This window comes from Brevibacillus sp. BD137 (genome assembly GCF_041644655.1).
Lineage (GTDB): Bacteria > Bacillota > Bacilli > Brevibacillales > Brevibacillaceae > Brevibacillus > Brevibacillus brevis_D.
The window spans coordinates 173,014-288,356 of the sequence record NZ_JAOTNO010000002.1; the positions used below are offsets into that span (position 1 = coordinate 173,014).

Here is a 115,343-nt window from a genome sequence, read left to right on the forward strand (position 1 = left end):
TGGTAGAAAAGCTCAATATAAAAGGGCTCAATTTGTTAAAGTTCATGACCGATGACAATTATCCGGTGAGGCTGGAAAGTCTATCACGTGATGATATCGAAAACTTCGTTCATTATGAAACGATTCATCAAGAGTATTTATTGTTCATTCGATATACCTCACTGTTGATTGATCCTTTTTCGGAGCCAGATTCAGATGGAAGATACTTCGATTTTTCTGCTGTCCCCATCCGAAAAATATTTATCAATAGAGAAGGGTATTGGGATATCCCGCGCATGCCAAAGGAAGATTACTATCGGATAAAAATGATTCAGGGCATTGCAAGATACATAGATAGCAGTTGCCCGACGATCGATACATTCATTGAAACGTACGAGAGTAAAATTTCGGAAGCTGCGCAAACACGTAAGGGTGAACAGTTATCGGATGCGTTCGTTGTGCAAAGCTTTGCGGAAGATTTGAAAATGATATGTAGGGAGATCGAAAAGGGTATCGGATCGAAGAAGCCACACTAACACGTATTTTCTGGAGGAAATGGTATGACAAGAAGAATGGGATCTTTATTAAGGACGTTCATGGTCTCCGTCGTTCTGCTGGTTGGCTGCAGTAATGGTGATACGGAAAAAACGGAGTTAACCAATAAAGGGAAAGAGATCGTGTATGCCACTTCGAAAGATATTAACGATATGAACCCGCATTTTTATTCCGGCTCCATGCCAGCTCAAGGGATGGTGTACGAATCGTTGGTGGAAAATACAGAAGATGGAATCAAACCTTCGTTGGCTGAATCTTGGGAAGTTTCCGGAGACGGAAAAGTGTACACGTTTCATTTGAGAAAAAACGTGACGTTTCATGATGGCGAGCTGTTTAATGCGGAAGCAGTGAAAAAGAATATCGAAGCGGTGCAAAGCAATGCAAGCAAGCATTCCTGGATCAAGTTATCAACAAAGATCGTGGCCTGCAATGTACGCGATGAGTATACGGTTGAACTGGTCTTATCCGAACCGTACTACCCGACGCTGGTCGAATTGTCGATGACAAGACCTTATGTATTCATCTCGCCAAAAAATTTTGTGAACGGGGGAACCAAAGATGGTGTTAGTGGTTATAACGGAACTGGTCCCTATAAGCTCACTGAGCATAAAGTTGATCAGTATGCCGTATTTGAAGCGAATGAAAATTATCGGGGTGGCGCGCCTAAAGTGAAGAAAATCACAGCCAAAGTACTTCCCGCAGGAGAAACTACTTTCTTGGCACTGCAAAAGGGAGAAGTCAACTTTGTATTTACGGATGATCGAGGGGCTAATAGTCTCGATGTGGCAGCCATGAATCAATTTGTTGAATCAGGAGAACACCAAATCATTCGCAGTCAACCAATGAACACAGGCATAATCGTCGCCAATAGCAGCAAAACAGAGAGCCCTGTATATGAAAAGGCTGTACGCGAAGCGTTTTGGCATGCGATTGACAGAGAGACCATCAGCAAACAAATTTTTGAAGGCACTGAACAACCAGCTAATACCCTTTTCTCTTCGAATGTTCATTACGCCAATGTGAAATTAGAGAAGCGGGGATACGATTTGGAAAAAGCGAAGAAGATTTTGGAGGAGGCGGGCTGGGGTATTGGGAATACGGGCGAATTCAGATCGAAAAACGGAAAGCCATTAGCCATGAAGCTTTATTATGATGTAAATTCGTCCACGCAAAAAATGCAGGCTGAATTGATTCAACACACGGTAAAAAGGATTGGGGTCCAACTGGAGATTATTGGCGAGGAGTCTTCTTCGATTGCGAACAGAAGATCTACAGGTGACTATGACCTGCTTTTTAATCAAACGTGGGGACTCGCGTATGATCCGCAGAGCACAACCGCTGCTTTTACTTCCAAGTCTTCCTATTACCATACGACAAGAGGCATCGCACAAGCTGATGAGCTCTATAAGAAAATTGAAGAAGTCATGGTGTCGACGAATGAGGAACATAGAAAATCGCTATATGCTGATATTTTGACCATTGTCCATGAGGAAGCCGTATTTATTCCGATTACGAATGGAAGAGTCACAGTCCTGGCTCCCAAAAACCTGCAGGGTATCTCGTTTAAGCAAACGCAATTCGAGCTTCCATTTGAGCGGATGTACTTTGAATAAATACGGAAAAAGGAGCGTGCTATGGGTAGCTATATCATCAAAAGGTTCATGCTATCGATTCCTTTGGTCCTGATCGTATCGTTTGTAACGTTTTCCTTCATTCATCTATCTCCTATGGATCCTGCCGAAGTGGTGCTGCATTCACAAGGCATCCCCACAATAACGGATGAGTTACTTGTTCAAACCAGAGCGAAACTTGGGATGGACCAACCTTTTTTGACCCGGTACCTAAACTGGGTTGCTTCATGCTTGCAGCTTGATTTTGGAGATTCATACATAACGGGAAAACCCGTGTGGTCTATGCTAGGACCAGCCTTTTTCCATACAGTAAAGCTGACGTTGGTTTCGACATTTGCCATCGTTTCGCTGTCCATCGTTTTGGGAGTGGAATGCGCATTGAACGCAGGCAGATGGGTGGACAAATCAGTCAGAGGCGTTTCATTTTTCCTGACATCGATGCCGTCCTATTGGCTCGCCGCTCTGCTGATCTGGTATTTTTCCGTCAAGTTGGATTTGCTTCCGACAAGCGGAATGCAGTCGTACAAAAGCTATGTATTGCCCGTTGTTGTGATTACAATCAGCTATGCTGGCATCTATTTTCGAATCATCAGAAGTTCCATGTTAAGCAACATGAATGAAGACTATGTGCTCTATGCAAGGGCATGCGGCTTACCGGAGAAAAAGATCACGATGCACATTCTCAGAAATTCATTGCAGGTGGCCATTTCCGTATTTTGCATGGCAATTCCCATCATTTTGGGAAGCACAGTCGTCGTGGAAAACATCTTTGCTTGGCCGGGACTCGGTACGCTAAGCGTCAAATCCATTTTAAGCAGGGATTTTCCGATCATTCAAGCCTATGTCCTTGTGTTGGCAGTCGCTTTTATTCTGTTCAACACCGTTTCCGACATCATCAATGCGGCATTGAAACCCAAAATAAGGGATGGTCTCTAGATGAATCGATTACAACATGTGTGGAAAGACAAGGTTGCTGTCCTATCCTTATCCATTATCTCGCTTACAACTATGGCTGGAATATTTGCACCTTTCGTTGCACCGCATGATCCCGCAGAAGTACATATGGAGCTTCGATTTGCATCCGCATCATGGGAGTATCTCTTGGGCAACGACCACTTAGGGCGATGCGTTTTATCCAGACTCATTTACGCTATTCGTCCCAGCATGCTATGGGTCTTCGCTGCGCTGCTCCTATCTGTATTGATTGGGTCAATTGTAGGGGTTCTTGCGGGTTACTTGCGTGGAAAAACTGATGCCTTCTTGATGCGTGTTTGCGATGTGATCCTTTGTTTTCCGGGATATGTCATGACCCTGGCGATTATCGGCATTTTGGGAGTAGGTTTTGAAAATGTAATCATCGCCTTTGTATTGATGAAATGGGCTTGGTTTGCTCGAATCATCAGAGCGTCAGTCATGCAATATGCGGAATCCGACTATGTAAAATTCTCAAAGGCAATCGGCGCAAGCAATTTGGGAATCATGATCAGGCACATTATTCCGGTTGCATTGCCCGACATTGCTGTCATTTCAAGCAGCTCCTTCGGTTCGATGATTTTGCAAATATCAGGATTCTCTTTCCTCGGTTTAGGCATTCAAGCACCGGAAGCAGAGTGGGGCATGATGTTGAATGAAGCGAGAGAGGTCATGTTTTCCCGCCCGGAATTCATGCTAGCTCCCGGTTTGACCATCGTGATCGTCGTATCGGCCATTAACTATTTGTCTGATACGCTTCAAGTGGCTTTAGATCCCAAATTGATGACTTCTACATATAAGCAGCAAGGGTTAGTAAGAGCCTCTGCCGTGAAGCTCGAAGGAAAAGGGGTGGCATAACCGGAAGATGAACATTTTGGAGGTAAATAACCTGAAAATCTGGGACAGCCGCAATGATCGAGTGATCGTTCCAAACAGTTCATTTCATGTGAAGCAGGGAAGCTGTCTGGCCATTGTTGGAGAAAGCGGAAGCGGGAAGTCGGTTACATGCAAGGCCATCATGAGATTGAATAAAGCCGGGATTCACCAAGCGGGAGACATTCTATTACGAGGAGAAAACCTCATGGAGCTCTCCGAACAGGAGGTGAGGAAAAAGAGGGGAAAGCAGCTTTGCATGATTTTACAGAATGGCATGCGTGCCTTTGATCCCTCTTGCGTGGTGGGTGTTCATTTAAAGGAGACGCTAGTGGAGCATTTTGGATGGAGCCGTGACGAAATCACAACCAAAATGAAAAATGCCATGGAAAGCGTCATGCTGAAAGACCCGAAAGAGGTAATGAATAAGTATCCCCACCAGCTGTCGGGTGGAACGCTACAGCGGGTCATGATTGCGCTGGCTATCGTATTGGAGCCTGACATTCTGATTGCTGATGAACCCACGACAGCACTCGATACAATCTCGCAGTTCGAAGTGGTTGAACAGTTCCTGCAATTGCGCGATCGAATGGGCTGCTCCATGATCTTCATCTCTCACGATTTAGGGATTGTCAAATTAATGGCAGATGAGGTTCTCGTCATGAAAGAAGGAGAAATTGTTGAAAACGGGACGACCCAAGCCATCTTCTCTGAACCGCAGCATACCTATACCCGCTACTTGCTCTCCACGAAGCTGCCGATGAATCAACATTTTAAGAGGGTCATGGGAGGAGTTAGTATTGCTGAGCGTTGAGTGTGTAGAGAAATCATACAGAAGAGGTGGATTGTTTTCAAGGGAAAGAGAGCAAGTGTTGAGTAACATTAGCTTCGAATGCAAATCTGGGGAGTGTTTCGGCATCATCGGAGAAAGCGGAAGTGGTAAATCGACATTAGGAAGATTGCTCCTGGGGATAGAAAAGCCTGATCGAGGTACCGTCTTGTTTGAGGGCAAAAAAGTAGAGGATCGAAAAGTAAGAACAGGGAATATCAGCGCTGTATTTCAAGATTACACTTCTTCGATCAATCCATTATATACAGTTGAGGACGCCATTCGGGAGCCTTTGCAAATAAAAAGACGGGGACGAAAAGATGTTCGAAGCGAGATTGACCATTTATTAAGTCAAGTAGGGTTGGATCCTTCCTATCGAAAGAAATTTCCTCATGAGCTATCAGGGGGGGAGGCTCAGAGGGTATGCATAGCGAGAGCCATTTCAACGGAACCGAGATGCATTCTATTCGATGAAGCAATCAGTTCATTGGATGGGTCTGTGCAAATGCAAGTGCTTGATTTACTAAAAGACTTGAGAAAACGTTACAAGATTGGCTATATCTTCATCACCCATGATATACAGGCTGCCGCCTATATTTGCGACAGAGTCATGGTCATACGAAATGGTGAGATCGAAGAGATTGTGAGGGTTGAAGAATTAAAAGATGTTCAATCCGCCTATACGAAGAAACTGCTGCAAATGACTATTGCTTAATGGAATTGGCAATGAGAGTGAGCAGAGGATCAGAGGAAGGAGTAAGAGCTATGAGAGGGGCTCTGTCTTGGCCATTTTTACGATTATACATAGTGACACTTTTGTATTTTAGTGCGAACTCTATTCTGAATGTCATTATTCCGTTAAAGGGTGCAGAGTTGGGGGCGACCAATACAACAATTGGAGTCGTTATGGGAGCGTATCTGTTTACAACCATGTTTTTTCGGCCATGGGCAGGCCATATCATCCAAAAACATGGACCAATCAAGGTGCTCCGCACGATTCTTATTTTCAATGGAGCGGCTCTCATTTTATATACGTTTACTGAATTAGAGGGTTTTATTGTTGCCCGTATTCTGCAAGGGATGTGTACAGCTTTTTTCTCCATGGCCTTACAGCTAGGGATTATTGATGCGTTGCCAGACAAGGATCGTTCACAAGGGATCTCCCTGTATTCCTTATGTGCTTATTTGCCTGGTATTTTTGGCCCTCTACTCGCTTTAGGCATCTGGCAAGCGGGGGATAGCTCTTATTTTACAGTTGCCATGGTCACCATTGCGATCCTTACAGGAGTGGTGGGTTATAGCGCCAGTATCGATAAAAAAGTAGCTGAGACTGCTCCGGATCAGACAGAACAGGGAGCAACCATGCTTGGTTCTGTGAGCCAATTAGTCAAAAACCCGTATTTATGTAAATGCAGCGTCCTGATGCTGGCGGCATCCATTATATTTGGAGCTGTGACAACCTTTATACCGCTGTACGCTGTACAAATCAACTACGGGAATGCGGGAATTTTCCTGATGCTTCAAGCGGGTACCATCGTATTATCGCGGTTTGTGTTGAGAAAGAAAATTCCGTCAGACGGTAAGTGGCGTTCCTCTTTTATGATGGGAATTATGCTCATTCTTGCAGTAGCGGCGTTAAGTGTAAGCTTTTCTAGCGTGGGTGGAGCAGCCTTTCTCTACGTAGGGGCCATATTAATGGGAATTGCTCAAGCCCTTCTCTATCCTACGTTAACGACGTATTTGACATTTGTTCTGCCAAAGACGGATCGCAATGTGTTAATCGGGTTATTCATAGCTATGGCCGATTTGGGTGTTTCTCTGGGAGGAGTCATCATGGGGCCAGTCGCTGATCATTTCTCTTATTCCTTTATGTATATGATTTGTGCAATCTTAGGCATAACGATGATCATTTTTGCCTATGAACGAAGCAAAAAAAGTTCTGTTGGATTACGATAAGATCGATGATGTTCATTGCTAGAGCTCAATCCTGGAAGGAAGAAAAACGGTTATCCGTAGATCGTCGTTGGACACGGAGGAAAATATTCAGGTGGCAAGCCGAGTGCATGTTAGGAGATGATACCTAGCGTTTACTCGGTTTTTTCATACGCAGATGCGAATCAAAACACAGTATCTATTTGACCATCATTTAGCGTCACAAAAGATAGGGGAAGGTACCTATTTGAAAGGTGCTCCCGGTCTTTTACGATTGGGTCATAGGGGAAATGATCTCAATATCTTTCAGTATGGAGGACCTATTATGGATCAAAGTCTGACTTATTTTGAACGCTATGGTGAAGAAGGAAAAGCGATGGATAACGGGTATCTGAAGCAAATCTTCGATCACTTGCAGGACGGGATTATTCTCATGGATCAGGAACGAAAAATTATGGTGATGAACCCATCCGCAGAGAAAATGACAGGTTGGATACGAGGAGAAAAGGTCCCGTTCTGCTCCTACTGCCAAAACAGAGAGTTGGAACCGGGAGAAGAACGATGTTATTTGCTCGCCAAACGGGAGGTTCCCTATTTTCTCTCTGCGATGCCTACCTATGAAGGACGGTACATAGACATGGAGATGAGCACGGCTGTCATCTATGAAAATGGTGAACAAAACATGCAGGATGTCCTTTTGGTCTTAAAAGATATGACGGTCAAGAAAAAAGAAGAGGAGGTCAGAATCTCCAAGCAGGTGCTGCAAAAAACGCTAGAAGCTCAAGAAAATGAACACAAGCGCCTGGCCCGGGAACTGCACGACGGCGTAGGTCAATCCTTGTATTCTGTTTCAGTAGGTATTCAGGCCATTCAAGCACGCCTCAACGAGAGGGGACAATTCCGGGAATTCATGCAAGAGATTGTGAATGAGCTGGAAAAAGCAATACAAGACGTCAAGCTGTATTCTCTACAGCTGCGTCCGCATAGTCTCGATCAGCTGGGGCTGATTCCTACCGTACAGCATCTTGTTTCTAGCTTGAACAAAGCACATCAGGATGTTTCCATTACCTTTTCTTACAGCAATGTCAGTGATCATTTTCAGCCAAACTTGGAAATCAATCTGTACCGTGTCATCCAAGAAGCCTTACATAACGCACTGAAATACGCGAAGGCGACACTCATTGAAGTTATCTTGTACAAGGAAGACGACCTCCTGACTTTGCTGATTCAGGACAACGGAATCGGATTTGTGCGCGATCAGGTTCAGGTTGGTCTGGGTCTCAAACATATGGAAGAACGAGTGGATCAGATGGAGGGGACTCTTCAGATTCAATCCGTCCTCCTCGAAGGTACATCGATCAAGGTAACGGTAGCAGGACAAGGAGGGAGAGTAGAGTGATACGAGTGCTTTTGGTTGATGATCACACGATGATTCGGAAGGGATTGCGTGTGCTTCTCGAAAGTTACTCTCAAATTAAAATTGTCGGAGAGAGTCATACAGGTAATGATGCCATCCTGAAAGCCAATCAGCTGAAACCCGATGTAGTGCTGATGGATTTGTCATTGCCGAACGGGTTGGATGGGTTTACCGCGAGCAAAGAGATTCGCAAGTCGAATCCTTTGGTGAAAATCGTCATATTGACCATGCATGACGAGGAGATTTTCGTCCAGGAGGCCATCACGGTCGGAGCCCATGGCTACATTTTAAAAAACAGCCATGGAGAACTGCTGTTTCAAGCCATTGTGGAGGTTTACAGAGGCAAGTGCTTTTACAAGACTTCAGTATCGCAAGAAATCATCAATCAATGGCTGAGATCGGATGCCAAGACGTTGCCTTCTGTTTTAACGCTGCGTGAAAAGGAGCTTGTCAGACTCATTGTGCTTGGCTATTCCAATAAGGAAATGGCGGATAAGCTGTTGATCAGCGTAAAAACCGTGGAGAACCACAAAACGAATATCATGCAGAAACTAGGATTGGATTCCAAGCATCAATTGATCCAATACGCCATAAAAAATAGATATCTCGATCTGGCGTTTTAATGGTTTGAATCTAAAAGTAGGGGACTTCCCCTATATGGAAAAAATGTCAACAGAATAAACTGAATAGAGAGACTGCATCTTATGAACGGTCATCGTATGAATGGAAACCAAATGGTCGTCGAAGGAGGAGCTATGGCAAAACAAGTTCATTATACGGTTGTGATCGTGGGAGCAGGCTCAGCAGGTATCTCTGTTGCTGCCCGTCTCGTCCGTGCTTCCAAAAGGCTCATGGGACAAGTCGCCATCATCGATCCCGCATCCAAGCATTATTATCAGCCTTTGTGGACATTAGTCGGAGGTGGTGCCGCTAAAAAGGAGGAATCCGAGCGAGACCTCTCCTCTCTGATTCCCACAGGCGTCGACTGGATTTGCGATGCGGTCACCATGTTTCAACCGGAACAACACACGCTTAGTACGAAGCAGGGGGCCGTCTTTTCCTATGATTACCTCGTTATTGCTGCCGGATTGCAACTTGATTGGGAGGGGGTAAAGGGTTTGAAGGATGCCGTTGGGAAGAACGGCGTTTGCAGCAACTACGCATACCAAACGGTAGAAAGTACATGGGAAGCCATCCGGAGTTTTAAAGGCGGTACTTCCATTTTTACCCATCCGAATTCACCCGTAAAATGCGGCGGAGCCCCTCAGAAAATCATGTATCTGGCCGATGATTACTTTCGCAAGTTAAAGGTTCGCAACGACTCAGCGATCATTTTTGCATCAGCGAAGGGAAGTATTTTTGACGTTCCCACGTATGCCACTACCCTCAATAAGGTCATTCGTCGCAAGAACATCGAAACGAGATACAAGCATAACCTACTGGAGGTACGGGCGGATACCAAAGAAGCCGTCTTCGAGAATCTGGACACCAAAGAGCAGGTAGTATGGAAGTATGACATGCTTCATGTGACCCCTCCCATGAAAGCGCCCGATTTCATTGCAAACAGCGCATTGGCAGACACAGGAGGCTGGGTCGATGTCGATCCATTTACGCTTTTGCACAAGAGATTTCCCACTATTTTCGGCATTGGCGATTGCACGAATCTTCCCACGTCCAAAACCGGAGCTGCTATTCGCAAACAGGCGCCTGTGGTCGAGAAAAACCTGCTCGCGCTGATCAATGGTAATCCATTGACTGCCAAGTATGACGGTTATACATCCTGCCCACTCGTAACGGGGTACAACAAGCTGGTACTCGCCGAATTTGATTACAACCTGAAGCCGTGCGAAACCTTTCCTTTTGACCAATCCAAAGAAAGATTCAGTATGTACCTGATGAAAAAAGAACTGCTTCCCATCCTTTATTGGAATGGCATGCTAAAAGGATTGATGTGAGACAGTTTTCGAAGGAAAGAGGGAGACATCCATTTTGCGCGATCTGGAATCACTCCGGTATCTGCTTGAGTTACTCACGGAAAAAGCAAACAAATAATTGACAGGTTAAGGGAGGAATACACGATGTTATTGCGTTACTTTTATGATGAGAAGCTTGCCCATGCGTCTTATCTGGTCGGCTGCCAAAAAACCGGTGAGGCGATTGTGATCGATCCCGCTCGTAATCTGGCTCCTTATTTTCAGGTCGCCAAAGCAGAGGGAGTAACCATTGTAGCCGCCACCGAAACCCACATTCACGCTGATTTTGTATCTGGTGCTAGGGAACTGGGAGCAGTTCATCAAGCGAAGCTGTTTTTATCCAATGAGGGCGATGAAGATTGGAAATATCAATACGTGAAAGGCTTGAATCATCAGCTTGTGCACGATGGGGATCGCTTTTTTATCGGAAACTTGCTATTTGAAGTCATGCATACCCCTGGCCATACACCTGAGAGTATCTCCTTCCTTTTGACAGACCTTGGAGGGAATGCAGATCGCCCTATTGGGATCTTCACGGGAGATTTCGTCTTTGTCGGCGATATCGGCAGACCGGACTTGCTCGAAAAAGCAGCGGGAATGAAGGGGACGTCCGAGTTAGGTGCAAGAGCCATGTTCCAGTCCCTCCAAAAATTCAAGCAACTGCCGGATTATATACAGGTATGGCCAGCCCATGGCGCAGGAAGTGCTTGCGGGAAAGCACTGGGAGCCGTGCCGTCTTCTACCGTCGGCTATGAAAAGCTCTTTAACTGGGCGATGTCACACACGAGTGAAGAGGAATTCGTTCAGGCTCTCCTGGATGGACAACCAGAGCCGCCAACGTATTTTGCCGTGATGAAACGCGTGAATAAGGAAGGCCCTGCCTTGCTAAAGGAGCTTCCTGTTGTTCGAGAGTTCAACTCGCTTGAAGCGGTAAAGGAATCACTGGAAAACGGACAGATGATCGATACGCGACCTTTCCACAAATTTGCGAAGGGGCATCTGGCGGGAACACTTCACATTCCCTTTAACAAGTCATTTGCCAACTGGGCGGGTTGGATTGTCGATTACGATCGGCCCGTTCACATCCTGACCACCCCAGATGCGCTGGACGAGATTTTGCAAGCCTTGCATGCTGTAGGGATTGATCATGTCACAGGCTTTATCGACAGCACCAAACTAGTGGAAAGTGAAGTGTCTTCGCTCGAGACAATCGAAGAGGTATCACCGCTGGAAATTGCAGAACGGGTGGAAAAGGGAGAGGTTCACGTAGTAGATGTACGTAATTTGGCCGAGTGGGAGGAAGGACATATTCCAGATGCACAGCACATCATGCTCGGTACACTCGCCATGCGGCTAGATGAGATTCCTCACGATAAACCGCTTCTCGTACAATGCCGTTCCGGTGCCCGATCTGCCATTGGCGCAAGCATTCTTAAAGCAAACGGATTCAAGGATGTAATGAATTTGAGCGGCGGTATCTTACAATGGCAAATAGACCGCTTGCCAGTAGTAGAACGAGGATAAAACGAAACGAAATCAAAGCGAGTCGCTGCAAAGGGTGAGCCTATGACTATCGACCTAGTGATCACACTGTTTGTTATCGGTTTCGTGGGATCGTTCATTTCTGGTCTCGTTGGAATCGGGGGCTCCATCATCAAGTATCCGATGCTTCTGTACATTCCGCCCGCCCTTGGATTCGTTGCTTACACAGCTCACGAAGTATCCGGAGTAAGTGCCGTCCAAGTATTTTTTGCCACCCTAGCCGCTGTTTGGACTCTGCGCAAAGATAAGCTTATTCATTACCAGCTCGTTGTGTACATGGGAAGTGCCATTATTGTCGGGAGCTTGCTTGGAGGATATGGAGGAAAATTTCTTTCGGAAAATGCCGTCAATATCGTTTACGCCATCCTGGCCACGATTGCTGTAATCTTGATGTTCCTGCCAAAAAAGCGAATGGACGAACGTGAACAGACGACCGAGGTTATCTTTCATAAACCAACAGCTGTCTTATCTGCTTTGACGGTCGGAGGTGCCTCCGGAATTGTCGGGGCAGCGGGCGCTTTTATTTTGGTTCCCATCATGTTGATCATCCTCAAGATACCGACAAGAGTTGCGATTGCGTCCTCTCTTGCCATCACTTTTCTATCTTCCATTGGATCGACGATAGGGAAATGGATGGCAGGGGACATATTGCTGTGGCCATCCGTGATCATGGTAATCGCCAGTATCATGGCAGCGCCGCTCGGTACGAAGGTCAGCAAACGTTTGGGCACGCGGATTCTCCAATCCATTCTTGCCTTGTTGATCCTAGCCACCACGATTAAGATTTGGGCTGACATCCTCCTATTCATACGTGTATGAAGATTTACTTTTTTCACAAATAAAATAAAGAAAAATCAATTGTCATGGAACAGCATTGACATATCCGAGTAAAATGATAAGATAAAAAAGAATTTTACAATGAAATTAAATTTCATAGAACATTCTTATCGAGAGTGGTGGAGGGACTGGCCCGATGAAACCCGGCAACCTTGGTCTGATTGACCTTACGGTGCTAATTCCTGCGGAGTTAATCTGCGAGATGAGAAGGTGGGAAACGTGCAATCGCCCCTCTTCTTTTCGGAGAGGGGTTTTCTATATTTATAATCCGTAGTATTCTCATCTCTTTACTTTGTATTATTTAAAGGAGGAAACAACGTGCTTTATTATGCAGTCAAGCGTGGCTTTCTCATGATCGTTACGCTGTGGATGATTGTCACGGTAACGTTCGTGACGATGCACCTGATTCCTGGTGATCCATTCGCGTCAGATGCCAAAATGCTTCCAGAAGAAGTGGTGAAGAACATGCGAGCGGAGTACAAACTGGATCAGCCAATCACGGTACAGTACCTGCTCTATCTAAAAGGATTGCTGCAATTTGACTTAGGGCCCTCTATCCAGTCCAAGACGAGGGATGTGAACACACTGATTGCAGAGGGATTTCCCGCATCGGCTGTTCTGGGACTCCAGTCGTTTATGGTCGCGCTGGCAGGTGGAATCACACTGGGAATCGTAGCGGCACTCTATCACAATCGGACCTTGGATTTCTTGTCTATGTTTGCTGCCATCATCGGAATCTCCGTCCCCAGTTTTATTCTCGCGCCACTGTTGATCAAGTACTTAGCGGTCAAATGGGAGCTTTTACCCGTCGCTGCATGGGGGAGCTGGGAGCACTCGATTCTTCCAACACTTGCGCTCGCTATCGGTCCGCTCGCCATCATCGCTCGTTTTGTACGAGCCAGCATGCTTGAGGTTTGGCAACAGGAATACATAAGTACGGCAGAGGCCAAAGGGCTTGGCACCTTTTCCATTGTCGTTAGACACGGGATGCGCAACGCCATCCTGCCTGTTCTTACCTTTATCGGTCCGCTGTTTGCCAACCTGATGACCGGAACCTTTGTGGTGGAAAAGATTTTCGCCATTCCCGGGATCGGCAAATATTTCGTGGAAAGCATTTTTAACCGCGATTATCCCGTTATTTTGGGAACGACTGTGTTTTACAGCTTTGTGCTCATTTTTACTTTGTACATCATCGACCTGCTGTATCGGGTGATTGACCCGCGCATCAGATTAACGAGTGGAGGGAGGTAGCGTTATGGCCAATCAGGCAACACAACTGGATTCTCTGTTTCGACCAGTCGACCGAAATCGGCTTTCTGAGGAAATTCGGGAGCGGCCGAGTCTTGGGTATTGGCAGGAGGTATTGCAGAGGGTATCCAGTAACAAGCTGGCAATGCTCGGGTTCTTCCTGCTCGCAGCAGTGGTAACCCTCTCAATCATCGGTCCGCTTCTCGTTCCCCACAGTCCACATGAACAGTCTTTGATGAAAGGAAATCTGCCACTGTCAGGCGAGCACTGGTTTGGAACCGATGACTTGGGGCGGGACATGTGGGCACGTACCTGGGCAGGCGGACAAATCTCTTTGTTTATTGGTGTGGCGGCAGCAGCCATCGACCTCGTGATTGGTGTATGCATCGGCGGGATATCCGGTTACATGGCAGGGAGGAACAAGCTGGGTGACCGTGTAGACAACATCCTGATGCGGTTGGCTGAAATTCTGTACAGCATTCCGTATCTGCTGGTGGTAATCCTGCTGATGGTGGTTCTGGAGCCTGGACTCGCAACAATCATTATTGCCCTTTCGCTAACTGGCTGGGTGGGGATGGCCCGCCTGGTCAGAGGACAAATCATGCAGATCAAGCGGCAGGAGTTTGTGCTGGCCGCAGAAAAGCTGGGCACCTCTCATGCCAAAATCATCATCAAACATCTGCTGCCGAATACGATCGGCGTCATCATCGTCAACCTGACCTTTACAATTCCGCACGCGATTTTCGCCGAATCATTTCTCAGCTTTCTTGGGCTGGGTGTGCAAGCGCCAATAGCCAGCTGGGGAACCATGGCCAACGACGCGCTGGCGGTTATGCTGAGCGGCCAGTGGTGGCGACTGTTTTTTCCGGGATTCATGATTTCGCTTACGATGTTCGCGTGCAATGCACTCGGGGACGGTTTGCAGGATGCACTGGACCCACGGATCAGGAAATGAGGGGGGAGTACATTATGAAGCCTTTATTGGAAGTAGATCAGCTACACGTCTCCTTTCGCACGTACGGTGGTGAGGTGCAGGCAGTAAGAGGGGTTTCCTTTTCTGTGAAGGAGGGAGAGACGCTGGCGATTGTGGGGGAAAGCGGCTGCGGAAAAAGTGTGACGGCCCGGGCATTGATGGGGATGATTCCACCGCGATCTGGTCAGGTAAAAGGCGGCAGCATTCGGTTTCGCGGGCGTGAACTGACTGGGCTGACGAAGCTGGAATGGCAGCAGGTTCGCGGCTCGCAGATCGGTATGATCTTTCAGGACCCGATGACCTCGTTGAACCCCACGATGAAAATCGGTCAGCAGATTGCGGAAGGGCTGATCAAACATCGAAAGCATACGAAGATGGAAGCAAAGGAAGAGACGCTGAAACTGCTGGAGAGGGTAGGTATTCCAGAGGCGGCGAGGCGATTTGAACAATATCCGCACGAGCTAAGTGGAGGAATGCGGCAGCGTGTCGGAATCGCTATGGCGCTAGCCTGCCAACCGCAGTTGGTTATCGCGGATGAACCGACGACGGCGCTCGACGTGACCATTCAGGCACAGATACTTCGTCTGATGAAGGAATTGCAGGAGCAGTTGCAGACGTCGATCATTTTGATCACCCACGATCTGGGCGTAGTCGCAGAGGTGGCCGATCATGTAGCGGTCATGTACGCAGGTGAAGTGGTGGAGAGCGGCCCGGTGGGAGAGATTTTTGACAATCCGCGCCATCCATACACACAAGGGCTGTTGCAGTCTGTGCCACGTCTCGATGCAGGTAAAAAAGAACGACTGATTCCCATCGAAGGGACACCGCCGGATTTGTTTCGTCCGCCTGTTGGTTGCCCGTTCGCTGACCGATGCCGGTTTGCCATGGAAATTTGCCTGGAGCATATGCCGCAATCAAATTCGTTTTTCAATCAGCATGAGGCGAGCTGCTGGCTGAACGACCCGCGTGCCCGGGGAGCAGAAGCGTGGATGGTAGCAGGGAGGGAGACACATGGGTGACAACTTAGTAGAAGTGGAGAATCTCGCTAAATCGTTTGAGATTGGCAAAGGCCAACGGGTTAGAGCTGTTGACCGTGTCTCTTTTGAAATCAGGCGAGGGGAGACGCTCGGAATCGTTGGGGAAAGCGGCTGCGGAAAGTCTACGCTGGGTAGAACGATCGTTGGCCTGTACCCGGCTACTGCAGGGCGCATCCTGTTTCAAGGCAAAGACATTGCCAGGATGGATCGACGTGAGCGACGGGAAGCGAACCGCCACATGCAGCTGATCTTCCAGGATCCGCAGGCCTCACTCAATCCGCGGTTGCGGGTAGGCGACATCATCGCCGAAGGAATTGACTCCTATGGATTGGCAAAAGGAAAAGAACGAGAAGAACGCATCTATCGGCTGCTGGAGCTCGTAGGATTGCACCCAAGCCACGCAAAACGCTTTCCGCATGAATTTAGCGGCGGACAGCGACAGCGTATCGGAATCGCTCGTGCGCTTGCGGTGGAGCCCAGCTTTATCGTGGCAGACGAGTCCATCTCCGCACTGGATGTGTCCATTCAGGCGCAAATCGTCAATCTTTTAGCCGATCTTCAGGCAGAGCGGTCTATCACCTATCTGTTTATCGCCCATGACCTGTCGATGGTGAAGCATATCAGCGACCGGATTGGCGTGATGTACCTGGGACAGATGATGGAGCTTGCACCGAGCGAGGAGTTGTTTGCCACACCGTTGCATCCTTACACTCAAGCCTTGATCACGGCAATGCCCGTCTCCCATCCAGCCCAGCGCGAAGAACGGGAGCAGATTGTACTGACTGGAGAACCACCCAGCCCGATTCATCCGCCAAGCGGTTGTCCGTTTCGCACCAGATGTCCGGTTGCCCAAAGCGTTTGCGCCGAAACAGCACCGGATTGGAAGGAGGTGAGGCACGGACACTGGATCGCTTGCCATCTTGTACAGTAGACAGAGGAGAACAAGGAGGAAATCATCATGAAAAAGGGATTGCTTACTTTTGTTGCATTGCTAGCTCTCGCTGTGCCTGCGCTTTCTGCGTGCGGCAGCGATAAATCAGCTGCATCTTCCGATCAACAGACGGGGACAGCCATCAAACAAGTCATGACCGCTAACCTGCGGGGCGAACCGTACACATTAGACCCGGCATTCGCTTCCGATACCACATCGTACTGGGTAATTGATCATCTGTATGAAGGATTGTACCGATACAGCCAAAATGGGGACATCAGCGAAGGAGCAGCCGAAAAGGTGGAAGTCTCCCCGGACGGCAAAACCTACACGTTTACTCTGCGCCCCGAGATGAAATGGTCGAACGGCGATCCGGTGACGGCGCATGACTACGAATACTCTTGGAAGCGTGTGTTGAATCCACAGACTGCCGCCTATGAACCATCCGCACTCTACTACATACAAGGCGCGGAGGCATACAACACAGGCAAAGGCAGCGTCAATGACGTTCAGATCAAGGCAAAGGATGACCGAACACTCATCGTTGGACTGAAAGACCCGATCACCTATTTCCCGAAAATCATGATGAGTCGCGCCTATCTGCCAGTGAACAAAAAAGTCGTGGATGCAGACAAAAACTGGGCGGCCGAAGCGAAAGGCATCGTGACCAATGGCCCGTACACCGTGGGGAGCTGGGACCACAATAGCCAACTGACGATTGCCAAAAGCCAGAGCTATTGGGAGAAAGAAAAAGTAACGATGGACACTGTCCACTTCAAGATGGTAAACGAAGCGACCACCTACTACCAGATGTTCAAAACAGGAGCGCTTGATCTGATTGATTCCCTGCCGATCGACGTGATTGAACAGGAAAAAGAAAAAGAAGAGTACAAATCATTCCCGGACTACAGCATTTATACGTACACGTTTAACGTAGAGGAAAAGCCGTTTACGAATGCGAAAATTCGTCAGGCCTTTTCCTACGCGATCGACCGAGACATCCTGACGAAAAACGTGACCAAGGGAGGCCAGCTTCCAGCTTACGGCTATACGCCATTTGGGGTGAAAACTCCTTCGGGTAAGGACTTCCGCGAAGAAGTGGCACCTTACTATCAGTTTGATCCGGCCAAGGCAAAGCAGCTCCTGGCTGAAGGCTTAATGGAAGAAGGCTTGACAGAGCTGCCGCCGATTACACTAAAATACAGCACCGCGGAAAACCACAAGAAGATCGCCGAAGCACTGCAAGAAATGTTCAAGCAAAATTTGGGCGTGCCAGTGAAGCTGGAGAATCAGGAGTGGAAAACATACATCGATACGTTCAAGCAGAAAAACTTCCAGATTGCCCGCATGGGTTGGGGCGGCGATTACCTTGATCCGCTCGCGATGCTGGAGCTGTACACAGGGAAAAGCTCCCGCAATTTCACCAACTGGGCCAATTCGAAATTTGACGAGCTGATCGAAAAAGCAAAGGTCGAGCAAAACGAGGAAGCACGCATGAAGCTTTTGCACGACGCTGAAACCATTTTGATGCAGGATATGCCAGTCATCCCGGTTTATTTCAATAACGAAAACTACCTCAACAGCAAAAAAATCGAAGGCATCCGCTTCAGTGTAACCGGGACACCGGACCTGCGTTGGGCGAAAAGAGTGGCAGAGTAACGTTTCATAAAATGAGGTCGTAGCTTACGATAACAAGGAGCAGTTTGCCTAGAGCAACTGCTCTTTGTTGAAACTCGTTTCCCAAATGATGAAAGTATCCTACAATAAGAAGAAACTCACGAACGAGGGGGTATAAAACAAATGACAGGAACCTTACATTCAATAGAGTTCATCAATCGCCGTCAAAAACTCGCGGAAAAAATGCCTGACCACAGCGCAATTGTCCTATTTTCGGGGGTTGTCAAGACACGCAGCAATGACGATAAATACCTGTTTTCACCGAACCGCAACTTCTATTATTTAACCGGCATTGCGCGCAGCAACCTCATTCTCATGATCACGAAACGCGCTGGCATCGTGAACGAAACGCTATTTCTTCAGCGCCCAAATGAACTGGAAGCGAAATGGACAGGGGCCGTCTTATCGGATCAAGAGGCGAAAGAGCAGTCTGGTATCGAACACTTCGACTATCTCGACGAGTGGCTGGAGTCATTTGGAACCTTTATGAGACGCTGCGAAGGCAAGTGCTCGCTCTATCTTGACTTGTATCGCTATCAGTGGAGTGACGAGCTGACCCCTGCAGAGACTTTTGCCGAAGACGCGCAGAAGAAATACCGGACCCTGCAGATTCACGATGCGGGCCCATGGCTGAAAGAACTGCGTATGTTGAAAAGTCCAGCAGAGATCGGAGAAATCAGACGTGCGATTGCGATCACGGATGAAGCAATCCGTCGCATGTGGTCGCATGCACGTCCTGGAATCATGGAATATGAGCTAGAGGCGTATTATGATTTCACGTTGAAGTCGCATGGTGTTCGCGAGCTTCCTTATTTACCTATCATTGGTAGCGGTATCAATGCTACGATCTTGCACTATGAAGCGAATAATCAGCGTGCAGAAGATGGTGACTTGGTCCTCCTCGACCTCGGTGCAGTATCGAATTACTATGCAGCTGATATTTCACGAACGTTCCCCGTGAACGGTCGCTTTTCAGAACGTCAGAAAGCGATCTATCAGCTCGTGCTCGAAGCAGAAATCAAGACCATAGAAGCAGTCAAGCCTGGTGTCACACTTACACAACTCAATGATGTGACGAAACAAGTCCTGACAGAAGGCCTGCTACGTCTCGGTCTCATCCAAGACAGCAGTGAGCTGTCCAAATACTACTATCATTCCGTGTCCCATCACCTTGGACTGGATACGCATGATGTCTCGGATTACAGTGCTACTTTGCAACCCGGTATGGTGATCACGATTGAACCAGGTCTGTACATAGAGGAAGAAGCGATTGGCATTCGGATTGAAGATAATGTGTTAGTAACAGGAGACGGCTACGAGGTGCTCTCATCACAGATACCGAAGGAAATCGAGGAAGTGGAATTGTTGATTGGGAAAAAGGAATAGCGAACGTTTAAAAGAAGGGGTACGATGAACGTTATAAAGCTCCGGGGTTCCCCTCGGAGCTTTATCGCGTTCATTCTGGTATTTTCAGCTCCAACTGCTTGTTGTATCATTCATGTAGAATTGGAACGTAATGTTATAACGGTCTTTCACCATTCCGAAGCAGGGACTAAATTCAGTTTTTTGCAACGGGAACAACACTTGCCCTTTTTCGCTCAATTTATTAAACATTTCTTCAATCTCGCTTTGTTGCGTCGCTGTTATACAAATATTCATCTGATTTCCGATTACATAAGGTTGCCCCGGAAAAAGATCAGCAACCATCATATCATTTTCTCCAGTTTGCAACACGGCATGGGCAATACGCGTTTTCCCTTCTTCAGGCAAACTATCGGCATTCTTGCCTTCCCCGTACGTAGAATCAATCTCCTTTTAAATGAAATGGTCCAATTTTTGCGTTTTGGACTTCATTAGAATCGTAACGTACAATAGTGACAATATTTGTCGTAATAAAAAAAGGAGTTTATCATGGCAAAATCCAAAAGACTGATCGAGATTATGATGGCCGTCAACAAAAAGAAGTCTTTCAACGCCAAACAGCTTGCCAGTGAATTTGGAGTTTCCACGCGGACGATTATGCGGGATATGCAGGAGTTGAGCGCACTAGGGGTTCCTTTTTATTCGGAAGTCGGTCCGAATGGGGGATATAAGATGCTGAACGAGAGAATGCTGCCCCCGGTTGCTTTTACGGAAGGCGAAGCGCTTGCTGTCTTTTTTGCCAGCCATGCATTGAGGCACTACGCGAATCTTCCGTTTGAGGCGGAAACAGATTCAGTGTTGCGCAAATTTTACTCTTATATGTCAGAAGATATTCGGGACCGTATCGACCGGATGCGGGAACGATTTGATCTGGTTACGCCGATGAGACATGCAAGCACGCCTTATTTGAGCTTGTTGCTGGATGCTGCGATCGATCAAAAAGTGGTGCGCATGGAGTACGAATCGAAACAGGATAAGCGGTTAAGAGATGTTCAGCCGATCGGAATATATGCCAGCAACGGGTTTTGGTATTGTCCGGCCTATTGCTTTCACCGCCGCGATTTTCGCTTGTTTCGCTGTGACCGGGTTAGATCTGTTGAACTGATCGAACGGAAAGCGGTCGATTTGACGCAAGTGCATACGGGAAACTGGGACTCTTACCTTGAAGAGGAGAGTCCGGCTATGGAACTTTATGTTGAGCTTACTGCAACAGGGGTGCAGAGATGTGAGTCCGAACTGTGGCCGGCGCACAAAATGCAAATTCATGTTCGAGAAGACGGCACGGGATGGCTGGGCAATCGAATCCCCACGAGTAGCCTTCCATTTTTCGGCCATTTTTTTATTGGATTGGGTACGGATGCAAAGGTAAAAGCGCCAGACGAGTTGATTCATGTTATGAGAGAAATGCTGGACAAACTAATGGAGCAATATCGGTAAAGACTGTCCAACACGAAGGCTGTTTGATTGGTCACGTTTTTGGGGTGACGCGGCCCGAAAGTTCCTGTTAGCGCGACAGCAAAAGCCCGGCTTGCACGAATGCTGGGCTTTTGCTGTCAGATCAGTAAAGATTGATAATTGAGTCTAAAACTAACTACCTTTGGGAGGGTCAGTCTAAATTTTTTTATCTTCGGACATAAAAATGATAAAGATATGTCTTATGTATCTTCCAAAAATAACCATTTGATTGTAAAATAAAGCAAAACTAAAAGGGTGATCCATTATGGGGGGACTGCTAGGGACATTGCACCAGTCGCTGCGGTCAGAAATTGAACAACATCGGAGAGCACGCGGTTATACATTGAGCAAACTAGGGGATTTAACTGGTATTAATCCGGGGACATTGAGCGAGATTCTAAATGGGAAGCCGCCTCGGGCTATTACGATAAGTCAATTAGACGCGCTCGCTGAGGTGTTTGGCTACGAGCCAGGCTGGATGTATGAACTTTATCCCGATGAATGTTTATATGAAGGGAAAATTTCGCGCCCCCGATTGATACCTTACTTGATTCGAAGCGCGGAGAATGGGCGAAAGGATTGCATCGAAGCTGTTGCCTCCCAATTATTGGAGAATCCCAAAAATATCTCCATCCTTTTTACTGTGGCAGAGCAATTATATGAGGATGGAAAACTGGGAAAGGCGGTGCCATTCTATGAGTACGTAATTGAGAACGAGAAAGATAGCTACTCTACCCAGTTTGTGATGAGTCACTACCGATTATTTCAGGCAATTCTCGGGACAAATGCGGATGAAAATGAGAAGGCTGTTATTCGCTTTTCGCCATATCGAAAGCGACTACCCGAAACGGACCAATTAGATGCTTTATTAAATTTGTCGAAGGTTTGTTTCACGTTGCAAAAATGGAGTGAAGCAGAAGCCTACGCAGATGAGCTACGAGGGCTTTCCAAAATTATTTATCAAGATAAGCTGCAAAAACACAGAAAAAATCGAACGACAGAGTTGATAAAAACAGAACGTCCGCTTGTCTACTACTACGGAATGGGCTATTTATATAAAGGATTAGTCCTACAGATGCAAGGCGCTTATTCCCAATCCAAAGAATATGTACAAGCATACGCCGATTTACATTGGTTTGAACTTCTGGACGATGAAGGGATTAGAATTATTGAGCGGTTTACTGTCTTTGCGAAGGCGAATTTTTACACACTGGAAGTATTAATGGGAAATGAAAAAATTATTAAGGAATATACCGACTATCTGGCGGAGCAGCCTGTTGAAATACTTCCGGGTCTCGTTACGATTATGGAAGCAGCTAATAAATATCATTTCTGTGTGGATGAGGTCTTATTACGCCTCTCTGAAGATATTGCTAGATTCCATGAACGAACAATGTTGGTGAATATGGTTCAGCACCTCCAATATCGATATCAGAAAGCAAAATATGATTTTTCAAAGGAACGCATTGAAAGTGGAATCAATGAAACCCTGCATTGTTTCGTTCTATCAGATTTGATGAATCGACATTATGATGCTCTGCAATGTGTACAGTTATTTGAAAAATATCGCCATCTTGCCTCGCCATCACAAATCCTCCAATATCAAGCCATTGTAATTGGAGAGAAGAAGGCTGAAGCTACATGTATAGACGAGTACGAGTTATAGGACGAAGTATCACCAATCACGAAAAAGATGATAAGTAGAGAGGATGAAAAAGAATGAAACATGTATTCCTGGCACTTCTTCTAACGTTTGGGTTTAGCAGCGCCATCGTGTACGAACCACAAAAGTCTGACACAGCACACGTCATTAATTATCAGCATGGTGCAGATTTTTAGAAAATAGTTGATAAGATACACAAAAAAACATCCTTTCGATAGGATGTTTTTTTCTATTCCATTTTTCCTTAGTTGGTGATTTCTTGCATATTCATTTATAGTTATTAATGTCATATTTTGTAAATCATAGGAGGTGCTTAACATAAAAGCTCTTGTAAGTTCATTAGAAAGGGACGTCTCTGTGCACCGAGGAACATCCCCGAAAAGCAAGTGCACGATCTGGGGCGCGGGAATAGAAGCAAGTCGCCACCACTTGGATCTAGAAACAAGCATCGAACAACTTCGACAGCAAATGATTGAATTGGCCGGAAAACATGGTCTTACAAGTGACGTAGTTTTGGGAGTAAGCCAGCAATTGGACAAATATATTGTGATGGCGCAAAACAACCATAAAACGGATAGCATCTGGTAAAAGGATTCACTAGCGGCCTACTAAAAATGATTACGAAAGAGGAACCACCGAAGGATGAAAAATCCAGTACGGTGGTTCTTTTTTTCTCTCGACTCTCATGCCATCATTATAGACGGGGGCGATGAAGGATGTTCCATGATTTCAGACTTGTTGGTGACCGTCCAGTCGCGATACAAGTGAAAGAATACGTCAAACGCTTAATAATCAAGGGTGCGCTTCAAGCAGATCAAAAGCTGCCCTCCACAAGAGAAATGAGCAGTCTGCTAAAGGTGAGCCGCAATACAGTCATTGCTGCCTACGAAGGCCTAGAGGATGACGGATTTACGTATGCGATTCCAGGAAAAGGCAGCTATGTAACTACTATGGTGGGCCATTTGGTTGCAAATAACGGAGGTACGGAAGGCTCATGGCAAATCGACTGGAAGGCACGAATGAACGAATATGCTGTATCCGCTGCAAAACTGGACATGATGAAACAGGGCATACGCGCCAAAAAAGCAACCATTTCATTCACAAGCATCGCGCCGGATGAGCAGTTGTTTGATTTGGGGGATGTAAGGCGGGCCTTTATGGATCGGATGGCAATCGAAGGGCAGGTGCTGCTCAACTACGGCTATGCCAAGGGTTACAAGCCACTGATCGATTACTTGATGCGCTATATGGAGAATAAAGGCGTCGATGTAAGCGGTAAGGATATCCTGATTACAAGCGGGTTTACAGAAGGTTTCGATATCGTGTTGTCGGCACTTCGTCCTTCTTCGCGCCGTGGAGCAGCCATTTGTGAAAATCCGACCCATCATACAGCGATCAAGAATTTGAAGCTGCAAGGATTTGAGATAACCGGCATTCCGATGGAGAGTGATGGTATAGATGTCAAGCAGCTTGAGGCGGTATTGCAGAAGCAGACAAACAGCTTCGATTTGGCCTATTTGACTCCTTCCTATCACAATCCGACTGGCATAGTCATGTCGCCGGCGAAGCGCAGTGCTGTTATGAAATTACTGATGCGCTATCAGATTCCGGTGATCGAGGATGGATTCAATGAGGAGCTGCGCTACTCGGGAGCGCATGTTGCGCCATTAATCGCAACAGCAGGGCAAGGGAACGGAGTCATCTATATTGGTAGCTTCTCCAAGGTACTGTTCCCAGGTTTGCGAGTGGGCTGGGTGCTCGGTGACAAGGCATTGCTCGACCATTTGGAAAGCATGAAGCGGGCACGCACCATTCATACCTCAACCATCGATCAATCGATACTCTATCAATATTTGCTGAATGGAAATTTCGATAAATATATCAAAAAAGCACGTATGGAATATAAGCGCAAATATGAACTGACGAAAGCCTGCTGTGAAGCACATCTCCCCGAGGCGCAGCTATCTGGCGACGGGGGCTTGCATTTGTTTCTTACCTTTCCGTCAGTCGTAAATACACGCCAGCTGCTAGAAGCTTGCACAGAACAGGGTGTCATTTTTACACCGGGGGACAAATTTTTCATTCAAGAAGGAACAGGGACGAATACCTTGCGACTCGGTTTTTCACGAGTAACGGATGAAAATATCGAGCGGGGTATTCAGATAATCGGCAAACAGGCGCGTCGCTTACTTGAGACATAACGATTACAGACCGCACAATCATTTGGAAGAAAAATGAGGTGTCATCATGAAGATAGGCGTTATTATGGGAGGTATTTCTTCGGAGCGTGAGGTTTCTCTGAAGACTGGTCAAGAGATGATCAATCATTTGGATCGCAGTCGCTATGAGGCAGTTCCTATTGTCATTACGCAGCGAGCAGATTTAATCACGCAGGTTCAGCAGGCAGGCATCGATTTCGCGCTGTTGGCGCTGCATGGACAATATGGTGAGGATGGCACAGTGCAGGGAGCGCTGGAGACACTCGGTATCCCCTATACAGGAAGCGGTGTACTGGCTAGCAGCCTATGTATGAATAAGCAACTGTCCAAGATGCTGCTGAAGACGGCAGGTATTCAAACGCCTGCTGGTCTTTACTGGAAGGACGTTTATGATCCACAGGCGGTGGAGCAATTGGGCTACCCGGTGATTGTGAAGCCAAATTTTGGGGGATCCAGCATTGGTGTCCAGCTCGTGCAAAATGAGAAGGAGCTGCTGTCGGCTGTTCAGGAAGCCATTTATTTGGATCAGGGGATCCTGATTGAGCCCTATTTGAAAGGGACGGAGCTAACCTGCGCGATTCTGGATGGGGAGGTACTCCCGATTATCGGCATTCGTTCGGCGCATTCAGAGTGGTTCGACTACCGAGCGAAATATGAGGATGGCGGCGCGGAGGAGAAGGTGATCGAGCTTCCTCCCGTTATCCAGCAGCGAGTGCGAGAGGCGGCCCTCGCCAGCTACCAACTGCTGCAGTGTAAAGTCTATGCAAGGGTCGATATGATTTTGTGTCAGGATATGCCTTACGTACTAGAAGTGAACACCTTACCAGGGATGACCGCCAACAGTCTGTTTCCAAAGAGTGCAGCAGCAGCAGGTATGACCTTTACACAGTTGCTGGACCGTATTATTGCGAGCTCGCTACATGAGCGGAAACGGGAATGGGGGGACTCTGCAAACGGATAGCATCTATCTAGTGATCTAACGGAAGAGAAACCCTACAGGTAGTGGGGTTTCTCTTTGCTTTCATTGACTGGAGTAGTGAATGATTACCGAACACTTTACGATACGATCTCCGTTGTTTTGATAAATGTGTGGCCTGTCGGCTTTGAAAATTAGAGTATCTTCTGGCTCAACGACATAAATTTGTTCATTGACAACAACCTCTAGCGTGCCTTCGTTTACGAGAATAAATTCCTCAACCCCAGTTGTATGCGGTTCTGCGATATGCTCGCATCCTGGTTCAAGGGTTACGGAAAAGATTTCAAACTGTTGTTCAGGATTATAGGGGACAAGTGGATACACACGATATTGACCGTCATTTTCAATAATGGGGTTTACTTCCTTCTTTTTTACAATCGTAACATTCGGCTTGTATTGACTAATGAGTGAAGAGAAGGATAAGCGCAACCCACTAGCTATTTTCCAAAGGGTTGTGATGGTTGGAGCAGATTTACCTCTCTCAATTTGTCCTAACATCGTTTTGCTAACCCCTGTTATTTCAGAAGTTTTATCCAAGCTCAAGTTTCTTTCCTTTCGGATACGCTTTATGTTCTCTCCAATATTTGTGTGAAACTCTTCCATAAATGCCCTCCACTGAATTCGGACGTTATCTTACACGTATGTACGTTTGATTTCTAGAAATAAACTGTATATCGTTCGGAACAGACACTATATAGTCCAAAATATACGAAAAGAGATGCTATGTCTACGGAAAACACGATTTTATCAGGTGTTCATCAAACGATTGGTAATACTCCCATGGAGTCAACAACTACCTGGCTTTTTTATATTGTCACTTGAATCTCAAGCTACATGAGGTTTTATAATTGGCTAAAGGGGTGTTGTAACGTGCATGCAAAGGCGAGGAACAGATTAGACACCACACAAAATCAACAGAACGATCTAACAACAATGGAAGCGAAGTTCTCCATAGGGCAAGTGGCGAAAATGACAGGATCTTCTGTACCCACTGTTCGATATTATGACGAGATTGGCCTGCTTTCACCTGCTGAGATAACTCCTGGAGGTCATCGTGTGTATACGGCAGAGGAAATATGGCGGTTAAAACTGATTCTAACCCTTCGCTATTTAAACTTTGGAATTGATGAGATTAAAAGAATGTTAGCTGGGGATATCCCTGTTGATAGGGCGATAGAATGGCAAATCGAAGCTTTGGACATTCAAATGCGTACGCTTGCCAGCATGAAGTCTATTTTGGAGCAAACAAAGCAGAGTAAGGATGACAATGATTCTTTGAGCTATATGCACGAGCTAATTGAATCAATTTCCGCAGATTCATTGGAACGAGAAAAGTTTATTTTAGAAAAAATGTTTTCGTCCGTTTTTCCTGAACAATTTCCGGTTGAATGGCGAGAGATATTTTTACTAGGGGTTAACATCTCTTCGTTGCTGGAAGGCAATCTTTCGGCAGCGCAAACGGCTGCATTAGATGAGTTGGAGGCAATGTTTAATGATCCACAGATTGTCAGGGAAATGAAGCATGATGTAATGTCCTTCCTGGAAGTAGTTCACCTGCCTAAAATCAGTGTGGAGATGTGGACTGCCAGATTGCTTAAAAACCATAAACAGCTGTTGAAAGCAGCGGAGCAACAGGCAACTCCAGATAGCCCTGTCGTACAGGCGAATATTCAAGAGTATGTGTTGCTCTTTGCGGATGTTGACGAACTCCCTGTCCCGCAATCATTTTTCCGTCGATTTGCTGAATGGTTGCTTTCAAGCCAAACCGAAAATCTCGAACGCTTTAGAAGAATTTGTTTAATCCTGTACCCAGGTCTGCAAACGTATATGAAAACAAATGAATTATTCTACCAAGGAGTACAGTGGAAGCTTCAACAACTGGACAACGAGTAAATGTACGCTTTGTTACAGCTTGCGAAGGAGGTGAAATCATCTGTCATCATCGGAAGTTCTTTCCAAAAGAAAAGGGTAGGGGTGGCATGCTGACACATGAAAAAAAACAACCGAAAAGCGTACAGTGTCTTTTTAGGGGGATTTGTCACGCTATGTCTGTTCCTGGTGGTTGGTTGTAGCACGCAAACAACTGTGCCAGCCGAGCAACAGGAGAGTGCCAAACCTAAATCGGGCGGACCCATTACAGTAGCGTACCCTTATGAACCGGATACGTTAGATGCTCACATGTCTGCTGGATCCGCTGGGGTCTATACCTGGTTGCTCGGTGGGTCGCTACTATATAAGGATCCTGCCTCAAACGAATACAAGCCCTCTCTGGCTAGTGACTATAAAATTTCTGAGGATGGCAAAACGTGGACCTTTACCATTCGTTCCGGGATTACCTTTCACGATGGGACAGCGCTGACTGCCAAAAGTTTTAAGGAAACCTTTGATCGTGCTCTTAATCCGCAGACTAAAGCAAAAACAGCCGCTGAAGTAATGGCTCCAATAAAAAGTGTGAAAGCGCCAGACGATCAGACCCTCGTTCTCGAACTACACGAACCCAATAGTGCTTTCCTCGATTCACTAGGGAATTATATAACACAGCCGTTATCATGGAAAGCGATTGAAAAGGCTGGGGAGGATTACGGCAGGAGTCCTGTGGGAGTAGGGCCGTGGAAGTTTGAGAGCTGGAATACGGGCGCAGGTGTCACCTATGCTAGAAATGAAGCTTTTCAGTGGGGAGAGCCATATTATGAAAATCAAGGTCCTCCAAGAGCCGACAAACTTGTCATAAAAGCGATTGCTGACAGCCAACTCAGGTTGTCAGCGCTAGAGAGCGGTGCTATCGATGTAGCAACGGAAATACCTGTGAAAGACGCGGTTTATTATCGGAATAATTCGAAATATCAAGTGATAGAACGCTTACGTCCTGGACTAGGCTTATTGATGGAAATGAATTTGAAGAGACCACCGTTTCAAGATATTCAAGTACGCAAAGCATTTCATATGCTCGTCAATAAAGAAGCCATTGTCCAAGCTGTTACGCAGGGAGAAGGCGAAGTGGCTCATATGCCGTTATCTCCATCGACGCTAGGGTATGACAAATCCTTAGAAGAGTACGGGTACGCGTATAATGTGGCTGAAGCAAAGAAATTGTTGGACGATGCTGGTTGGAAAGTGAACGGAAGCGGTGTGAGAGAAAAGGACGGAAAACCACTGAGTCTGAATTTACTCAGTACCGCAGATTTTGACAAAGAAGCCCAATTGCTCCAAGCCATGCTGGGAGAGGCTGGTATCCACATAATGATACAGAATCTAGAAATAGGAGGGTACATGCAGGAAGTCATCAAAGGAAATTTTGATGTAACGTTGATATCGGGTGCCTATGATGATCCTGATATTTTATACTTTTATTTCCATTCAAACGGTGCCTACAACCTGTCTGGTGTAAAAGATGACAAGCTGGACGCACTCCTTTTGAAAGGGCGTACAACCTTACAGACGAATGCCAGAAAGCAAGTGTATATGGATGCACAAAAGCAACTCATTGAGCAAGCGTATGTTGTCCCTCTCTATTACGATAAGGCCTTTACTGTCATAAATTCTCGGATAAAGGGAGTAAAGTGGACATCTGTCATGCCGACATATAATGACAGCTGGATCGAGAACTAACTACATGTCAACAAAGGAGAGAAACATATGCAAAATAACGGATGGATTGATTCTTTTGAACAATATGCCCAAAATTGGATAACCAAAAGTCAGGTTCCTGGTGTTTGTATGGGATTAGCAAAAGATGGTCAAATCTTCTATAGTAACGGATTTGGCTTCCGTGATGTGGAACGGCAGTTAGGAGTTACAATCGATACCGTATTTGGAATTGGATCGATAACAAAATCCTTTACCTGTGTGGCGGTCATGCAATTACAAGAGGCGGGTAAGTTATCCGTACATGACCCTGTTCTCAAATACTTGCCAGAATTCCGTCTGAAAAATCTTGATGTGGGGCAAATCACGATTCATCATTTTATGACGAATACGAGTGGAATTCCCCCCTTGCCCACATTTTTGGCAAGTGTGATGCGAAGCTTGGACGCGAACGAGGTAGAAGACCTTCCATTGATGCAAAACCAGACAGATGAAACGGTCCCAATCGATACGTACGAAGACCTGATGAGTGTAATCTCTACATTAGATTTAGAGCTTCTAGGGCCACCAGGCACGGAGTTCAGTTATTCCAATGACTGTTTCGCCTTGCTGGGAGCGATCATTGAACGCGTCAGCGGGAAGTCGTATGAAGCTTATGTCAAGGAGCATATCATCGATCCAATCGGGATGGAGCACACGAGCTTTTTTCTGGAAGAGCTAAATGGCTATGAGAATATTACAAAGCTGTATATCATGCGAGACAGAGGCGATCACAAGGAAGTGCTCTCATCTCCGAACTGGTGGGATTCTCCCGCTTCTCGGGCGGCAGGATTTATAAAATCAACCGTGCGGGATATGTTGAAATATACGGACATGTTCTGCAAAGGTGGGCTTACCGCAGGGGGCAATCGTATCCTAACACCTGAAAGTGTACAACAAATGATGACCCCTTATTTTCCGACTGATATGGCACCAGGTCAATTTTACGGGTACGGCTTGGTCATAACAACTGATTACTACGGAAGAACGCTCGTGGAACATAGTGGTGGTATTAAAGGGGTAACGGCTCAAATGTGCTTCTTTCCCGAGACAGGACTGGCCGGAGTGGCACTGTCCAATATAGAATTGTCGCCTGTTGTGGCGGTGATGGTGGGTGCGTTAAATAGTCTGGAAAACCGCCCCCCGGAATCCTCTCATCTGGTTAGCAAGATTGATTTCCTAACCGAGGAAGCTATGGATCAATACGCAGGGGATTATCAATCGAGTGAGTTTGGGACATTGCCGGTCCGATTGGAAAATGGTCAACTGGTGCTCTCCTTTTTGGGAGAAAACTACGTGATGAGACCATTTGCTGAAGATATCTTTGTAGTCCGGGCTTTTGGAACCGATTTCTCCACACGGTTTATCAGGGATGGAAATAATGAGATTGTTCGAATGGCTTTTGCTGGAAGGCAATTTATTATTCAAGATAAAAAAACGAGTGGGGGAAACGAAAAATGACCCAGAGCGCCAACGTAAGTGATGCGAGATGCCGCCAGCTTGATGAGCTTTTTTCTACGATTGCCGAACAAAACAATTGGAGCGGCAACATCTTGATTTTGGAAGAAGGGAAACCTTTCTATCAAAATTCCATAGGAATCGCCAATCTGGAAACGGCTGAGAGATTGTCACCGCATACGGTTTTTGAACTCGCATCAGTTTCCAAAGCATTTACAGCAATGGCCATCATGATCTTGCAAGAGCAAGGGAAGCTCGACTATACAGATAAAGTGGATAGCTTCTTTCCAGGTTTCCCTTATGCCGATATTACCGTAGAGAACCTACTTGTACACACATCTGGTTTGCCAGATTACATGGAATTGTTTTCGAAATCTTGGGACAAAGAACAAATTGCTACAAATCAAGACATACTCGAACAGCTGATCAAGCATCGACCCGACGTGTTGTTTCAACCGAATGAAAGGTATGAGTACAGTAATACTGGCTACGCTTTATTGGCGTCTATTGTAGAACACGTAGCTGAAATACGATTTGCCGATTTCTTGCAGCAACACATTTTTCAACCACTAGGTATGCAGCACACGAAGGTGTACAACCGAAGATATTCTTCTGAGCTAACTCAGCAATACGCCTATGGATACGTGTATTCTCCTCAATCTGAAGCAATCGTGTTACCGGATGAATCAAGTGAGCACGATTTTGTCATTTATCTGGACGGCATTCAGGGAGACGGTGCGGTCAGTTCAACACTGGATGACTTGCGTAAGTGGGACAGAGCTCTCTACACAGAAAAGCTGGTCAAAAAAGCGACACTAGAGAGAGCGTTTTCCCCAGTGCAGCTTAACGACAATAGTCTATCAAATTATGGATATGGCTGGCGGCTGTGTGAAGATCAGGTGACAGGAAAAGTCGTGCATCACGGCGGAAGCTGGCCGGGGTATCGAAGCTGGCTAAGACGATACATCCAAAAAGATAAAACAATGATTTATCTCACGAACGTGGATCAGGAACGAGAGTGGACAGAAAAAGTAATAGAGGCAGTCGAGAATATTGTTTTCGAACAACCGTATATCATTCCGTAGTCATTGCTAGTTATAGAATAGAAAAAAAAAGAGGAACCGTCACCTACGGTTCCTCTTTTTTCGTCCTACACAAGCATTTTTTTCACCAGCTGTGTCCGGTTACTGACATCCATCTTTTCAAAAATCGATTTCAAATGCTTTTTTACTGTGACTTCGCTCAAATACAAGCGGGCAGCGATTTCCGCGTTCGTTATTCCCTCAAGAACAAGCGCGGCTACTTCCTGTTCCCGTGCCGTCAGCATGCTCATGTCCAGCGTTGTAACTATGCCTGGAGATACAGGTGGATCAGCAGATGGAACTGCTTCTTCTTCCAGGCGTAAATCCGCATCTAATCCAGAGCGTTTGAGCAGCTTTTGCAGGTAGGAGGACAGATGCTGGCCTTGCGTATCACGAAAAAATACGAGTGTGGGTGTTACTCCGTCGTAGTTGGTGTGGGTGGCAAATTCAGCAATATCAAATCCCAAACTTTCATGGGCGGCTTTGAAAAAAGGAAATGGGGCAGGTGAACACAACAAAAACTCTCCAGTGAACATCAAGCCGTGGAGCATATGGCCAATGGCTGTATGTTGGGAAACATCCTCGTAATCGTCTTGGTGAATCGTGTGAATGAACCAGCCAGCCCTTGTGTGTTCTGGTACCCTGAACCGTTCAAGCTCTTGTGTGGATAGGGCAGTGAAATAGGAACGGGAGCCGGAATGTTCCATGAGGTAAGGAAGGGTTTTTTCATTGATGGGAACAACTGCGGCAAGCGCCGAGATCGCTCCGTTTTCATTGCGCAGAACGCGAAGTACGTCATATCCGAGTGAGAATAGACGGTCATGATCAAGCCAATTCAATGGGTACAAGGTTTGCTCCGCTGTCAGGTGAAAATCAAAATGGCGGTTTGTATGCGGATCAAATAGTTTGATCGTTTTAGGGGAGGGAGAGTGCCGCTGATTGCGGATATACTCCAGCAGTTCTTCCCGATGACCAGTGTGGATCGATTCGAATGGTTTGGGTAATGGATCGAACCAATTTAAAAAGGCGCGAATGAGTGCGTCACCCAGAAAGAAGGTCAGCTCCAATGCCTCAGGAGTGCGGACCGAATGTGCTGACTTGGTAAACTTCTCATAATAGTAGTGAACGGCACGCTTCTGCAAATCTCCAAAATGCAGCGGAGTACGTGCCCGCATATCCTGGGCGATGGCTTCTCTCATCAAGGAATGAATCGTCCAGCCGCTGTCCACTTTCCGTACAAACGAAAATCGAATCAGTTGGAAAAACTCGGACGCCGTAATTTCCCTTTTCAATAAATAAGACAGATTATCCTGATTGAAGTGACGCAAAACGGCAGCAGCTTCCACGAGCGGACGCAAATGGTCGCCTGGAACTTCTCGTAGCCATTGACTTACGACAAATGGCAGCGTGTCCATTTCCTCATGAAAAGCACCGATTCCTTCTTGATCTTTCGATTGCAAGGTAAACGAAAGCAATGAAAGGGTAAGGGGATGCCCTTTGGAGCGACGCCACATTTCTTGGATGGTAGGCGGTTCAAAAATGTAACAGTAATGCGCATACCGCTCGACAGCTTCGTAAGGAAGATGGGGCAAAGGGACCCTACTTATGAAGTGCCGCCAACCGGGTGAAAGAAGCCAAGCTTCAGACAGCGGATGCCGACCTGCGATCACGATCAGGATATTCGGGCTTAATCGTTTGAAAAAATATTCGCGGAGCCAATGGTCCAAGCCGTCCAAGTTCTCGTAAATGTCGAGAAAGAGGACGAGTCTCTGATCTGCTACCTTTTCATTCAGCTTCGAAACACATTCCTCCAACAATTGGGCAGGATGCAGCTCTTCTCTCTTATGATAAACGTGCAATGCCTGCAAAATATGTAGGCAAAAATCAGAGGGCGTGTGCCAAAATTGTTCGCTATCCATAGAGAGAGTAGCTGCTTGATGTAGATGAGCTTGCCGCTTAAGCTCGTCAAGCAAATAGCTTTTTCCTACGCCTGCGGTCCCGAAGAGATTCATGATTTTTTTGGAGCGCCGCTCATCCGCAAGCAACTTCAAAAAATGAAGGACTTCCTCGGTTCGTCCTACCAACAGACGACTTTCCAGATCTTCAAGACTATCCTGATAATTCATCGCATCACCTGCTCCATCACAAGGTTTTACCTTTTTCTTCCTACGATTTTACTACGCTTCTTTTATACTGAGTACTCCTATTTATCGCACGGGTATCCTTTTGGATGTATCCTTTCGAGTAATATCGAGCCCTGTATTCTCGGTGTTAGGATGAAACAGGCGAGTCAATACGAAAGGATGGAGGGAACATGTCAAAGCTAAGCCGCTTGGGTCACATTTCCTTATATGCGCATGATGTTCGCAGATTGGCCTCTTTTTATGAAACCGCACTTGAACTAGCAGTGGTGAACCATAGCGACGAAACGGCATGCTTGGCGATTGATCCGCTATCAGGCCGGCACGATTTGCTCATCCTGAACAATCCGCATCATGTGCATCTGGCATTTTGGGTAGATACGTTGGATCACTTCAAGGAAGTGTGGAGGAGGCTGACGGATCACGGGATTTTGGCAACTGGACCGTATGTGGAGAGCGAATATGCACGTTTTTCTTTTCTGGATCCGGAAGGCAATCATGTGGAGATCATATGGGCGCATCGAGGGGAAACACCCCCTCCACACAGAAGAAAAATCAGCTTTCGGGAGTTAGAGGAATTCGGCGTTTGTCAAGAATGATCATCCGTACAATAGAGACTGGCTCGCACAAACTATTTCATTCATGGTGATAAGGGAGAGGAAAAAAGAATGTCAACTTCTACAAACACGTTCAATACAGGGGGAAATACGCTCGGGATTACGACTATGGCTGTTAATCCGGCTTCTTTCCAAGCAGCACCTCAAATGGTTCAGGATCGAATAACGTATCACAAAGCGGTGCTGGAATCATTCGGGATTACTTCCCTGACCAGTCTAGGGTCGCTCAAGATCCGTGGGACAGTAGTACCTCAATCGGGGCTGACGAAACCAAGCCCCACGCTCGTCAGTGGGAATACCCTGATTCAGTCTGCGTATCAAATCGACGCAGCCAAACCAACACCAACCTTGCAAATGTTGAGCGGAAAAGCGGAACTGTTGCAAGCAATCCCGTTTCCTAAAAAAATGACGGCTACATTAGCAGTACCATCTCCTGCTTCGGCCTTGAATATTTCAGTAGACACTGCCTACTGGGCCGCATCGGAAATTTATATCGAGGATGGAACGAATGTCATTTTGAAATATCCGCAGCGTTACTTGATCATCATCGCCGAAAAGTTGACGGTCGGACAGAATGTTACGTTTACATGGGAGCGTCCTTACCGCTATGTACCAGCCAAACGACAAAAACCAATAACACCGCCAGATGCACCGATGTCTTCAACGCTCTCAGGCATTCCGGGGACACCTGGAACATCAGGATTGCCCGGAGACCGTGGATTCGACGGGGCTGCTGCTCCTGAACTCGAATTATGGGTCCTCAATATGGCGGGACGTCCTCATTTTGACTTGAAAGGGCAAGATGGCACACAAGGTGGCCCAGGGCAAGACGGTGGAGATGGTGGCCGCGGAGGAAAAGGCAAACCAGCCGAATTGGATTGGGCAGGATTTTGCAAAGCCGGAGCAGGAGCAGGTGGAAACGGAGGACGTGGCGGTGCAGCAGGCTACGGCGGCCCAGGAGGCAATGGAGGCGCTGGTGGGCGGTTGGCCTTGTACGCACCACAAACCATCATCGAAAATTATTCGAAAGGTTTTGCGATCACGATTGAGGGAGGCAGCCCAGGTGCAGGCGGAATCCCCGGCAATCCTGGTGCGGGCGGACCAGGTGGGGCTGTGGGTGACAGCAAGAATGCAAAATTCGGTACAGCATGCGGTCCCGGTCCGAGAACGGCAGGTCAACCGGGAGAGCAGGGTTCATTCGCCGATGCCGGTCGTGTCGGATATGCGGGGGGCAGATTGTCTGATCCTGTCAGCTTTCAAGCCATTGACGCAGATGAATTCAGGCGCAAGCTCTTGGAGCCGTCGATCAGCCATGTCTCTCCGCTCTATGCATTCGCTGGTGATACAGTGACGCTGGAAGGAAGTCGTTATACCAAAACCGATGTCGTTCTGATCGATGGAATGGAAACGAAAACCCAGGTAGTAAGTGATACCATGCTTCATTTTGTCTTGCCTTTCGTGACAGGAGGCTCCCATACGCTCCAAGTACGGCAATCAGATATGACTCTTTCGAGCAAGGCATCCGTCTTCGTAAATCCACGAGTCATTTCTGTCCAGCAGGAAAATCAAGTGAAAACACGGGTGAGACCCGGACAAAAAGTGATCGTGAACGGAAGCGGCTTTTCCGAAGGGACACTCGTCTTGGTAAACAACCAAGAAATGCCCGATGTTCGGATGGTAAGTTCGACGCAAATGGAATTTACTTTGATGCGACCTGCCGAGGTGGAGAGTAATCCAGCTGGTGAGCAGGTGACTTTGAAAGTGCGGCTTTCCGATGGCACACCTTCCAATGAAATTCCACTGACCCTAGAAACCTTCCATATGCTCGTGATGGGCGATTCCGTGAGCTGGGGGCAAGGCTTGCAAGAACATGAGAAGTTTTATTCCATCGTGGGAGCAGCCGTTCAGGCCAGAGAAGGAAATATCAAGCAATATACACAAGTACTCGCTCATTCCGGCGCCATCATTGGAGAGGGTAAGCATGACATAGTGGCCCCGGTAGACGGCGAGGTACCTAAATCATTCCCGACGATTCTGCAGCAATGTGCGTTTTTCCAAGGTGCGGTTGAATTGGTGGATCTGATTCTATTAGATGGGGGCATGAACGATGTCGATGTTCGGACAGTTCTGAATCCATTCCATCCAGCCGACTTGGGAAAATTACATTACGACTATTTTTATGTGAGTATGAAGCAATTGCTGGTCGATGTAACGAATAAATTTACACAAGCGAAAGTCATCGTTACCGGTTATTATCCCCCTGTGTCTGAAAAGAGCGATATGACTGCGGTGGAAGCACTGTTGATCGGTGTAGGGGCCATTGTTGGGGAGTTGGCGGCGGTGCAGCCGGAGGAATTCTCGGGCTGGCTGAGTTGGAAAAGGTATGCAAGCGCTGTGCCCAGCTAGAAGCAGAATCAAAGGTCTACCTGCGAAAAGCGATTGATGAGAGGAATGCGGAGCTAGGACAACAACGTATCTTTTTCGCCGATCCGAATTTTGGTCCGGAGCATGCAGCCCTTACGGATGACCCGTATGTATTCGGCATCAATTTGGATTTAACACCACAAGACCTGATCGCGGCCGAACGACTCGTCTCCTGCACAGAAGCTGGGTGCACGGGCCTGGATTTTGAGATTTGCAAGCGTGCCTCCATCGGTCATCCTAATCAAAAGGGAGCCCAGGCGTACGCGAATGCAATCTTGCCTCTTCTGTAATCAAGCAAAGAAACATAGGATGATTGTCACTGAAAAGCTGTTAGAGGAACTGATGTTCCCTAACAGCTTTTTCATGGTACAATGCAAATATAAATAGAACTGAATGCTATCGGAAGGGATGATAGGTATGAGTGAGTCTAATCAGGAGTATATCGTAATCTCCGGTGCGAGGGAAAACAATCTCAAAAACGTATCCTTGCGTATTCCCAAGCGAAAGATTACGATCTTCACCGGTGTATCTGGATCGGGCAAGTCGTCAATCGTCTTCGATACGATCGCCGCAGAATCTACACGCTTGCTGAATGAGAACTTCAGCATGTTCGTGCGCAATTTCCTACCCCGCTATCCGCAGCCGGATACAGACGCGATTGAGAACCTGAGCATGGCGGTTATCGTGGATCAGAAGCGACTGGGCGGTGGTTCTCATTCCACGATGGGCACGATTACTGATATTTCTCCCATTCTCCGATTGCTCTTCTCCCGAGTAGGTCAGCCAAATGTTGGACAAGCGAACATGTTCTCTTTTAACGATCCACAAGGTATGTGTCCCGAATGCAACGGGATCGGTCGCAAATTAGGCGTCGACCTCAGCAAGGCAGTGGACATGTCCAAGTCGTTGAAGGAAGGGGCAATCTTGCTGCCGGACTATAAGGTGGACGGCATGGAATGGAATATGCTCGTGCAGACGGGCTTCGATCCTGACAAGAAGCTGAGCGATTATTCGGATGAGGAGCTTGAGCAGCTATTGTATGCCAAGGCGAGGAAAGTAGAGATGCAATTCGCCGGGAAAGCCGTGAATATTACTGTGGAGGGCGTCCTTGAGAAGTTCACCAACAAATACATCAAGCAGGATGTAAAAACGAAGTCGGAGCGTACACAAAAAGCTGTTGCGCCATTCATCTCCGAAGGTCCTTGTTCCAGCTGTCATGGTGCGAGACTCAATCAAGCTGCACTCAACTGCAAAATCAATGGCCTCAACATTGCAGAGATGTCCTCCATGGAGGTCGGTCGGCTCATACGCATCATTGCTGAGATTGACGATTCGGTTGCCGCACCGATGGTCAAGTCGCTGACGGAACGGTTGCAGCATCTAGTCGACATCGGACTGGAGTACTTGACGCTGGATCGTGAAACGGATACCTTGTCCGGCGGCGAATCACAGCGCGTAAAGATGGTGAAGCACCTGAGCGGCAGTCTGGTGGATGTCACTTACATTTTCGATGAGCCCAGCGTTGGCTTGCACCCCCGTGATGTACACCGATTAAATGAATTGCTTCAGAAGCTGCGCGATAAGGGCAATACCGTCATTGTCGTCGAGCATGATCCCGATGTGATCAAGGTGGCAGATCATATCGTCGACGTCGGTCCTCACGCCGGTAGCCACGGTGGCACTATCGTGTATGAAGGCAGCTTTGAAGGACTGCTGGAATCAGGGACACTGACAGGCACCCATATGAAGCGGCCGCTCCAACTGAAGCAAGATTCCAGGAAGTCTTCGGGCAAGCTGACCATCGAGGATGCCACACTGCACAACCTGCGGAACGTGAGTGTTGATATACCAACTGGAGTGCTGACAGTCGTTACGGGTGTTGCAGGCTCGGGTAAGAGTACACTGATTAACGAAATATTCCTCTGCAAGCATCCGGATGCGATCGTCATCGACCAATCGGCGGTAGGTGTGTCAACACGCTCGAATCCTGCGACCTACACAGGGATTATGGATGATGTGCGCAAGGCGTTTGCTTCCGCGAACAAGGTCAACCAAGGCTTGTTCAGCTTCAACTCCAAGGGGGCTTGCGAGAACTGCCAAGGTCTTGGTGTTGTGTATACAGACCTTGCATTCCTTGAAAGTGTAAAGCTACCGTGCGAAGTATGTGGAGGGAGACGGTTCAAGGAAGAGGTGCTCGCATACAAGCTGAACGGCAAGTCCATTGCCGAAGTGCTGGAGATGACTGTGGAGCAGGCATTGGAATTTTTTGAGCAAAAAGAGGTTGTGCGCAAGCTTCAGGCGATGAGTGATGTGGGGCTGAACTATATTACACTCGGCCAACCGCTCAGCACGCTCTCGGGCGGGGAATGTCAGCGTATCAAGCTGGCTAGCGAGTTACACAAGAAAGGTAGTATTTACGTGATGGACGAGCCGACAACCGGCCTGCATATGTCAGATATCGGTCACCTTCTGGAGATCATGAACCGCCTCGTGGATGCAGGCAATACGGTAATCGTCATCGAGCACAACCTCGATGTAATCAGCCAAGCAGATTGGATTATCGATATGGGACCAGATGGGGGCAGCAACGGCGGTCAGGTGGTCTTCGAGGGCACACCTCCGCAGATCATTCATGCGGAGCAGTCCATCACGGGAAGATACTTGAAGCAATAGGCTCCTATGTCATAACGGATACAGATCTCCTCATGGGAAACCGGAGGAGATTTTTGTTATGCCGAAACCGATGTCAGAAAATAAAAAATAATCTTGACATTAAATCGAGCGATTAGTAAAGTGGTGATTACAGGCAGCCTATCGATCGATCGATCGACAAAACCCAAAAAAGCAGATGATGTAACCGCGACAAGTAACTGAACATGAGAGGCTCTCGTTTCCAGCAATCATCAGTAGAAAGGAGCGCGCTTTTTTGACGAAAGAAAAAATATTTCAAGCTGCATTACGGCTATTCGCAAGAAAAGGTTTTGAAGCAACCAGCATACGCGATATCGCTCAAGAAGCAGAGGTAACTTCCTCCACCCTTTATCATTACATGAAAACAAAAGAGGATCTGCTCGTTGCCATCATGCAAGAAGGGTTACAGACCCTTCTCGGAAATGCAAAGGAAGTGCTCGCTGAGCTTGAAGCACCCGAACAACAATTGGCAGCGTTTGTCCAGCTTCATGTTACCAGCCATGCCATTGACAAGCTAACAGCGTTAGTAGTAGATACCGAGTTCCGTGCGCTGACAGGAAATACCCGCGAAGAAATAGTCAGGCTGCGCAGTGAATATGAGCAGCTCTGGCAGCGTATTTTAACGGGCGGATTGGAGAGAGGCGTATTTACGATAGAAAATACCAAGCTTGCCGTCCTGGCTTTGCTTCAAATGTGCACGGGTGTCGCCCATTGGTACTCACCCGATGGCCCAAATTCATTGGAAGAAATCAGCTTGAATTTTTCTGATATGGCGCTTGCACTCGTTCAGGCAAAACGAAACGGTCAGCAACTGACTGTCTCCGATTTGGATCTACCTACACCCGCTCGTTTTTTTATGAAACCATGGCTAGGGGCTGCTGCGTATGAACATTCTTGATGCCCGTGTCCGCTTGCCACAGCAGTTCCGTGAGGCACGCATAGGTGAAATGCGAAATGAGTACGTCGCTCAATATGATGCGGTGTTACAAGTAAGATCGACTATGGCAAAAACGCTCGACGATTTGATGCAAGAAATGAAAGAATCAGGAGTCGACCACGCCATTATGCATGCAGAATACGAGTTCGGCGAGGATGGGGATGCGCTGAATGAAGCATTGGCAAAAGTCATATCCGCTCACACCGAGCTCTTCTCAGGATTCGGTACGATTTCAATGGAGCATTTCAGACCGATGCGCGCTGTCCAACAAGTGAGTCGCATCAGAGAGCTGGGCTTTCTGGGAGTAAACATCCAGCCTGCATTTTTTGAGATGCCAATCGATGATCGCAAATTATATCCCGTATACGCAAAGGCTGCCGAGTTAGGCTTGGCAGTTGCCATTCATACGGGAATTAATTATTCAAGGATTCATCCCATCCGGAATGAACACCCGCTGCTGCTGGATCAAGTCGCTTGTGATTTTCCGGAATTAACATTGATCGCGTGTCATGGAGGGTGGCCCTGGGTGCCTGAAATGGTTGCCGTAGCGCGCAAGCACCCCAATGTTCTGATGGATTTAGGCGGGCTTTCTCCAAGATATTTGGGGGTGCAAGGAGCCGGGTGGGAGATGATGTACAGGTTGGCAAACAACCTCTTGCAAGATCAAATCCTCTTTGCAACAGACTGGCCTGTATTTCCTCTGAAACGCGCCATTGCAGAATGGAAGGAATTAAGCATAAAGCCCGAGGTGCTTGAGAAGGTGCTCGGTTCGAATGCAAAAGCATTGTTTTCCAAAATAAAGGCGGAGGTAAAAAAGAATGATAACACGTAAGGCGGTGGTAGAGTGTGAGATCCATCAAGAGATAGGCTGGATTCACCTGAATCGTCCGGAGCGGTTAAATGCGGTGATTCCTCAATTGGTAGAGGAGCTGTTTGGATCGCTCGATAAATTGGAACGGGAAGGAGTAAGGGCAGCAATACTGGCTGGCCGCGGGAATGCTTTTTGTGCAGGACATGATTTGCGTCATGAAGAAGAAAAGCCTGAAAATGAGGCTGAGCTCCGCTTTAATTTACAGAAGATTCAGGATATAACAAGGAAGATTCAGCGCGTTCCTTTTCCGGTGATCGCTGCGGTCCACGGGTATGCATTAGGAGCAGGGTGTGAGTTTGCGCTCGGATGCGATTTGATCATCGCCGCTCAAGATGCCGAATTCGGCTTTCCGGAAGTGAGTGTGGGACTTAGTGTTACCGGAGGGATCTCGCATATCCTTCCCATCACGATCGGACTGGTCCGGGCGAAAGAATTGCTGTTCTTGGGCGAAAGGTTCGGTGCATCGCAAGCACTGCATCTAGGACTCATCAACAAGGTAGTGGATCATACAGTGTTAGCTGAAGAAGCTGACAAGTGGGCGAAACGGTTAGCTGAGCTCCCGCAAGTAGCACTGGCAAAAGCCAAATTTGCGCTAAATCGCGGGGCACAATGCGATCTGGAGGCAGCTTTTGAATTGGAGATCGAGCATGCGTTGGCAACCGTGCAAACGATCGAATCCAAGCAGGCGGCGGAAGCGTTCCGAAAAAAAGGATCGGTATAGAGAAGGAGGGCTGAAACCTTTTGGATATGCAAGAAATCAAGTCTTTGACGGCACGGGCAGCCAAACGATGGGGAGAAAAAACCGGGCTTGTCTTTGATGAATGGAATGAACAACTATCCTTTCAGGAGATAGAAGACCGTTCCAACCAGATCGCTAACATGCTCCAAGTGCTGGGCGTAGGCTATGGGGATCGGGTAGCCGTCATGCTGAGGAACCAGCCGGAATTCCCCCTTACCTGGCTGGCGTTAGCAAAACTGGGCGCGACGATCGTGCCGATCAATGTAAATTACAAAGAGTACGATGCACAGTATATCCTCCACCACTCCGAAGCAATCGTTATCGTAACTTCACAAGAGTTTTTATCCTTGCTACAGAAGATCAGACCTTCTTTACAAACCCTCAAAACAATCCTCTCAATAGACCAATCAGACGATCCCAACGTTGTCGATTTCAGTGCGGTGTGTGAAACAGCGCCCACGACTCCAACAACGCTTCCCGTTTTTCCTGAAACTTTAGTCAACATCCAATATACTTCCGGCACGACAGGCTTGCCCAAGGGGTGTATGCTTTCCCATGAATATTGGCTCACCATAGCAAAAAAGGTGGTGGAGCAGCATCCCCATTTGACCCATTCAGATGTACTGCTAACCGCTCAGCCCTTTTACTATATGGACCCCCAATGGAATTTGCTGGGTGCGATCGCTGTGGGGGCAAAGCTTGTGGTTCTCGATCGATTTCATCCCTCTACATTTTGGGAGAAAGTACGGCAATATGGCGTTACCTTTTTCTACTGCTTGGGGATCATGCCCACGCTAATGGTCAAAGCACCACGCTCGCCATTAGACAGGGAAAATAACGTTCGCACCATCCTTTGTTCGGCCATTCCCCCGCATCTGCACCGCGAATTGGAAGAGCGATGGGGCGCGCCATGGTATGAGGTTTTTGGCATGACAGAGACAGGTGGAGATATTTCGGTAAAACCACACGATCATGACCGATTGCTCGGAACAGGCTGCATCGGAAAACCGGATAAAGACCGGACCGTCCGCGTTGTTGATAGTCACAACCGCCCCGTTTCGAGGGGCGAGGTTGGCGAGCTCCTCCTGCGGGGCTTGGGGATGATGGATGGCTATTTTAAAGATCCTGATGCGACTTGCGCTGCCTTTCAGGGCGGCTGGTTCCACACCGGAGATTTGGTGCGGATGGACGAAGACGGATACATCTATTATGTCGGCAGAAAAAAGGAGATGATTCGTCGGAGTGGGGAAAATATTTCGGCTGCTGAGGTTGAGGAAGTTATGAAAATGCATCCGGCCGTGCAATATACTGCCTGCCTTCCAGTGAAAGACGAATTACGCGGGGAAGAAATCAAGGCATACGTGGTAGTAAAAGAGGGCCAAGTGGTGTCTCCTCATGAGTTGATCGCTTATTGCACCGAGCATCTTGCTTACTACAAGGTTCCACGATATTGGGAATACCGCAGTGAATTGCCTCGTACCCCATCTGAGCGTATAGCCAAGCATGTACTGGCGAACGAAAAAGCAGATCTTCGCATCGGTTCCTTCGATCGCATTGATGATAGCTGGAGATAACATGCAAATGGAGAGGAAGATATGGATGAATAGTTGGGTAAAGGTACTGAAAGAGCTGACAGAGGCTTCCGGAGTTCCCGGACAAGAACAGGAAGTGCGAGAATTAATGCACACCTTTTTGGAACCGCTTACAGAAGAAGTGTTCACAGATAATCTGGGAAGCATAATCGGCCGGAAAACAGGCATGGCCAATGGCCCGAAAATCATGATGATGGGCCATATGGATGAAGTCGGGTTCATGGTAACGCGTGTCATGAAGGATGGATTCATCGCCTTCCAGCCGCTTGGTGGCTGGTGGTCGCAGGTGATGCTGGCACAGCGCGTGAACATTAAAACAGGCAAAGGGGATATTGTTGGCGTAATCGGGTCAAAACCGCCACATCTGCTGTCTTCGGAAGAACGAAAGAAAGTGGTTGAAATCGAACGGATGTACATCGATATCGGAGCATCCAATGCAGAACAGGCAAAGGAGCTGGGTATTCGCCCAGGTGATCCGATTGTGCCGATCTGCCCTTTCACGGTGATGGCGAATGACAAGATGTATATGGCAAAAGCGCTCGATAATCGCGGCGGTTGCTTGACAGCCATTGAAGTAATGAAACAGTTGCAAGAAACGGATCACCCCAACATCGTATATAGCGGCGCTACTGCACAAGAAGAAGTGGGATGTCGCGGCGCATTCACGAGCACGTATATGGTGCAGCCGGATCTATTCATTGCATTGGAGACGGGGATAACGTTTGACACGCCGGGAAGCGCTGACTCTCCTAATTTGCCGGATATCAAGCTTGGTGGTGGGCCAACGATTGGTCTATTTGACGGCTCGCTCGTGCCCAATCGGAAATTGCGTGATCTGTTATTTGATACGGCTGAAGAGGAAGGCATCCCGTATCAATATGCTGCTCTTGCAGGTGCGGGTACGGACGCAGGAGCTGCTCATATGGTTGGCAAAGGGGCTCCATCCATCGTCATTGCAATCCCTGCGCGTTACATTCACAGTCACGCTTCGATTCTCCATCATGATGATGTGGAAAATACGGTGAAATTGCTGACGGCTCTCGTCAAAAAGCTGGATCAAAAAACGGTTGATTGGCTCAAATCGTAGGAGGCGAGGATATTTCCCAAACAAGGGAGTGATGTCATTGATGGGGATAAGAAAGCGGGAAATCGCGACGTTTGTGAGCATTGTCCTTTCCTGTTTTTTACTGCTGGTTATCGTGTCCGGCTGCAATGCGCCAGCAACAAAATCAGGTACGGATGAAGGAAATAAAGATGCCAATATATCTGAGAAAAAGGGCGGAACGATCACCGTTGCGATCGGCAGTGAACCAGATACACTGGATGCCCACAAATCGACCGCGTTAAGCACGGAGGGGGTCGCGCTCAATCTAGGGGGGGCTCTCCTTTACAGAGATCCCCAAACAAATGAGGTCAAGCCCTATCTGGCCGAATCCTACTCCATTTCGGAAGATGGGAAGACATGGACATTTCGCATTCGCCAAGGCGTTATCTTTCATGATGGGACACCGCTCACTGCACAGGCGTACAAGCGAACGTTTGAGCGGGCCATGTCTCCGGAAATCGCACCGAAAGGCGTAGGCATGGTTCTTGGCATCATCCAATCGATCAAAACACCAGATGATCAGACCCTGATTTTGGAGTTGAATGAACCGTCTGCCACGCTCCTCACCTATTTCACTTCCGCTAGCTGGATGCAGCCTCTCTCGGTGGACGCGGTGCAAAAGTTTGGGGATCAATACGGAAGGAATCCGGTCGGTGTCGGTCCATGGAAGATGGAGAGCTGGAAATCAGGAGATTCGATCACGCTGATACAAAATGATGCCTATCGCTGGGCACCGCCCTCCTTTCAAAATCAAGGACCAGTGAGGCCGGACAAATTAGTTCTGAAATTGATTCGTAATCCGCAAACGGCTGTCGCTGCTTTGGAAAGTGGAACCGTCGACATCGCTGATCTGCCTGCGAAAGACGCAAAGAAATTCAAGAACAACAATCGTTTTACCGTACTTGAGCAGACAAAGCGTGGCTTGGGGCTGTTTGTCGAGCTGAACTTGAATAACGAGATTTTACAAGATAAAAACGTACGCAAAGCGTTGCAAATGGCAGTTAAGAAAGAGGCTATCGTGCAGTCGCATCTCCAAGGCGAAGGAATTGTTGCAGATGGTCCGCTGCCTGCCAATTTGTTCGGATACGATCCATCCATTGCCCACTATGCATACAAATACAACCCCGAGGAAGCGGTGAAGCTCCTGGAAGAGGCCGGATGGAAACTGAATGCACAAGGGATAAGGGAGAAAGCAGGAAAACCGCTTCATATCGAATTGTTGAGTATGGAAGTGTGGTCTCAACCTGCCCAGTTGATGCAAGGAATGTTTAAAGCGATTGGAGTAGACGTAAAAATCATTACGCTGGAAGGCAGCGCAGTCGACCAGCTAACGGCTGCTGGCACATTTGACTTGGCGCTTGACGGATACGTCGCTGATGACCCTGATATCTTGTTTCCGTTCATGCATTCGAGTCAGATCGGTGGGATGAATCGTTCAGCCATCCATGACAAAACGATCGATTCCTTGCTGGAAAAGGGACAGGTGACGATGAAGAGCGACGAAAGAGCGAAAATCTATGAAGAACTTCAGAAACGCTCTGTGGAGGAGGCTTTTTGGATTCCCATTTACACGGAAAAACGGTTTGTCGTGGTAAACAACCGTGTTCAGGGACTGAAGCTTGATCCATCCGGACTGAAATTGTATCAAGACGTGTGGGTTAAGTAAGCGCGGAAACAAAAAACAAGGAGAACAGGTCATGAATAGTCAGGAATGGATCGCGAGTTATGAGGAGTTTGTCCGAGAAACCATGATGGAAAGGAAGGTGCCTGGAGCTGCAATTGGAGTGGCTAAAGACGGACAGCTCGTTTATGCCAAAGGCTTCGGTTATCGTGATGCCGAGCAAGGTCAGGTAGCGACAGTTGATACTTTGTTCGGAATCGCTTCGATTACGAAATCGTTTACCGCTATTGCGATCATGCAGCTACAGGAAGCCGGAAAACTGACGGTTACCGATCCTGTTTCCCGCTTTTTGCCAGAGTTTCATGTGAAAACGGGAAGTGGAACGGAGGCCATTACCATTCACAACTTTCTAACCCATTCCTCCGGTTTGCCGCCATTATCTTGCGTCGATGAAGCACTCAAGCTTGGTTTGAACACCTATGAGGAATTGATGACCTATATGGCACAACTGGAATTTACTTTATTGGGAGCACCAGGTACGGAGTTCAGCTATTCCAATGATTGCTATACGCTACTGGGAGCCATTATTGAGCGGGCAAGCGGCAAGCCATATTCGACGTATGTGAAGGAGCATATTCTCCAACCAGCGGGAATGCAGCGTAGTTGCTTTTCTTTGGCGGAGTTGGAAGGGTACGAGGATCGAACACCACTATTTGAGACACCGCCGTTTCAATCATCCGGCGGATTAAAATCAACGCTCACAGACATGATGAGATACACCGAGCTGTTTCGAACGAAAGGTTTGGTTGGCAAGGAACGAATTCTCCGCACGGAAAGTGTGCAGCAGATGACCACCCCTTATTTCCGATGCGAACATAACCAATATTACGGATATGGTATAGCGATTACACCCAATTTCTACGGTGCTGTGATGCTGGGCCATAGGGGCAGCGAGAAAGGGATCCAAGCCTACATGAGCATTATCCCCGAGAACGGATTGGCTGCTGTAGCCCTCACCAATCTCAGCGGTTCGCCAGCTGTCGCATTGGCACATGGAACGTTTCACTGCATCGAGAATCGTCCGGCGAAATCAACACATGTCACCTATAAGGAATATGACCTCCCGACAGATCGTCTGCTTGAATATGCGGGCGAGTACGGCTCAATGGAAGGAATTCATCTTCAGGTAAGCGTGGATGCAGGCACGCTGATCGTAACGGTCGATCATTCGGACTCATTCTCTTTAAAAGCGATTGACGAAGACGTTTTTCTCGCGAACGTTGAAGGGTCGGATCAAACCGTACGCTTTATACGAGACGGGAGTCAAACGGTCATTCGCATGATGGGCTCCTATCGCCAAATTCCCAAGCGAGTTTAGCCATACGCATTCTAGAAGAGAGGAGTGAACCAATCATGAAACAGTATTTGTTGAATCGGATGCTATCAGGAGTGATTGTCCTCCTCGGCATTTCCATCTTTTCTTTTGCGCTTGTCCATTTTATTCCTGGAGATCCGGTACGGATCATGCTAGGGGAAAAGGCTACAAAAGCACAAGTGGAACAGGTACGTGAACAAATGGGGCTAAATCAGCCCCTTCCGCATCAGTACCTGACCTACATGGAAAAAGTCATCCAAGGGGATTTCGGAAATTCCTTACAAACAGAAAGACCTGTCATCGTGGAAATAATGGAACGGTTTCCGGCAACAGCCAAGCTAGCCTTCGCTGGGATTGGCATCGCGGTCGTCATTGGCTTAACGATGGGAATGATCGCTGCAAAATACAAGAATACGCTCTTGGACTTTATGCTGATGGCGGCTGCTTCGATCGGATTATCGCTACCGAGCTTCTGGCTGGGCTTACTCGTCATCATGTTCTTTTCCGTTCAATTAGGCTGGTTTCCAATCGCGGGTGGTACGGGATGGAAGGATCTTGTTTTGCCTGCTTGTACCTTGGGTGTTTTGTCTTCCGCGATGATCAGCCGACTGACGCGTTCAGGTATGGTCGAAGTGCTTTCCCATGATTACATTCGAACGGCACGGGCCAAGGGATTGAGGGAGTCGATCATCCTATTCCGACACGCTTTGTGCAATGTCATGATTCCTGTTGTTACGGTGGTAGGCTTGCAAATCGCGACTCTGCTGGGCGGGGCAGTTATCATCGAACAAGTGTTCAACTGGCCTGGAATCGGCACATTAGCTATCCGTGCGATTTCAGCCCGTGATTTTCCGATGATTCAGGGCATTGTGTTGCTGATGGGCTTTGTCTATGTGGTGGTAAATATGATGGTCGACCTCCTCTATGGTTTGATTGATCCGCGTGTCGACCTCATTACAGAGAAGGAGGGGCGGTAACTTGAATGAGGGGAGCAAAACCGTCGCAGATGGGGTGACGCATGCCAAATTCCCGATTTTCCCCAAGCTTGCCTTTTGGGGAAAAATGAAGAAACAGCGAGCAGCAAAAATAAGCTTGATGGTCCTTTTGCTCATTTCAGCGATCGGAATTGTCGGGCCTTGGATTGCTCCTTATGACCCTACTGAAAGTAATTACGAAGCCTTTCTCCAAGGTCCGTCTGCCAAGCATGTTCTCGGAACGGATGCGATCGGCCGTGATTTGTTTTCCCGTATCTTATATGGAACGCGCGTTACGCTTGTGGTTGCTGTCATGGCGGTCGGCATCACAGTAGCGGCAGGAACGATGATTGGGGTCATCAGTGCGTATGTGGGTGGATTCATTGATCATCTGCTCATGCGGATCATGGATATTTTGCTCGCCTTGCCGGGGATCATTTTGGCCTTGGCCATTGTCGCGGCTCTTGGACCGAGTCAAACCAATGCGATGATCGCAATCGGCATTTCTTCGATACCCAGCTTTGCGCGTCTGATCAGGGCAGCGACGCTCGTGATCATGTCGTCTGGATATGTAGAAGCCAGCAGATCGATCGGGACGCCGAGCTGGTGGATCATTCTTTTCCAGGTTCTCCCCAATATTACGAATGTATTGTTCGTTTACATGACATTGTTCGTCGGGGGAGCGATTCTCGATACGGCTGCATTGGGCTTTATCGGCTTGGGCGCGCAACCGCCGACTCCCGAATGGGGGACCATGCTGAATGAAGGAAAAGATTATTTGTCCGATGCCTGGTGGCTTGCGACATACCCAGGATTGGCTATCACCATTGTTGTGTTGGCAGTAAACCGGCTGGGAGATGCCTTACGTGATATTTTTGATCCTCGTACGCAAAAGTAAAAGGGCAATGAGAGGATGGGAGGGGGACTCCGTTTATGGACAATGTATTGGAAGTGACAGGGCTGACAACCCGGTTCACGAAGGAGTCGGGAACGATTACGGTGGTTGATCAGCTTGATTTACATGTAAAAAAAGGGGAGACGCTGGGAATTGTCGGAGAGTCGGGGTGTGGCAAGAGCGCCGCTTCGCTTTCACTCATGCGCCTGTTGGACAATAATGCCACTTTGACTGGAAGCATTCGATTCAACGGGAAAGAAGTGCTTGCGCTGAGTGAAGCCGAGATGCGCAGTCTCAGAGGCAAGGAAATAGCGATGATTTTTCAGGAACCGATGCATTCGTTAAATCCGGTGTTGACGATCGGCCGGCAAATCAGTGAGGTATTGCACGAGCATGAGGGTGAAAGCAAAGCGGCGGTAAAGCAACGGGTACTGGATTTGCTTACCGTGGTGGGCATCTCCCGAGCAGAAGAGATTTACAGGGATTACCCGCACCGTTTGTCAGGAGGAATGAGGCAGCGGGTGATGATTGCCATGGCGATCGCATGCAATCCGTCATTACTGATCGCTGATGAACCGACGACCGCACTGGATGTGACCATTCAAGCGCAAATCTTGAATCTGATCAAAAAAATCAGAAGGGATATCGGCATGTCAGTGATCATGATTACGCATGATTTAGGGGTGATCGCTGAAGTGTGCGACCGCGTCATGGTGATGTATGCGGGACAAGCGATTGAAACAGCGGACGTACGGTCGTTGCTGCGCAATCCGAAGCACCCGTACACCGTAGGTTTGCTCCAATCGACACCAAGGCAACGCGCAAAGAGGCTTCACAGCATAAAAGGTAGTGTGCCGACACCGGAAAACAAACCCAATGGGTGCAGGTTTGCCCCGCGATGCGATCGAGCGATGGCGATATGTTGGGAGCAGAATCCTGAGCTTCGTCCAGTGGATCAGTATTCATCTTGTCGATGCTGGTTATTTACCCAAAACAAGGGGCATGTACAGGAAAGCTCGGTGGTAGGTGGATGACGACTCCAATCCTGGAAGTGAAAGGACTACGCAAGCTGTTTCGTATGAAAAGAGGGTGGCTTCAACAACCGCATGATGTTCATGCTCTAAACGGAATTGATGTGACCGTCTATGAAGGAGAAACGTTGGGGATTGTCGGGGAATCAGGCTGCGGAAAGTCTACATTGGGAAAATGTATTCTGCGGTTGCTGGAGCCCGTCCAAGGCGAGATTCGTTTCCAAGGGAACGAAATAGGAAAAATGAACAAAAATGAAATGCGTGCAGTTAGACGAAATATGCAAATGGTTTTTCAAAATCCATTTGAAACATTGAACCCGAAACTAACGATCGGGCACATCTTGACAGAGCCGCTGATCTCGCACCGTATTCCCCGGAAGCAGCGACAAGCGCTATTGGAAGAAACGATTGAGACTGTTGGTATGAGCAAGCAGCATCTATCTCGCTATCCTCATGAATTTTCCGGAGGGCAAAGACAACGAATTGGCATCGCCCGTGCTCTGATTCTTCGGCCAAAGCTGATTATCGCGGATGAGCCTGTCTCCGCACTAGATGTGTCGATTCAATCGCAAATCCTTAATTTGCTACAGGATTTGCAAGAACAATTTTCCTTGACGTATGTCTTCATTTCGCATGATTTGAGCGTAGTAGAGCACATTGCCGATAAAGTGGCGGTCATGTATTTAGGAGAAATCATCGAGTATGCAGAGAAAGAAAAGCTGTTCGGACGACCGCTGCATCCCTATACACAAGCATTGCTTTCAGCCAAACCCATTACCGATCCTGATGATACGCGAGAGCAAATTGTGTTGTCGGGAGAACTCCCTTCCCCGTCTAATCCGCCGGAGGGATGTAAATTCCATCCGCGTTGCCGTTCCAGAATGGAAATATGCAAAGTCGAGTTGCCAAAGCTGCGTGAAATAGAAGGGCAATCGGTCGCTTGTCATCTCTATCAATCATGTCCTTCTTAAATCAGAGTGACTGCTCCCAGTCCAACCTGTGGAGCAGTTGCTTGGATGAAAACACTACATCGGATAATCAGGGGGAGCGAAATGTTTGAACATGGGATCCCGTTTAAAAAAATGAATGGCTGTGGCAACGACTTTATTGTAGTAGACAATCGCGATGGCCTGTTGAACGAGGTTGCACTTTCAGCCTTTGTCCAAAATGTATGCAGGCGAGGAGCTTCAATCGGTGCGGATGGGTTCATGCTGCTGGAGAACTCCAACATCGCTGATTTTAAGATGAGGTATTTTAACGCAGATGGCAGTGAAGGAGAAATGTGTGGCAACGGTGCAAGGTGCATGTCGCGCTTTGCTTACGAGATCGGAGCAGCCGAGACGAAGATGAGCTTCGAAACGATGGCCGGCATCTATCAGGCAGAGCTCAATCAAAACAGCGTGAAGGTCAAGTTCCCGGACGTTCCATTGCGAGCGCTAAAACTGAATCAACCCTATGAGTGGGACGGACCGATTGGCGTCTACCACTATGGTGTTGTCGGCGTTCCCCACACGGTCTGGTTTGTCGAAAATGTTATCGCGATAGCGGACGACCAGCTCAGAGAATGGGGACGGATGGTCAGAAATGACCAACAGCAGTTTCCCAATGGTACCAATGTAAATTTTGTGGAACGGATTGATAGGCAAACGCTTAGCATCAGAACTTATGAGCGCGGAGTAGAGGCAGAGACCTACGCGTGCGGTTCCGGATCGACTGCTGCAGCAATCATTGCCGGTATTTTAGGACAAGTAGACACCTCTGTGAACCTGCTTACTCGAGGGGGACTACTTAAAATTTCTTACCATCTCACTGATGATGCTGCCGAATCCGTTTACTTGGAAGGCAACTCAAAGCTGGTAGCAGAAGGATATTTGTTGCCCGATGCATGGACATGAGAACGCCCCACATCCGATTCCCTTTTCGATAGCTTGAGCATGCACGCATTGGTATCTATCGCCAATAAAACGAATAAGACATAAGATGACATATTTAAAGGTATAAAATGGGTGGAGATCAACGAAAGGGGTAACCACTCATGACACGAAGAATCATATTAGATTTAGCCGTTACTTTAGATGGGTTTATTGAAGGGAAAAATGGAGAAGTTGATTGGTGCATAATGGACGCTGAAATGGGGTTTGTTCATTTCTTACATCAAATAGACACGATTCTTTATGGAAGAAAAAGTTATGATTTATGGGGGCAATATACGCCGGAAAATGAACATGCGGATACGGAAAAAGAGATTTGGAGATTGGTTCATAGTAAAGAAAAATATGTGTTTTCCAAGACACAAAAAGGGACTGATCATAAAGCAATATTCATCAACGATAATATTCTTGAAGAAGTCAATCTACTAAAGAATAAGCCCGGAAAAGACATCTGGCTATATGGTGGAGCCAGTCTTATTACAACATTTATCAATTTACAGCTTGTAGATGAATTTCGATTATCTGTTCACCCTGTTACTTTGGGAGAAGGAAAACCGTTGTTTATGGATATAAAACAGAGGTTGAATTTGAGTTTGGTAAATACAAAAACGCTCTCCTCTGGCGTTGTGCAACTCATCTATCATCTGAATGGGAAATAATACTGGACAGAAATTCTAATCAAACCTGCGGTGAGTCTAAGCCTGTATTTTCAGGTCTTGGGTCGCCGCTGCTTTATTTTTCAGAGTCAGTCCAAAATCAATTGAAAGCATGAGGCCAATCGATTGAAGAATCGATGGGGATCGTGGTAGAATTTGTCACGAGATTACCTCTTTTTAGAAAAGGTTTGAAAAATTGTACGGGAGTTGAGATAAGACCATGAAAGCGGAAATCATAAATAGATTCATCTCTTACGCACAAGTTGATACACAATCCGATGAAAACAGCGAAACGTGCCCTTCAACACCAGGACAACGAGTACTGGCCCAAATGCTTGTAGACGAGCTGAAAGCTATAGGTATGCAGGAAGTTACGATAGATTCGAACGGTTATGTAATGGCAACCTTGCCATCCAATACAGACAAAGAAATTCCCACAATCGGTTTTCTTGCTCATATGGATACAGCCACCGATTTTACTGGCGCTGACGTGAAACCGCAAGTCATTGAAAATTATAACGGACAAGACATTGTCTTGAATGAAGCATTGAATATTGTCCTTTCGCCGCAGGAGTTTCCAGAGTTGGCTGGCTACAAAGGCCACACCTTAATCACAACAGACGGTACCACATTACTTGGCGCTGATGATAAAGCCGGTATTGCCGAGATCATGACCGCCATGGATTATCTGATTCGCCATCCAGAACTGAAACATGGGAAAGTAAGAGTGGCCTTCACCCCGGATGAAGAAATCGGCAGAGGCCCTGATAAATTTGATGTGTCCGCCTTCGACGCCGTATATGCCTATACGATGGATGGCGGTCCTCTTGGCGGGATCGAGTACGAGAGCTTTCATGCTGCATCTGCCACCATTACCTGCAAAGGGACGAACGTTCACCCCGGATCGGCCAAAGGCAAAATGGTCAACGCTGCTAAAATAGCCATGGAGCTGCATGGAAAGCTGCCGACTAATGAAACGCCTGAGGAGACGGAAGGCTACGAAGGCTTCTATCATCTGTCTTCCATTCAAGGTGACGTCGAGCAAACGCAGCTGCGTTATTTGATCCGGGATCACGATCGTAATCGGTTTCAAGAAAGAAAGTCTGAACTGGCTCGTATCGTAGAAGAGTTACAGAAAACATACGGAGAGAAGCGAATTGAACTCGAAATCAAAGACGAATACTTCAACATGCGGGAAAAGATTGAGCCTGTCATGGAAGTAGTGGACATCGCCACGCAAGCACTAGAAAACCTCGGAATCGTGCCAAATATTCAACCGATTCGCGGTGGTACGGATGGCTCCCAGCTATCCTACATGGGGTTGCCAACTCCGAATATTTTCACAGGCGGGGAAAACTACCACGGGCGGTTCGAGTATGTTTCGGTAGACAACATGCTGCACGCTGTGAACACCATCATCGAAATCGTTAAGCTGTATGAGCAAAGAGCTTGATGGCGAGGTAGCTTTATGCTGTAGTCAGGAGGGAGCGCCCATGATGAAGAATCAAAAATTGTAATAGTTGGTGCAGGCTTTGTTGGTGCAGCTATGGCGTATTACTTATCAAAGCAGAATCAGAATGTCACTTTACTAGAGACTAATTTGTCTGCTGCATGTGAAGCCACTCAGAAATCTTTCGCTTGGATTCATCCATCGGGCCGCGTATTAGAAAAATTTCGACATTTGTATGATGCATCCATAGCCGAATATCATGAATTAGAAAAAGAGATACCTGATCTAGAAATAAAATGGGATGGATCATTGACCTGGGAAGTCCCTACAGACAATGAGGGGTCTCGTAAACAACTAGTAAAACGGCAGCAAATCATAGAATTAGAACCAAATCTAAAGGAATACCCCGAGGAAGCTTATTATGCGAACGAAGAAGGCGCTCTAGATCCAATTTTGACTGCTAAACTTTTCGTAAAAAAAGCAGAAGAAAATGGGGCGAACACCCTGTTTGATACAAAAGTGATGCAAATCGTCACAGAGGCTTCCAAGGTTGTTGGGGTAAACACCTCCAAAGGTTTTATAGAATCAGACGTTCTTGTATTAGCAACTGGCGCAGCTATACCCGAACTCTGTAAGCCATTAGGCTTTGATGTTCCTGTCGCTCCTTCGCCTTCTATACTGATCCGAATGAAATCAAATGAAAAGTTGATCCGCACCTTAGTTTCAAATGCTAAGTTTGAAGCGAGACAACTAACCGATGATACGTTACTGGCAGCAGAAGATTATATCGATGAGTCTGGACAAAATGGACCTGAGGAAATAGGAAAGCGGGCGTTTGACATTCTTCGGCACAATTTAATAGGAGGGGAAAAGCTGGAGCTGGAAAGCATCAAGGTAGGGGTAAGACCCATGCCTGAAGACGGTTACCCCATTGTTGGATTTCATGACGAAATAAAGGGTCTTTATCTGACTGTTATGCATTCAGCTGTTACATTAGCTCCCATCATTAGCCGCTTAGCTGCGAATGAGATCATAAACAACGTACAAATGAAAGAATTAGAGAGCTGCCGACTAATCAGATTTTCATGTGAAGTAGATTAAGGGGATTTTAATTGGAAAAACAAGAATCTAAAGTTAGAAGACTTCTAACTGATATTAAAAGCTCTGCTATGGCATTGGACTCAACGCTGAAGTAAAGCGAGCAAAGGGCGGATGTCTAATAAAGACGATTGCGCCCTTTGTTATGAGTCAGTTTAATCTCTACACCACGTAAGCCATTCCATTTGCCAAAACGATGGAAGTTCTTCCATGCACCCAAGAAATTTGCCGCTGGGCAATAAGACCCGTTTAAGGATCTGTCCTTGACCTTGACACATTGTGAAGGTTTATCATGAGTTTTACTTTCGTAAGTAGGAGTGAAACTTGGTGGGAAGTAGAGATAACATTGACTTTTATATGCCGGCAGAATGGGAAAAGCATGAGGGAACGTGGCTCCAATGGCCTCATAATAGAACCAATAAAGGCGAAAGATACAGAGCGAAACTCGATGATATTTGGGTAACGATAGCAAGGGAGCTCCACTATGGAGAAAATGTGCATATTGTAGTGTGTGATGAAAACGAAAGAAAGCATGTGCAAACGAAGTTGAATGAAGCAAAAGTGAATTGGGATAAAATAGATTTCTTGATACAAGAAACCGATGACGTTTGGATCAGAGATAATGGTCCGATTTTTGTGAAAGATAGTAAAGGTAATCTTTGTCTAACACATTGGAATTTCAATGGGTGGGGAAATAAATATCCATTTGAAAACGACGCTAAGGTGCCCATCAAAATCAGCGAAAATGGGAGCAGCCCACTCGTTAGAACCAGCGTTTGCCTGGAAGGCGGGGGAATCGAAGTAAATGGAGCAGGTACTTTGTTGGCAGCAAAATCCTCCGTTCTGAATGACAATCGCAACCCAACTCTTCGTCAAGAAGAAATCGAAAGTGAGCTAACCAAGTATCTGGGTGTAACGAATTTTATCTGGATCACCGGTCTTCGTGGAGAGGATAACCATGATGAAGTAACGGATTTCCATATCGATGGGTCAGCACGTTTTGTTAATGAAAATACCATCCTATATGAATATGACCCTTTTGACGAAAGTGAAGCACATCTTTTGGAGGCGTACGAAAAGCATTATCAGGAATTACGACAAGCAAGAAATACGGACGGAAAGCCATTTCAACTCATACCAGTGCCGGTTACCAAAAGAGTAGTGAAAGAAGCTGGCACTAAAGGCTCCTATTTAAATTTTTATATAGGTAACGAAGTGGTATTGGTTCCGATATATGGTGATGAACATGACCGGTTGGGATTACGAATCATGGAGGGGCAGTTCCCAGGCAGAAGAATTATCGGCATAGATGTAAATAAGTTGTATGCGTATGGTGGCATGATTCACTGCGTAACGCAACAGCAACCAAAGTAAATAAACCGTACATGACCGGAGGAAAATCGGCACGGCACCAGTTGACACACATCCATTACAAAGATATTATGGATATAATAACTCCATGATAGTCAGCGGAAATAATTACACCTGGAAAAATATTTACCAGAGGAGGTCAGTGAATTTGGATAATATTTGGAATGAACGTTTTCTTTCAGAAGAATATTATTACGGAGAAGAACCGAATGTATTTATTCAACAACAAGCTTTCCGATTCGAACAAAGTCAAAAAGTTATTGCGTTTGCTGAGGGCGAAGGTCGAAATGCAATTTTTTTAGCAAAAAGAAATCTTGAAGTGACAGCCATTGACTATGCGGAAAGCGGATTGCAAAAAACGAGAAAACTGGCTCAGAAGCATGGTGTTAACGTATATACCCAAAAAATTGACCTGTTGGAGGAAGATGTCCCACGAGAGGAATATGACGCTGCTATAATGGTATATGGACATTTTCATAAAGACGCTCAGACCAGGGTTCTCGATAAAATGAAAAAGGTGTTAAAGCCTAACGGACTTCTTATGCTTGAGGTATTCTCTGCGGAACAATTAAAGTATGGTACGGGCGGCCCATCAGAACGTGAAATGCTGTATGAACCAAAAGATATCCTTGATTGGTGTGAGGGTCATGAGGTGATCCATTTCTTCTATGGTGAACAAGAGCGTATGGCGGGGAAGGCGCACACTGGATTAGCCCATGTCATTCAGCTTGTAATAAGGAAATGATGGGGCATCATCGTTCTTCGCAATAATCATGAGGTCACGACAGTATTGCTGCCGGGGCTTCTTTTTTTTCCAGCTGATTGACATTGGCTCCACGGACTTGTATATCTTCAAGAATGAAGGTGATTTTTATATATACGATTGGTGAATTTGCGAAGTTAAGCAAGGTATCTTCTAGGATGTTACGTCACTATGACAAGATAGGATTGTTAAAGCCCAGCTATATAGAACAAAACGGGTACAGGTATTACAGCGATGAGGAAATGTTTAAAATTTCGATGATAAAACAATTCAGAAGATATGGCTTCTCATTAGAAGTGATCAAGTCCCTCCTATGTAAAAATGATGTGGAATACACCCTACAGGTGCTTCAAAACAAGATCGATGAGCTGCAACAGTCTGCAACAGAACATCATTATTTAATGATGGAGCTGGAAAGACAAATCAGGACAATGTCGGGCAAAGATAACATATATGAATCTATTCGAAGATTCGATATATTACTCGGACATCGCAGCGAGTTTTTTGCATTATGTCAAAGAAAACGAACTAATGAAGAAGCCATCGATCAAATGATCAATGAACTCTATGAAGTGATTGCTTCAAGCAACGATTTGGTGTCAACCGGCACACATTTGACGATCTTTCATCAATCCTATTCCGATTATGATCCGGACGATTCAGATATTGAAGTTTGTCTACCTGTAAACGCTGAATACAATCAGGAAGTGTATTATACCAGAATAATAGAAGGTGGCTTATATATGAGCACGATTTTTATCGGTAGCTATGACACTATTGGCAATGCGTACATAGCGCTCATGAACTGGGCGAAGCATAATAACTATTCCATCATAGGACCAACAGTAGAACGATATTATAGAGACGGTATAGAAACAGATAACCAATCGGAATACATCACAGAAATATGTATTCCGATTGCAAGTCACTCGAATAGTGCTCAGTAAATGTTCGGGATAGTGAGGAAACCGTGTTTTGATGTTGACCTTGACACTATGTCAAGCTATAGAATGTGTTTGACATAAGTCTGACGTAAAGGGAAGTGACCATAATGACAGATCAAGTAGGCAGGGAACCTGTATTTTCACAGACAATCACTGACTTTTGGCGGGAACAATTTTTGAACGGTGAGATCCTCTATAGCGATCAATCTTTTACTGTTGCCATAAACCCTGCACTTGACGAGGATAGGCGGGTCATGGTGCTGGAAACTTCCGATGGACGAGTGATGGCGGTCTTAACACCTGAGCTCGCTGAAAAAATAGGTCTCTTCCAACAACATTCCTTGACTGAGTTGATCTTTCGCCAGAAATTGAATGAAGCAGGCGTTACGCTACATGGCGCAGACTATCTTTTTTATTTTTCAAAAGCCGATAAGAATGTATTGTTGCAAGATAACCTCGAAGGTGACCTGCGCCGGTTAACCGAGCGAGATGAGTTGGTTTTCTCCGAGTTTACATCCTCCGCATCGGAACAAGACTTGGATGACGCTTATGTGGAATTGGATCACTGGGCAGTGTTTGGTTCTTTTGAGCAAAATCGCCTGGTCAGCGTTGCCAGTATGTATCCATGGGAAGAGGATGCGCAAATCGCAGATCTTGGCGTACTTACGCTGACGTCCTTTAGAGGAAAAGGTCACGCCCGTAAAGTGGTGCGCTCCATCTCTAAATACGCCTATAGTCAGGGATACGAGCCGCAGTACCGATGCCAACTCGATAACCATACGTCTACGGCTTTGGCGAAAGCAGCAGGATTCACACTGTTTGGAAAATGGGAAGTGATTTCTCCAGACTCTATGAACTGATAGTCCCATGTTATGACTTATATTTGCAGGAGGACATTGTTATGAAGAAAAAGCAGTCTTGGGTGCTATCCGCAACACTTGCGTTGACGATGCTTGCACCAAACGGAGCAACGGCTGCAACCATCACCCCTGAGGTCGCGAATAGCCAAGGATTGGCTAAAATCGCTGCTGAGAAGGCAGCGTTGCTTATCGACTCCACCGAAACGTTTAGCGTTCAGTATGCGCTGATTGACAATGGAAAAATCACAGTCTCTGGTCAGATCGGCAAGAACGATAAGCCATTGACCAAGGATACCATGTATGGGATCGGTTCAGTCAGCAAAGTATTTGGGGCGGCAGCGGTCATGAAATTGGTAGACGATGGGAAAATCAATCTGGATACGCCGGTCGTCCAGTACATAACCGATTTCAAAATGAAGGACAAACGGTATAGCCGCATTACCCCACGCATGCTGTTGAATCATTCCTCTGGTCTGCGGGGAACTGGATCTCCGAACGATATATTATTCGAGGATAATGACACCTATGCCCATGATACATTTCTGCAAACGTTGTCCGACCAAACCTTGAAGGCGGACCCCGGAGCATTTTCGGTGTATTCCAATAGCAGCTTTTCGCTTGCCGAGATTCTCGTTGAGAGAGTCAGTGGAATGAGCTTTACCGCGTTTATTCATCAAGCTTTCACAGAGCCATTGCAGATGAACCATACGAAGACACCGCAGGACGATTTGAAAGACAATCAGCTAGCCGGGGTGTATGCTCCAGATCATCCAAGTCAACTTCCGAATAGCTTTGTTCCTGTGATCGCGGAAGGTGGCATTCATTCGACAGCAGAAGACATGATCCGATTCTCGCAACTATTTATGGGACAGGCTAATCACATTCTTTCTGAAAAATCGGTTTGGGCGATGGAACAGGAGGAATACAAGAAAGGTATTTGGCCAGAGGATTTGGATGATAGTAACAATTACGGTCTGGGCTGGGACAGTGTAAAGCTATACCCGTTCCATGATTACGGAATAAAGGCCTTGGCCAAGGGCGGAGACTTGTCGGTGTATGCTGCTTCTCTCGTCGTGCTTCCTGAGAAAAAGATGGCAGCTGCCGTCTTAACATCCGGTGGTAACAGTGGTGCGAATCAACTGCTGGCAAGTGAGTTGCTGCTGCAATCCCTTAAGGAAAAGGGCGAAATCAAGAATATCAAGCCGGAAAAATCATTCGGCAAGCCCACAAAGGCCAAGATACCCCAAGATATACTGAATCAAGCAGGCTACTACGCCAGTAATGATTTGCAGTTCCGAGTAGAGATCAACGAGGACGGAGTGTTGTCAATACCGGGGGATACGGTGACGAAGTATTTCTATTCTTCAGACGGAAGCTTTATCAACGAGAACGGAACCTCCAAGATCAGCTTCGTCACCGAAAAGAACGGACGCACGTATTTGTGGAGGAGAAGCTACGAGTCATTACCGGGATTAGGGCAGTTAGCCATGTCAGAGTATGCGGCGGAAAAGCTGGAAGCCAATGTGTTGCCCAAGGAGACCACCGAAGCTTGGGCGAATCGGGAAGGCAGGAAGTACTATCTTGTGAACGAGAAATATACCTCCGATTCTTATTTCTTTGAGAAACCGATTCTCGAAATGAGCTTCGTAGACGGTCTTCCGGGTTATTGGCAGGACAAAAAAATAACAGGTCCGAACACCGCTACGAGTCAGATCCAGATCCCAGGTTTGGCAGGTCGGGATACGACAGAAGCCCAGTTCTACACGGAAAACGGAATCGAATATTTGAAGCTAAACGCATACTTACTTGTCAGCGACGCAGGTGTAAAACCGATCCATGCTAGAAATCACGAAAAGGTCACGGTGCCAGCGAACGGGCATGCCCAATGGTTTACCGTCCCTGTAGAGGCAGCAGGCAAAACGATGACGGTCAAGCTACCAAAGAAGGGGTCTTTCGCGGTATATGATGAGGAAGGAAAATACCCTCTCAACTATTCCATCGTCAGTGGCAATAATAAAGTGACTTTGCCGAAGAACGGAACAATGGTATTTGCCGGTACACCAGGCTCGGAATTTCAAATAACAATCAAGTAAATTAGTTACGCACAAAAAGCCCACACATTTCGCTACGGGGAGAAAAGTGGGCTTTTTGTAATGGATCGAAGAAGGCGAACAATGGAGCTTGACAAGATCATAATCTACACGGTCCTTGCATACGTTAGAATCAACCATACGGAAATGAAAGAGTTCATATATTTTAATCCTCAAGAGGAAAAAACAAAAAAATGTTGATTTCCCTTATTAACTGCTATATAACTTAATTAGAAGTATTATTATTTAATACTTAATTTAAATGACAGGAGAGGGACAAATGGACTCTATGGCAACCGCTAACACTGGAAAATGTCCGTTTTCGCATGGCAGTACTACGAATCACAACCCTAGTGCTACGTCGAACAAACACTGGTGGCCCAACCAGTTGAACTTGAACATCCTGCATCAGCATGACAGAAAATCTAACCCTATGGGAGAAGAGTTCGATTATGCAGAAGAGTTCAAAAAGTTGGACTACCAGGCTCTCAAGCAGGATCTTTATGATCTCATGACAAACAGCCAAGATTGGTGGCCTGCCGACTACGGACATTACGGGCCATTATTTATCCGTATGGCTTGGCATTCCGCTGGTACATATCGTACAGGAGACGGCCGTGGCGGTGCTGGAACTGGCACACAGCGTTTTGCTCCACTTAACAGCTGGCCAGACAATGCCAACCTTGATAAAGCTCGACGCCTTCTATGGCCGATCAAGCAAAAATATGGCAACAAGATCTCTTGGGCAGACTTGTACATTCTCGCCGGCAATGCTGCTATTGAATCCATGGGCGGGAAGACGATCGGTTTTGGAGGCGGACGCGCGGACGTTTGGCATCCAGAAGAAGATATTTACTGGGGTGCTGAAAAGGAATGGCTAGGCGATAAGCGTTACACCGGCGATCGTGATCTCGAGAATCCGCTCGCTGCTGTTCAAATGGGTCTGATTTATGTGAACCCCGAAGGTCCGAACGGGAATCCAGATCCGCTTGCCAGTGCTCGTGACATCCGCGAAACCTTCAAACGCATGGGAATGAACGATGAAGAAACGGTTGCACTCGTGGCAGGTGGCCATACATTTGGGAAGGCTCACGGCGCAGGAGATGCTGCTCTTGTAGGCCCAGAGCCGGAAGCTGCTCCCTTGGAAGCCATGGGCTTAGGATGGCAGAGCACACACGGTTCCGGTAAAGGTCACGACGCCATCACCAGCGGTATTGAAGGGGCTTGGACTGCGAATCCGACACAATGGGATAATGGTTTCTTTGAACTCTTATTCGGATATGAATGGGAGCTGACCAAAAGTCCAGCAGGTGCACATCAATGGGTTGCTGTTAATCCTTCTGATGAGCATCTTGCACCGGATGCAGAAGATGCGTCCGTGCGTGTTCCAACGATGATGACCACTGCGGATATGGCTTTGCGTATGGATCCAGCATACGAAAAGATTTCTCGTCGTTACTATGAGAATCCAGAAGAGTTTGCAGATGCATTTGCAACTGCATGGTTCAAACTCACACATCGCGACATGGGGCCTCGCTCAAGATATTTAGGCCCAGAAGTTCCAGCAGAAGATTTTATTTGGCAAGATCCTGTACCCACTGCTGAATATGAATTAACAGATGCCGATGTTGCAGAACTGAAAACACGCATCTTAGACTCGGGCCTTACCGTCAGCGAGCTGGTAACAACGGCTTGGGCTTCCGCTAGTACCTTCCGAGGCTCGGATATGCGTGGTGGCGCGAATGGTGCTCGCATCCGTCTTGCTCCACAGAAGGATTGGGAAGTGAATGAGCCGAAAAAACTTGAAAAGGTGCTTACGATCATGGGAGTCATTCAAGAGGACTTTGGTAAAAAAGTCAGCATGGCCGATTTGATTGTACTCGGCGGTAGTGCGGCAGTAGAAAAAGCTGCACAAGCTGCTGGCTTTGATGTAACGGTTCCTTTTGCTCCTGGACGTGGCGATGCGACACAAGAGCAAACCGATGCAGAAAGCTTTGCTGTGCTCGAACCAATCGCTGATGGTTTCCGGAATTATCAGAAGAAGCAATATCGCGTCAGTCCTGCGGAGCTCCTGATAGACAAGGCACAGCTACTAAACCTTACTGCTCCAGAAATGACTGCACTCGTTGGCGGTATGCGTGTTATCGGGACAAACCACGGTGGCACACAACACGGTGTATTCACGGATCGCGTAGGTACACTCACGAACGACTTCTTCGTTAACTTGCTAGATATGGGCATACAGTGGAAGCCAGTAGACGGAGGCGTATTTGAAGGACGTGATCCCAAAACGGGGGAAGTCGTGCGTACAGCAACTGCTGTTGACCTCGTGTTCGGTTCAAACTCTGTTCTGCGTGCCATTGCAGAGGTTTATGCGCAAGACGATAACAAAGAAAAGTTTGTACGTGACTTCATTGCTGCATGGGTGAAGGTAATGAATGCAGATCGTTTCGATCTTAAATAAGCATAATTTGAAAAATAAAGCAAAGAACAGTATTTGTTGTTGGATACTGTTCTTTGCTTTATATTTTCTATAGTAATAGTAGAAAGCGAATCGGTAACGAATTTACAACTTGGAGACAACTGAAAGATACTTTTAACATATGAACGCTATATTCTATGAACTGTAACAAGGGTTTCGTACCCAAACCAAAAACAAAAAATTTCAGGAGGCATTACCATGAACAAAAAAAATATTCTCGTTTTGTCAATGGCACTAACAATTGTAGGCGGTGCTACAGCAGCGGTATTTGCAAGCGATAACGCAATTCATTCTACGAAAAACAAAGTCGTAACGTTGGCAAGCAAAGAAGGAAATGGCACAAATCAAACTACTACAAATGATGTAGTCAAAGTAGCAAATGGAAAGATTAGCGATGAAGAAGCGGTAAAAATGGCAACGAAAGCTCTAAAAGACTATATGGGGCTTGACGCGAAATCTTTTGGTGAGGCGCATGTAAATCGAACGAACAACCAAGAAGACTTTAAGTTCTTTATGGATTTATATTCAAAAGAAGATGCAGCTGTATTAAAAGAAAACGCGAAAAAAGATACGGCTGATGTTATCGTGGTACAGTTTGTTCGTGCTGAAGACTTAAACCAACCAATGGCCGCTTCTAATCGCATTGTCATAAATGAAAAAACAGGTGAAATTGTTTCTCTAACTGCTTTCACCGATGAAAATAGAAGCTCAGAGACAACAATCGATGATGCGAAAGTGAAATCTGCGGTTATCAGCTTTTTTGATCAACAACAGAAAAATGTGAAGGAAAATACGATGAAGGTTAGTAAGACTGCTAGTTCCGGAACCATACGTGTTCTTTGCAACCTGGAAGATGGAAGAGATGCAGAGATGACCATTAGTCTGAAGAATTATTCCGTATCTAGTTATGAGATTAATTATGACAGACTACTCCCGCTACCTTCTGAAGAAAAAGACCACAGTGAGAATTTCAGAGCGCTTTAAGTAAATGAAGATATTGTAGGACGGATAAGATGGAGTAAGTGCCCGAAATGGTACTTACTCCTCTTATCAAAAAAGTTTTAGGAGGCATTACATATGAACAAAAAAAATATTCTCGTTTTGTCAATGGCTCTATCCATTGTAGGCGGTTCTACAGCAGCTGTATTTGCAAGCGAAAATGCGGTTCCTTCTACTAAAAACAACGTCGTAACAGTGGCAAGCAAAGCAGAAAATGGCACAAATCAAACCACTGGAGCCAAAGTAGCAAATAGAAAGATTAGTGATGAAGAAGCAGTAAAAATGGCAACTAAAGCTCTAAAAGACTATAGGGGGCTTGACGCGAAATCTTTTGGTAAGGCGCGTGTAAATCGAACCAACAACCAAGAAGACTTTAAGTACTTTATGGGTTTGGTTTCAAAAGAAGATGCAGCTGTATTAAAAGAAAACGCCAAAAAAGATACGGCAAATGTTATCATGGTACAGTTTGTTCGTGCTGAAGACTTAAACCAGCCAATGGGCGCTTCGAATAACATTGTCATAAATGAACGAACAGGTGAAATTGTTTCTTTAACTGCTTTCACTGATGAAGATCGAAGCGCAGAGACAACAATCAATGATGCGAAGGTTAAATCTGCGGTTATCAACTTTTTTGGTAAACAACAGAAAAAAGTGAAGGAAAATACGATGAAGGTAAGTAAGAGTGCTAGTTCCGGAACCATACGTGTTCTTTGCGCTCTGGAAGATGGAAGGGATGTAAAAATGACAATTAGTCTGAAAAATTATTCCGTATCCAGTTATGAGATTAATTATGATAGACTAATCACTCTACCTTCCGTAGCAAAAGACTACCGTGAGAATTTCAGAGTCCTGAAAGTGAATTAAAAAATGTAGGACTGATTAGATGGAGTAAGTGCCCGAAATGGTACTTACTCCATCTAACCGTTACAAAAGGAACGAGGTAAAAACGGTATGATAAAAATTTTAGTGGTTGAAGATGATATTGCCGTAGCAAATTTAATAAAATTGAATTTAAATACGGCAAATTATAAGAGTACAGTCGTTTTTGATGGAGAGGAAGCCCTGAGTGTAATTGAAAGCGATCATTTTGATCTCATACTTTTGGATGTCATGCTTCCGAAAGTGGATGGATTTACGTTATTCGAAAAAATCAAACCTTTAGGGATACCTGTCATTTTTTTAACTGCGAAAAGTTCAGTCACAGATAAGGTGTATGGATTAAAAGCGGGCGTAGATGACTATATGACGAAACCCTTTGAAGGAATTGAATTGCTGGCCAGGATTGAAAATGTATTAAGGCATTACAATAAAAAAAGCAACATCATAAATTTTAAAGACACAGAAGTATACTTGCAAGAAATGAAGGTGAAAAAGAACGGTGAAATGATTGAGCTTACCTTGAAGGAGTTCGAATTATTGGTGTTTTTAGTGCAAAATAAAAACATCGTATTAACGAGAGAAAAAATCATAGAAAAAATTTGGGGCTATGACTACGTTGGCGAGACTCGGACGATTGACAACCATATACAAAAGCTAAGAAAAAAGCTGGGATGGAAAGATGAAATTAAAACAGTATTTAAATTGGGATATAGGCTGGAGGAATAAATGAAATTTTGGCAGAGGATATTTTTATGTACATTAATCATATTTGAAATCTTTTTTGTACCAGCTTCCATTTACCTGATTAATAGCAGCTTTGAACTCAATCTTAATATGGAGATCCGTTCCGGGATAAGTGAACAGGATCGATTTGCTAACTCTTTAGAATCAAATCTCTATCTACTTAAAGTTCAAAAATCTTCATCCCCAGATGCAGAAGGAGTTGGCAAACCAAACATAGATTCCATGATTCGTACGTACTTGGACAACTTTGGGGAACAGGATGTATATTTGGATGTAATAGATGAAAAAAACAAAGTTATTTTTAGTCATTTTAAAAATAACAAGATAACTCTTACGAATCGAGAAGAATTAAACATCCCAACCGATAAAGTAAATTACATCATTCGGGACCTAGGGGAAAAGACGTACTTATTTATCGCTAAGAATATTTATTTGGAAAATAACCACTATAAGCTTTCTTACGTGAAAGATATTTCGAGTGTCTATGAAAATAGAGAAGACTTATTAAGCCTTTTAATCAAGTTAAATGCTCTTGTTTCAGCCATTTTGGTCATTGTTACCATCATCATGAGCATGTTTATCGTAAAACCGATTAATAAACTAATCCAGTCAACAAGAATAATTGCAGGCGGGAATTTCAGCGAAAGAGTTATGGTCAAATCGAAAGATGAAATCGGGTTGTTAGCGGAAAATTTCAATTTGATGGCCGTTGATGTAGAAGATAAAGTAAACCAGCTTAAAAGATCTTCAGAAGACAAGCAAAGGTTTATCGATAACCTGGTACATGAACTTCGGACTCCTTTAACTTCGATCATAGGCTATGCGGATTATTTACGAACGAATAAATATGATGAAGAGACGTATATCAACTCATTAAGCTTTATCTATGAAGAAGGAAAGCGGCTAGAGAAACTGACATTTAAGCTGATGGAGCTCATTGTTTTGCGAAAAGAAGATTTTGAGTTAAAAAAGGGAAAACTTGACGAACTTTTTGTGGAAATCAAACATTCCTTTATTCCAAAGCTGAACATAAAGAATATCGATCTGGAAATATCGACGGAGAATCTGAGTGTTTTCATGGATAAGGATTTGATGAAAATTTTGCTTGCAAACCTGATAGACAATGCGATTAAAGCATCGAAGAACAACGATAAAATACTGCTAAGCTCATACAGAGATACGGAGTCAAGAATTATTCTTGAAGTGAAAGATACAGGGATTGGTATTCCTGATGACGACATAACAAAAGTGTTTGAGCCATTCTTTATGTCCGACAAATCGAGATCGAGAGTGAATGGAGGAGGCCTCGGGCTCGGGCTTTCCTTATGTAAGGAGATAGCTAACATTCATGACGCTGAAATAAGAATAGAAAGTAAGCTCGGTGAAGGTACAACTATCCAATTGGTTTTTAACGAATTGATGAAGAAAGCTTTGCCGTGATCGTAAAAACGAACGTAAGGAAGCATAATCTAAAAATGTAGAGAGGGCTTTCCCAAAAGTCATGAATAATGACTGCGGGACAGCCTTTTTATTTCCTGTGTCGAATAAGCATGCCATCATCTCCATTCTTACTAAATTGTAAGAAAGAAGGTCAAAATCGTTAGACGAGAGTCATTCAATTACAGGAAAGTCTCGTCTATAATCCAGACATAAATCGTTTATAAGGGAGCAATTAAGATGAAAAAAGTAATAGGTTTCTTGTTGGTTATTGTCATCTTTGCAGGGATTGGATTCGGAGTAAACCGCTTTGTAGAAGGTCCATCGCAAGCGGTCGATGGCGTTCTTGTTATTGGTACAGAAAAGGATGCGTATCAGGTCAAAGAGTTGTATACAGATAACACCAAACAGACGATTGACTACAAAATGAAATTGGTTACAACGACAAAAATGACGAAATTGGCAGAGGAAGATCAAAAAGAAGCAGGTCAAGAATTTGATACAAGAGAAATCAAATATTCGGTTGTTACTCGATCCACAGCTGAGCAATTCATCAAAAAGGGGATTCTCAGAGCCAGACAAGACCCAAACAGTTCATCCATTCTTACAGACCCTGTTACTAGCATAAAAGAATTATCGAATGGTCAAAATCTGTTTTACTCTTCAAGTGATTATGAAATGAAGAATAACCAAATCGATTTGAACGGTCAGATGGTACCTGTAGAGTATGTGAAGCATCAGATGTGGATCGGGTATATCCCACAAGCAGATCTTGTTATCGTTGACGACAAGACCTACAACCAATTAACCGAAGCAGAGTCAACGCTCTCCTTGATCCAGTTTGAAAATCGCAGCTTCGATTATAAGAAGAAAGATAAGGTGAATCAAGTCCTACAAGAAATCGAGAAGGTGTACGCAAATAGTGAAGACAAAGTAAACTTTGTAGACGTACAAGATTGAGTTTGAGTGATGGGAGGGTGAACTGTATGGAAATTGTACGAATGGAAAACGTAGTAAAAAGTTATGGGGAAGGAAATAGCAAGGTAGATGCGTTAAAAGGGATTCACCTTTCTATTGAGCAAGGAGAGTTTGTTTCCATCGTTGGTGTTTCCGGCTCTGGGAAAAGTACACTGCTGCATATTTTAGGCGGGTTGGATCGTCCAACTTCAGGACAAGTATTCATTGGGGATCATAATATTTACGATTATACAGATGATGAACTTTCCATATTCAGAAGAAGAAAAGTCGGGTTTATTTTTCAGTTTTTTAATTTGATCCCGGTATTGAATGTCCAGGAAAATATCGCGTTGCCCATGTTATTGGATGATGAACCGATAGATATGACGTATTTAGATGAACTGATTGAAATCCTGGGTCTCCATGAACGAAAAGACCACTTGCCTTCCGAATTATCGGGGGGTCAACAGCAACGAGTCTCTATCGGTAGGGCCTTAATGAATCGTCCGCACTTGATTTTAGCGGATGAACCCACAGGTAATCTCGATACGCGAAATACGAAGGAAGTCATGGATCTATTACGATTGACTGCCAGGAAATACAATCAAACCATTGTCTTGATTACGCACGATCTTGCAATTGCTTCGGCTTCTGACCGGATCATCACGATAGAAGACGGTACGATCATTTCAGATCAACGGCTTGCTGCGAATTAGCCAAAAGACTGGAGGAGAATGATTTTGATCAGCAGCTATAAACAATTAAGCAGCAAGTATTTAAAGGGAAATATGAAACGAACGATTTTGACTTTGATCGGAATCATACTTTCTGTAGCGTTAATTTCCACAGTCGGCCTTTATATGAAAGGATCACAACTATCACAAATTGAGAGGATCAAGAAGTTAAGCGGGTTTTCTTTTCATCTCGGTATTTCCAATTACGATGAAGCACTATTGAACAAAATCAAATATAATCCTCAAATTGCTTCGTTTGGTTTGATGTCTCAGGGCGGCATCGTTCCGGTTGGAGAGGTTTCTGTTCAAAAGAATTTCGCTGATCATCGCGCCTTGGAGTTTTTAACCTACAGTTTCGTTGATGGCAGATTACCAGCCAATGAGCATGAAGCAGCAGTCGAATCATGGACGCTTCCTTACTTGAAAAAGGATCTTCAGATCGGCGACTCATTTGCACTTGATGGTCAAACCTATCAACTGGTTGGTTTACTGGATAATCGCGCATCCACTCAGGAAAATAAAGTTGGTCGTTTCCTAACCTATAAGCATGATTTTGCTATGGGAGAGGGTATGATCCTAGCCGAAATCAACGAGAATGCGGACGTTAAAGAGGTTGTAGAGGAGATGAAATCACTTACGGAAGACGAGAATCTTGTGATCAATGAGCGATTGATCACAGTTTTGAAACCAGAATCGAATCAATCGATTTTGGCCGTACTCGTCATCGCCGTCAGTATTGTTGTGATCGCGAGCGTTGTGGTGATTTACAACGCTTTTCAAATCAGCGTCGTAGAGCGAATGAAGCAGTTCGGCTTGCTCCGAAGCATCGGCGCTACGCGAAAGCAAATTAGACAAATCGTGATGAGAGAAGCTGCTGTGCTGGCTGTCATCGCTATACCGATTGGACTTGTATGTAGCATATTGGCGGTCGCTGCTCTCCAATCCATTTTCCCGCTCATTTTAGAAGATAGTGCAGGTGCTTCGTTCTTTCATATCGATTGGTGGATTTTATTCATCAGTTCGATCATTACGCTGACGGCTGTATTAGCATCCAGTTATTACCCGGCTTTTTTTGCGGGCAGAATATCCCCACTGCTGGCCATCAGCAGCAGGTTGTCCATTAAAAAAGAGGTGTTCAAAAAACACAAGAATAACGTGTTGAAAAAGCCGTTATCTTTCCCCTTGAGCCTGGCTTTGAAAAATGTCAAAAGAAATAAAAATCGTTATACCATTACGATCCTATCCATCATTATATCCAGTGTATTGTTTATTACTTTCTCGTCTATGATGGATATCGCACTTGCACACCAATATGTGAAAGATTTATCATCGAGGAAATCAGATCTTTCCATCACTCTGCAACCAGTTCATGATGATTTTTCAGCAGAAAGACAGCAAATTTTGGAGCTATTGAAGTCGGTTGAAAATATATCCGGAGTGAAAGAACAGGGCAGCCGTTTTGAAATCGATTTGAAGGATAAAACTCAATCTCTTACAACTGTTGCTCACATCGAGGAGTCTATTGGAAAAAAACACGACATTACCATCGGGAATCGCATCGAAGAGAATAAAGTAATGAAAGATTCGGAGCTCGAGATAAAAGTGCTGGCATACAGTTTTATCACTGTCATTTCGTTAATTGGCAGTCTCAATATCCTTAATACGATTACGATCAGCATCATCATCAGACGAAAAGAACTGGCTGCGTTAAAATCCATAGGCATGTCACAAAGGAATTTGAAAAAAATGATCATCTATGAAGCGCTGATTTACGGTGTTTCTGGAAGTTTACAAGGGATCTTTTTCGGTTGTATACTTTCTTATATTATCTATTTGGCGGCTTCCGGTGTCTTGAAGGTCGAATGGACGATCCCCTACGAAGCTTGTCTCATTACGTTTGTTTCAGCTTTGCTCATCAGCTTTTTATCTGTTCTATTACCACTGAGAAAAATTCAAAAAGATAATCTTATCGATGTTATCAGGGAACAATGATAAAATGGGCCTGACTATTTTATAGTCGGGCTTTTCGGTTTGGTCAATGGCTGAACACTGGAATGAAAATGAGGAGATGACAACCTTGCATAAAATATTGCTTGTGGAAGATGATGAGGCGCTTGGTCTGGCCATCGAATTCTCCTTGCGGAATGAAGGCTATGAGGTGGTCAGAGCCTCTAGTATAAAAGAAGCGAAACACCAGTTTAATCAGCAACCTTTTGATTTGGCTATCCTGGATGTCGGTCTTCCAGATGGAAACGGCTATGATTTATGTCTGCATTTTAAAGAGCAAAACGATTCAGCGGTTATTATTTTCTTAACGGCCTTGGATGAAGAAGCAAATGTAGTAATGGGCCTGGATATTGGCGGGGACGATTATATAACGAAACCTTTCCGAGTCAAAGAATTCATATCTCGAGTGAAAGTACAGTTACGCAAACGCGGGAGGTTGGAAGCTTCCTCCATCACCTTAGCATCTGAAAATATAAAAATAGATACGAATCTAGTCAAGGCTTACAAAAATCAGGAAAGCATTCCATTAACCAATCTTGAATACAAGCTTCTGCTAACTTTCATGATGAACGCCCATAAAGCACTAAAAAGAGATGATCTCCTGATGAAAGTATCGGAAGGAGAAGATGCTTTTTTTGATGTAAACACGCTATCTGTCTACATTAAGCGTCTACGAGATAAAGTGGAAGATGACCCCAAAAATCCACAGTTTATCGTTACCCAAAGAGGATTAGGTTATCGGTGGAATAAGGATGTGAGTAGAGAGTAAGATGATGAAGAATACCGAATTGAAAGGGTACATGACGATACTTGCCGTTCTGTTATCACTATTTACCATTTACCAGTTTATTGCCCATCAACTATTTTATGATGCTTTGAAAAGCGACTCCATTGCAACCTGGGGTGAAATTACGGCTAGATTGGTTGAACAAAATCCCGAGAATGAAGCGGAAATTATGAAAGTCTTAACAAGTCACGCATCTAATTCAAGTGTGTACCAGGAAAAAGGAAGAGAGCTCTTTAGACAGTACGGACTATATGAAGATTTGGGATCAGAGCTTTTTCCCCTTTTAAATAAACATATTTCCAGCCATAATCAATGGATTTATTGGGGATTGATTTGTTTCAGTTTGATGTTGCTTGGAGCAAGCTATATGCAATACAAGATGGTCTTCCATAAAATTAGACAACTTACTTCTTCAGCAAAAAAAATAATCGATGGGGACTACTCGGTAGTCATCAATGAAAATAAGGAAGGGGATCTCGCTAAACTAGCGGCATCCTTCCGTTCCATGAAAAATATTATTCGAAAAAGCATGCAGGATCTTTTGGAAGAGAAAGAGTTTTTAGCACAAATGCTGCAAGATATCTCCCATCAATTAAAAACGCCTCTTTCAACGATATCCATCTACAATGAAATGTTGTTGAATGCAGAACTTTCTCGTCAGCAGCAAGTTCAACTCCTGCAAAATAATGAAGTTCAAATCTCCAGAATGAATGTCTTAATACAAAATTTATTAAAAGTAGCGAAAATTGACGCCAACGCTATTTCATTTGATAGAGAGCCAGCCAATTTGGTGGATACGATTGATGAAGTTTTAGATCGTTTGACAAGCATGATCAGTGATAAGCATATAGCGATTGACTGGGATGCGCCGAAGGAAATCGTCGTCGCCCACGATAAACTATGGATGCAGGAAGCATTGTTGAACCTGCTGAAGAATGCGATCGAGCATTCCAAACCCAGCAGTACAATCATGATTCAAGTAAAAGATACGCCGATCTATACAGAGTTGGTGATTCAAGACTTTGGCGAAGGAATCGCACCTGAAGAATTATCGCATATTTTTGATCGATTCTACAAAGCAACAGGTTCTAGAAAGCAGGATTCGACTGGAATTGGATTGGCGCTAGTCAAAGCCATTATCGAAGCACATCATGCCTTGATGAAAGTGGAGAGTGAAAAAGACAGCTTTACAAGATTTACGATTACTTTCATGAAATTTTAATTATGTATGCACAAAGCCGAATGGAAGGACTACCGTATGATACCTATGAGCACTTGTAACAAGCGCTCCGCGTGTCGATGGAGAGACAGGGGCGCCTATATCGCGGCCGTTTTTGTTGTTATGGCTTTGGGCTTAGGGTCCAGAGCGTTCGCCGATGTGTTGCCTGTCTTTGTAGCGGAGCATTTTGGCGATGCATTATGGGCTTGCATGATCTACTTCGGCTTTCGCACTTGTTATGCTCACAAAAAGATTTCTTTCTCGCTGTGGTGCAGCCTCGCGTTTTGCTTTGCGATCGAGGCCAGCCAATTGTATCAGGCCGACTGGATCAATTCCCTTCGGAAGACAACTCTTGGGGCGTTGGTATTAGGAAAGGGATTTTTAACGGCGGACCTTGTGCGGTACACTGCGGGAGCTGCTGTCGCTTTTCTGCTCGACCTAGCTTGGCCTGGCGTAAGAGCTTGTGATTTTTGGCGGATGTACGACATACCAAAAAAATCTTCTAGGAGGGATCATGTTGCAGCAGCTCTTTACCGATATGATGAAACAGGACGTTAAGCCGTTCCTTTCTAAGCGTGGATTCGCAAAGAAGGGTTTGAATTTCACTAAGAAAACCGAAAGCCTCATCTACATGTTCAACTTCCAAAAATCTGCTGGCAATGCAGCGGACCATGTAATGTTTTATGTGAACTGTGGTATTTATGCAGCGGAGTTGGCACAAATACAATCGAGAGAGATTCTAACAGCACCTTTAGAAGCGGAGTGTCACTTCAGAGCAAGAATGGGGGAGATTGTTGAATCTGTACCAGATCGATTTTCAATCACTCCGGATACGAATATGGATGATGTAAGAAAAACAATTCTAAGTGGATTAGAAGAGGTGATTCATTTCTATGATACGATGACCAGTGCCAGATCCATTGTGGATTATTACACTTCAGGGCCATTTTTACATCTGAGCGAAGAGAGCTTTCATCTGCTTTTACAATCAAATGATGTAGCAGCGGCTAAACATTATTGGAAGGCTTTGCAGGAAAAGTACGGAACAGAAAAACGATGGACCATATTCGAAAATAAATACACGGCCATCTTCAATAAATATGGAGTGGAATTTGATAAGTGATAGAAACAGCGGTCAATCTAAGACTTTATTTTCAGGTCTTAGGTGGCCGCTATTTCATTTAGAGGAGTCAGCACAAACCTAATTTATGGGAAAATAGGCGAACGAAATAGGCGGAAAATCCATAACGTAAAGTGTGTGAAAGCCAATGGAGGAGGGAATTTATGTACGGGTGGTATCCACAAGAGGGTTATTATCCAATTTCAGCGGGAGAAGGTAGACACTACAACAATTACGAATTGCTGAGACATATTGCCAGATTAGAACGACATCTGGCGGAGGTACAAGCGGCCATGTCAGCATGTACAAAAAAGAATGGTGGATTAAAAAAGGATTTAGAAGTGGTCAGACAGCAGAGCTCAGTGCAAACTCAAAATGATCAAACTTATCAACAGCCAGGAGTAGATAAAGTAAATGTCAAATGTATAGAAGCGACAGAGTCATCCGTAACCTTTGAAATATCAGGAAGAAGATTAACATTTGACAGCGATTATTATGGTAATTATGTAGGCGAATATACTCCTGGAAAAGAGTACGTAGCCATGGGGGATTATGGAGCAGGGCAAATCTATCTAACCATTAAGGATGATAATGAAATTTGGCATACATTTAGATATTCACGTATCCAATCGTAATTGATAAGATGTGCTCATAGATTGCTTTTTGATTCTTGTCGAGTGATATAACCAAGGATACTGACTGCGTCTGCCAGAAAATGCTTATGTCACTCGACATTGTACACACTTTGAGATTTGCAAGGGAAGCAAATAGTTAACCCCAACCAAAGAAGTGGCAGACTGATGACATTTTGAATGCTTAGTTGGGATGAATTGTATGTAATAGTTGGAAAAAAATAGTGTTTGTGGTAGTATTGATATACAGATAAACGATCCAGTAGTGCCTTACGAGTTGGCACAAGGCATTCTTCAATTCAATATTTAGATAAATTTCTAAATATCTAAAAACGATGTATGAAAGTAGGATCGATTGATTATGTCCATGAATTATGCATTTAAGGCACTCTCTGATCCCACAAGAAGAAAAATTCTTGACCTGTTGAGGGAGAAAGATATGACGGCTGGAGAAATAGCTGACCATTTTCAAATGACAAAGCCCAGCATCTCCCACCACCTCAGTTTGTTGAAACAGGCACAAATGGTTTACGACGAACGAAAAGGGCAAAACATCTACTACTCACTGAATACGACTGTTTTTCAAGACTTATTAAAATGGTTTATCCAATTTCATTAGAAAGTGAGGGAATCACATGAATAAATCCAATTTGTCTATCTTGTTTTTTTTCATCAGTGTTGTCTTAGGCGTAATTTGTTATCCCTCCATGCCAGATCAGATGGTCATTCATTGGGGACCAAATGGCGAACCGAATGGTTTTGCGCCTAAGCTTGTGGGTGTAACCTTTATTCCGGTTGTGATGCTGTTTCTTTTCGTGGCTGTTCGCAGTCAAAAACAGTATTATAAAAAGTTCCAAAGCAGTCACGATACAATCTTGCATACATTAATGATCGTACTTCTCGTCATCCATAGCGTAATCATCGCATATGGATATGGATATATGTTAAATATTGGAATATTCGTAACCCTTATTTTGGGAATTCTCTTTGTAACGATAGGGAATTTCATGCCTAGGTTTCGACATAACTATCTGATTGGGATACGCACGCCATGGTCACTCGCTAGTGAAGAGGTCTGGAAAAATACCCACCTGTTGAGTTCCCGTGTGTTCTTCATCGGAGGAATCCTCATCATGCTCACGTCATTCTTACCAACAACCATCCATTACAGCCTCATGCTGATCATTGTGTTGGTGACCATTCTGATTTCGATTGGAAGCAGCCGCTACTATTACAAAAAAACAGGAAGGGGAAAGTAAAATGAAAAACTTGAAAATAGCATTTCTATTGTCGTTGGTGAGCGCTATCGGTTTTATCGCAGCTATTCCTTATTTGCTAGCAATTGGCGGGGATGCATTAGCCATGGTACCTATCCCGGTGCCGGTGGCAATGACAATTTTTGTATTGCAGGGGACCATCATGGCGTTTCTGTTTTCATGGATTGGATTGACCTTCGCAACCAAGGTTGGGCTGGATGCCCCTGTCCTTCGGAAGTGGTTATATAAAACGGGCGGAGAGTCCTTTAACAAAAAGGGAATCATTCAAGCAGTCATCTTTGGATTGGCAGCAACAGGTCTTCTCCTCCTACTGGAATTCGCCGTTTTCCAACCATTACTGCCAATCTTGGCGGAAAAAGCCCAAAACGTAGAAGTATCGGTTTGGGCAGGGATCCTGACATCCATTCAAGGCGGCGTATACGAGGAAGTCATGGTTCGCTTGTTCATGATGACCATGATCGTGTGGATTTGTAGCAAGCTATTCGGACGTAACTCGTCTCCTAAGCCCTGGATGTACTGGACAGGGATCATTGGGGCGGCCCTTATATTTGGGCTTGGTCATCTCCCAGCGGCAAATGTCTATTTTGGTGAGATTACCCCGCTGTTGTTCATTCGCACACTTGCCCTTAACGGGGTGGCAGGAATCTTATTCGGTTACCTCTACTGGAAGCGCGGTCTGGAGTATGCAATGATTGCGCACGCGATAGGGGATATCATCCTTCACGGTTTCATCAAATAAGACCGCTTCCCACACGATTTCGTATGTGTAAAAAACATACAATTTCTTTACATTTCGAGACGTTATTCAAGAAAGTAGATCAAAAACTCCGTCGCAAGATGGTTTTTGGTCTTCTTTCTGTTTGGTAAAAAAGCGTCACAGAAAACAAATTTTAATTTTTATGGAAATTTATTGAATACGGAAAAAATGAGGGGTAATATAGAGAATGGAATTTATTAGGAATGAGGGGGGCATGCCTTGCGTTTTCTAACGAATTTTTCTCTCAGAAACTCCACAGCTATTATTATTATGAGCCTGCTTATCGTAGTTAGTGGAATCATTGCCGCCATGTCTCTCAAGGTAGAGAACATGCCGGATATCACTTTCCCAGTGCTTCTAGTCAATACTACTTATCCGGATGCATCTCCAGAAGATGTTCTCGATGATGTAACGAAGCCATTGGAACGTGAAGTTGGGCATGTAACAGGCGTTAAGGCAGTGGAGTCTTACTCAAGCAACAATAGTTCCACGCTACAGGTCTACTTGGAGACGGGTTCAGATGTACAAGCAGTCAGGGACGAGCTGGAAAGAAAAATCTCCAGTATTGCGCTTCCCAGCAAAGTAAACAGACCTCAAGTAATGATTCAGGGCTTCAGCAATCAACCCGTCTATTATCTGTTTGTGACAGGACAGGATAAGGAGAGTGGAGTCGATCATTTTGACAACGACGTAAAAGAAACAGTGCTCAAAGAGTTAGAAGGTATTGAAAGTGTTGATAAAGTATCAACAATAGGCGGGCAATTCAAAGAAATGAAAATCCTGCCAAAGGTAGATGCGCTAAACTACTACGGAATCTCTCCATTGCAGCTGAAACAGCTTTTACTTGACAATCACGTAGCCCTTCCAATCGGTTCGATCACCGAGGATGGGGAAGAGCGCATCATTCGCGTGGTAAGCCGTTACCTCAATGTGGATGATATTCGAAACACGAAGATTTTCCTCCCGAGTGACCCCACAAATGGGCTTACCTACGTCAGGCTTGGCGATATCGCTGAAGTCAATTTTGATGAAGTCGTTAATTCGATCAGCCGCTATAACGGCAAGAATGGAATTAACATCAATATTTACAAAACACGTGACGCCAATGCGGTAGAAACCGGTGATGCTATTAATGCAAAATTATCCCTTTTGAAAGAAGAGTACCCGGACTTAACCTTTACCACGATTTATGACACTTCTGTCGATATCAAGAATTCGATTAATGGCATGCTCAAAGAAGGCTTGCTTGGAGCTATTATGGCTTCTGTAGTCATTTTGTTCTTTTTGCGTCATGTAAAAGCAACCCTCATCGTCCTCGTCTCTATCCCAACATCCATCCTAGTAAGTCTGATCTTCATGTCCTGGATGGGGATCACACTCAATATGATCACACTATTTGGGATGGCAGTGGCTGTAGGACGAGTTGTGGATGACAGTATCGTCGTCATCGAGAATATTTTCCGCCATTTGCAATTGAACAAAGAACGCAAGGAAAACTTGATTCAAATGGCCACCCACGAAATGCTACATGCCATTACTTCATCGACTTTTACGACAACCGCCGTATTTTTACCTATTGTGTTTGTTGGAGGGATGATCGGAGAAGTATTCCGCCCATTTGCTCTAACGGTTGTATGCTCGCTGTTTGCCTCACTATTAGTAGCCGTGACGATTGTTCCACTGTTAGCCAAGCTGATGATCTTAAAAGACCACAATATCAAGGAACATGAACAAGGGAAAGGGTCTGACACGTACAGGAAGTTACTTCAATGGTCACTCAACCGCAAGCCCGCTGTCGGATTTCTGTCACTCGTTCTATTTGTCGCAAGTCTAGCGCTACTCCCATACATGAAATACGGATTGTTTCCTGATCCGGAAGCGAAGTACATATTCGCACAAGTAACGATGCCAAAAGGTACACAACTAGATGGACTCGATCAAACGGTTGCCCAGGTCGAAAGTAAATTGATGGAGCAGCCTGAAGTAGAGTACATAGAAATCAATCTTGGCTCTGAAAATGAGGCGGAAATACGCCAATCGAACCAAGCCCTCTTGCTAATCAAAATAGGGCAAGATGTGAATCTCGACCAAACCATCAAGAAATTTGAGGGAATCGTCAAACCGATGATTCCACTAGGATCTGAGATGGCCTTGACGAAACCTGGTAGCAGCGATACCAACAAGTTTAAGGTGATCCTGTATGGACCAGATTTGGTTCGCTTGAAAGAGGCAAGCGAAATTGTCAAATCAAACTTGAAAGTAAGTCCCCTGTTGACCAACGTGAAGGACAATCTGAACGATTTCAAAAATGAAGTTGTCATCAAAGTCGATAGAGACAAAGCCTCGGAACTGGGAGTTTCCCCTGTACAGGTGGCTCAAGAGGTCAACCTCCTGGTCTCGGATACCCGAATTGGCAAGATCAAAGTCGACGACAAAGACTATAGTCTCTTCTTTGGTCTCGGTGAAAACCATGCGAAATCGTTAGAGGAACTGAACAATATTTACATTCAAACGCCAAGCAAGCAACAGGTACGTTTGGTGGACTTTGCCGAGATTGACCAAGAAAAAGTTCAATCACAAATCATGCGCAAGGACGAAAAACAATTCGTACAAATTACAGCAGATATCACGAGTGACAACAAAGGAGGAGCGAGTAATTTCCTGTTCGCGATGTTGCAAGCAGAAAAATTGCCCCCCGGAGTTACACTGTCATCTGAAGGCGTCTCAAGCGACATGGAAAAAAGCTTTAAAGATATGCTTTTAGCCATTGGTGCAGCGATTTTTATCGTCTACATCGTCATGCTCATCACGTTTGGCAACGCTACAGCTCCACTCGCGATTCTACTGTCCTTGCCACTTGCTGTGATCGGCGGATTATTTGGCCTGTTCATTTCGGATACCGTTCTCGATATAACGGCACTTATCGGCTTTTTGATGCTGGTCGGAATCGTTGTTACGAATGCAATCGTGTATGTGGACAATATTCAGCAGAGAAGACTGGAAGGGACTTCTATGCGTGAGGCAGTTGTCGAAGCTGGCGTTACCCGCGTACGCCCGATTATTATGACGGCTGTTGCGACAGTCAGCGCACTCTTGCCACTTTACCTCGGCTTTTCTGAAGGAGCCTTGATGACCAAAAGCTTGGCGATTGTAGTCATTGGCGGACTCGTTACTTCGACGATCCTGACCTTATTCGTGGTTCCTATCGGGTATGAATTACTGTATCGGATCAAAAAAGAGTTTTTTGCCCCTGATACCAAAGAAGCGGAGATCGAGCCAAGTGAGGATATGTTTATTTCCGTGCTGAGAAGTTTACGCGATATGAAAAAGTCTGGGTAAGGCAGAGGGAGGAGTTTACGAACAATGAAGAAGACGAAGCTAATCAGCTCAGGCGTGGCATGTCTTTTAGGCTTGACCATCATCTCGGGATGCAGTTCACAATCCGTAGACAATACCAATTCGAAAGAAGGAAGAACATCAAACGAAAGGCAGTCGAGTACTGAGGTTGAAACCATTAAAGTGGAGAATTCCGTTGATGTTCAAGTGGAGGAAGTCATAGAAGGAGAACTCAAAGACTCCGGCAGATTGCTGGCGGAGGTATTCGCCAACACGGATGTGAGTATTTACGGCAAAACTACCGGAACCGTCTCACAAATCCTGGTGAAAAAAGGGGACACCGTAAAAAAAGGACAAGTCATCGGAAAGCTGGATCAAACCGAAGCGCAATTGAAACTGCGCCAAGCGGAGGCGGCATTAGCAGTCGCCAAGGCAAATCTAGAGCATTCCAACAAAATGGGGACGTCTGGCGAATTGGCAAACAGCCAACTGAAGCAGGCAGAGCAAACCTTTGCGAGTGTCAAGCGAACGATGGAACAAGGCTTGACGCTGGCGCAGGCAAATTACAACCGCTCGAAAAAGCTGTTTGAAGAGAAAGCTTTGTCCAAAGGTGAGCTTGAGAATGCAGAAAACGCGTATCTGCAAGCAAAAAACCAGTATCAAAGCCAGCTGGATCAGGCGCAAACTGCTTTAATTAATGCCAGATCGCAAGTGAATACAGCCGATAAAAATGGACGAGTCACGCAAGCAAGTGTGCAACAGGGACAGGTTGAAGTGGACATTTCCAGGAATGCGTTGGAAAACACGCTCATCAAATCAACAATTGACGGCATTGTCACCGATATCCAAGTCCAAGAAGGCGATACGATCAATCCGCAAAAGCCTGTTGCAACAGTCATTAACCTTGACCCGATGATTGTGAAGGTGAATGTGTCCGAAAAATCGTTGGCTAGCTTCAAAAAAGGAACACAACTAAATTTGCAGGTTCCCTCTCAAAATATCAAGGTGAACGGCAGCATTACCTACGTGGGACTAAAGGCTGCTGACCAATCTAAGCTTTTTCCCGTGGAAATAGAAGTGCCAAATCCAAAAGGTACGCTACTTCCCGGAATGAAGGCAGAAGTCTCTTCCAGCCACGGACAAGCAGGAATTCTCATACCGACTGATGCCATCCTTGAGCGAAATGGGAAATCAGTAGCCTACGTTGTGAATGGCGAGAGAGTAGCTGAGAAGGAAATCTCGATTGCTTCGAAAGGAACGGAGAAGACGCTTATCGGTTCCGGAGTGAAACCAGGAGACAAGGTAGTGATCAAGGGACAATCCCAATTAAAAGATCAGGCAAAAATTCGCATTGTTCCCTAAGGAATAACGAGGAGGATACCTATGCAAAAGATGAACGTTTCCCAGAACCGATGGCTACTCTCTGCAAAAATGACAGCAGAGGCAGAAGTGCTATTATTTTGCTTTCACTATGCTGGTGGTCACGCTGGTATTTATCGGGATTGGCAAAAAAAGCTGCCCGTTCAAATTGGCGTTTGTCCTGTGCAGCTTCCCGGCAGAAGTAATCGCTTTTTAGAGCCTTGCTACACGGATTTGTCTGTAATGATTCGTGATTTGGCAGAAGCGCTTCTTCCGTATCTAAATCGACCGTTTGCATTTTTTGGACATAGCATGGGAACGCTGGTTAGCTTTGAGCTGGCCAGATATTTACGCAAACATTACAACCTCAAGCCGCAACACTTGTTTGCATCCGGATACCATGCCCCGCATCTGCCAGATCCGGGTGAAGCCATTCATCATCTCCCGGATCAAGAGTTTCTGGAGGGCGTACGAACAATGAATGGCACGCCAAAGGAAATTTTTGAGGACAAGGAGATTCTGAATATGCTTCTCCCTACGCTTCGGGCCGATTTCTCGATATGCGAGACATATCGCTATCAAGACGGGGAACCGCTGGAGTCCGGAGTGACGGCCATTGGCGGTTGGCAGGACCCGGATTTTTCCATAACACATCTCGAAGCCTGGAGAGAACATACCAACGCTTCTTTTCAAACGCACATACTGGAAGGCGACCATTTTTTCATCCATTCTCAACAGGACCAAGTCATTTCTATTGTCGGGTCAACTCTTCAAAATTATCTTGCCGGGTATAGGGGGATTGGATGATGACAGGAAAAGCAACACGAGAGGGGACACAGCGCCTAGCACAGGCCAATCCCCATCTTTTCTATAAGCAATTTGGCAGCTTCGATGTGTGGATCAGTCAGGTTGGATTCGGAACGTACCGGATTGATGAACAGGATGAGCAGTACCAGCAGGCACTCCGTAAAGCGCTGCTCGAAGGAATTAACTTGATTGACACGAGTAGTATGTATACAAATGGTAGCGCGGAGAAAGTCATCGGTCATGTGCTGAAGCAGCTGATAAGTGAAGAAAAAATAAAGCGGGAAGAGCTTGTAATCGTGTCGAAGGCCGGTATCGTCCAAGGCGAAGATTCCGAGGAGACGACGAAGAGGACAGCGGAAGGAAAACCTTATCAAGACTTCACGACGGTACACGAAGGAATGTCGATATGTATCCACCCAGAGTACCTTCAAGACCAGCTGACACGTAGCCTGCAGCGCTTGCAGGTGGACACGATTGATTGCTACATGCTGCACAATCCAGAGTGGTATTTGCTATGGGCCAAAATGAAAAAGATCAAGCAACAGGAAGCGTATGATGAATTATTAGAGCGAATGGAGAAGGCTTTTCGACATCTGGAGAAAGAAGTCGAATCAGGTCGGATTCAATGCTATGGTGTCAGTGCCAATTCGTTTGGCAGCAATGTCAAGGAATTTGATTTTGTTGCGCTAGATACCCTTTGGGACATTGCAGAAAAGATTACACCAAATCACCATTTTCGCGTCATCCAGTTTCCAATGAACATGTACGAATCTGGTGCCATACTGGAAAAAAGTCATGCGCAAGGCAAGAGTGCCTTGTTATTTGCCAAGGAAAAGGGACTTGGTGTCATGACCAACCGGACGTTAGATGTGACAGCGAAGGATAAAATCTTCCGCCTGACGAACATCCAACTAGATCTGAGCTCGGTCATTGATGAAAAAGAAGCTACTCGTCGAATCAAGGATTGTCTGAATCGTGTAGATGATGTAGAGGATCAGATCGTCTATCGCGTCTTGCCATTATTGAAAATGGAGAAAGAAGATGTAAAAGAGCTGAAGAAAAAAATATCATCTGGTGCTACACTCCGCAAATACTGGAAAAAGCTATATTCTGCCACAAATGTGCAAAATGTGAGAAACTTCTTGTTTGAGCCGGTCATTGAAGATATTCGTAATACGATTAAAAAACATGATGGCTTGGACGACCAGACACAGCAATGGCTGGATACCTACAAGGCAGCTCTCATGGAGACAGCAGAAGCCTTGAAGAGCTACTATGCCCCCAAAGACTACCAGCGTTCACTGGATATCTCGAAAGAGCTGACGAGGGTGAAGCCGCATTTGATGACAACAGATAACCTCAGCCAAGCAGCCATTAGAACGATGCGCGCCACTCCAGAGGTACACAGCGTCCTGGTGGGGATGAGACGTGAGCATTATGTAGAGGATGTACTCATAGAATTGAAGAGACCTCTAGATACGATCATGCAAGAAGAAGACTGGCACACGATGACCCAAACTCTTAAAACGATTATTAGCTAAAAACAATACCCCAATAGTAAAACCACCTTATGGAATCGTGTAACTACAACGATTTCATAAGGTGGTTATTTTTCATACTTTCGGTTATTTCCACTTGCTGATGATATGCTCGCGATCAAACACTTTAATACTTGTCTGGAACAAGATCAGGGCAACCACCGCACAAAGCGTAACCATTCCCAGATAGATTACCGGATTGCTCATCATGGAAAGAAAGATGACCTGACTGACAGCAAGTCCGATGATTGGCAGCACCAGTATGGCACCAAATTGTTGGGCTGCTGCGACGTTGTCAACCTTGGAGGAAACAATGACGCTCATGGATACACTGATGATCGAAATAAATGGAACCAGCAGGAGCATCGCGAGAATAAATACGATGGAAAAATACTCGCTGGCATTGTCAAAGGTTGCAAAGATGAACCCTAGAAAGATTAGCTGGACCACCCAGGTCAGAGCGATGGAAGGCAAGGAGTAAGCTAGGACCTTACCCAGCAAAAACTCCTTGGTGGAAATCGGGGTGACCAGTACGCTTTCCAATGTTCCTGTCATTTTTTCCATGATGATGCTCGTCGTGGCAAATGTTAAGGGGATCATCGCCGGTACGATCAGGAACAAGAGGAAATAGAAGCGGGCAATGGCAATATGACCATCTTCACCTGCCATGTTAAGGAGGGGGTTGGTCAATTTCATCAGGTTAAGGATGAACTCCATCTTACCGTTTTGGGCAAATACTGTGGTGATCAGAGCGACAACCAATATAACGAATGGTGCAGCAAGATTCGTAATCAATACGGAACGTGCTGCGAAAAGCTCCTTCCATTCCCGGATAATAACAAATCCCGGCATCCTAGATCGCCTCCTTTTCTTGGTTCAACAAGCTGAGATAGGAGTCCTCCAGTGACACGGAGATGGGTGCTATGTAATTGACCGTAATATCCGCTGCGACCAGCTTTTTGATCAGCTGTGGGTTCGAGTCCTTCGGATTGGCTACCCTCAGGTGGAACTGGTCTTCGGTGCGCTTATACGTCTCTACTTCCTCGGCGGCTTTAATAATCTGTTCCGACTTATGCGTATCCGCTCCTACGTCAAGTAGCACATTGTAGGTGGTCCACTCTTCGCGGAACTTCTGTGGGGTCGTTAAACGAATTACTTGACCCTTAATGATGGCGAATTCATGACATAACTCATCAATTTCTGCCAGGATATGTGAGCAAAAGATGATCGTCTTTCCAGACGCAGCCCACTCGCGAATCAGGTCTTTCAGCTTCCGAGTGCTGACAGGGTCGAGATTGGCTGTGACCTCGTCTAAGAAAAGCACCTCTGGATCGTGTAAAATCGCGCAAACAATCGAAAGTTTTTGTTTCATTCCTTTTGACAATCTGCCAGCAGGATCGTTTCTTCTGTCCCACAAATCGAACTGGCGCAGCAAATACTCGATGCGTGAAGCCCGCTTCGCTTTGGGCATCTGGTAGCAGGAGGCGAAGAATTCCAGGTTGTCCAACAGAGAAAGCTTGTCATACACCCCGGGAGATTCTGTTACGCAACCAATTTTTTTGCGAATCTCTTCTTTATTTTTGCTGATTTGGTGACCGAGAATGGTGACCTCTCCTGACGTAGGCTCAATAAGGCAGGACAGGATTCGAAGGGAGGTTGTTTTTCCAGCTCCATTAGGTCCAAGTAGACCAAAAATTGTACCTTTGGGAATCGAGAGGGAAATGCCATCGAGAACTTTTTTGTCTCCAAATGATTTTTTGAGATCCTTAATGACGATTGCAGGCTCCATAAAAAAATCCCCTTTGCTAAGATTTCTCTGTGACTCCAATTGCATGTGCAACTCTCATATCGTACCCTTTTTATCCAATTCAGAACATTAAAAAACTGTAAAAATGATGTGTGAATGACAAAAATGGGTAGAAGCAACTGAAGATGGAGACACAGAGGCAATTTCATTTCAGAGTAAAATGTCATGTTGAACGAAGTGTAGCGTTGAAAACGGGAGTTGTCAGGAATTGTTAGTTTTTACCAGTGGTAAACTTTCCTCCTTTCATCGCTCAAAACTAGCAGAGTAGCGCCTTTTTGCGTTATTTCCTCTAATTGTTGAGCACAAAAAAATAAAAAAATTTACATACAACTACTTGCAGAAAACCATATTTTTGAGTTATATGTAAAATCATGTAACAAAAAGTAAAAATGTGGCATAACTTCCATCTAGGATGATTTTCAATCGAAGTCAACTTTTTGTCAACGAAATTATGAGAAATGCTGGTGATGTTTTTTTGAGAATACTATTCCTAACAACATTCATGAGCAAAGAAAACAGGATTGTCCAGTACTTGGAATCAAGAAACCACGAAGTCATCGTGTGCACGAAAAAATGGGAGCAACAAACCGAATATTTTGAAGAAATCGATTACGTTGTCAGTTACGCGTACGGCTATATTCTGGGTAAGGAAATCGTTTCCCATTTCAAAGGGCGCATTCTCAATCTACATACATCCCTTTTGCCCTGGAACAAGGGGAGAGACCCTGTTTTCTGGAGTATTTGGGATGAGACACCAAACGGGGTTACGCTACACCTCATAGACGAGAATATCGATACAGGCAATATTCTTGTTCAGGAAGAGATATCTTTTGATGAAGAAGATACACTGATCGATTGTTACAACAAAGCGAATCAAGTGATTGAAGACCTGTTCATCCGAGAGTGGGAAAATATTGTCAGTGGGCGGATCACACCATTTCCGCAACCATCTGGTGGAACGATTCACTACAAAAAAGATCGAGATTTCTACAAAAACCTGAATATGACCACCGTAAAAGAACTGCTGGCATTAAAGCGTTTTTGTGGGGAACGAACACAAGTAGAGAAGCAGAGCGATAAAACCTATCATCAGTTGTTTGAACGACAAGTCGAAGTGTCACCGGACAGTCTAGCAGTTGTCTATCAAGATCAGTCCCTGACATACAAACAGCTTAATGAGCGAGCCAATCAGTTAGCCCATAGCCTTTGTGCCAAAGGAATTAAGCCCGACGATCTTGTGGCGCTCATGATGGACAGATCACTGGATATGCTGGTGAGTATTCTCGCCGTTCTAAAGGCCGGAGCAGCATATCTCCCAATCGATCTGGATTATCCGGATGAACGAATTGCTTATATGTTAAACGACAGTGGTGCACCCGTTTTATTGACACAGACTCCGCTTATAGAGAAGGCGAAAAGCATCTGCGAAGTAGAAGTGATCGATGTGTGTGACCCTCGTAGCTACAGCGACAGAAAAGAGAATCTACCACATGTCAATCGATCAACAGATCTCGTTTATGTCATGTATACATCGGGATCGACAGGCTTGGCGAAAGGCGTCATGATCGAGCATCGCAACTTGGTAAACTTTTGTGAATGGCATCGCCAGTACTTTGAAGTAAGCCCTGAAGACAAAGCCCTTGTCTATTCCAGTTTTGCATTTGACGGATCTGCCTTGGATATATTCCCCTATCTGCTCACGGGCGCTTTATTACACATCGTGCCAACTGCACTGAAGTATGATCTGATTGCCTTGAATGATTATTGTAACCAAAAAGGTATTACGATCAGCTTTTTTCCGACAGGAGCAGCTGAACAGTTCATGCAGATGGATAATCGTTCTTTTCGAGTGATGCTCACAGGCGGGGATGTACTAAAAAGGGTTGAACGGCGCGGTGCTTACAAGCTTTACAACTTGTATGGACCGACAGAGTGCACGATTGTTGCTACTACTTTTGAGGTGGACAAGCAATACCAGAGTATTCCGATTGGCAAGCCAATCGCTCATACTTACATCCTCATTTTGGACGAAAAGCTGGCATTGCAGCCGATTGGGGTAGCGGGCGAGGTATTTATCCTCGGTGAAGCGTTGGGACGAGGATATGTGAACCGACCAGATTTGACCGCTGAGAAATACATCATTCATCCGCAGACGGGTGAGCGCATGTACCGCACAGGAGATAGAGCACGCTGGTTGCCTGACGGGAACATCGAGTTTTTGGGCCGCCTCGACAATTTGGTAAAAATTCGCGGATATCGAATCGAGCCAGGAGAAATTGAGCCTTTCCTCATGAATCATCCAAAGGTCGAAATGGCAACCGTTATCGCCAAAGAACGGGAGGATGGCCGCAAATTCTTAGTTAGCTATTATGTTGCTCCTGATGAAATCCCTTTTCACGAGCTGAGGGAATGGCTCGGAAATGATCTTCCTGATTACATGATCCCGACGCACTTTGTTCACATGGAGACTCTACCACTCACCACGAATGGAAAGGTAGATAAGCCGGCGCTGCCAGATGTACAGGCAGATGAGGAGCTGCTGAGGGAGTATTACGTCGGGCCAACTGATGAGCTTGAACAACAATTGGCTCACGTGTGGAGCAGCGTGCTAGGAATTTTGCAGGTGGGAATCGACGACCATTTTCTTGAATGCGGTGGGGACTCGATCAAGGCCATGCAACTCATTTCCCAGTTCAAGAATATCGGATTCGATTTGAGATATGACCAGCTTTTTAAGCATCCAACGATTCGCCAATTGAAACGTTTGTTCACAGAGCAAGAGCAGACGAACCTACAACCATTGCAGGAGCTGGGCGTACAACAGGAATACGAGACATCCGCGGTGGAGAAACGCATGTACATCATCCAGCAGCAGGATGTAGAGTCGATTGCATACAATGTGACATTCACGGTTGACCTTCCCCAATCCGTAGATGTGGAGCATATCCAGATGGCCTTGCAGGAGCTGGTGATGCGTCACGAAGGATTACGAAGCACGTATCACATGCATTATGACGAAATCGTAAAACGAATTGTCACGTTCGCCGAACTATCCTTTGTCCGTCAAACGGGTGCAGAAGAGGTACTACACAGCCTACTAGCAGAGCACATCAAGCCATTCGATTTGGCAAAAGCGCCATTGCTCCGGGCTGGAATCATTGAAACTCCTGACAAACAGGTTCTCTGGCTCGACTCCCATCACATCCTCATGGATGGCTTATCCAAGTCGATTTTGTTACGGGAATTACAGACTTTACTCGAACGACAGCAGCTTCTCCCTTTACAGAGTACCTATAAGTCGTTTGCGCACTGGCAAAATGAATGGCATTCAAGCGAGGAATACAAACAGCAAGCTGCTTACTGGAAAACCCTTCTTGAGGGCGAGCTTCCTGTTGTCCAGCTTCCTACACGAAACCGTCCACCACAACTGACATTTGATGGGGCTACGATCACGTATCGCGCAACCAAAGAACTCACGAGAAAGCTCAAGACCACAGCAACCAAACATGATGGAACCCTCTATATGCTGATGCTCACCATCGTATCTGTCTGGCTATCCAAAATGAATAACGACAGCAAGCAAGTCATACTAGGTACCGTAACAGATGGAAGACAGCATCCGGATACCCGAGAGATACTTGGGATGTTCGTGAATACCTTGCCACTTCTACTCTCAATTGAGCATGAAGAAAGCTTTTTATATAACCTGCAACAGGTTAAGCAAGAACTTTTATCTGCATTGCAAAACCAGTACGTTCCCTTTGATAAAATTCTCGAAGGCTCTGGCGCAAAACGCGATGGGAATCGTCATCCCCTGTTTGATGTGATGTTCATGATGCAAAGTGCATCGGAGACAGGGTTGGAAAATCACACGCGTCATATCAATAACAGGATTAGCAAGTTCGACCTGACACTCGAAGCAGTGGAGCGGGAGAACGAGCTGCAGATTGTTTTTGAATACAACACACGGTTGTTTGATGAAAGCATGATCCACCGCATGATTGCACAGTTTGAACATCTCCTTTTGCAAGCTATTCACGGCTTGGAGGAGCAAGTTAAAGCGTTTGAACTAATGCCTCAAGAGCAACGCCTCGATTTGTTACTAGGGGTAAACGATACATCCAAAACATACCCCAGCAAATTGATCATGCAGTTGTTAGAAGAATGGGCGACTGCTACACCGGACAAGATCGCATTGGTACTCGGCGAACAGTGCATGACGTATCGAGAGCTGAACGAACGAGCCAACCAACTGGCACATACCCTCCGAACTAAAGGGGTGCAACCAGATGATCTGGTGATGCTTATAGCGGAACGATCCTTCGAGATGATAGTGGCCATTTTCGCCGTGTTAAAAGCAGGTGGAGCCTATCTGCCGATCGATCCGAACAGTCCGACCGAACGAATTTCCTACATTTTCACAGACAGCGGCGCCAAGCTGGTGGTAGCACAGTCGCGTTTCGTTGAAAAAGCAAGCTTTACAGCGGATGTTATGGATTTGAATAGCGAGAGTAGCTTTTCCTCAGATACAAGCAATCTACCATTGGTTAACATGCCGGATGACCTCGTGTATGTCATGTACACATCGGGCTCAACCGGGAAGCCAAAAGGCGTGATGATTGAACACGGGGGACTGCTCAATGTACTCCATGCCATGCAGGATGAATATCCGCTTACGTGTGAAGATGCAATCCTGCTGAAGACGACCTACATTTTTGATATCTCTGTTGCCGAAATTTTCGGGTGGATTCCTGGGAATGGAAGGTTAGTCATTCTCGAGCCAGAGGCGGAAAAGAACCCCAAAGAAATATGGAAGGCCGTAGTCAAAGACGGGGTCACCCACATCAATTTCGTGCCATCCATGTTGATTCCGTTCGTCGAATATCTGGAGGGGCGAAACGAAGCCAACCGATTGCGGTACATCCTTGCTTGCGGGGAAGCGATGCCAGATGATCTCGTGCCAAAGGTGTATGAAGTACTGCCGGAGGTGAAATTGGAAAACATCTACGGGCCAACAGAAGCGACCATCTATACGTCCCGTTATTCGCTCGCAAAAGACTCACAGGAGAGTCCTGTCCCCATCGGAAAGCCACTGCCCAACTATCGAATGTACATCGTCAATCAGTATGGACAGTTGCAGCCAATAGGCGTTCCGGGCGAACTCTGTATCGCTGGAATAAGCTTGGCGAGAGGATATTTGAAGAATGAAGAGCTGACCGCTGAAAAGTTTGTTGCCCATCCATTAGAGGCTGGAAAGCGTATCTATCGCACTGGCGACCTGGCACGCTATCGTGAGGATGGCAACATCGAGTATCTCGGACGGATGGACCATCAGGTAAAAATTCGTGGATACCGCATCGAGTTGGATGAAATTCGAAGCAAACTGATTCAGGAAGAGTCGATTGATGATGCGGTGGTTATGGCCCGAGTGGACCAGAACAATCAGGCATACTTATGCGCCTATCTGCTTTCCGCGAAGGAATGGACAGTCAGTCAATTGCGCGACTTGCTTCGCCGTGATTTGCCAGAATATATGATACCTGCTCACTTCGTTCTCATGAAGGAGTTTCCCCTTACAGCCAACGGCAAGCTAGATCGCAAGGCCCTGCCCGAACCGGATGGAAGTGTGAGAAGCGAAGTGGAATATGTAGCACCGCGCACTGAAATGGAAAAGATTCTTGCCGGAATTTGGGGAGAAGTACTTGGCATCGAGAGAGTAGGGATTCAAGACAGCTTTTTCGAGCTTGGTGGGGATTCCATTAAGGGTTTGCAGATCGCGTCTCGTCTGCAACGGATGAATCTCATGATGGCAGTCAATCATCTGTTTAAATATCCAACGATCGAACGAATGGCACCGTTTATCATTTCCGAGAGTATCCATATCGATCAGGGACTTGTTACAGGGCCTGTCTTACTTACACCGATCCAGCACTACTTCTTTGAACGGATTTCATCAAGCAGACAGCACTGGAATCAAGCAATGATGGTTTTCAGCCGAGAGGGCTTTCATAGCGAACTACTGATGGAGTCACTCCATGCGCTAGTCCTTCATCATGATGCCCTGCGCATGAGCTTTACCGAATCGGATGAGGGAATTGTCCAATTCAATCGGGGTGACGATGGTAATCTGTTCGTATTCCATGTGTTTGATTTTACAGAAGAGCTGAATGCTCGAAACAAAGTGGAAGAAGAAGCAAACCGTCTGCAAGCCAGAATGAATTTACAAGAGGGACCTCTGGTTCAAGTAGCGCTCTTCAAGACAAGAGTAGGTGACCATCTGCTTTTTGCGATTCACCATCTGGTTGTTGACGGTGTTTCCTGGCGAATCCTTCTGGAAGACTTCCGAATCGCCTATCAGCAAGTAGCCTCAGGTAATCCAATTGCTATACCGGAAAAAACACATTCTTATCAAAAATGGGCAAAAGAGCTGAAAACCTTTGCCAATAGCAAGAAGCTTGTCAATGAACTAGCTTATTGGAAAAAAGTCGAATCCATTCCGTCCCCTCCCTTGCCAAAGGATCAGGAGACCATTTATCAGACCGAAATGGAGACGATAACAGCGTCGGTTCGTTTCTCCAAAATGGAGACGGAACAATTACTGCGCCATACAAATCACGCCTACCAAACGGAAACGCAAGAGATCTTGCTGACTGCCTTGGGAATGGCGATGCAGGAATGGACAGGGGCAAACGATGTTAGGGTCTTTTTGGAAGGACATGGACGTGAAGAGATTGTCAAAGGCTTGAATGTCTCCCGTACGGTAGGTTGGTTCACTTCCCTTTTCCCTGTCGTGCTGCCTGTAGCCAAATCGGGCCAATTAGGGGAGCAGATCAAGCTGGTCAAAGAAACGATGCGTGCCATTCCTAATAAAGGAATCGGGTATGCCATCCTAAAGCATCTCACAGAGACCGAGCACAAGCGAGACATCCATTTCACACGCCAACCCGAGGTTGTGTTCAATTATCTGGGACAGTACGATGCTGATCTGGACAATGATCTGTTCACGGTATCGGATCTACCAGGGGGTAGAGTACTAGGCCCTCATGCCGAGCGCATGCACCCGCTCGATATCTATGCCAAGATTATCGGTGGAGAGCTGACTATCTATTTGAATTACAATCGCCATGAGTTTCACAAAACGACGATAGACAAGCTCATGGGACTCTATCAATTTCATTTGAACGCTATTATTTTTCATTGTATAGAAAAGAAAGATTCTGAGTTAACACCGAGTGATTTCGTGGACAAGAAGCTCTCTCTGGAAGAACTCGATGACATTATGGACTTGATAGGCGATTTGTAAGTAAATGTACCTCAGGAGGAGAGTAGACGTGTCAAGTAAAAAGATCGCCAATATATATCCGTTATCTCCCATGCAAGAGGGAATGTTATTTCATTCCCTCCTGGACGAAGGAACAGAGTCCTATTTTGAACAATTGCGCTTTACCATTAGAGGATTCATCGATCCAGCTATTCTCGAACAAAGCTTAAACGCGCTGATCGAGCGACACGATATTCTCCGAACTGTCTTTATCCTTGAGAAGGTTCAGAAGCCACGACAAATTGTACTCAAGGAAAGAAAGACAAACGTTCAGGTGATAGATATCACACACCTCTCTGAAGACGAGCAAGCCATCTTTTTGGAGGATTATGCTAAAAAGGAACGTCAGAAAAACTTTGATTTGGCAAAAGATGTGCTCATTCGCCTCACTCTTATCCAAACCTCTTCTGACGCATATACCCTGATCTGGAGTCACCATCACATTTTGCTAGACGGCTGGTGCATTCCGATTGTGTTACATGACTTTTTCCAAATCTATCAACAAGTAAAAGACGAGCAACCAGTAAATCTCGGCCAAGTTTATCCGTACAGTAAGTACATAAGCTGGTTAGGCGAACAGGATGCAGAAGAAGCAAAAGACAACTGGTCACGGTATTTAAGTGACTATGAGCCGAGCACATTTATTCAAAAGCAGGGTACCGGGATCAAATACAATCAAGCAGAGCTGGTCTTCACGATTGGTCAGTCGTTGACGACCGAGTTGAATCATATCGCAAGACAATTGCAAGTAACGGTAAACAACCTCTTTCGTACAATTTGGGGTCTCATGTTGCAGCGCCAAAGCAATATCGATGATGTTGTATTCGGATCGGTTGTCTCTGGCCGTCCAATCGATATCCCGAACGTCGAGCAGATGGTTGGACTTTTCATCAATACCGTACCGATCCGTGTTCAAATGAGAGACAATCAAACGTTTTCTGATCTGGTGAAACAAGTACAAGAAGAGTCAAGCTCGCTGGAAAAATATCATTATCTTTCTCTCGCGGACATTCAAAAAAATCAACAACTGATCGATCATATTATTCTGTTCCAAAACTACCCGATGGGCGCAGAGCTTTTGACCCGTCTGAATCAATATAACCAAGAATTCACTCTCACAAAGCTGCATGCCTTTGAACAAACCAACTACGACCTAAACATAATGGTCACCGCAGACGATACCCTCACAGTTACGTATTTATACAATGCATCCGTATTTACGGAAGATCAACTCCAACACCTCAATCAACAACTCATTACTATCATGAGGCAAGTGACAAATACACCAGATATCCTTCTAAAAAATCTAGAAATAATCAATTCCGAAGAGAAGCACCTTCAGCTCCATACTTTTAATGATACATATCGCCATTATCCTGTTGATTATCTGATTCACCAGATTTTTGAAGAGCGCGCAGAGAAACAACCACACCACATTGCACTGGTCATGGGAGAGCAAAAGCTTACGTACCGTGAGCTAAACGAAAAAGCAAATCAACTTGCTACATTTTTACGTGCAAAAGGGGTCGGGCCGGAAAGCATTGTGAGCTTGCTCACAGAACGTTCGGCGGAGATGATCATTGCTATTCTTGCGATTTTTAAAGCAGGCGGCGCATATTTACCAATCGACCCGGCTCATCCGAAGGACCGCATTGAATACATTTTACAGGACAGCGGCAGTATGCTGCTTCTTACAAAAAAACGTTTTTTAGAGACAATTGATTTCGCTGATCGGATCTTTGATCTAGAGGCGGATGAGCTTTATCAGGGAGCACCGGGCAATCTTGCAAATGTAGCCCAAACGAGTAATCTTGCATACGTCATCTATACATCGGGTTCAACAGGCAATCCGAAAGGCGTCATGATCGAGCATGCGAGTCTATTGAACCAAATCTTCGCACTGCAAGAGCAATATCCGCTTCAAGAAAAAGATGCGTATTTGTTAAAAACGACTTATACCTTCGACGTATCCGTCGCAGAAATCTTCGGTTGGATTCTCGGTAACGGCAGACTGGTGATTCTCGAACCTGGCGCAGAGAAAGAACCTGACAAAATTTGGGAATACATCGTTAATTATGACGTAACTCACGTCAATTTTGTTCCATCTATGCTCATTCTTTTTGTTGAGTATCTCGAGGGGCGAAAAGAGGCAAACCGACTGCGATACATCATGGCTGCCGGGGAAGCAATGCCGAATGATCTTGCGTCAAGAGTATATCAAGTATTGCCAGAAGTGAAAGTGGAGAACATCTATGGTCCGACAGAAGCTACCATTTATGCTTCCTGCTACTCACTCACTGCAGACTTGATAGAAAATCCTGTACCTATTGGAAAGCCTTTGGCCAACTACCAAATGCATATCGTCAATCAACATGGGCAGTTACAGCCAATCGGGGTTCCTGGTGAATTATGCATTGCCGGAGTTGGATTGGCGAGGGGTTATCTAAACAATGAAGAGTTAACGAACGAAAAGTTTGTTCCCCACCCGTTTGAAGCATGCAAACGCATGTACCGGACAGGCGACCTGGCTCGTTATCGCAAGGATGGGAACATTGAATACCTCGGACGCATTGACCATCAAGTGAAAATTCGTGGCTTCCGGATCGAGTTGAACGAAATTCGTAGCCGGTTGATCGAAGAAGAATCGATTCGCGATGCAGTGGTAGTGGCACAAACAGATCATAACCATCAAGCGTATCTATGCGCCTATATTATCGCCGATCAGATGTGGACTGTTGCCTCATTACGTACACTGCTTCGCCAAACGCTGCCGGATTACATGGTTCCGTCTCATTTCATTCAAATGGAAGAGTTCCCTCTGACCTCGAGCGGCAAAATTGATCGCAAAGCCTTGCCGCTTCCAGATGGCGATGTGCAAACAGGCAACGCGTACAGTGCGCCGCGCAATCCGATTGAGGAATTGCTCGCCCGAATTTGGGAGGAGGTCCTTGGTGTATCACGAGTCGGGATTCACGATAATTTTTTCGAATTGGGCGGGCATTCGCTTTTAGCGACACAATTGCTGTCCCGTACATCCAAGGTATTTCAGACCCAGCTTCAGATGCGTGAGATTTTTACCTATCAGACAGTAGCAGAATTGGCTGAACGAATTCAAATCACTCGCCAAGGTGCTGAGCCGATAAAGCAAAGTCCGATCAAACCGCTTTCCTTGGACAGTACTCAAGAGTTACCACTGTCTTTCGCCCAACAACGTCTATGGTTCCTTGATCAACTGATCCCGAATAGCGCCATGTACAACATTCCGGTCGGATTCCGTCTGCGTGGAGCAGTCGATACGAATGTAATGGAACGTGCTTTGAATGAAATGATCAACCGACATGAATCACTTCGAACAACGGTGAAGGACATAGAAGGACGAGCGGTCCAAGTGATTCATACACAGGTACATTTTCCACTTCCTGTCACTGACCTGCGAGACATGCCAGCAGCGGAAAAAGACGCTATCTGGATGAGTATGGTAGAAGAAGATGGCGCGACGCCATTCCAACTGGATCAATGGCCGTTGATGCGGGCAGCGTTGATCCTACTGGAGGAACAAGAGTCCGTTCTCTGGATAAATATGCATCACATCATCTCAGACGGTTGGTCCATGGATGTATTGGTGAACGAGCTAAGTACCATCTATGAAGCATTCGTCAAAGAAGCAGAAGTACCGCTTGCCGATTTACCCATTCAATATCGGGATTATGCAGTCTGGCAACGAGAGAATTGGCAAGGCAATGTATGGGAGCAGCAGCTCAGTTATTGGAAAAAGAAGCTGGGACAGAGTGAACCACTTTTGCCCCTACCGACCGATCGTCCACGGACAGTCGTGCAAAGCTATCGCGGTGACAATTATTCATTCTACGTGCCGAGTGAAGTAGGGCAAAAGCTACGCGAGCTAGGAAGACAAGAAGGCGCGACGCTGTTCATGACGCTCTTAGCGGCATTCAAGCACTTCATGTACCGTTATACGCATACCACAGATATTCTGATCGGAACACCTGTTGCGGGACGTAATCGTCAGGAAATAGAAAACCTGATCGGATTCTTTGTCAACATGCTGGTTCTTCGAACGGACCTGTCGAACGATCCTACATTCGTTGAACTGTTGCGACGTGTTCGTGAGACGGCATTTGATGCTTTTGCCAATCAGGATATTCCTTTTGAAAAATTGGTCGACGAATTACAAATTGAGCGCAGTCTCAGCTACTCGCCGCTTTTCCAAGTACTTTTCTCCGTACAGGGAATGTCAACGGGTGTACGTAAAGGCGAGACGATCTCCATTACACCTAATGAAGTAAGTCTCAACAAGACGACCAAATTTGATTTGACACTCACCATGATTGAAGACGAGGATGACGGACTCAAGGGTGTGTTTGAATACAGTACAGATCTATTTGATCGTACGACGATTGAGCGCATGGCAGAGCATTTCCGCAATCTTTTGCAAGCTGTTGCGACCAATCCAGCGCAGAAAATAACAGAAGTTGAACTGTTAGGGGATGGGGAGCGAGATCAGCTGCTCGTCGATTGGAATGATACTGAGGTTGATTATTCCCGCGATCTTTGTGTGCACGAACTTGTTGCCGAAATCGCACAAAAGTTGCCTGATCAGCTTGCAGTTTCAGCTGAGCAAGGTGCAATCACCTATGCAGAGCTGGATGCGAAGGCCAATCAGCTCGCTCATTTCTTGTTAAAACAAGGGATTGGCTCGGAAGACTTGGTAGGAATTTGCGTGGAGCGTTCCATCGAGATGTTGATCGGACAACTCGCCATTCTCAAAGCAGGTGCCGCTTATGTGCCGATGGATCCTGCTTACCCGCAAGAACGACTCGCTTTTATGATCAAGAACGCTCAGATGTCTTTGGTCTTAACCCAAGAGCGTTTGGTAAGTGCGTTACCAGAAGGGGCTGCAACGTTCCTTTGCTTGGATCGAGATTGGGATGGAATGGCAACGATGAGTTCGGTTGCGCCGGCGGTTACGACGAAAGCAGAACAGCTTGCCTATGTCATCTATACGTCAGGTTCAACAGGAACGCCAAAGGGAGTCGAGATCGAGCACCGATCACTCTTGAATCTAATCCATTGGCATCAGCGAGCGTACAACGTAAACGCTGCTGACCGTGCGTCGCAAATAGCTGGTACAGCTTTTGATGCTTCGGTATGGGAGGTTTGGCCGTATTTGACGGCGGGTGCTACGATTTGCCTGCCGCAGGAAGAGATTCGTCTCGTACCGGAAAAACTGCGTGATTGGATAGTCGAATCTGGCATCACGATCAGCTTTTTACCAACACCTTTGGCAGAGAGTCTGCTTACGGTGAATTGGCCAGCCGAATCAGCATTGCGCTACATGTTGACGGGTGGAGATACTTTGCACCAGTACCCGTCTGCGGATCTACCGTTTACGCTGGTAAACCAGTATGGCCCAACAGAAAATACCGTCGTTGCTACTGCTGGCATCGTGCCTGTGCAGGGAGAACGAGAAGCGGCACCTTCCATTGGACGTCCCATTGACAACGTATCTGTCTATGTACTCGACGCAAGCAGAAAGCCTGTGCCTGTAGGAGTTGTCGGGGAGCTTTACATCGCGGGGAAAAGCTTGGCTCGCGGCTATCTGAATCGACCTGACCTGACGGAAGCCAGTTTTGTACCGAATCCGTTCTCTACAGATGAAGGGGCGCGGATGTACCGCACTGGCGACTTGGTTCGATATTTGGCAGATGGAAGTTTGGAGTTTATTGGACGAGCTGATGATCAAGTAAGCATTCGCGGATTCAGGGTTGAGCTAGGGGAAATAGAGTCGGCTTTGTATGCACATGCAGCTGTTTCGGAAGCAGTGGTGATCGTCAGGGAGGATTTGACGCCTGGTGTCAAACGACTGGTGGCTTATGCCGTGCTTCATGAGGGAGATGAGGTACAGACGAATGAATTGCGTCAGTCTTTGAAAGATAGACTTCCAGACTACATGGTGCCATCTGTCATCATACTGATCGATGCTCTGCCCCTCACTCCTAACGGAAAGGTAGACCGCCGTGCGTTGCCGTTACCCGATACCGTGCGAGCTCAATGGGAAGACGGCTTTGTTGCCCCACAAACGGAAATAGAATACAAGCTGGCCGAAATCTGGCAAGGAGTTCTAGGTGTAGAGTCAATCGGGATTCACGATAACTTTTTCGAACTGGGCGGCGACTCGATCTTGACGATTCAGATTGTCGCGCGTGCCAATCAGGCGGGTATCCGATTTACACCAAAGCACTTGTTTGACTCTCAAACATTGGCAGAATTAGCAGCAAGTGTAGTAGTTCTTGAGGATGCACCACAAGTGCATAGGGAGCAGGGGGTTGTTACAGGCGAATTGCCTTTGACACCCATTCAGACGTGGTTCTTTGAGCAGGACATTTGCCATGTCAACCACTGGAATCAATCTGTCATGCTTGCTGTGCGTGAAGAAATGGATGCGAGTTTGTTAGCAAAAGCTTTTGCGGCGATTCTTGCACACCATGATGCCTTGCGCCTGCGTTTTCGGAACGTCAACGGGAAATGGGAGCAATATCATGATGTCGTTTCGGATGAGGATGTATTTCAAGTAGTAGATTTGACGACCGCTGTACTTGAAACGGAAATAGAGGAACAAATGCAAGACATTGCAGACGAGCTACAAGAAAGTCTGGATATCGAAAAAGGACCATTGCTTCGTGCTGCATACTTCCAATGCGAGGACAAACAGCGTCTGTTCATTGCGATTCATCATCTCGCAGTCGATGGGGTTTCCTGGCGAATTATTCTGGAAGACTTGCAAACGGCCTATCAACAATTGATAGAGTTGCAACAGCTGAATTTGCCTCAGAAGACGACTTCTTTTAAACGATGGTCAGAACAGTTGACACAGTACGCAGAGCAAAGCGTAGTCGACGAATACTGGGCGACTCTGGATACAAGTCATGTCGTAAACCTGCCTGTTGACCATCCGAATGGAAAGAACACAGAAGGTCTGGCCGTTCAAGTAAAGGTAAAGCTGGGCGTGGACGAGACACGTGCCTTATTGCAGGAGGTACCAGCTACTTACCGTACCCAGATTAACGATGTGTTACTCAGTGCTTTGATCCGAGCCTATAACAACTGGACGGGGCAACAGACACTTTATGTTTCCGTTGAGGGACACGGGCGTGAAGAGATCATCGATGGCGTGGACATTTCCCGAACAGTAGGCTGGTTCACTAGCATGTACCCGGTCTTGCTGGAAATGGAGCCACAGACGCCTTGGGGTTCCCTGATAAAATCAGTCAAAGAACAATTGCGCTCGATTCCTGACAAAGGGATTGGCTACGGCATTCATCGTTATGTAAGCAAAGATAAACAGACGATAAATACCCTGCAAGCTTATCGGCAACCAGAGATTAGCTTCAATTATTTAGGACAATTTGATCAGGATCAAACGGCTGATGCTTCCTTGTTCCAGATCATTCCGAACTGGTCAGCGTCCAATCTGAGCAAGGATGAAGCTCGACTCCATACACTTGATTTCCAGAGCATGGTGGCGGGAGATCAGTTAGAAATGACCTGGACGTACAGTAGCGACATGTACGAACAACAAACGATTGAAGAGCTCGCTCGTGACTATGTGCAATCATTGCAAGCGATTGTTGCCCATTGTCGCTCTGAAGAGGCAGGTGGCTTTACACCTTCTGATTTCGCGTTGGCGGAGTTGAATCAAACAAGCCTCGATAAGTTCATCGGAAACAATCGTCTGATCGAGAACATTTACACACTCACTCCGTTACAAGAGGGGATGCTGTTCCACTCTCTTTATGAGCAAGCAGGCGGGGACTACGTCGTTCAACTGGTCGTGAATTTGGATCACTTGAATGTGGCGAAGTTTTCAGATGCATGGCAAAAAGTTGTCGAGCGTCATGCCATCCTCCGAACCTCCTTCTTATGGAGCGGATTAGATAAACCGCATCAGATTGTTCATACAAAAGTAACAGCACATATCGAACATCTGGACTGGAGTCACTTACCGAAAGAAAAGCAAGAACCGAATTTACAAACGTATCTCGAACATGATCGTAAGCGAGGCTTTGATCTCGCTAACCCGCCATTGATGCGTTGGTCGTTAATTCGTCTCGATTCGAAAACCAGTCAGCTCGTTTGGAGCTTTCACCATATGTTGTTGGATGGTTGGAGTACTCCGATCGTCCTAAACGATTGGTTGGCCTATTATCAGGCATCTGTTGATGGTACCAAAGCAGAACTGCCTGTCGCTCCTCCGTTTTCCACTTATATTGCCTGGTTAAAGCAGCAGAGTCTTGAGGCATCGGAGCAGTATTGGCGAAAACATCTGCGTGGCTTCCGTACACAAACTCCTCTTAGCATGGGGAAACCGGGTGGAAGAGCTGTGCAACAAAAAGAATACGCGGATCAAATGATACTTTTATCGAAGGAAACAACTGCGAGTCTGCAAGCTTTTGCCCGTAGGAATCAACTGACGATGAATACGCTGGTCCAAGGGGCGTGGGCGTTGATTTTAAGTCGTTACGCAGGTGAGTCTGAAGTAGTATTTGGGACAACCAACCTGGGACGTCCTACAGATTTGCGTGGAGTGGACTCCATGGTCGGTTTGTTTATCAACACACTGCCCGTTCGCGTTCTTTTCTCGGAACAAATGAGGGTGATCGACTGGCTGCAGAGCATTCAACAGGAGCAGAGTGCGATACGTCAGTACGAGTTTACACCGCTCGTGGACATTCAAGGCTGGAGCGAAGTGCCGCTTGGACAGGCGTTGTTTGACAGCATACTCGTTTTCGAGAACTACATGTCTGGTGCAAAAACAAATGCGAATACAGACATGTCACTAAGCGCAATCAAAGCAGTTGAGCAGACGAACTATCCATTGACATTGGTGGCTGCGCCTGGCGAAGAGCTATTGCTCAAGCTGATTTATGAAACAAATCGATTCGATCAGATCACCATGGATAAGGTATTGGCTCAATTGATCAAAGTATTAGAGTCCATAATGGCTCAGCCTACGGATCATCTCTCTACCATTTCATTCATCACAGACGAGGAACGTCACAAGCTGTTAGTGGAGTGGAACGCAACAGAAACGGAATATGCTCGTGACGCGGTGATGCACCAGCTATTTGAAGCACAAGTAGTCGCAACACCGGATGCAGAGGCTTTAATCGTCGGAGAGGAAAGACTGACGTACGCGGAGCTGAACCGCCGAGCAAACCAGCTGGCTCACTATCTGCGGGCGCAAGGGATCGGTCCAGAGGTCTTGGTGGCTGTTCTCATGGAACGTACAACCGAGATGATCGTAGCGATGATGGGAATACTCAAAGCTGGTGGCGCGTATGTGCCGATTGATCCCGCGTATCCACAAGAGAGAATCGGCTATACGTTAGAGGATTCGCAAGCGGCGATCCTGTTGACCCAAGAAAGCCTGCTAGCGATGCTGCCTGAACAGACAGCACAAGTGATTTGTCTGGATCGTGACTGGGAGGCTATCGCGAAACAAAGCGAAGAGAACCTGCCAAATTTGGTGCTACCAACGAACCTTTCCTATGTCATTTACACCTCGGGCTCGACAGGTCTGCCTAAAGGGGTAGCGATTCAGCACAGTAGTGTCATTGCCTTCATCGCGTGGGCGAAAACGGTCTTTTCGGCTGAAGAAATGAGTGGGGTGCTCGCGTCGACTTCTATCTGCTTCGATTTGTCAGTCTATGAAATATTCGTGACCTTAGCCTACGGAGGCAAAGTCATTTTGGCTGACAACGCGTTGCATTTGCCGAGCCTACCAGCCGCCAACGAAGTGACATTGATCAATACCGTCCCATCTGCCGCCAAAGAACTGGTGCGGATGAACGCGATCCCGTCGACGGTAAAAGTAGTCAACTTAGCTGGTGAGCCACTGCCAAACACATTGGCGCAAAGTCTATATGCACTGGGCCATGTGGAAAAAGTCTTTAATCTTTATGGTCCGTCTGAAGATACGACGTACTCTACGTATGTACAGGTCACCAAAGGAGCGACGTCAGAACCGACAATTGGCCGTCCATTGTCCAACACACAAGCGTATATTCTCGATGCCAACTTGCAGCCTGTCCCGTTGGGCTTACCTGGGGAACTGTATCTTGGCGGTGACGGATTGGCTCGCGGGTACCTAAATCGCCCAGAGCTGACAGCAGAACGATTCTTGTCAAATCCATTCCACGCTGACCCGCAAGCGCGGATGTACGGCACCGGTGACTTAGTCCGTTATCTCCCAGATGGACAAATCGAGTATCTGGGAAGGATTGACCATCAGGTGAAGATTCGTGGTTATCGGATCGAGTTGGGAGAGTTGGAGGCTGTCCTTCGCGCCCATCCGGCTGTCAAGGAAGCCGTGGTGATGGCAAGAGAAGACAAGCAGGGTGACAAACGTTTGGCGGCTTATGTGACGACAAAAGACGAAAGTAGCGAAGAGACCAGTGACTTAGCCGTCTGGGCAAAAGCAAAATTGCCAGAGTTTATGGTTCCATCCGTCTTTGTCTGGCTGGACGTGATGCCGCTCACACCAAACGGCAAGATCGACCGGAAGCAACTGCCAGAGCCGGAGTGGGGTCAAATCACTTCTACCCAAGAGTATGTAGCGCCACGCAACCAAACGGAGGAGCTGGTCGCCACCATCTGGTCCCAAGTGCTCGGTATCGAAAAAGTCGGCGTTCATGACAACTTCTTCGAGTTAGGCGGACATTCTCTCTTAGCGACACGGGTCATTTCCCGTCTTCGTGAGATGTTTGCAGGAGAAGTACCGATCCGTACGCTTTTCGAAAACCCAACCGTTGCCAAACTGTCCGAAGCACTCGGAAGCTTTTTGCAAGAAACAACAGGAGCTTCGATCGAACCTGTTTCACGGGAAGGTCATCTGCCATTGTCCTTTGCGCAGCAGCGCCTGTGGTTCCTGGATCGCTTGATGCCAGACAGCGCTTTGTACAACATCCCGTCCGCGATGCGATTGCACGGAGATCTGAATATAGAGGCGTGGAACAAGAGCTTGCAGGTACTGATCCAGCGTCACGAAAGTTTGCGGACGACCTTTGACCATGTGGATGGTCAAGCTGTACAAATCATTCACCCTTACCAAGAACAGCCGCTACGTGTAATCGACTTGCGGGAGCTACCAGCAGACGAGTGCGAAGCAGAAACACAGCGTTTGGCAGGAATCGAGGCAGCTACGCCATTTAACCTGAGCGAAGGTCCGTTGTTCCGTACTACCTTGATTCGCATGAGCCAGCAAGAGGCCGTCTTCTTATTTAACATGCACCATATTATTTTCGATGGCTGGTCAATCGGTATTTTCATCAAAGAAATGAGAGCCCTGTACGAAGCATTTGTTTACGGAAAAGAACCTGGATTAGCCGATCTGACATTGCAGTACGCGGATTACGCTGTATGGCAACGGAAGTGGATGGAAGAAGATGTGCTTACGCGACAGCTAGCGTACTGGAAAGAAAAGCTAGTCGATGCCGAACCACTATTGGTTTTGCCGACAGATCGTCCGCGTCCATCCGTTCAAAGCCATGCTGGAGCGATGTATACCTTTACGCTTTCATCTGAACTGTTAGCAAAGTTGAGTATGCTCAGCCGTGAAGAAGGATCGACGCTGTTCATGACCTTGCTGGCTGCCTTCCAAACTTTGCTCTACCGCTACAGTGGACAGGAAGACATCCTCGTCGGAAGCCCGGTTGCAGGACGAAATCGGGAGGAGATCGAGTCACTCATCGGTTTCTTCATTAATACATTGGTGCTACGTACAGATATGTCAGGGGAACCGACATTCCGTGACTTGCTGGCAAAAGTGAAGGAGACAGCGCTAGAAGCCTATGCTCATCAGGACTTACCGTTTGAAAAATTGGTCGATGAACTGGCGCTAGAGCGTAGTCTCAGTTACTCGCCGCTGTTCCAGGTGATGTTTGTCCTCCAGAACTTCCAGCTAGATTTAGACGAAAAGGCTGGCATTCGCGTATCGGAATTCGATATGGACAAACACCTCGTCACCGCGAAGTTCGACCTGACTTTGACGATGGCTGAAAGACCAAACGGGTTGATTGCGACGTTTGAGTACAATACAGCGCTGTTTGATGAAACGACGATCGTGCGTATGTCACAGCACTTCCATCACTTGCTCGAAGCCATCGTTCAGATGCCGAAGCAGACTATTACCCAATTGCCACTTTTGCCTCAGGCAGAACGGGAACAGCTGCTGGTGAAATGGAACGACACCAAGATGCCTTACCCACGGGATCAACGCGTGGATCAATTGTTTCAGCAGACCGCGATGCGTTACCCGAATCGCATAGCAGTGGTAGCAGGTGACCAGAGTCTCACTTACTCCCAGCTAGAGACGCGCGCCAATCAAGTGGCCAACTACCTGCAAAAACAAGGCGTTCGCCCAGGTTCACTTGTCGGTATTTGCGTGAAGCGTTCTCTCGAAATGCTGATCGGGGTGCTCGGGATTCTCAAAGCTGGTGGGGCTTATGTACCGCTCGATTCGGATTATCCGAAGAAACGTCTGGCATACATGATGGACGATGCTAAAGTCACTGTTTTGCTCACACAGGAGCAGCTTCTACCGTCACTCCCATCTGGAGAGCATACCGTCATTTGTCTGGATCGCGACTGGGCGATGATTGCCGAAGAAAGTGAACGGGCACCTGATATTGACACCACAGCGGAAAGCCTTGCTTACGTGATCTATACCTCAGGCTCTACCGGGTTGCCAAAAGGAACGCTTGTCATCCATCGCGGCATTGTCCGTCTCGTCAAAGAAACCGACTATGTGACGATCACAGAGCAGGACGTTTTCCTGCAAGCATCGACAGTATCATTCGATGCGGCGACCTTTGAGATTTGGGGCAGCTTGCTAAATGGGGCAAAGCTGGTGCTGATGCCGCCTGATCTGCCTTCCCTGGAAGAGCTGGGACAAGCCATTCAGACGCACAAGGTTACGACGCTGTGGCTGACGGCGGGATTGTTCACACTGATGGTGGATCATCACAAAGAATCGCTGACAGGGGTTCGCCAGCTGCTCGTGGGTGGAGATGTCGTCTCGGTTCCTCACGTAAGAAAAGCGTTGGAACTCGAAGGACTCAGGATTATCAATGGGTACGGTCCAACGGAGAACACGACATTCACCTGCTGCCATCCAGTCACAGAGTTGCCAGAGACGATCAGTTCTTTCCCGATTGGCCGTCCGATCAAAAATACGACTGTATACGTACTGGACAGCAAAATGCAGCCCGTCCCGATTGGTGTAACAGGTGAGCTGTACATCGGCGGAGATGGTCTGGCGAATGGATATTTGAATCGCCCTGATTTGACGGAAGAGCGCTTTGTACCTAACCCGTTCTCAACCGAACCGCAGGCACGACTTTATCGGACGGGTGACTTGGTTCGTTACCTGCCAGATGGCCTTATCGAATTCATCGGCCGAATCGACAATCAGGTAAAAGTCCGCGGATTCCGCATCGAGCTGAGTGAGGTAGAGTCCGTTTTAGCCAAACACCCTGCTCTTGCCGCATCCGTCGTCATTGTCCGCGAAGATGAACCGGGCAAGAAACAGCTCGTCGCTTATGCGGTCAAGCAAGCCAAGCATGAGGTTGACACAGCCGAACTGCGCCAACATTTCAAAGCACATGTTCCGGATTATATGGTGCCATCTGCTTTCGTCATGCTGGATGAATTGCCGCTTACGCCAAACGGGAAAGTAGACCGTCGGGCCCTGCCAAAACCTGACTATGCGCACACAAGTGATGAGCACTACGTGGCACCACATACCTTGATCGAGCGCAAACTGTCTGAGATTTGGCAAGACGTTCTCAGAATCCAAGAAATCAGTATCAACGCTAACTTCTTCGAACTCGGAGGAGACTCGATCCTGAGTATCCAAATCGTCTCTCGGGCTAACCAAGCAGGGATTCGTCTTACACCTAAACAGATCTTTGAAAACCAAACAATCGCTGAGCTGGCAGCTCTCGTTTCAACAACTGGAAACGGGGAAAGTGCTATTCAACTGGCGGAACAAGGCCTCGTAACCGGAAATGTGTTGCTTACGCCAATCCAGAAGTGGTTCTTTGCCGCTAATCAGCCGTCCATCCATCACTGGAATCAATCCTTCTTGTTGACAGTCGAGGAACCGGTTGATACGAGCGCATTGGAGCGTGCCATTGCCGAATTGATTGCACACCACGATGCTTTACGCATGCGTTATACGAACAACGACGGGATATGGTCACAACACATCGAGGGCTTGGGCGAACCTGCCCCTTTCCATTCGGTTGATTTGTCTGGCATCGCAGCAGAGGAACAATTCGCGCGATTGGAAGAGATTGCAAGTGAGAAGCAGGCAAGTCTCAACATCACAGAAGGTCCGATGTTCCGAGCAGTGTACTTCCATCTTGGAAAAGAACGCGCGGGACGACTCCTGCTCGTTATTCATCACTTGGTAGTCGATGGGGTCTCCTGGCGCATTTTGCTGGAAGACTTGCAGTTGGCCTATGAGCAAGCTGTAAATGGTCAAGAGGTGCATTTCCCGTCAAAAACGACGTCGTTTCAGGCATGGGCTGAACATTTACACGATTATGCCAAGTCTAAGTCGCTTGATAAGGAAAAAGCCTTTTGGGCAAATCAAGTGTATGAAGTAGATCCACTTCCTGTCGACCGTACGTATGAGCCAGCGCAAAACATCGAGGCATCCACGAAACAGATTACACTGACGCTGACCGCCGAAGAGACGCGCAACTTGCTTCACGAAACGCTCCCTTCCTACCGTCTGCAAATCAATGACGTATTGCTTGCTTCCTTAGCAAAAGCGTTGAATCGATGGACAGGAAAAGAGAAGATGGTCGTTACGCTGGAAGGACATGGACGCGAGGAGATTATCGAGGGTGCAGATTTATCCCATACGGTTGGCTGGTTCACAAGTATGTACCCGATACAGATTTCTATCGAGCAAGAAAAACCATGGGGGCATATGCTGAAGGCAGTGAAGGAACAGCTCCGCCAGATTCCAAATAAGGGTGTCGGCTATGGAATTTTGCGCTATCTAAGTGATGATCTTGAGCTACAACATCAACTGAACGCCCAACTGAAACCGCAAATCAGCTTCAACTACCTCGGACAGTTTGATCAGACGGTGGCGGTTTCCTCTACATTTGGCATAGCGTCTGAATGCAGTGGAGCCAATCTTGCCCCTGATTCGATTCGAGAGAACTTGCTCGATATCATTAGTGCGGTAACAGGAGATCAGCTACACGTCACCTGGTTGTACAACGAAAACATCCATGACGAACAGACGATTGCGGCGGTTGCAGATCATTACATGGAAGCACTGCGGGAGATTATGACTTACACCCAATCGGCAGAAGAAATCGGCTACACACTGTCAGACTTCCCGCTGGCTAATCTGAATCAGCAGTCAATCGACAAATACATCGCTTCGGATCGTCAGCTCGAAAATGTATACCTGCTGACCCCACTGCAAGAGGGGATGCTGTTCCACTCCCTGTATGAACAAGAGGGCGGCGATTATGTTGTACAGTTCCTCATGACAGTGCGAGATATTAGCTTGACAGCATTCGAGCAAGCTTGGCAGAGAATCGTCGACCGTCATTCGATTCTTCGTACCTCCTTTATCTGGGAAGGCTTGGAACAACCGCATCAAATCGTTCGAAAACAAGTAAAAGTAAGCGTGGAAAAAATCGACCTACGCCATGTGGATGCCGATAAGCAGGAAGCTGAAATCCAATCGTACATGGAAAAAGATCGGGTGCGAAACTTCCCGCTTAATCAGGCGCCATTAATGCGGTGGACATTGTTTTCCACAAACGATCATACGTATCGCTTCTTATGGAGCTTCCATCATATCTTGCTAGATGGCTGGAGTATGCCACTTGTCTTGCAAGATTGGCAGGCAAATTATCAAGCGATTGATAAAGGCGAAGAAGAAAAACTAGAAGCAGTCCAACCATTCAGTCGTTATATCGCATGGCTCCATAAGCAAGATAAACAAGTTGCGGAGCGCTATTGGCGCGAGCAGTTAAAAGGCTTCTACGAATCAACGCCACTTGCTATGGGAAAAGCAGGCAGTCATGCCATACAGCCTAAAGCCTACAGAGATCGCACCGTTTCCTTATCCAAGGAAGTAACAGAACATCTGCAAGCTTTTGCCCGCAAGCAGCAGTTGACGCTAAATACGCTAGTGCAAGGGGCTTGGGCACTCATCCTGAGCGGTTACAGCGGATCAGACGATGTTGTCTTTGGAACAACAGTTTCTGGTCGTCCAGCAGAGCTGCCAGGAGTGGAAAACATGGTAGGACTCTTTATTAATACGCTACCTGTCCGCGTCATGTTTGACCCAAGCCAAACGATTCAGGAATGGTTACAACACTTGCAAAAGACACAATTAGACATCCGCCAGTATGAATACACACCACTTGTAGACGTCCAAGGCTGGAGTGAGGTTTCACATGGACAATCGTTGTTCGATAGTATTCTCGTTTTTGAGAACTACCTGAATAGCACAAGTGAGGGATCAGATTCCGGCGTGTCGCTGAGTGAAGTCCAAGCAGTGGAGCAAACCAATTACCCATTGACATTGGTGGTAGCTCCTGGCGATGAACTTGCTCTCAAATTGATCTATGAGCAAGGACGTTTTGATTCGGAAGCTATTGTGAAAGTATTGGAACAGATGTCTCAGGTTCTACATGCCCTAACTGCACAAGCGGAACAGCCGTTGACTACACTTTCATTTATTACAGACGAGGAACGTCACAAGCTGTTAGTGGAGTGGAACGCAACGGAAACGGAATACGCTCGTGACGCGGTGATGCACCAGCTATTTGAAGCACAAGTAGTCGCAACACCGGATGCAGAGGCTTTAATCGTCGGAGAGGAAAGACTGACGTACGCGGAGCTGAACCGCCGAGCAAACCAGTTGGCTCACTATCTGCGTTCTCAAGGAATCGGTCCAGAGGTCTTGGTGGCTGTTCTCATGGAACGTACGACCGAGATGATCGTTGCGATGATGGGCATTCTCAAAGCTGGTGGCGCGTATGTGCCGATTGATCCCGCGTATCCACAAGAGAGAATCGGTTATACCTTGGAGGATTCGCAAGCTGCGATTCTGTTGACCCAAGGAAGCCTGCTATCCATGCTGCCTGAACATACAGCACAAGTGATCTGCCTGGATCGTGATTGGGAGACTATCGCAGAGCAAAGTGAAGAGAACCTGCTTAATCTGGTAGAGCCAACGAACCTTTCGTATGTCATTTACACCTCAGGCTCGACAGGTCTGCCTAAAGGGGTAGCGATTCAGCACAGTAGTGTCATTGCCTTCATCGCGTGGGCGAAAACCGTCTTTTCTGCTGAAGAAATGTGTGGGGTGCTCGCGTCGACTTCTATCTGCTTCGATCTGTCAGTCTATGAAATATTCGTGACCTTAAGCTACGGCGGAAAAGTCATCCTGGCAGACAACGCCTTGCATGTACCGAGCCTGCCAGCCGCCAACGAAGTGACATTGATCAATACCGTTCCATCTGCCGCCAAAGAACTGGTGCGGATGAACGCGATCCCGTCGACGGTAAAAGTAGTCAACTTAGCTGGTGAGCCACTGCCAAACACATTGGCGCAAAGTCTATATGCACTGGGACATGTGGAAAAAGTCTTTAATCTTTATGGTCCGTCTGAAGATACTACGTACTCTACGTATGTACAGGTCACCAAAGGAGCGGCGTCAGAACCGACAATCGGTCGGCCATTGTCCAACACACAAGCGTATATTCTCGATGCCAACTTGCAGCCTGTCCCGTTGGGCTTACCTGGGGAACTGTATCTTGGCGGTGACGGCTTGGCTCGTGGGTACCTGAATCGTCCAGAACTGACCACAGAACGATTCTTGTCCAATCCATTCCACGCTGACCCGCAAGCACGGATGTACGGCACCGGTGACTTGGTCCGCTATCTTCCAGATGGTCAAATCGAGTATTTGGGACGGATAGACCATCAGGTGAAGATTCGCGGCTATCGGATCGAGTTGGGAGAGCTGGAGGCTGTCCTTCGCACCCATCTGGCAGTCAAGGAAGCCGTGGTGATGGCAAGAGAAGACAAGCTGGGTGACAAACGTTTGGCGGCTTATGTAACGACAAGAGAGGAAAGTAGCGAAGAGGCCACTGACTTAGCCGTTTGGGCAAAAGCAAAATTGCCAGAATTTATGGTTCCTTCCGTCTTTGTCTGGCTGGACACGATGCCGCTCACACCGAACGGAAAGATCGACCGGAAGCAACTGCCAGAGCCGGAGTGGGGCCAAATCGCTTCTACCCAAGAGTATGTAGCCCCACGCAACCAAACGGAGGAGCTGGTCGCCACCATCTGGTCGCAAGTGCTTGGCATCGAAAAAGTCGGCGTTCATGACAACTTCTTCGAGTTAGGCGGACATTCGCTCTTAGCGACACGGGTCGTTTCCCGACTTCGTGAGATGTTTGCAGGAGAAGTACCGATTCGTACGCTTTTCGAAAACCCAACCGTTGCCAAACTGTCCGAAGCACTCGGAAGCTTTTGGCAAGAAACAACCGGAACTGCGATCGTAACTGTTTCACGGGAAGGTCATCTGCCATTGTCCTTTGCGCAGCAACGTCTGTGGTTCCTGGATCGTCTGATGCCAGACAGCGCTTTGTACAACATCCCGTCAGCCATGCGATTACACGGGGATCTGAATATAGAGGCTTGGAACAAGAGCTTGCAGCTACTGATCCAGCGCCACGAAAGCTTGCGGACAACCTTTGACCACGTGGATGGGCAAGCTGTACAAATCATTCACCCATACCAAGAACAGTCGGTACGTGTAATCGACTTGTGCGAGCTACCAGCAGACGAGTGCGAAGCAGAAACACAGCGTTTGGCAGGAATCGAGGCAGCTACGCCTTTTAACCTGAGCGGAGGTCCGTTGTTCCGTACCACCTTGATTCGTGTAAGCGAGCAAGAAACGGTCTTCCTTTTGAACATGCATCACATCATCTCTGACGGTTGGTCGATGGGCGTATTCATTCGCGAATGGTTCACTTCCTATGAAGCGATTAGCCAAAACGACTTACCCGCATTGGTTGATTTGCCTGTACAGTATGCGGACTACGCGGTTTGGCAACGGGAATGGCTCCAAGGTTCGGTATTAGACGAACAGCTTTCTTACTGGAGTGAAAAATTAAGTGGTGCTGAACCGCTTCTCAGCTTGCCGACAGACCGTTCACGTCCAGCTGTACAAACGTACGAGGGAGCGATTTACTCAACGACGCTCGCAGGTGAACTTCTCGACAAATTACAAACACTTAGCCGCAAAGAAGAATCGACGCTGTTCATGACCTTACTAGCTGCGTTCCAAACTCTGCTCTACCGCTACAGTGGACAGGAAGACATCCTCGTCGGAAGCCCTGTCGCAGGACGCAATCGACCAGAGACGGAACAATTGATTGGATTCTTCATTAATACAATGGTGCTCCGTACGGATATGTCGGGGGAACCGACATTCCGTGACTTGCTGGCAAGAGTGAAGGAGACAGCACTAGAAGCCTATGCCCATCAGGACCTACCGTTTGAAAAATTGGTTGATGAACTAGCGCTAGAGCGTAGTCTCAGCTACTCGCCGCTGTTCCAAGTGATGTTTGTCCTCCAGAACTTCCAACTAGATTTAGACGAACAGGCTGGCATACGCGTATCGGAATTCGATATGGACAAACACCTCGTCACCGCCAAATATGACCTGACGTTGACGATGGCAGAAAAACAAGACGGATTGATCGCGACGTTTGAGTACAATACAGCGCTATTTGATGAAACGACGATTGTGCGTATGTCGCAGCACTTCCATCACTTGCTCGAAGCCATCGTTCAGATGCCGGAGCAGACCATTACCCAATTGCCGCTTTTGCCTCCGGCAGAACGGGAGCAGCTGCTGGTGGAATGGAACGATACCACGACGGCTTACCCACGGGAGCAACGCGTGGATCAATTGTTCCAGCAGACCGCGATGCGTTACCCAAATCGCATAGCAGTAGTAGCGGGAGATCAGAGCCTCACCTACTCCCAGTTAGAATCACGCGCCAATCAAGTGGCCAACTACCTGCAAAAACAAGGCGTTCGCCCAGGTTCACTTGTCGGTATTTGCGTGAAGCGTTCGCTTGAAATGCTGATCGGGGTGCTCGGGATTCTCAAAGCTGGTGGGGCTTATGTACCGCTCGATTCGGATTATCCGAAAGAACGTCTGGCATACATGATGGACGACGCGCACGTTACTGTTTTGCTTACGCAGGAGCAGCTTCTACCGTCACTCCCATCCGGAGAGCATACCATCATTTGTCTGGATCGCGACTGGGCGATGATTGCCGATGAAAGTGAACAGGCACCTGACATTGACACCACAGCGGAAAGTCTCGCTTACGTGATCTATACCTCAGGCTCTACCGGGTTGCCAAAAGGAACGCTTGTCATCCATCGAGGTATTGTCCGTCTCGTCAAAGAAACCGACTACGTGACGATTACAGAGCAGGACGTTTTCCTGCAAGCGTCCACGGTATCATTCGATGCGGCGACCTTTGAGATTTGGGGTAGCTTGCTGAATGGGGCAAAGC

Annotated in this window: 78 protein-coding genes and 1 riboswitch (2 of these 79 only partly in view); of the genes, 73 read left to right on the plus strand and 5 right to left on the minus strand. The window is 46.3% G+C overall.

The genetic code is table 11. The features are described 5' to 3' along the window. The 18 genes from ODZ53_RS04435 to ODZ53_RS04520 form a co-directional block, all read left to right on the plus strand. A protein-coding gene (locus ODZ53_RS04435) for an opine metallophore biosynthesis dehydrogenase (protein ID WP_372676081.1) crosses the window boundary here: on the plus strand, positions 1–515 show its end. It extends 802 nt beyond the left edge of the window; only the last 515 of its 1,317 coding nucleotides appear in the window; its start codon lies beyond the left edge, outside the window; it ends in the stop codon at positions 513–515. A 24-nt stretch (positions 516–539) separates the two neighbouring features. Beyond that, positions 540–2,147 carry a staphylopine-dependent metal ABC transporter substrate-binding lipoprotein gene (gene cntA, locus ODZ53_RS04440; protein WP_372676082.1) on the plus strand — a complete coding sequence of 536 codons (1,608 nt, stop codon included), beginning with the start codon at positions 540–542 and terminating at the stop codon, positions 2,145–2,147. Between the two features lie 21 nt (positions 2,148–2,168). Further along, a complete protein-coding gene (gene opp1B, locus ODZ53_RS04445) occupies positions 2,169–3,101 on the plus strand; it encodes a nickel/cobalt ABC transporter permease (RefSeq protein ID WP_372676083.1) in 933 nt (310 codons plus the stop codon). Next, positions 3,102–3,995, plus strand: coding sequence for a staphylopine uptake ABC transporter permease subunit CntC (gene cntC / locus ODZ53_RS04450; RefSeq protein ID WP_372676084.1), 894 nt, complete (start codon positions 3,102–3,104; stop codon positions 3,993–3,995). Positions 3,996–4,002: 7 nt separating this feature from the next. Beyond that, positions 4,003–4,824, plus strand: coding sequence for a staphylopine uptake ABC transporter ATP-binding protein CntD (gene cntD, locus ODZ53_RS04455; RefSeq protein WP_372676085.1), 822 nt, complete (start codon positions 4,003–4,005; stop codon positions 4,822–4,824). After that, entirely contained in the window at positions 4,811–5,554 is a 744-nt protein-coding gene (locus ODZ53_RS04460; RefSeq protein WP_199926937.1) for an ABC transporter ATP-binding protein, read from the plus strand. Before cntD ends, ODZ53_RS04460 begins: the two co-directional genes overlap by 14 nt. 50 nt (positions 5,555–5,604) lie before the next feature. After that, on the plus strand, positions 5,605–6,795 hold the full coding sequence (gene cntE / locus ODZ53_RS04465) for a staphylopine family metallophore export MFS transporter CntE (RefSeq protein WP_372676086.1): 1,191 nt from the start codon (positions 5,605–5,607) through the stop codon (positions 6,793–6,795). A 301-nt stretch (positions 6,796–7,096) separates the two neighbouring features. Then, the gene (locus ODZ53_RS04470; RefSeq protein ID WP_372676087.1) at positions 7,097–8,170 is read left to right on the plus strand and encodes a PAS domain-containing sensor histidine kinase; all 1,074 of its coding nucleotides are present in this window, start codon (positions 7,097–7,099) and stop codon (positions 8,168–8,170) included. Then, positions 8,167–8,811 (plus strand): response regulator, encoded by a 645-nt coding sequence (locus ODZ53_RS04475; protein ID WP_173625774.1) that lies wholly within the window; start codon positions 8,167–8,169, stop codon positions 8,809–8,811. Before ODZ53_RS04470 ends, ODZ53_RS04475 begins: the two co-directional genes overlap by 4 nt. A 132-nt stretch (positions 8,812–8,943) precedes the next feature. Continuing rightward, positions 8,944–10,143: an FAD/NAD(P)-binding oxidoreductase gene (locus ODZ53_RS04480; RefSeq protein WP_372676088.1), complete on the plus strand. Its 1,200-nt coding sequence runs from the start codon at positions 8,944–8,946 to the stop codon at positions 10,141–10,143. Positions 10,144–10,266: 123 nt separating this feature from the next. Then, positions 10,267–11,685 (plus strand): MBL fold metallo-hydrolase, encoded by a 1,419-nt coding sequence (locus tag ODZ53_RS04485; RefSeq protein ID WP_372676089.1) that lies wholly within the window; start codon positions 10,267–10,269, stop codon positions 11,683–11,685. Between the two features lie 42 nt (positions 11,686–11,727). Beyond that, positions 11,728–12,522, plus strand: coding sequence for a sulfite exporter TauE/SafE family protein (locus tag ODZ53_RS04490; RefSeq protein ID WP_372676090.1), 795 nt, complete (start codon positions 11,728–11,730; stop codon positions 12,520–12,522). A 122-nt stretch (positions 12,523–12,644) separates the two neighbouring features. Next, positions 12,645–12,749, plus strand: a riboswitch (SAM riboswitch). 109 nt (positions 12,750–12,858) lie between these two features. Beyond that, positions 12,859–13,791 (plus strand): ABC transporter permease, encoded by a 933-nt coding sequence (locus ODZ53_RS04495; RefSeq protein WP_372676091.1) that lies wholly within the window; start codon positions 12,859–12,861, stop codon positions 13,789–13,791. Positions 13,792–13,795: 4 nt separating this feature from the next. After that, complete coding sequence (locus ODZ53_RS04500; protein ID WP_372676092.1) at positions 13,796–14,743, plus strand: ABC transporter permease; 948 nt, start codon at positions 13,796–13,798, stop codon at positions 14,741–14,743. A gap of 14 nt (positions 14,744–14,757) precedes the next feature. Beyond that, positions 14,758–15,780, plus strand: a complete 1,023-nt coding sequence (locus ODZ53_RS04505) for an ABC transporter ATP-binding protein (protein ID WP_372676093.1) — start codon at positions 14,758–14,760, stop codon at positions 15,778–15,780. Next, a complete protein-coding gene (locus tag ODZ53_RS04510) occupies positions 15,773–16,729 on the plus strand; it encodes an ABC transporter ATP-binding protein (protein ID WP_372676094.1) in 957 nt (318 codons plus the stop codon). The genes ODZ53_RS04505 and ODZ53_RS04510 overlap by 8 nt, the downstream gene beginning before the upstream one ends. Positions 16,730–16,756: 27 nt before the next feature. Beyond that, positions 16,757–18,388 carry a peptide ABC transporter substrate-binding protein gene (locus ODZ53_RS04515; protein ID WP_372676095.1) on the plus strand — a complete coding sequence of 544 codons (1,632 nt, stop codon included), beginning with the start codon at positions 16,757–16,759 and terminating at the stop codon, positions 18,386–18,388. 141 nt (positions 18,389–18,529) lie between these two features. Continuing rightward, complete coding sequence (locus ODZ53_RS04520) at positions 18,530–19,792, plus strand: aminopeptidase P family protein (protein WP_372676096.1); 1,263 nt, start codon at positions 18,530–18,532, stop codon at positions 19,790–19,792. Positions 19,793–19,876: 84 nt separating this feature from the next. On the opposite strand, the gene ODZ53_RS04525 is transcribed toward ODZ53_RS04520, so the two are convergent. Further along, positions 19,877–20,176 (minus strand): VOC family protein, encoded by a 300-nt coding sequence (locus tag ODZ53_RS04525; RefSeq protein ID WP_372676097.1) that lies wholly within the window; start codon positions 20,174–20,176, stop codon positions 19,877–19,879. A gap of 141 nt (positions 20,177–20,317) precedes the next feature. Here ODZ53_RS04525 and ODZ53_RS04530 point away from each other — a divergent pair, with 141 nt between their 5' ends. The 5 genes from ODZ53_RS04530 to ODZ53_RS04550 all read left to right on the plus strand — a co-directional run bounded on the left by ODZ53_RS04530 (position 20,318) and on the right by ODZ53_RS04550 (position 26,126). After that, a complete protein-coding gene (locus ODZ53_RS04530) occupies positions 20,318–21,265 on the plus strand; it encodes a helix-turn-helix transcriptional regulator (protein ID WP_372676098.1) in 948 nt (315 codons plus the stop codon). Between the two features lie 283 nt (positions 21,266–21,548). Next, a complete protein-coding gene (locus ODZ53_RS04535) occupies positions 21,549–22,949 on the plus strand; it encodes a helix-turn-helix domain-containing protein (RefSeq protein ID WP_372676099.1) in 1,401 nt (466 codons plus the stop codon). 354 nt (positions 22,950–23,303) lie between these two features. Then, positions 23,304–23,534, plus strand: coding sequence for an aspartyl-phosphate phosphatase Spo0E family protein (locus tag ODZ53_RS04540; protein ID WP_082909795.1), 231 nt, complete (start codon positions 23,304–23,306; stop codon positions 23,532–23,534). A gap of 128 nt (positions 23,535–23,662) precedes the next feature. Next, positions 23,663–25,147 (plus strand): MocR-like pyridoxine biosynthesis transcription factor PdxR, encoded by a 1,485-nt coding sequence (pdxR, locus tag ODZ53_RS04545; RefSeq protein WP_372676100.1) that lies wholly within the window; start codon positions 23,663–23,665, stop codon positions 25,145–25,147. A 46-nt stretch (positions 25,148–25,193) separates the two neighbouring features. Then, positions 25,194–26,126 carry a D-alanine--D-alanine ligase gene (locus tag ODZ53_RS04550; RefSeq protein WP_372676101.1) on the plus strand — a complete coding sequence of 311 codons (933 nt, stop codon included), beginning with the start codon at positions 25,194–25,196 and terminating at the stop codon, positions 26,124–26,126. 60 nt (positions 26,127–26,186) lie between these two features. Here ODZ53_RS04550 and ODZ53_RS04555 read toward each other — a convergent pair whose 3' ends face one another. After that, positions 26,187–26,744 carry a helix-turn-helix domain-containing protein gene (locus ODZ53_RS04555; RefSeq protein WP_015891143.1) on the minus strand — a complete coding sequence of 186 codons (558 nt, stop codon included), beginning with the start codon at positions 26,742–26,744 and terminating at the stop codon, positions 26,187–26,189. Positions 26,745–27,011: 267 nt separating this feature from the next. On the opposite strand from ODZ53_RS04555, the gene ODZ53_RS04560 reads away from it, so the two are divergent. The 4 genes from ODZ53_RS04560 to ODZ53_RS04575 all read left to right on the plus strand — a co-directional run bounded on the left by ODZ53_RS04560 (position 27,012) and on the right by ODZ53_RS04575 (position 32,308). Beyond that, positions 27,012–28,034, plus strand: a complete 1,023-nt coding sequence (locus ODZ53_RS04560) for a MerR family transcriptional regulator (protein ID WP_372676102.1) — start codon at positions 27,012–27,014, stop codon at positions 28,032–28,034. Positions 28,035–28,130: 96 nt separating this feature from the next. Beyond that, the gene (locus tag ODZ53_RS04565; RefSeq protein WP_372676103.1) at positions 28,131–29,750 is read left to right on the plus strand and encodes an ABC transporter substrate-binding protein; all 1,620 of its coding nucleotides are present in this window, start codon (positions 28,131–28,133) and stop codon (positions 29,748–29,750) included. A 27-nt stretch (positions 29,751–29,777) separates the two neighbouring features. After that, entirely contained in the window at positions 29,778–31,226 is a 1,449-nt protein-coding gene (locus ODZ53_RS04570; protein ID WP_372676104.1) for a serine hydrolase, read from the plus strand. After that, entirely contained in the window at positions 31,223–32,308 is a 1,086-nt protein-coding gene (locus tag ODZ53_RS04575) for a serine hydrolase domain-containing protein (RefSeq protein WP_372676105.1), read from the plus strand. The genes ODZ53_RS04570 and ODZ53_RS04575 overlap by 4 nt, the downstream gene beginning before the upstream one ends. 65 nt (positions 32,309–32,373) lie before the next feature. Here ODZ53_RS04575 and ODZ53_RS04580 read toward each other — a convergent pair whose 3' ends face one another. Next, positions 32,374–34,431, minus strand: coding sequence for a LuxR C-terminal-related transcriptional regulator (locus tag ODZ53_RS04580; RefSeq protein WP_372676106.1), 2,058 nt, complete (start codon positions 34,429–34,431; stop codon positions 32,374–32,376). Positions 34,432–34,619: 188 nt separating this feature from the next. Between ODZ53_RS04580 and ODZ53_RS04585 the strand changes: the two genes are divergently transcribed. From ODZ53_RS04585 to ODZ53_RS04800, 44 genes are all read left to right on the plus strand, one after another. After that, positions 34,620–35,045, plus strand: coding sequence for a VOC family protein (locus tag ODZ53_RS04585; RefSeq protein ID WP_372676107.1), 426 nt, complete (start codon positions 34,620–34,622; stop codon positions 35,043–35,045). A gap of 69 nt (positions 35,046–35,114) precedes the next feature. Further along, complete coding sequence (locus ODZ53_RS04590) at positions 35,115–37,469, plus strand: IPT/TIG domain-containing protein (protein WP_372676108.1); 2,355 nt, start codon at positions 35,115–35,117, stop codon at positions 37,467–37,469. Further along, a complete protein-coding gene (locus tag ODZ53_RS04595; protein WP_372676109.1) occupies positions 37,436–37,777 on the plus strand; it encodes a hypothetical protein in 342 nt (113 codons plus the stop codon). Before ODZ53_RS04590 ends, ODZ53_RS04595 begins: the two co-directional genes overlap by 34 nt. 127 nt (positions 37,778–37,904) lie before the next feature. Beyond that, on the plus strand, positions 37,905–40,160 hold the full coding sequence (locus ODZ53_RS04600; protein ID WP_372676110.1) for an ATP-binding cassette domain-containing protein: 2,256 nt from the start codon (positions 37,905–37,907) through the stop codon (positions 40,158–40,160). 253 nt (positions 40,161–40,413) lie between these two features. Next, the gene (locus ODZ53_RS04605; RefSeq protein ID WP_372676111.1) at positions 40,414–41,076 is read left to right on the plus strand and encodes a TetR/AcrR family transcriptional regulator; all 663 of its coding nucleotides are present in this window, start codon (positions 40,414–40,416) and stop codon (positions 41,074–41,076) included. After that, the gene (locus ODZ53_RS04610; RefSeq protein ID WP_372676112.1) at positions 41,063–41,947 is read left to right on the plus strand and encodes an amidohydrolase family protein; all 885 of its coding nucleotides are present in this window, start codon (positions 41,063–41,065) and stop codon (positions 41,945–41,947) included. The genes ODZ53_RS04605 and ODZ53_RS04610 overlap by 14 nt, the downstream gene beginning before the upstream one ends. Further along, positions 41,934–42,707, plus strand: coding sequence for an enoyl-CoA hydratase/isomerase family protein (locus ODZ53_RS04615; protein ID WP_372676113.1), 774 nt, complete (start codon positions 41,934–41,936; stop codon positions 42,705–42,707). Before ODZ53_RS04610 ends, ODZ53_RS04615 begins: the two co-directional genes overlap by 14 nt. Positions 42,708–42,733: 26 nt before the next feature. After that, a complete protein-coding gene (locus ODZ53_RS04620; RefSeq protein WP_372676396.1) occupies positions 42,734–44,299 on the plus strand; it encodes an AMP-binding protein in 1,566 nt (521 codons plus the stop codon). Between the two features lie 25 nt (positions 44,300–44,324). Then, on the plus strand, positions 44,325–45,404 hold the full coding sequence (locus ODZ53_RS04625; protein ID WP_372676114.1) for a M42 family metallopeptidase: 1,080 nt from the start codon (positions 44,325–44,327) through the stop codon (positions 45,402–45,404). 40 nt (positions 45,405–45,444) lie between these two features. Further along, the gene (locus ODZ53_RS04630) at positions 45,445–47,088 is read left to right on the plus strand and encodes an ABC transporter substrate-binding protein (protein ID WP_372676115.1); all 1,644 of its coding nucleotides are present in this window, start codon (positions 45,445–45,447) and stop codon (positions 47,086–47,088) included. Between the two features lie 31 nt (positions 47,089–47,119). Continuing rightward, positions 47,120–48,421 (plus strand): serine hydrolase domain-containing protein, encoded by a 1,302-nt coding sequence (locus tag ODZ53_RS04635; protein WP_372676116.1) that lies wholly within the window; start codon positions 47,120–47,122, stop codon positions 48,419–48,421. A 35-nt stretch (positions 48,422–48,456) separates the two neighbouring features. Then, positions 48,457–49,395 carry a nickel ABC transporter permease gene (gene nikB, locus ODZ53_RS04640; RefSeq protein WP_372676117.1) on the plus strand — a complete coding sequence of 313 codons (939 nt, stop codon included), beginning with the start codon at positions 48,457–48,459 and terminating at the stop codon, positions 49,393–49,395. Between the two features lies 1 nt (position 49,396). After that, the gene (locus ODZ53_RS04645) at positions 49,397–50,290 is read left to right on the plus strand and encodes an ABC transporter permease (RefSeq protein ID WP_199926971.1); all 894 of its coding nucleotides are present in this window, start codon (positions 49,397–49,399) and stop codon (positions 50,288–50,290) included. A 35-nt stretch (positions 50,291–50,325) separates the two neighbouring features. Continuing rightward, complete coding sequence (locus ODZ53_RS04650; protein ID WP_372676118.1) at positions 50,326–51,321, plus strand: ABC transporter ATP-binding protein; 996 nt, start codon at positions 50,326–50,328, stop codon at positions 51,319–51,321. Then, positions 51,318–52,289, plus strand: a complete 972-nt coding sequence (locus ODZ53_RS04655; RefSeq protein WP_372676119.1) for an ABC transporter ATP-binding protein — start codon at positions 51,318–51,320, stop codon at positions 52,287–52,289. The genes ODZ53_RS04650 and ODZ53_RS04655 overlap by 4 nt, the downstream gene beginning before the upstream one ends. Positions 52,290–52,370: 81 nt before the next feature. Further along, positions 52,371–53,213, plus strand: a complete 843-nt coding sequence (gene dapF, locus ODZ53_RS04660) for a diaminopimelate epimerase (RefSeq protein ID WP_372676120.1) — start codon at positions 52,371–52,373, stop codon at positions 53,211–53,213. 140 nt (positions 53,214–53,353) lie between these two features. Then, positions 53,354–53,908, plus strand: a complete 555-nt coding sequence (locus ODZ53_RS04665) for a dihydrofolate reductase family protein (protein ID WP_372676121.1) — start codon at positions 53,354–53,356, stop codon at positions 53,906–53,908. A gap of 217 nt (positions 53,909–54,125) precedes the next feature. Beyond that, positions 54,126–55,358, plus strand: coding sequence for a peptidase T (pepT, locus tag ODZ53_RS04670; protein WP_372676122.1), 1,233 nt, complete (start codon positions 54,126–54,128; stop codon positions 55,356–55,358). Between the two features lie 93 nt (positions 55,359–55,451). Continuing rightward, positions 55,452–56,456, plus strand: a complete 1,005-nt coding sequence (locus ODZ53_RS04675) for an NAD(P)/FAD-dependent oxidoreductase (RefSeq protein ID WP_372676123.1) — start codon at positions 55,452–55,454, stop codon at positions 56,454–56,456. A gap of 354 nt (positions 56,457–56,810) precedes the next feature. Beyond that, the gene (locus tag ODZ53_RS04680) at positions 56,811–57,827 is read left to right on the plus strand and encodes an agmatine deiminase family protein (protein WP_372676397.1); all 1,017 of its coding nucleotides are present in this window, start codon (positions 56,811–56,813) and stop codon (positions 57,825–57,827) included. A 145-nt stretch (positions 57,828–57,972) separates the two neighbouring features. After that, a complete protein-coding gene (locus ODZ53_RS04685; RefSeq protein WP_372676124.1) occupies positions 57,973–58,569 on the plus strand; it encodes a class I SAM-dependent methyltransferase in 597 nt (198 codons plus the stop codon). Between the two features lie 113 nt (positions 58,570–58,682). Then, positions 58,683–59,534, plus strand: coding sequence for a MerR family transcriptional regulator (locus tag ODZ53_RS04690; protein WP_372676398.1), 852 nt, complete (start codon positions 58,683–58,685; stop codon positions 59,532–59,534). A gap of 104 nt (positions 59,535–59,638) precedes the next feature. Then, positions 59,639–60,391: a GNAT family N-acetyltransferase gene (locus ODZ53_RS04695; protein WP_372676125.1), complete on the plus strand. Its 753-nt coding sequence runs from the start codon at positions 59,639–59,641 to the stop codon at positions 60,389–60,391. A 41-nt stretch (positions 60,392–60,432) separates the two neighbouring features. Next, entirely contained in the window at positions 60,433–62,484 is a 2,052-nt protein-coding gene (locus tag ODZ53_RS04700) for a serine hydrolase domain-containing protein (protein WP_372676126.1), read from the plus strand. Positions 62,485–62,761: 277 nt separating this feature from the next. Further along, the gene (katG, locus tag ODZ53_RS04705; protein WP_372676127.1) at positions 62,762–64,945 is read left to right on the plus strand and encodes a catalase/peroxidase HPI; all 2,184 of its coding nucleotides are present in this window, start codon (positions 62,762–62,764) and stop codon (positions 64,943–64,945) included. Positions 64,946–65,161: 216 nt separating this feature from the next. Beyond that, positions 65,162–65,947, plus strand: a complete 786-nt coding sequence (locus tag ODZ53_RS04710) for a hypothetical protein (protein WP_372676128.1) — start codon at positions 65,162–65,164, stop codon at positions 65,945–65,947. A gap of 93 nt (positions 65,948–66,040) precedes the next feature. After that, complete coding sequence (locus ODZ53_RS04715) at positions 66,041–66,826, plus strand: hypothetical protein (protein ID WP_372676129.1); 786 nt, start codon at positions 66,041–66,043, stop codon at positions 66,824–66,826. 87 nt (positions 66,827–66,913) lie between these two features. Continuing rightward, positions 66,914–67,567, plus strand: a complete 654-nt coding sequence (locus ODZ53_RS04720; protein WP_372676130.1) for a response regulator transcription factor — start codon at positions 66,914–66,916, stop codon at positions 67,565–67,567. Next, positions 67,568–69,025 carry a sensor histidine kinase gene (locus ODZ53_RS04725; RefSeq protein WP_372676131.1) on the plus strand — a complete coding sequence of 486 codons (1,458 nt, stop codon included), beginning with the start codon at positions 67,568–67,570 and terminating at the stop codon, positions 69,023–69,025. Positions 69,026–69,262: 237 nt separating this feature from the next. After that, positions 69,263–69,982 carry a lipoprotein BA_5634 family protein gene (locus tag ODZ53_RS04730; protein WP_372676132.1) on the plus strand — a complete coding sequence of 240 codons (720 nt, stop codon included), beginning with the start codon at positions 69,263–69,265 and terminating at the stop codon, positions 69,980–69,982. A 26-nt stretch (positions 69,983–70,008) separates the two neighbouring features. After that, on the plus strand, positions 70,009–70,695 hold the full coding sequence (locus tag ODZ53_RS04735) for an ABC transporter ATP-binding protein (RefSeq protein WP_372676133.1): 687 nt from the start codon (positions 70,009–70,011) through the stop codon (positions 70,693–70,695). Positions 70,696–70,719: 24 nt separating this feature from the next. Beyond that, entirely contained in the window at positions 70,720–72,705 is a 1,986-nt protein-coding gene (locus ODZ53_RS04740; protein ID WP_372676134.1) for an ABC transporter permease, read from the plus strand. 76 nt (positions 72,706–72,781) lie between these two features. Next, entirely contained in the window at positions 72,782–73,489 is a 708-nt protein-coding gene (locus tag ODZ53_RS04745; protein WP_372676399.1) for a response regulator transcription factor, read from the plus strand. Between the two features lie 4 nt (positions 73,490–73,493). After that, positions 73,494–74,729 (plus strand): HAMP domain-containing sensor histidine kinase, encoded by a 1,236-nt coding sequence (locus ODZ53_RS04750; protein ID WP_372676400.1) that lies wholly within the window; start codon positions 73,494–73,496, stop codon positions 74,727–74,729. 45 nt (positions 74,730–74,774) lie between these two features. Next, positions 74,775–75,284, plus strand: a complete 510-nt coding sequence (locus tag ODZ53_RS04755) for a ribosomal maturation YjgA family protein (RefSeq protein ID WP_372676401.1) — start codon at positions 74,775–74,777, stop codon at positions 75,282–75,284. Continuing rightward, on the plus strand, positions 75,241–75,849 hold the full coding sequence (locus ODZ53_RS04760; protein WP_372676135.1) for a DUF4304 domain-containing protein: 609 nt from the start codon (positions 75,241–75,243) through the stop codon (positions 75,847–75,849). Before ODZ53_RS04755 ends, ODZ53_RS04760 begins: the two co-directional genes overlap by 44 nt. Positions 75,850–76,010: 161 nt before the next feature. Continuing rightward, on the plus strand, positions 76,011–76,481 hold the full coding sequence (locus ODZ53_RS04765; protein ID WP_372676136.1) for a hypothetical protein: 471 nt from the start codon (positions 76,011–76,013) through the stop codon (positions 76,479–76,481). Between the two features lie 358 nt (positions 76,482–76,839). Continuing rightward, complete coding sequence (locus ODZ53_RS04770) at positions 76,840–77,097, plus strand: autorepressor SdpR family transcription factor (protein ID WP_007729097.1); 258 nt, start codon at positions 76,840–76,842, stop codon at positions 77,095–77,097. 16 nt (positions 77,098–77,113) lie between these two features. Beyond that, complete coding sequence (locus ODZ53_RS04775; protein ID WP_372676137.1) at positions 77,114–77,737, plus strand: SdpI family protein; 624 nt, start codon at positions 77,114–77,116, stop codon at positions 77,735–77,737. A 1-nt stretch (position 77,738) separates the two neighbouring features. Beyond that, positions 77,739–78,494, plus strand: coding sequence for a CPBP family intramembrane glutamic endopeptidase (locus ODZ53_RS04780; protein ID WP_372676138.1), 756 nt, complete (start codon positions 77,739–77,741; stop codon positions 78,492–78,494). A gap of 237 nt (positions 78,495–78,731) precedes the next feature. Then, entirely contained in the window at positions 78,732–81,851 is a 3,120-nt protein-coding gene (locus ODZ53_RS04785) for an efflux RND transporter permease subunit (protein WP_372676139.1), read from the plus strand. A 24-nt stretch (positions 81,852–81,875) separates the two neighbouring features. Continuing rightward, positions 81,876–83,210, plus strand: a complete 1,335-nt coding sequence (locus ODZ53_RS04790) for an efflux RND transporter periplasmic adaptor subunit (protein ID WP_372676140.1) — start codon at positions 81,876–81,878, stop codon at positions 83,208–83,210. Positions 83,211–83,231: 21 nt separating this feature from the next. Beyond that, a complete protein-coding gene (gene lgrE, locus ODZ53_RS04795; protein WP_372676141.1) occupies positions 83,232–84,014 on the plus strand; it encodes a linear gramicidin aldoreductase LgrE in 783 nt (260 codons plus the stop codon). Then, positions 84,011–85,555 carry an aldo/keto reductase gene (locus tag ODZ53_RS04800; protein WP_372676142.1) on the plus strand — a complete coding sequence of 515 codons (1,545 nt, stop codon included), beginning with the start codon at positions 84,011–84,013 and terminating at the stop codon, positions 85,553–85,555. The genes lgrE and ODZ53_RS04800 overlap by 4 nt, the downstream gene beginning before the upstream one ends. 84 nt (positions 85,556–85,639) lie before the next feature. Here ODZ53_RS04800 and ODZ53_RS04805 read toward each other — a convergent pair whose 3' ends face one another. Both ODZ53_RS04805 and ODZ53_RS04810 read right to left on the minus strand, forming a co-directional pair. Beyond that, positions 85,640–86,404, minus strand: a complete 765-nt coding sequence (locus ODZ53_RS04805) for an ABC transporter permease (RefSeq protein ID WP_015891186.1) — start codon at positions 86,402–86,404, stop codon at positions 85,640–85,642. Between the two features lies 1 nt (position 86,405). Further along, positions 86,406–87,341, minus strand: a complete 936-nt coding sequence (locus ODZ53_RS04810) for an ABC transporter ATP-binding protein (protein ID WP_015891187.1) — start codon at positions 87,339–87,341, stop codon at positions 86,406–86,408. Positions 87,342–87,834: 493 nt separating this feature from the next. Between ODZ53_RS04810 and lgrA the strand changes: the two genes are divergently transcribed. Then, positions 87,835–94,662: a linear gramicidin non-ribosomal peptide synthetase LgrA gene (lgrA, locus tag ODZ53_RS04815; RefSeq protein ID WP_372676143.1), complete on the plus strand. Its 6,828-nt coding sequence runs from the start codon at positions 87,835–87,837 to the stop codon at positions 94,660–94,662. A gap of 4 nt (positions 94,663–94,666) precedes the next feature. Then, positions 94,667–115,343, plus strand: partial view of a linear gramicidin non-ribosomal peptide synthetase LgrB gene (lgrB, locus tag ODZ53_RS04820; RefSeq protein ID WP_372676144.1) — the 5' portion only. The gene runs 2,558 nt beyond the window's last position; only the first 20,677 of its 23,235 coding nucleotides appear in the window; it begins with the start codon at positions 94,667–94,669; its stop codon lies off the right edge, out of view.

Bases quoted from the DNA above. Each gene is read 5' to 3' on its own strand.
- ODZ53_RS04555 (WP_015891143.1), bottom strand. From the start codon at position 26,744: ATGGAAGAGTTTCACACAAATATTGGAGAGAACATAAAGCGTATCCGA.
- ODZ53_RS04600 (WP_372676110.1), top strand. From the start codon at position 37,905: ATGAGTGAGTCTAATCAGGAGTATATCGTAATCTCCGGTGCGAGGGAA.
- ODZ53_RS04765 (WP_372676136.1), top strand. From the start codon at position 76,011: ATGTACGGGTGGTATCCACAAGAGGGTTATTATCCAATTTCAGCGGGA.
- ODZ53_RS04665 (WP_372676121.1), top strand. From the start codon at position 53,354: ATGACACGAAGAATCATATTAGATTTAGCCGTTACTTTAGATGGGTTT.
- ODZ53_RS04690 (WP_372676398.1), top strand. From the start codon at position 58,683: ATGAAGGTGATTTTTATATATACGATTGGTGAATTTGCGAAGTTAAGC.
- ODZ53_RS04485 (WP_372676089.1), top strand. From the start codon at position 10,267: ATGTTATTGCGTTACTTTTATGATGAGAAGCTTGCCCATGCGTCTTAT.
- ODZ53_RS04655 (WP_372676119.1), top strand. From the start codon at position 51,318: ATGACGACTCCAATCCTGGAAGTGAAAGGACTACGCAAGCTGTTTCGT.
- ODZ53_RS04735 (WP_372676133.1), top strand. From the start codon at position 70,009: ATGGAAATTGTACGAATGGAAAACGTAGTAAAAAGTTATGGGGAAGGA.
- cntD (WP_372676085.1), top strand. From the start codon at position 4,003: ATGAACATTTTGGAGGTAAATAACCTGAAAATCTGGGACAGCCGCAAT.
- ODZ53_RS04745 (WP_372676399.1), top strand. From the start codon at position 72,782: ATGACAACCTTGCATAAAATATTGCTTGTGGAAGATGATGAGGCGCTT.
- ODZ53_RS04770 (WP_007729097.1), top strand. From the start codon at position 76,840: ATGTCCATGAATTATGCATTTAAGGCACTCTCTGATCCCACAAGAAGA.
- ODZ53_RS04505 (WP_372676093.1), top strand. From the start codon at position 14,758: ATGAAGCCTTTATTGGAAGTAGATCAGCTACACGTCTCCTTTCGCACG.
- ODZ53_RS04470 (WP_372676087.1), top strand. From the start codon at position 7,097: ATGGATCAAAGTCTGACTTATTTTGAACGCTATGGTGAAGAAGGAAAA.
- ODZ53_RS04720 (WP_372676130.1), top strand. From the start codon at position 66,914: ATGATAAAAATTTTAGTGGTTGAAGATGATATTGCCGTAGCAAATTTA.
- ODZ53_RS04535 (WP_372676099.1), top strand. From the start codon at position 21,549: ATGGGGGGACTGCTAGGGACATTGCACCAGTCGCTGCGGTCAGAAATT.
- ODZ53_RS04760 (WP_372676135.1), top strand. From the start codon at position 75,241: ATGTTGCAGCAGCTCTTTACCGATATGATGAAACAGGACGTTAAGCCG.
- cntA (WP_372676082.1), top strand. From the start codon at position 540: ATGACAAGAAGAATGGGATCTTTATTAAGGACGTTCATGGTCTCCGTC.
- ODZ53_RS04700 (WP_372676126.1), top strand. From the start codon at position 60,433: ATGAAGAAAAAGCAGTCTTGGGTGCTATCCGCAACACTTGCGTTGACG.
- ODZ53_RS04480 (WP_372676088.1), top strand. From the start codon at position 8,944: ATGGCAAAACAAGTTCATTATACGGTTGTGATCGTGGGAGCAGGCTCA.
- opp1B (WP_372676083.1), top strand. From the start codon at position 2,169: ATGGGTAGCTATATCATCAAAAGGTTCATGCTATCGATTCCTTTGGTC.
- ODZ53_RS04620 (WP_372676396.1), top strand. From the start codon at position 42,734: ATGCAAGAAATCAAGTCTTTGACGGCACGGGCAGCCAAACGATGGGGA.
- ODZ53_RS04550 (WP_372676101.1), top strand. From the start codon at position 25,194: ATGAAGATAGGCGTTATTATGGGAGGTATTTCTTCGGAGCGTGAGGTT.
- ODZ53_RS04695 (WP_372676125.1), top strand. From the start codon at position 59,639: ATGACAGATCAAGTAGGCAGGGAACCTGTATTTTCACAGACAATCACT.
- ODZ53_RS04790 (WP_372676140.1), top strand. From the start codon at position 81,876: ATGAAGAAGACGAAGCTAATCAGCTCAGGCGTGGCATGTCTTTTAGGC.
- ODZ53_RS04615 (WP_372676113.1), top strand. From the start codon at position 41,934: ATGATAACACGTAAGGCGGTGGTAGAGTGTGAGATCCATCAAGAGATA.
- ODZ53_RS04755 (WP_372676401.1), top strand. From the start codon at position 74,775: ATGAGCACTTGTAACAAGCGCTCCGCGTGTCGATGGAGAGACAGGGGC.
- cntC (WP_372676084.1), top strand. From the start codon at position 3,102: ATGAATCGATTACAACATGTGTGGAAAGACAAGGTTGCTGTCCTATCC.
- pepT (WP_372676122.1), top strand. From the start codon at position 54,126: ATGAAAGCGGAAATCATAAATAGATTCATCTCTTACGCACAAGTTGAT.
- ODZ53_RS04810 (WP_015891187.1), bottom strand. From the start codon at position 87,341: ATGGAGCCTGCAATCGTCATTAAGGATCTCAAAAAATCATTTGGAGAC.
- ODZ53_RS04805 (WP_015891186.1), bottom strand. From the start codon at position 86,404: ATGCCGGGATTTGTTATTATCCGGGAATGGAAGGAGCTTTTCGCAGCA.
- ODZ53_RS04630 (WP_372676115.1), top strand. From the start codon at position 45,445: ATGGGGATAAGAAAGCGGGAAATCGCGACGTTTGTGAGCATTGTCCTT.
- ODZ53_RS04625 (WP_372676114.1), top strand. From the start codon at position 44,325: ATGAATAGTTGGGTAAAGGTACTGAAAGAGCTGACAGAGGCTTCCGGA.
- ODZ53_RS04500 (WP_372676092.1), top strand. From the start codon at position 13,796: ATGGCCAATCAGGCAACACAACTGGATTCTCTGTTTCGACCAGTCGAC.
- pdxR (WP_372676100.1), top strand. From the start codon at position 23,663: ATGTTCCATGATTTCAGACTTGTTGGTGACCGTCCAGTCGCGATACAA.
- ODZ53_RS04775 (WP_372676137.1), top strand. From the start codon at position 77,114: ATGAATAAATCCAATTTGTCTATCTTGTTTTTTTTCATCAGTGTTGTC.
- ODZ53_RS04650 (WP_372676118.1), top strand. From the start codon at position 50,326: ATGGACAATGTATTGGAAGTGACAGGGCTGACAACCCGGTTCACGAAG.
- ODZ53_RS04680 (WP_372676397.1), top strand. From the start codon at position 56,811: ATGCCGGCAGAATGGGAAAAGCATGAGGGAACGTGGCTCCAATGGCCT.
- ODZ53_RS04730 (WP_372676132.1), top strand. From the start codon at position 69,263: ATGAAAAAAGTAATAGGTTTCTTGTTGGTTATTGTCATCTTTGCAGGG.
- ODZ53_RS04725 (WP_372676131.1), top strand. From the start codon at position 67,568: ATGAAATTTTGGCAGAGGATATTTTTATGTACATTAATCATATTTGAA.
- ODZ53_RS04565 (WP_372676103.1), top strand. From the start codon at position 28,131: ATGAAAAAAAACAACCGAAAAGCGTACAGTGTCTTTTTAGGGGGATTT.
- ODZ53_RS04520 (WP_372676096.1), top strand. From the start codon at position 18,530: ATGACAGGAACCTTACATTCAATAGAGTTCATCAATCGCCGTCAAAAA.
- nikB (WP_372676117.1), top strand. From the start codon at position 48,457: ATGAAACAGTATTTGTTGAATCGGATGCTATCAGGAGTGATTGTCCTC.
- ODZ53_RS04570 (WP_372676104.1), top strand. From the start codon at position 29,778: ATGCAAAATAACGGATGGATTGATTCTTTTGAACAATATGCCCAAAAT.
- ODZ53_RS04510 (WP_372676094.1), top strand. From the start codon at position 15,773: ATGGGTGACAACTTAGTAGAAGTGGAGAATCTCGCTAAATCGTTTGAG.
- cntE (WP_372676086.1), top strand. From the start codon at position 5,605: ATGAGAGGGGCTCTGTCTTGGCCATTTTTACGATTATACATAGTGACA.
- ODZ53_RS04750 (WP_372676400.1), top strand. From the start codon at position 73,494: ATGAAGAATACCGAATTGAAAGGGTACATGACGATACTTGCCGTTCTG.
- ODZ53_RS04715 (WP_372676129.1), top strand. From the start codon at position 66,041: ATGAACAAAAAAAATATTCTCGTTTTGTCAATGGCTCTATCCATTGTA.
- ODZ53_RS04710 (WP_372676128.1), top strand. From the start codon at position 65,162: ATGAACAAAAAAAATATTCTCGTTTTGTCAATGGCACTAACAATTGTA.
- katG (WP_372676127.1), top strand. From the start codon at position 62,762: ATGGACTCTATGGCAACCGCTAACACTGGAAAATGTCCGTTTTCGCAT.
- dapF (WP_372676120.1), top strand. From the start codon at position 52,371: ATGTTTGAACATGGGATCCCGTTTAAAAAAATGAATGGCTGTGGCAAC.
- ODZ53_RS04780 (WP_372676138.1), top strand. From the start codon at position 77,739: ATGAAAAACTTGAAAATAGCATTTCTATTGTCGTTGGTGAGCGCTATC.
- ODZ53_RS04635 (WP_372676116.1), top strand. From the start codon at position 47,120: ATGAATAGTCAGGAATGGATCGCGAGTTATGAGGAGTTTGTCCGAGAA.
- ODZ53_RS04580 (WP_372676106.1), bottom strand. From the start codon at position 34,431: ATGAATTATCAGGATAGTCTTGAAGATCTGGAAAGTCGTCTGTTGGTA.
- ODZ53_RS04610 (WP_372676112.1), top strand. From the start codon at position 41,063: ATGAACATTCTTGATGCCCGTGTCCGCTTGCCACAGCAGTTCCGTGAG.
- ODZ53_RS04590 (WP_372676108.1), top strand. From the start codon at position 35,115: ATGTCAACTTCTACAAACACGTTCAATACAGGGGGAAATACGCTCGGG.
- ODZ53_RS04575 (WP_372676105.1), top strand. From the start codon at position 31,223: ATGACCCAGAGCGCCAACGTAAGTGATGCGAGATGCCGCCAGCTTGAT.
- ODZ53_RS04675 (WP_372676123.1), top strand. From the start codon at position 55,452: ATGGCGTATTACTTATCAAAGCAGAATCAGAATGTCACTTTACTAGAG.
- ODZ53_RS04490 (WP_372676090.1), top strand. From the start codon at position 11,728: ATGACTATCGACCTAGTGATCACACTGTTTGTTATCGGTTTCGTGGGA.
- ODZ53_RS04585 (WP_372676107.1), top strand. From the start codon at position 34,620: ATGTCAAAGCTAAGCCGCTTGGGTCACATTTCCTTATATGCGCATGAT.
- ODZ53_RS04515 (WP_372676095.1), top strand. From the start codon at position 16,757: ATGAAAAAGGGATTGCTTACTTTTGTTGCATTGCTAGCTCTCGCTGTG.
- lgrE (WP_372676141.1), top strand. From the start codon at position 83,232: ATGCAAAAGATGAACGTTTCCCAGAACCGATGGCTACTCTCTGCAAAA.
- ODZ53_RS04530 (WP_372676098.1), top strand. From the start codon at position 20,318: ATGGCAAAATCCAAAAGACTGATCGAGATTATGATGGCCGTCAACAAA.
- ODZ53_RS04800 (WP_372676142.1), top strand. From the start codon at position 84,011: ATGATGACAGGAAAAGCAACACGAGAGGGGACACAGCGCCTAGCACAG.